The following is a 115,343-nucleotide window of genomic DNA, read 5'->3' as shown; positions in this document are numbered from 1 at the left end:
CGGGGATTTCGGTCCTCAAGTGACCGTACCTGCTTCACTGGCCTGTTTACGAAAAAATCCGGACTTAAATCTGATCATGGTGGGCGATGAAGCGGTTCTTGGTAACCTGCTATCCCAAGCGCTGGTCGAGTTCAAAGGTCGGATCAGTATTCAACACGCCTCGCAAGTCGTCGAGATGGACGAAGCGCCGCAAAAAGCCTTGAAGAACAAAAAAGATTCTTCCATGCGCGTGGCGATAAATCTGGTACAGGAAGGCAAGGCCGACGCCTGTGTCAGCGCAGGTAACACCGGCGCGTTAATGGCAACAGCCCGTTTCGTACTGAAAATGATTCCCGGCATCGAACGCCCGGCGATTATTTCCACACTACCGTCTACTTTCGGCCACACCCACATGCTCGATTTAGGCGCCAATGTCGATTCCAGCGCCGAACAACTCTACCAATTTGCCGTCATGGGCGAAGAAGTGGTCAAGGCCGTGGAAAAAATCGAACGCCCTCGTATCGGTTTGTTGAACATCGGCGAAGAAGACATGAAAGGCAACGAACAAGTCAAAGCCGCCGCTAAATTGCTGGAAAGTTCCGGGCTGAATTACATCGGTTACGTGGAAGGCAATTCGATCAACGCCGGTAGTGTCAAAGTCGATTTAATCGTCTCGGACGGTTTCGTCGGCAACATCGCCCTAAAATCTATCGAAGGCGCGGCGAAAATGATAGGCAGCAAACTGAAAGACAGTTTTTCGCAAAACTGGCTGACCAAATTAGCCGGATTGATCGCGTATCCTGTTCTGAAACGCTTCAAAGACAGCATAGACCCGCGCCTCTACAACGGCGCCAGTTTCATCGGCCTGCGCGGCTTGGTGATCAAAAGCCACGGCGGCGCCGACGCTCTGGCTTTCGAAACCGCCATTCATCTGGCGGAAGTCGAAGTCGCACAGGGCCTTATTCGTAAAATCAGCGAAAAACTAGAACTCGCGCTGGCCCAAAAGGTTGATGAATGACACGCTGGACTCATGTTATCGGTACGGGCGGCTATCTGCCCGAAACCATCCGCACCAATGACGATATATCCGCCACGGTGGACACATCCGACAGCTGGATCTACGAAAGAACCGGTATCAAAAGCCGCCGCGTAGCCGGTCCCGACGAAACCGCTTCCAGCATGGCGGAAATCGCCGCCAGACAAGCCATTGACGCAGCCGGAATTGCCGCTGACGAGATCGACATGATCATCGTCGCCACCGGCACACCGGATCGCGTCTATCCCAGTACGGCCTGCCTGTTGCAGGAGCGCCTGGGCATCAAGCAATGCGTCGGCTTCGATATTCAGGCCGCCTGCTCGGGTTCCGTTTACGGACTCAGCATCGCCGACCAATACCTGAAAACCGGTTTTGCCAAAAACGTACTGGTAGTCGGCACGGAGATTTGCTCACGCATCGTCGATTGGACCGACCGCGGCACCTGCATTCTGTTCGGAGACGGTGCCGGCGCGATTTTGCTGACCTCCAGCGATAAGCCGGGCATCTTGTCCACGCATATCCACTCCGATGGCGGCTACGAAGATTTATTGTATTGCCCCAATCCGCAGGTAGCGGCTGTCGCTAAGCAAAACGAGCCCGCTTACATCAGCATGCGCGGCAACGAAGTTTTCAAGGTGGCAGTCAACACCTTGGGCAGGATTGTCGATGAAACCCTGGAAGCCAACGGCTTACAGCAAAGCGACATCGATTGGCTGGTGCCGCATCAGGCCAATACGCGCATCATCGCCGCCACCGCCAAGAAGCTGGGCATGTCGATGGACCAAGTGATTCTAACCCTGGAAAACCAAGGTAACACGTCCTCCGCCTCCGTGTTATTGGCGTTTAACGAAGGCGTGCGCGACGGCCGTATTCAACGCGGACAAACCGTATTAATGGAAGCTTTTGGAGCCGGTTTTACTTGGGGTTCCGCATTAATCAGGTACTAAACATGACGACGATAGAACAAAGTTACAACCTGGCATTCGTATTTCCCGGACAAGGCTCGCAAGCCGTCGGTATGCTGGGCACCCTGGCCGCCGCCAACCCATTGGTCAAGCAAACTTTCGAACAAGCTTCCGACGTACTCGGTTTCGATCTGTGGAACATGGTCGCTAACGGCCCTGACACCGACTTAAACCAAACCCATAACACCCAGCCGGCGATGCTGGCGGCCGGCGTTGCGGTGTGGCGGGCCTGGTGCGAAAAAACCGACATCAAACCCGCCTGGATGGCCGGCCATAGCTTGGGTGAATACACCGCCCTGGTCTGTTCCGGTGCGCTGGGTTATGAAGACGCCATTCGCCTGGTCGCCGAGCGCGGCCGCCTAATGCAGGAAGCAGTACCAGCCGGAAAAGGCGCGATGGCGGCTATTCTGGGCCTGGAAGATCATCAAGTCGTTAACACCTGTGCCGAAGTCGCCAATGGCGAAATCGTTGCGGCCGCCAATTTCAATGCCCCAGGCCAAGTGGTGATTGCGGGCGAAACCGCCGCAGTGGAAAGAGCGATGGAAGCCTTAAAAGCGCTGGGCGCCAAACGTGCATTAAAACTACCGGTTAGCGTGCCGTCCCACTGCGCATTGATGGAAGCGGCCTCCGACAAATTGAACGAAATATTGCAAAGCCTTAACGTCGAGATGCCCAATAGCACGCTGATCCACAACGCCGACGTCAAATCGCACGGCTCGCCGGAAGTGATTCGCTATGCATTGAAAGAACAATTGTTCAAACCGGTGCGGTGGGTGGAAAGCGTCAAATTCATGCACGAACAAGGCGTCACCGCTTTTGTTGAATGCGGGCCCGGCAAAGTATTAGTCGGTTTAAACAAACGCATAGCGCCTGATGCAACGCATTACACCATTTACGACCCCGAAACCATTGACAACGTTGTGGAGCAACTCCGTGGATAAAAAACTCGCCATTGTTACCGGCGCCAGCCGCGGCATAGGCCGGGCCATTGCCGAAAAATTAGTCGCCGACGGCTTTTTTGTGGTCGGCACCGCTACCTCCGATAGCGGCGCTGAGGCTATTTCCGCTTATCTGGGCGACAACGGCAAAGGCTACAAATTAAACGTCGCCGACGCTGCCGACATCGAAAACTTCATCAAAACCACCGGCGACGAATACGGCACACCGGCGGTTCTGGTCAATAACGCCGGCATCACCCGCGACAACCTGCTGATGCGGATGAAAGACGAGGAATGGGACGACATCATCAACACCAACCTGACCTCGATCTTCCGGATGAGCAAAGCCGTGTTGCGCGGCATGATGAAAGTCCGTTACGGCCGCATCATCAATATCTCATCGGTGGTCGGCTCGACCGGCAACGCCGGCCAAACCAACTACGCGGCAGCCAAAGCCGGCATGGTAGGCTTCGCCAAATCGATGGCTAAAGAAGTCGGTTCGCGCGGCATCACCGTCAACACAGTCGCGCCGGGCTTCATCGACACCGACATGACCAAAGAACTGTCGGATGACATCAAAAACGCCCTACTTGGCTCAATAGCGCTGGGTCGCCTCGGCCAGCCTGAAGAAATTGCCCACGCGGTATCCTTCCTGGCCTCCGAGCAAGCCTCGTACATCACCGGTGAAACCTTGCATGTGAACGGCGGCATGTACATGCCTTAAAGGCTAAAAGTTTCTCCAGACCAAATAAAAGGCCGGCAAACAGTTAGTTGCCGGCCTTTTTTATTGCCGATTCACCCTCGCTGCAACACCATCGCCACCGCCGCCGCCCGCGTCGAAACGCCGAGCTTTTCAAAGATATGCTCCAGATGCTTATTCACGGTCCTGGGACTGGTGGTGAGGATGATGCCGATTTCCTTATTAGTCTTGCCGCGGGCAATCCACATTAAAATCTCGGCCTCGCGAAAGGTCAGCTTCAGCTTGTCGCGCAAGGTTTCCGGCGTCCATTGCGCGTCTTCGCGCTGCAATAACAGCAGATATTCATCCGGATTCTGGCAGGCGCTGACCCGCAACGCAAAGCCCGGAGCCAGACGATGCGCTTCCGTTTCGGCTGCCACCTCGCTGCGCCCGCTTTGCCGCAACCAGCGTTGAAACCAGCCACGCATGCTTTCCGGCAATAGCTTATCCGCAGTATGCTGCGCCCCTCCTTCTTGTAATTCGGCAAAATCGTCCAACCATTCGCGAGCCGCCGGCGTCAGCCAGACAATGCCGCCCGCCGCATCCACCGCCACCGCAGCAAAATCGTGATGATCCAGTAAACTCTCGGCCCGGCGTAAATTGCGCGATTGGGTCAGATGCACTTCAATCCGCGCCAGCACCTCGGCCGGCCGAATCGGCTTGACGATGTAATCCAACGCCCCCTCGCCAAAGCCGCGCAGCAAATCATCCAATTCGCTAAGCCCAGTCATGAACAACACTGGAATCGGCGCGGTGGCCGGATCGGCTTTCAAACGGCTACAAGTCTCGAAACCATCTATGCCCGGCATCATCACGTCCAACAAAATGATGTCGGGTTTGACATATTGAATCTGCTCGATGGCCGAACAGCCGTCAGTCGCCACCAACACCCGATAATTGGCCTCGGAAAGCGTATCGGATAGCAGGGCCAGATTGCCGGGCGTATCGTCGACTATCAACACCGTGCCATTGCTGGCGGATACTTCCATCATCGGGACACCTCCTGTTTGTGCATCTGCAATAGTTTTCGGATTTCGCCTACCCTAAATTCATTTGCCAAGGCTGTCAGCTTGGCAAAAAAAGCGTTGTAACGCGGCTCGGCTTGCCGGAGCTGTTCCAACACTTTCTTCAATCCCAACAAATCGCCGATCCGCACGCATTCCACACAGGCTTGCAATAATTCCGGCGGCGGCATCAGCATAGGCTCGGCCGCTTTTTCGGGAACCGTTTGCCCTGGGTCGTCCCGATAAATCCAGTGCAGCGACAAATATAGCTTCAGCTTGCTCATCAGCTGCGGGACCTGAATCGGCTTGGACAGAAAATCGTTACAGCCGGCATTCAATACCGCCAGCCGATCACCTGGATAGGCATTGGCGCTCAGCACCACAATCGGCATCTGCAAACCAAGCTCGCGTAAACGCATCGCGGTTTCGATACCATCGATACCGCTCATCGAAATATCCAGCAGAATTAGGTCCGGCTGCTGTGCCGCCACTTTGTCCAAACAAGCCTCGCCGGAATCGGCCTCCTCCAGATAAAACCCCAGCGGCTCCAGCAAAGACAATAGCAGTTCGCGATGTTCGCGCTGGTCGTCCACCACCATGATCCGCCGGCGCGCGCCTTGATAGCCGATGATAGGTGCCAGAGGTTCGGCTTCATTTTCTACGCCCAAGCTCGGCAACAACAACCGCACACTAAACGTCGAGCCCTCGCCAACCTTGCTTTGCACCGTCAACTCGCCACCCATCACCTCCGTGAGAATTTTACAGATCGTCAATCCCAGGCCACTACCCGACACCGCATTGCCTGTCGGGGTATCCAGCCGGGTGAAGGGTTGAAAGATGTTTTGCAATTGCTGTTCATCAATACCGCTGCCGGTATCGGACACCTGAAAGCTGGCTACACCGCTGCTATAACCGATCCGAAACACCACACCGCCCTGGCTGGTAAATTTGATGGCATTCCCAAGCAGGTTCATCAAAATCTGCCCTACCCGCTTTTCGTCGCCGCGTATGCGCTGCGGCAGCACTGTGGTCAATTGGCAATTAAAACTCAAGTCCTTGTCTTCTGCTTGCGCTTTGAAAACATGTACCAAATGCTCGATAAACCCGGGGAAATCGATGGGTTGGTACTTAAAATCGAATTTGCGCGCCTCGATACGGGCGATGTCTAAAATATCTTCGATCAACGCACTCAAATGCTCGCCGCTGCGCTTCAAGGTATCCACCGCCTGCCTACGGTTTTCGGGGATATTGGGGTCCTGGTGCAAAATGTGGGCATAGCCGACGATGCTGTTTAGCGGCGATCTAATCTCGTGGCTCATATTGCTCAAAAACCGACTCTTGGCCTGATTGGCGGCATCCGCCATACGCCGGGCCTGCTGCAACTTCAGATCGGTTTGTTTGTGTTGTTCGATTTCCTGCAACAGCAACTGGGTCTGCTTGGCGGTTTCTTCATGCGCCACCCGCCGGCTCTCGGCATTCAAAATCAGCCACCAGGTACACAACCCAATAAACACCAACAACGAGGCGTAAATCTTCAGGAAATTGTTGATCAACAAACCAAAAGCCGGCTGATTGTGCTGAACACTGATTAAATCCTGATAATAAATAATGCTGATAAAAATCCCGGTCAGGATGGTCAGAAACCCAAACAACAAACCAAAGCGCAACAGGCGCAAGCGCGCGGTAATCCCAATAAAATCCGGCATCAGGCGCTTGGCCAGGCTTTCCAGATAATCGTCGAAGCGAAATCCCGGCTTGCAGGCATCCAGGCAACGGGCGTCCAGTGTGCAGCACAGCGAACAAATACTGCCGGCGTAGGCGGGACAATACGCCATGTCGTCGTGCTCGAATTCGTTCTCGCAAATCGAGCAATTATCGTGGGCTTTACGATTGTGTTTTTTTCGGTCGCGGGCCAGGTAATGTTTACCGCCGCAACAATAGGCAAGCGCCGGCACCAAAACAAAGGCCAGACTCAGCGCGATAAACGCCGAAAAAGCCTTGGGCCATTCGCCGAACAGGCCGACATAAGCCAGAATCGACACCACCGACGCCACAAAAGTAGCAGCCATTCCCACCGGATTAAGATCGGACAAATACGCACGCTTGAATTCGATTTCCTTTGGGCTGAGCCCCAAAGGTTTATTAATCATCAACTCCGCCGCCACCGCGCTGATCCAGGCTATCGACATATTCGAGAACAAACCCAACACCTTTTCCAGCGCGCCGAATACGCCGAACTCCATCAGCAACAAGGCAATGAGGACGTTAAACAGCAACCACACCACCCGGCCCGGATGGCTATGCGTCAAGCGTGAAAAAAAGTTCGACCAGGCCAGCGAGCCGGCATAAGCATTGGTAACGTTGATCTTGATCTGACTCAACACCACGAACAAGGTCGTGGTCGCCAAGGCCCATTGCGGATTCTCGAACAGCTCGTTATAAGCCACCAGATACATTTGCGTCGGTTCGTGGGCATGCTGCGGATTAATACCGTGGCGTATCGCCAAATGCGCCAACAAAGCACCCGCTATTTGCCTAATCACCCCAAACACGACCCAGCCCGGCCCAGCCGCCAGCATCGCTGCCCACCACTTAAACCGGTTAGCCTTGGTTTTATCCGGCATGAAACGTAGAAAATCCACCTGCTCGCCGATTTGCGCCACCATCGAAAATGCCACGGTAGTCGCGGTGCCGAACAACAACCAATCGAAGCCTTCCCCACTGCCGGCGATCCAGAAATACGCCTGCAAAGTCATCAGCGCTTCCGGCTCGGCATGGGCCACGGCAATATAAGGCACAATCAATAGCGCCAACCACACCGGCTGCGTCCATAATTGCATTCGGCTGATGGTGGTAATCCCAAACGTCACCAAGGGCACCACGATCACTGCGCTGACCACATGCGCAAGCGCGAGCGGAATCTGAAAATATAATTCAATCGCCAGCGACATGATCGAGGCCTCCAACGCAAACAGCGTGAAGGTAAACGAGGCATAAATCAGTGAGGTAACGGTGGAGCCGATATAACCGAAACCGGCGGCTCGGGTCAGTAAATCGATGTCGATATGGTAGCGGGCGGCGTAATAACTGATCGGCAGACTGGTGATAAAAATCACGATGCCGACGATCAAAATCGCCCAGCAGGCGTTGGTAAAGCCGTAGTTGATAGACAAAAACCCACCGATGGCTTCCAGCACCAGAAACGAGGTCGAGCCGAAGGCGGTGTTGGCCACCTGGAATTCGCTCCATTTCCGGAAGCTGCGCGGCGCGTACCTGAGCGCGTAGTCTTCCAGGGTTTCGTTGGCGACTAAAGCGTTGTAGTCGCGGCGGATTTTGGTAATGTTTTGGTGAATTGGCTTCATGTTTTGGTGTCGCTGCCGCGACGGGTATTTTTGAAGTCGGGTCTCGGCCCGACAGCCGAGTGACTTTTCTTTGTTTGGCCAAAGAAAAGTCACCAAAAGAAAAGCCACCCGGATGCCGCTTATTCCCTGCGCTCCGAAGCTTTTGGCGGGGGTTGGCGAAAGGGGCTTCCTACCCCTTCGCCGACGTGCGGCATCCGTGCCGCACCCCTTCGGGCTATTCCCACCAAAAGCTCCGGTGCTCGGCGCGGCATACGGGACGAAAACCATCCCGATTTCGTAGAGTGGGCACGGCTTTTTGTGCCCACGCAGTGGCGCGGTTCACTCCCCTGCTACCACGTCATCAACATCATCACCCCAATCCATGGAATTAACACTCGCCTTGACGTAGCGATGAAACGTCGAATAAGGCCATTCGCTTACCCACTTGCAATACCCATGTTTCACGGGGTTGAAATGAATGTAATCCATATGCCTGGCAAAATCGGTTTCATCGCGAATTTGATGTTCCCAAAACCGGCGTTGCCATATGGTCGATTCCCGATGCTTTTGTTTCGACGCATTGATCCATTCGGCCCGCCGATATGCGTCACCACAAACCACGCTCACCTGCCGTTTGATCACGCTCCAACGGGTCGCAAAATCTCCGTCGTCCGCCGGCAATGTCCAAATGCAATGCAAATGGTCCGGTAACAACACCCAGGCGTCGATGATAAACGGCCATTTGGCGCGGGTGGTTGCAATCGCTTGTCGCAAAGCCTCCCGCACCGGTTCATCACATAAAATCGCTTGCCGCCGATAAGTCACCACCGTGAAAAAATACGTTGCACCGGGATTTTGAGGGCGGCGGTAACAGGACATTATTTTTTGGTTGTTAAATTTTGGGCGGTTAATTCGGGGTTTGTGGTTTTCCCGCGTGGGCACGAAAAGCGCGTGCCCACCCTACCGTGCTAAGCTAAACGGATGTACGCGGATTTGTTATAATCGTAATTTCGGCCTGTGTTTTTACCTGCCTAATAAAACCGATATTTTCGCTTTGACCAGCATACTTCCTCAATTCAGCTAGAAAACCGCCCACTCCATCTTGCACATAGTTTAAATACTTTACAGAATCTTTAATATCGTATCCAATATGAGGGTTTACAGAATGAACAATCTCATTTCTCTTTGTCTTTAATTCAATAAATTTTGACCAATACTTCGATTTTTTATATTCGTCTATTTTATGAGCTGCAAATGTCGTCATCCAAGCCTCAAGCTTTTCGTCGAATGAGCAAATGGAATCCAACACTTTAGTATTAGCGTAATCATGTGTTGAAGGAATCAAAGCTTTGATGTGAAAAGCATATCGGTGAATAACACAGTCCAGCAATGAAATACAGCTTAGAAGGTAAGCTCTATAAGCTCTCGCAAAACCAGGAATGTCATCTTGATTAAACATTACAACAGCTTCTTTTCGATAAAAGGATATATCGTCTGAAAATGAAATTTCAGGTGCTTCTATAAAACCAGGTGCATTTACGCTTACAGAATGACTACCATAACTTGATGTTATATTAATCTTTAATCCTGGGGCTGTAGTAGCAACACTCATTCCTGGAAACATATTTAAAAAAGGATCTTTCGAATCGAACAGCCTTTGTAAAACATCTGCCTTTCCGCTTTTCCTAACAATATCGACCTCTTTAGGTAAGTTAATTTTATAATGTCTACCGCCAAAATCAATTTCTTTAATTTTCGTCAAGTCTTTTCTGTCACTTATCGAACAGCCTAAGTCTTTGCATAAATTTAAAATATACTTTTCAGCCTTATCTTTGCCAACCTGAAATTCTGGGATGTTAAGTTTCATATTGCCATTGGTTAACTAAACTTGTTAGACAAGAAACTACTTTAACATCAAGGGCGAAGAATGCACTGAATAGAGTGAAGCCTATCGCTCGAAATATATGCGAACCCTTTTTGGAGATAGCCTTTCATCTCGCGACGGGGGGGCCCGTTATTCCGCCCCGAGCATCGCAGCTTTTGGCGAGATCAGCCTGCAGGGGAGCGGCAGGGATGCCGCTCGTTTTCGGAGGGCCAGGGATGGCTCTTCCGAAAACCCTCGCCAAAAGCGAGAAGCGCAGGATTAAGGCGGAATTCCGGGTGGCCTTTTCTTTGGATACTTTCTTTTGGCCAAGCAAAAGAAAGTATCTCGGCTGTCGGGCCGAGACCCGACTTCAACAAAACCCGTCGCGGTAGCGACACATCAATGATTCCGCTCATGGTTCGACAAGCTCTAGGCAACTGCTCCTGCGTTGCTCTACCTCCTGCATCCATGCAGTCGACCACGAACGGAATCATCGCCACAAAAAATCACTTCCTCTCATGTCCAAACTGAAATATCACCGGCGTCCCCTGATTATGAATAATAATCTCCTTCTTCGGTTCATCACCAACTGCCCCCGGCTGCGCAACGCCGTTTGCATCAACGGCACCCTTAACCTCCCTAACCTCCACCCTTACATCCGGCATCCACTTAGGTTTGAATAACTCCGTTTTCACCCGACCGGCCTGCTTGGGCAAGGGGGCATGCTCCAACACATCCAGACAAGCCGTACCGATCTGATCCACCAATTTGTCGACGATGCGCGCCGGCAGAACATCCTTATCCAAAGCATGCGCGCTAAATGTCGATTCGCGTTCCACCAACACCGCTTGATTGCCGACATCGCGCAATGTGCAGGTAATCGGCAACACGTCGGCCTTTTGAAAATCGGTCGCGCGCGGGTCGGAATTGCCAGACGAAAACGAAAAACCCACCGGCGTTTCCCGGCGGGCGATCTTGCCGAGCTTGGCCTGCAAACTATGGCTGTAAGGGCCTTTGCCGGCGAGTGGAAATTCCCACTCGGTTAAATTGGCGCGGACACGTTCGCCGATTGCCGCAACGTCAATCGGCGTAGCGAACTGCTGCAAATTGTCTGGCGCCAATCCAAATTCAATAGCCTGCAGCGGTTTAACAGCGTCGGCCGTCGGCGCTGCCAGCGTCGGCTGGCATGGCGCGAAACCCAATAGACCCAGCAGCAAAAACAGACCTCTAGCGGATGTTATTTTCATAATCGTCAATCTCCCAAGTTAAGCTGCACTCTACGGAAACCCTTATTTGCCAGCCATACGTCAAATGACTGATGAGTCATTTACCCGATTGTGGCGCTGTCTGCAAAATTCAACAATCTCCCCGACGTTTTCAATCGCCATGGCCAGCGGCAATGGCTTGTTTAATCCAGATAGAGGGGAATGCAAATGACTGGTTTTAACCCACAAAAACTAAGCGGCCGGGCCATCGGCTTGCTAAGCGGGGCAGCCCTGGGCGCCATCGCCCTGGGACAGGCGCCCGAAGCGCAGGCAGGCGCGACGTTTAAAATCGACGACACCAAATGGGTCAGCGTCGGTGCCGGTTTAAGAACCAGCTTTCGCGCCCAGGAAGGCTCGGTCGGCGCGAACGCCGACAAATGGAGCAACGATTTCAATCTGGACAACATCCGTTTATACATCAATGGCCAGATTCACAAATATCTGAAAGTCGAATTCAACACCGATTGCCAAACCTGCGGCAACGGCGGCGAAGTGCGGGTTCTGGATGCCATCGGCAAATTCGAAGTCACGCCCTACGCCAATTTATGGGTGGGCCGGATGTTGGTTCCTGCCGAACGCCGCGAGATGAACGGTCCATTCTACAGCGCGGTGTATAACATCTTCTCCGCCGGCACGCCGTTCGAGCCGTCCGACTATAACTTGGTCATCAAATCCGACGGCACATCCGCCGGATCTTTTGGCCGCGACGACGGTGCCACCTTCTGGGGCGCGGTATTCGACGGTCGTTTCCAATACGCGGCCGGCTTTTTCCGTGGCCTGCGCGGCGGAGCTAACGTCGACGACAACATCCTGTACGCGCAACGCTTTGCCTACAACTTCTGGGACGTGGAGAAAAACCCCGGCTACTACACCTCCGGCACCTACTACGGCAAGGGCGGCGACATTCTGACTGTCGGCGTAGCCAACCAATACCAGGAAGACGGCGCCGGTGCGCTGGGTTCGCCCGGCAGCTTCCGCGGCACCACCGCCGACGTGTTGATGGAAAAAGTGTTGCCGGGCGGCGGCGTGGTTACCCTCAACGGCGAGTACAAAAACTACGGCATCACCGGCCCGTATAGCCAAACTATCCGCGACGCGGAAGGCAGTGTCGGCGCGCCGGCTCAATTCTCGATGTTCGAAGGCAACGCCTATGATGTCAGCGGCATGTATCTATTCCCGCAAAAAATCGGCATCGGCCAATTTCAACCGTATTTGCGTTACGTCAACGTCTCGCCGGATAACAGCCCGAATCGTGAAGTTTACGAAGGCGGCGTCAACTACATCATCGACGGCCACAACGCCAAGATTTTCGCCAGCTACCAATACGGCGATTTGTTGACCAAAGGCTTGAACTACAAATCCACCGCCAGCGGCGAGAACGCCAGCCAGGTCATGGTCGGCTTTCAATGGCAAATATAAACGTAGGGTGGGCACATTTATGTGCCCACGCGGAACAAACTCCGCGCGTGGGCATTGCATGTCCACCCTACGAAAAACGGGCTGTTGATTCACCCACGATTTATTCTCGACATAGGATTACAACGATGAAACTACTGAGCAATTCCTTCCGTAAACTGGCGACTGTCACGGCCTTGTCCGCCGCGCTATTCGGCGCCGCCACCTCGGCCCGCGCCGAAGACACCATCAAAGTCGGCGTGCTGCACTCGCTGTCCGGTACGATGGCGATCAGCGAAACCACGCTGAAAGACACCATGTTGATGCTGATCGACGAGCAAAACAAAAAAGGCGGCTTGCTGGGCAAGAAGCTGGAAGCGGTAGTGGTCGACCCGGCCTCCAACTGGCCGCTGTTTGCAGAAAAAGCCCGCGAGCTGATCACCAAGGACAAAGTAGCGTCCATCTTCGGCTGCTGGACGTCCGTTTCTAGAAAATCAGTGTTACCGGTTATTGAAGAGTTGAACAGCATCCTGTTCTACCCAGTGCAATACGAAGGCGAAGAGTCTTCCAAAAACGTGTTTTACACCGGCGCCGCGCCCAACCAGCAAGCAATTCCAGCGGTCGATTACCTGATGAACGACCTGAAAGTACAACGCTGGGTGTTGGCCGGTACCGATTACGTCTATCCGCGCACCACCAACAAAATCCTGGAAGCATATCTGAAATCCAAAGGCGTTAAACCGGCGGACATCATGATCAACTACACCCCATTCGGTCATTCCGACTGGCAAAGCATCGTTGCTGACATCAAAAAATTTGGCTCCGCAGGCAAGAAAACCGCCGTGGTTTCCACCATCAACGGCGACGCCAACATCCCGTTCTATAAAGAGTTGGGCAATCAAGGCATCTCCGCGGAAAAAATTCCGGTCATCGCTTTCTCGGTGGGTGAAGAAGAACTCTCGGGCATGGACACCAAACCCTTGGTTGGTCACTTGGCGGCCTGGAACTACTTCATGAGCGTGGATACCACCAAAAACGCGGCCTTTATCCAACAGTGGAAGGACTACATCAAGAATCCTAAGCGCGTCACCAACGACCCGATGGAAGCGCACTACATCGGTTTCAACATGTGGGTGAAAGCAGTCGAGAAAGCCGGCACCACGGATTCCGACGCGGTACAAAAAGCGCTGATTGGCGTCGAGTACCCCAACCTAACCGGCGGTATGTCGAAAATGCTGCCTAACCATCACATCAGCAAACCGGTGTTGATCGGCGAAATTCAAGACGATGGTCAATTCGTCACCGTCTGGCAAACCAACAAACTGGTCGATGGCGACGCCTGGTCGGACTTCCTGCCGGACAGCAAACCGATCATCGCCGACTGGACCGCGCCTATCAGTTGCGGCAACTACAACACTAAAACCAAAAAGTGTTCAGGACAGAACTATTAACAGCGGATGTTACCCGCGAGGTTCACGGCAGGATGCCGTGGGCCTCGCCCCCAAAAGAGGACAGACGATGCACACAACACGTTTCAGAACCCGTTTAAAAACGCCGCCCGGCTCGCGCCCGGCCAACCGTTCCCCCAAGGACAACTGCTTGAGCATGATGACTACCACTTCTACTCAGACCGGATTAACAGCCGGCGGCGTTTTTAAACGGCTTCCAAAACTTGCCGGCTGTTTGCTGGCGTTGATATTCCTGGCCGCGCACCCCGCACTGGCCCAAGACGCCGGCAACGCCTTGGAGCAACTGCGCACCGGCAGTATGGCCGAGCGCGAACAAGCCATCGCAACTCTGGGCAGCGACAGCAATAACCTGAAACTACTGCAAGCTCTGCAAGACGGCAAACTGTTCGACTTCAAAGCCGAAGGCAAATTGGTGTTTGCGCAGGAAAGCCCGGCCGGTTACCAACTCAGTGATCCGCTCAGCGGCGCGGCATTAGCCGAAGTCGAACGCGGCGCGGTAGGCAAAATCAATTTAAACAACAAACTGCGCGGCGTGCTGCGCAAAACCATCGCCCAATTGCAATTAAACGATACCGACCCGGTGCTACGCCTGATCGCGGTACAAACATTAGCCAACGACATAGACGACAAAGCGGTGATTTTGCTGCGCGATCATCTGGCAACCGAATCCGACGCCGAGATCAAAACCGCCATCAACAAAATGCTGTTACTGCAAGACATCAACAGTCCGGAAAAAGACCAACGCATCGCCGCTATCGGCGCGTTAAAAGATTTGGACAGCCAGGACGTAGTCAACAAGTTGCAAGCCATTATCGATAAGGATGCCGACGGCAATTTCCTGGAAGCCGACAGCGATGTGCGCAACCTGGCCGAAGCAGCCCTGATTAAAATCCGCGAACGCATGCAAGCCTACGCTGCCGCCGAAACCGTTTTCTTTGGCTTGAGCTTGGGTGCGGTGCTGGTGTTGTCCGCGATTGGTTTGGCGATTACCTTTGGCGTGATGGGCGTCATCAACATGGCCCACGGCGAACTGATGATGCTGGGCGCTTATACCACTTACGTGATGCAACAAATCATGCCCAACAACCTGGGCACCGCTTTGATTCTATCGATACCGATGGCTTTCTTGGTTGCCGCCTTGGTCGGTATCGCCATCGAGCGCGGCATCATCCGCTTCCTGTACGGCCGGCCGCTGGAAACCTTGTTGGCCACCTTCGGCGTCAGCCTGTTCCTACAACAAGCCGTGCGCTCGATCTTTTCGCCGCTGAACCGCAGCGTCGCCACGCCGGAGTGGATGAGCGGCTCGTGGCAAATCAACGATTTTCTGTCACTGACCTGGAACCGCTTCTACATCCTGATCTTCTGTCTGCTGGTATTTACCGCGCTGTTACAAATCTTGAAGCGCACCAAGCTGGGTTTGGAAGTCCGCGCCGTCGCGCAAAATCGTGGCATGGCCAGGGCGATGGGCATCCCCACTTCGCGGGTGGATGCGATGACTTTTGGCTTGGGCTCCGGCATTGCTGGCGTAGCCGGCGTGGCCTTGAGCCAGATCACCAACGTTGGGCCAAATCTGGGCCAGGCCTATATTGTGGATTCGTTCATGGTGGTGGTGTTTGGCGGGGTCGGAAATTTGTTCGGAACGTTGGTCGCCGGTTTCTCGTTGGGGATTGCGAATAAGGTGTTGGAGCCTTATGCAGGGGCGGTGTTGGCGAAGATATTGGTGTTGGTGTTTATTATTTTGTTTATTCAGAAGAAGCCTAGGGGGTTGTTTCCGCAGAAAGGAAGAGCGGCGGAATCGTGATTTCAATAAATGTAGGTTGGGTTTACCCGAAGGGCATAAAAGGCGTCAGCCGTAACCCAACACGATGGCTTTTGATTTGGTTGATGGCTTTGGAATTCGGATTTGTGTCGCTATCGCGACGGTGGTTTTTGAAGTCGGGTCTCGACCCGACAGCCGAGATACTTTCTTTTGCGTGGCCAAAAGAAAGTATCCAAAGAAAAGGCCACCCCGCCGCCGCTTGATCCCTGCGCTCCTCGGGTTTGAACGGGGTTGCCTGAAGGGGCTTCCCAGCCCCTACATGCAACGCGACGCATCCATGCGTCGCCCCTAACGGGCTGATCCGTTCAAACCCTCCGGTGCTCGGCGCGGCAGAGGGGACGAAACCCATCACGCGAATTAGAGTGGCTAGATAATTTGGAGATGGTGAGAATTTGTAGGATGTTCCGAAGATAGGAGGCGCATCGCTCGCGACCGATGCGCTTCGCATTTGCGAAGCACATCCTACCGGCTAATTGGATTTACGGCGTTTAGTTTTTTTATCTATATATCTTCTGCAAATAGGACTATTTAGTTTCCAAAATATATCTTGGAGTTTTGTAGCGTTTAACGTGGCTGTCGATTCCGCCTCCGTTGCCTTGGATTCATAAAACTTTGCAGTTTCTTTAGCTGAAGCCGAAACTGATGAGTCGATATCGATTTGTTGTTGTAGCAAATTAACTTTTGTTTGGAGTTTTTCTAAATCGGAGACGCTGGCGCAGCCATAACCAGTTATTAAAAGAAGAGCAATTGATAATCTTCCAAGCGCTGTTCGAATCATATTTTCCTTAAAAGTAAACGAGTTAGAAGCATAACTAAGATATTGAAATTGGCAAAAAGGGCGATTTGTATAACGAAATTAAACTAGCCGGTCGTAACGCAGTTCGCTAGTTACATTTGGGCATCCTATAACAGTTAAATAATGCTTTCAAAATTATTAGTCGTAGGGTGGGCACGATTAAGTGCCCACGCGAAACAACAGCCAACGGTGGGCAAAGTTGCCCACCCTACGCAAATTCGGGCGGCTGATGGTTTTAACCCCTTATGCCGCGCCGAGCACCGGAGTTTTTATCGAGAATTGCCCGAAGGGGTGCGGCATGGATGCCGCACGTCGGCGGAGGGGCTGGGAAGCCCCTTCTGCCGACCCTCGATAAAAACTTCGGCGCGCAGGATATAAGCGGCATCCGGGTGTCGTTTCTTTTGGATACTTTTCTTTGGACAAGCAAAGAAAAGTATCGCGGTCGCCGGTCCGCGAACCGGCATTAAAAAAACCGTCGCGATAGCGACACACTAAAACGGAAGACGGTATGAAACTAATCAACCTAAGCCAAGACAAAACCTACACCACCGTCCTAACCACGTTAGCCTCGGTAACCCTCTTAATCCCCCTCTGTAATCTAATCTTCCCCGAAGACTCTGCCCTGCACTTCTCCGCCTACTCAGTCTCCCTAATCGGCAAATACCTGACCTTTGCCCTGCTCGGCCTGTCGCTGGACATGGTCTGGGGCTACGCCGGGATTCTGGTCCTCGGCCAAGGCGCATTCTTCGCCTTGGGCGGCTATGCGATGGGTATGTATCTGATGCGGCAGATCGGCACGCGCGGCGTGTACGGCAACGCCGAGCTGCCGGACTTCATGGTGTTCCTGAACTGGACCGAGCTGCCCTGGTATTGGTACGGCTTCGAGAATTTCGGTTTCGCGATGTTGATGGTGCTGCTGGCGCCGGGCTTGCTGGCCTTCGTATTCGGCTGGCTAGCGTTTCGTTCGCGAGTCACTGGTGTGTATTTGTCCATCATTACCCAAGCCCTGACCTACGCTTTGTTGTTGGCCTTCTTCCGCAACGAAATGGGCTTCGGCGGCAACAACGGCCTCACCGATTTCAAGGATATTCTCGGCTTCAACATCCAATCCGAAGCGGTCCGCTCCGTCTTATTATTAATGACCGGCCTCAGCCTGATCGGCGCTCTGTTGCTGTGCCGCTGGATCGTGAATAGCAAGTTGGGCCGGGTGGTCACGGCGGTTCGCGACCAAGAATCGCGGGTGCGTTTTCTCGGTTACCGGGTGGAATTGTTCAAACTATGGGTATTCGTGTTCGCGGCGATGCTGGCCGGACTCGCCGGCGCGCTGTACGTGCCGCAGGTCGGCATCATCAACCCCAGCGAATTTTCGCCGCTCAACTCGTTGGAAATTGTCATTTGGGTCGCGGTCGGCGGTCGAGGCACTTTGTACGGCGCCATCATCGGCGCGGTATTGGTCAATTACGCCAAAACCGTCTTGACCGGCCTGATGCCGGACGCCTGGCTGTTTTGCCTGGGCGGCGCCTTTATTCTGGTGACCTTGTTAATGCCCGATGGCATCGTCGGACTGCTGCGCCGCCACACCAAACCTAAACCCGAATCCACCCTTAACTCGACCGGAGGACAACCGGCATGATGATCTCAGCTGCATCAACACCCGAAGGCGGCGCCAGCCTACCCTTGGCCGGCGAAGTCGACGCCCGCCACGGCCCGATTCTGTACATGGAAGACGTCAGCGTCAGCTTCGACGGCTTCCGCGCGCTGAACCATTTATCGCTGTACATCGACGACGGCGAACTGCGCTGCCTGATCGGCCCCAACGGCGCCGGCAAGACCACGCTGATGGACGTCATCACCGGCAAAACCAAGCCCGATAGCGGCTCGGTGTTTTTCGGGCAGACCATCGATTTGCTGGAAATGGACGAACCGGCCATCGCCCAGGCAGGCATTTGCCGCAAGTTTCAAAAGCCCAGTGTGTTCGATGCCTTGACCGTGTTCGAAAACTTGGAACTGGCCTTGAAAACCGACAAACGCACCTGGCCGACGCTGTTCCATAAATTAAACGGCGAGCAACGCGACCGCATCCAGGACGTGTTGCAAACCATCGCCCTGCCCGCCCAACAACGCCAGTTAGCCGGCGCACTGTCGCACGGCCAGAAGCAATGGTTGGAAATCGGCATGCTGCTGATGCAGGACCCGAAAGTGATGTTGGTCGACGAACCCATCGCCGGCATGACCCATCAGGAAGTCGAACGCACCGCCGAGTTGCTGCTGTCCTTGCAAGGCCAGCATTCCATCGTCGTCGTCGAGCACGACATGGAATTCGTGCGCAGCATCGCCCGCAAGGTCACCGTGCTGCACGAAGGCTCGGTGCTGACCGAGGGCACGATGGACGAAGTGCAAAACGATCCGCGCGTCATACAAGTTTACCTGGGGGGATGATGTTAAACATTAGCGCATTGCAACAATACTACGGCGCCAGCCACACCTTGTGGGATCTGGATTTAAGCGTGCCGCAAGGCGCTTGCGTCTGCCTGATGGGCCGCAACGGCGTCGGCAAAACCACACTGCTCAAAGCCATCATGGGCCTGCTGCCGGTAGCCGACGGCAGCATCCAATTCGACGGCGTGGAACTGGCCAAAGCCAAGGCCGAATCGCGCGCCGAACTGGGCATCGGTTACGTGCCGCAAGGCCGGGAAATCTTTCCACTTCTGACCGTGGAAGAAAACCTGAAAACCGGCCTGCGTGCCGCTAATAAACACGGCATCAAGAAAATACCGGACAGCATTTTCGAAATTTTTCCAGTACTGAAACAAATGCTGAAACGCCGTGGAGGCGACCTATCGGGTGGCCAGCAACAGCAATTAGCCATCGGCCGAGCCTTAGTGCTGAATCCGCGCCTGCTGATTCTGGATGAACCGACCGAAGGTATCCAGCCCAACATCGTCAGCGAAATCGGTGACGTGATCATTCGTCTTAATAAATCGCGAGGCGTGGCGACACCGACACCAAAACCGGAAACCGGCGAAATCCACCAGGCCATCGACCGCATCCATAAAGAGCTTGGCGTGACGGTATTGCTGGTCGAACAAAAACTGCCGTTCGCCCGCAAGGTCGCCAACCAGTTTTGCATCATGGACCGGGGCCGGCATGTGGCGATTGGGACGATGGACGAATTAGCGGATGACATGGTGAAGCGGTATTTGACGGTGTAACGGAGAATCGACAATGAAATCAGAAAACTATTTACTAGCTGGCGGCGCGTTGTTATTAGTCTGGTCGATGCGCGGCGAAGCACATGACAGCTTCGAAGCCATGCAGCAAGGCGGCAATCTCATGCAAATCACAGCTGAATTTTTGCACCCGCTATTCGAACAGCCATTTTGGATAGTCGCCATCATCGTCGCATTAGGGGTTTGCCATGGAGCCTGGTGTGGGTTAAAACGTTGGCGAAACCTGATAACCACCACCGACTAAATCGTGCCTGCCCAACTCGCCACCCATTCCGTTAACGAAGCCGCCCCAAGCCACTGGGAAGCCGAATTGACCTTAGACTTCGCCCTGCGCGGCCACAAAACCGCCCTGGTCAACCGCAGCCATCGCGGCCCTTTGACCGTGCAGCGACCGTTTTATCCGGAAGGCGAAGTCTGCCACGTCTACCTGCTGCACCCGCCCGGCGGCGTAGTGGCCGGTGACCGTTTGACGATCAACGCCAATGCCGAAACCGCCGCCCAGGCCCTGATCACCACGCCCGCCGCCGGCAAGTTTTATCGCAGCGGCGGAGGCGAAGCCCGGCAAACGGTGAATTTAACAGTCGCTAACGGCGCCAGCCTGGAATGGCTGCCGCAGGAAACCATCGTCTACGAAGGCGCCCGCTTAGATTCCAGCATGACTATCGATTTGGCGGAGAACGGCCGCTTCATCGGCTGGGAAATATTGGCCCTGGGCCGCCCCGCCGCCGGCGAGGGCTTTGAAAATGGCTCTGCCAACCTAAACTGGCGCATCAATCGTGCCGGGCGTTTGGTGTACCTGGAACGCTTGCGCCTAGATGCGGCAGCGTTTCAATCCCGCTGGGGTTTGTTTGGGCATTCGGCGTGCGGGACGATGTTTTTGTATCCGGCAACGCCTTTGCATTTGGCGGCGGTACAGGAATTGATTGGCGAGAAGCCGAATCGCGGGGTGACGTTGATTGAGGGCTTGTTGATTTGTCGGGGGTTGGATGAGCGGGCGGATTTGTTGAAAGGTTTTTTTGAGCGGGTTTGGGGATTGGTTAGGGGGGAAGTGGTTGGGAAGGAGGTGTGTTTGCCAAGGATTTGGGCGACATGAAGTTTTGAATTTGCTTGGGGATTGGCTCCCTCGCCCTCCGGGAGAGGGTTGGGGTGAGGGGAATTTAGTGTCGCTAACGCGACGGGGTTGTTTAGAAGTCGGGTCTCGGCCCGACAGCCGAGTTTCTTTCTTTTGTTTGGCCAAAAGAAAGAAACCAAAGAAAAGGCCACCCCATGCCGCTTGTTTCCTGCGCGCCGAAGGGTTTGAACGGGGTTTTCGGAAGGGCTATCCATAGCCCTCCGAAAACGCGATGCATCCCTGCATCGCCCCTGCGGGCTTATCCGTCCAAACCCTTCGGTGCTCGGCGCGGCATAGGGGATTAACCCCGTTGCGCGTTAGTAACTTATTGGGAGATTTTATAAGTCTGAACATAGCGTTTATTGTAGGATGCTGCTGACGTTAGGAGGCGCATCGGTCACAACAGATGCGCTTCACTTTATTCATCATACTACTGGCTAAGAAGGAAAATTATGTGGATGGCTTTAGTGATACTTTTCATATTGATTATTGGCATTAAGCTTGCCGTAAAGAGCGCTAAGGCTGAAATTAAAGAAAAACGTAAAGAAAGAGCTAAAACTTTTGTAAACCCAATCTCTGAAGATAAACCAACATCAATTAAGGTTGATCGATTGGAAAGCAAAGAGATGGAAGAGACGGAATACCAATTGTCGATTGATTGGGAATCCAAGTTTTTGCAAATCGAACAGGCAGTAAAGCATGGCGATTACGAATTTGCGCGTATTTGGCTGCAAAAGTTTGCTTACACCTCAGTTGACAAAGACGTACCACAATTTGTGCGGGATCGCTTCAAGAGCTTGATGTCGGCTTTCGCTAAAGAAGATCCACTCTACAGACGTTTAATTTCCGAAATCAAACCGATTATCGAATCCCAACCTGGTGTGTTGCAGACGTCGCTTTATCCGTTATTACCGGAATTTAATGAAGAGCAAATTCGTTATGTGCTTTATTTTGCACACGAGTTGGGCGATTTAAACCGATTGAAGAAGGGACGGAGTTACCAATTATTTGGCCCTACCAGCAGAAAAGTGATTCAGCCAGGAGAAAAGATTGGTGCAACTATCGCAACATCCAATATCGTAATTACGAAAAACCCCATTGATGAACGCATTGCAGCCTTGCACCGCGAAGCAACGCAACACAAGGTATTTGATTGGGACGCCGCCGTGGCATGCTTGCAAGAGGCTAATGATTTAATGCGCCGTCACGGTGGCATTTATGACATTGAACGCTGGTTACGCCTGCCAGTGTTTTTACAACAAGCAGGGCGTTTTCAAGAAGCAATGCAAGTATTTAATCAACTATTAAATGACGTAGAGCCTCGAGTTAGAGCTGAGTTTTCTCATACATCACCTACGACAATTAATAAACACATCCATCTACATTATCAAAAAATCTACGACAAGATGAGAATGGCATGTAAGAGAGAAAAGCGGCTAGAGGAAGCAACTCAGTTTGGTGCCATGTCTTTAAAGCATGGCGAACAGGCTCAAGCGCTACAGCCAATAATTGATAGTGAACGAGATGCTGAACGTAAAGCCTATGAAGAAAAGCGAGCACGCAAGTTAAACTAGAAATCCGGTTGGGAAGTCATCTGCGTGGGAGGGTTTTCTCCCCTGATGCCGCGCCGAGCACCGGAGGGTTTGGACGGATCAGCCCGCAGGGGCGATGCAGGGATGCATCGCGTTTTTCGCAAGGGCTTGGATGCCCTTTCGAAAAACCCCGTTCAAACCCTTCGGAGCGCAGGAAACAAGCGGTATGGGGCGGCCTTTCTTTTGGGTACTTTTCTTTGGCCGTCCAAAGAAAAGTACCTCGGCTGTCGGGCCGAGACCCGACATTAAAAATAACCGTCGCGGCAGCGACACAACAAAAAACAAACACGAACTAATAAAAAGCACCGCCATGCAACTAACACCCAGAGAAAAAGACAAACTCCTCCTCTTCACAGCCGCCCTCCTTGCCGAGCGCCGCAAAGCCAGAGGCTTGAAACTCAACTACCCGGAAGCGGTGGCTTACATCTCCGCCGCGATAATGGAAGGCGCCCGCGACGGCCAGAGCGTCGCCGAGCTGATGAGTTACGGGCGAGCCTTGTTAACTCGCGACGATGTGATGAACGGTGTAGCGGAAATGATTCCCGACGTGCAGGTGGAGGCGACGTTTCCGGATGGTACCAAGCTGGTCACTGTCCACGACCCTATCGTTTAATGTAGGTTGGGTTAGCCGATAGGCGTAACCCAACAATAACGCCATCATGTTGGGTTACGCTGCGCTAACCCAACCTACGTTTCCAAGGAGCAATGTATGATCCCCGGAGAAATCTTCCCCGCCGCCGGCGACATCGAACTCAATGCCGGCCGCGCCACCGTTAAAGTCCTGGTTGCCAATAGCGGCGACCGGCCGATTCAGGTCGGCTCGCATTACCATTTTTACGAAACCAACCCTGCTTTGCATTTCGACCGCGAGGCGGCGCGTGGCTTTAGGTTGGACATCCCTGCCGGGACGGCGGTGCGGTTCGAGCCGGGCCAGCAGCGCGAGGTGCAGTTGGTAGCCTTCGCAGGCGAACGCAAGGTCTACGGCTTTCGCGGCGAGGTAATGGGCGCATTGGAGAAAATCGCATGAGCAAAATCAGCAGAATCGCTTACGCCGACATGTTCGGCCCCACCACCGGCGACCGTTTGCGGCTGGCCGACACCGATTTGATTTTAGAAGTGGAAGCCGATTACACCGTCTACGGCGACGAGGTGAAATTCGGTGGCGGCAAGGTGATCCGCGACGGCATGGGCCAAAGCCAGCTCGGCAACGACCACGCGGTGGATTTGGTGATTACCAACGCGCTGATCATCGAATACTGGGGCATCGTCAAGGCCGACGTCGGCGTCAAGGACGGCCGCATTTTCAAGATCGGCAAGGCCGGCAACCCGGACGTGCAGCCCGGCGTGGACATCATCGTCGGCCCCGGCACCGAAGTCATCGCCGGCGAAGGCCAGATTCTGACCGCCGGCGGCATCGACGCCCACATCCATTTCATCTGCCCACAGCAGATCGACGAAGCGCTGTGCTCCGGCGTGACGACGATGATCGGCGGTGGCACCGGCCCAGCGACCGGCACCAACGCCACCACCTGCACGCCTGGGCCATGGCATATCCAGCAAATGCTGAAAGCGCTGGACGGTTTGCCAATGAACTTTGGCCTGCTCGGCAAAGGCAACGCCAGCCTGCCCGGCGCCCTTGAAGAACAAGTCAAAGCCGGGGTAATGGGCCTGAAACTGCACGAAGACTGGGGCACCACGCCGGCATCGATTGATTGCTGCCTGGGCGTGGCCGAGGATTACGACGTGCAGGTGGCCATCCACACCGACACCTTGAACGAATCCGGCTTTGTCGAAGACACCTTCGCCGCCTTCAAGGGCCGCACCATCCACACCTACCACACCGAAGGCGCCGGCGGCGGTCACGCCCCGGACATCATCAAAGCCTGCGGCTTGGGCAATGTACTGCCGTCTTCGACCAACCCAACCCGGCCGTACACGGTCAACACTGTCGACGAGCATCTGGATATGCTGATGGTCTGCCATCACCTCGACCCGAGCATTCCGGAAGACGTGGCCTTCGCCGAATCGCGCATCCGCCGCGAAACCATCGCCGCCGAGGACATCCTCCACGACGTGGGCGCATTTTCGATGATCTCCTCCGACTCGCAAGCCATGGGTCGGGTTGGCGAAGTGGTGATCCGCACTTGGCAAACCGCGCATAAAATGAAGGCGCAACGCGGCGCGCTGGCCGGCGACCCGGCGACCAGCGACAATCAGCGCATCAAACGCTACATCGCCAAATACACCATCAACCCGGCCATCAGCCACGGCATCAGCCACGAAGTGGGCTCTATCGAAGCCGGCAAACTGGCCGACCTGGTGTTGTGGCAACCGGCCTTCTTCGGCGTCAAACCCAGTTTGGTCATCAAAGGCGGTCTGATCGCCGCCGCGCCGATGGGCGACGCCAACGCCTCCATCCCCACCCCGCAGCCGGTGCATTATCGGCCGATGTTCGGCAGCTTCGGCCGTACTGCCGCCAACACCTCGATGATCTTTTTACCGCAAGCCGCGGTGGCATCTGGTTTGGCCGGGCAATTGGCCTTGCAGAAACGGGTCGGTACGGTGCGCAATACTCGCAACATTGGCAAATCGAATATGAAGCTGAATGACTACCAACCGGTGATGGAGGTTTGTCCGCAGACTTATCAAGTCAAGGCGGATGGTGTGTTGTTGACTTGCGAGCCGGCCGTGGTGTTGCCGATGGCGCAGCGGTATTTTTTGTTTTGAGAGGGATCAGGGTTTTCGGTAGAGCCATCCGTGGCCCTGCCGAAAACAAACTGTATGCAACTGAAGCGATGGCAGTGTTTGCCATCCGTTAAAACTAGGAACCTGGGATATGGTTTTTGTGCGGTAGAACCGGTTCGTCCGTGGTGGTTGCGCCGGCTTCGAGTGGCTGAGCCATGGCATTGATGATTTCCGGCGGAGCACCGGATTGCTTTAGGCTTTCGCGTAGCTCGGCGCTCAATTCCGCGTTGGTTCGTTCTGATACTGGCTCTTCAGGCTGAACGGGCGTGGCGGACTCTTGATCTTTCAGAGTCTGCTCCAATTGAGCGACCTGCTCTTCCGGTAAGTGGTTGGCTCGCATCGACGCAATCAAGTCGGCATTGGCTTCGCTACGCGCAACCTCATCTTCGGGAGACAAGCCATTAGCGAGCGCCTGCCGTTGCTGTTCGTGAGGGGGCAACCGAATTTCCTTAGAGACCGGGACGTTTGTCCGCGACATATCCAGCTTTCTGTTCGCGCCGACCGCGATAACAGGCGCGGAAACTGAAGCGGTATTCTCCGGCAGCGCCGCTGAATGGCTGTCGCCGCGACCGGGGAATTGCTGACCGGCAAAATATCCGCTCGCAAAAACGCTAGCCACACCCAGTATTGAGACAAGTTTGTTCATGATCTTGACCTAGGTTGATGTTACTCAGAGCGGAATCTCGGTCGGATGGGCCAGACCAAAGATTCCGCATGATCGGATGCCGCGATTAGTACTCGTACAGGTAGGATAAAGTACCCAAGTAGCGATAAGAGCCGGAGGTTGGGCAAGCAGCAGTGCCTGAGTCACCATACAAATAGTAAGTTTGATGGTTTTGCAGCGCCATTTTGGCCTGAATCAAAGCCTCTTTGTTATAGGTGACGAAATAGTTGGTATAGGCTGGCAGTACGTTGTGTTCCGGCACGGTGTAGATATAACCGTACGTCGTACCGTTAACGTTATATTCGTAAACACCGGTGACATTCACCCAGCCTGCGGAACAAGTCGCCGCATTGGCCGCACTGGCGCCAAACATGGAAGCAGCAATGACAGACAGCATTAGAAACAGATTTTTGATAGTTTTCATGACCTTCACCTTTTGTAAATTAAACACGAGAGTGGATGAGTTAACGCTGTACTTGCTTCTCGGGTAAAAAATTGGCCTACCTGAAAATTCAAGGGCAGCGTGTCCTTCGGCATTTACGCTGTGGTTTTACTGGCGGCGTAATTAGCGGGGACGGTGATAATTTAGGGAAACTGAAGGGCTTTCTCTGTTAACTTTCTGGCTGAAGAAGTGTGAGGTTTTTCACAGTTTTATGTGGATATAGCTTTGCTGGGTTTTGGGGTTTTGTGTCGCTATCGCGACGGGTTTGTTTGAAGTCGGGTCTCGGCCCGACGGCCGAGTAACTTTTCTTTGCTTGGCCAAAGAAAAGTCACCAAAAGAAAGGCCACCCGGAATTCCGCCTTTATCCTGCGCTTTACGAAAACCATCCATGGTTTTCGCCCTCCGGGCCAGCCTATCGGCTGTTCAAATTTGCTCCAGGCAAATTTGTCGCTTTTGGCGAGGGTTTTCGGAAGGGCCATCCCTGGCCCTCCGAAAACGAGCGGCATCCTTGCCGCTCCCCTGCGGGCTGATCTCGCCAAATACCCGCAGGGCACAAGAGCTGCGATGCTCGGGGCGGAATAACGGGAATGCTTCACTCCGAGGGTTATTGCGTGTAACAAAGGTGATTTGGTAGGCTGGGTTGGAACGATAGTGTAATCCCAGCGTTAAGCCTACATCGCTGGGTTTCGCGTTGCTCTACCCAGCCTACGAACCTGGGTAAAGATATTCCTTTTTGAAGTTCTAAGCCGAACCAATTGAAATACGCAAATATGAGACGTAGCTTATCTGAATTTGAACCTTTAAAACCAGCTGAGACCTCTTTACTAAAGAATAGTAAGTCAGGCACTCTAGCGGTCATTTCCGAATCTCGCCCTGAAAATCAAAATTTAGACAACACCATAAGAGCGGAATTTTTACGATTCATTGCATTAGGAGGCGACGAACATAACTATATTCACGAAAAAGGTTTATTCCTCAAGGGTGCTTGGATTGAGGGTGACGTTGATTTTGTTGGCACTAACCTCCCTCAAAGTTTGGGTTTGATCAATTGCCATATTGGCGAAGTTAACTTGCGTTATTGTCAAATTAAGGGTTTTCTTGGGCTTCAAGGTTGTTTCGTTGAAAGTATCGATGGCGATTCCCTTAGATGTTCAGGCGATATTTTCTTAAATGAAGGTTTTATATCCTCTGGTACAGTCAGGTTTTGCGATGCTCAAATTAATGGTTGTTTGGATTGTAAGAATGCCACTTTTTTTGGCAATTTTAATAACCAGGGTAATACTGAAGTACTGTCCTTAGCCTGTGAAAACGCCTCAATAGGTAATGTATTTCTGAATAACGAATTTTCGGCGCATGGCACTGTAAATCTAGCAGGTGTGCAAATCAGAGGAAATTTAATATGTGATGGCGGCAAATTCAATAGTATGTTTGGAGTTGCTTTGAATTGTAGAAGCGCAGCCGTCAAAGGGAATATTGAGCTAACGAATGGTTTAGAAGCACATGGGCAAGTCTGCTTATCAGGTTCAAAAATTGGTAATCTGAAATTGGATCGAATAAACCTAGAAAGTTTGATGGATAAGTATGCGTTTAGAGCAGAAAGCATGGAGGTTAATGGCATATTTTCGATTAGTAGACTAAATATAAAAAAGGGCTATGTTTCCCTAATGGGCTCAAGAGCAGCCTTATTGGAAGATGATTTGGATTCTTGGCCAAAAGGAAGTTTGCTGCTGGATGGATTTGTATATACAAAATTCGCAGGTAGCGCGCCGACATCGGCAGAGCATAGGCTTATTTGGTTACATAAACAAATTCCAGATCATCTTGGAACCAGTAACAAAGGAAAAGATTTTCGTCCTCAACCTTGGCGGCAATTACAAAAAGTATTGCTGGAAATGGGGCATAATGAGGATATGAAGAAAATTGGAATTTCTTTTGAAAAACATCGTCGCAAAGAGAAGTTGATAAGCTGTAATTCAAATTGGTTATATAAAAAAATCATTACTATATTTCATTGGCTTTATGGCTTTCTTATTGATTACGGGTACCGACCGTTAAGATTGTTAGCAATTAGTATTTGTGTCTGGATTTTTTGTGGCGGCTGTTATTTTTATTCTGCTTATCATGATGTATTTGCGCCAAGTAATCCTTCTATTTTTCAAAATGCAGATTACGATGTATGTAAATCTGATAATAAAAAAGCTATTTTTGAATTAGAAAAAACAGAGCTATCAAGAACCAGTTGTGTTGAACCGCCGCCTGTCCAGGGTGCTGGAAACTGGTATTTATGCTCTAAATTAAGAGCCGAATATACGACCTTTAGTCCATTTGCTTATTCTCTGGACGTTATTTTGCCTTTTGTAGATTTACAACAAGAGAGTGATTGGGCACCGATGACTCCAACCCCAGATACTTTGCCAATGCGCGAATTTTTTTCATTTGATGAAAAACATGGAATTCGTTTTTTAATTTGGGTTGAAATTTTATATGGGTGGATTGCTAGCCTATTAATGGTAGCGGTGGTTTCTGGCTCGATTAAAAATAAGATGGATTAAGAAGTTAATTTTTCCAAAAATTCCCTGAAACTTGTGGGTAGGTTTTCGTCCCGTTATTCCGCCCAGAGCATCGCAGCTTTTGGTGAGATCAGCCCGATAGGGGAGCGGCAAGGATGCCGCTCGTTTTCGGAGGGGCTGGGAAGCCCCTTCCGAAAACCCTCGGCAAAAGCGAGACGCGCAGGAAATTGGCGGAATGTCGGGTGGCCTTTTCTTTGGATACTTTCTTTTGGCCAAGCAAAAGAAAGTATCTCGGCTGTCGGGCCGAGACCCGACATTAAAAACAACCGTCGCGGCAGCGACACAAACCCAATGAAAGCTAGAGCTTTCGAGACATCGTTCCCAAGCTCGAGCTTGGGAACCAGCGTGACAAGCAAAATCTAACCAAACCAAACAATGCTAAAACTCACCGAAACCACCCAAACCGAAGAAACCCCAGACGACACCCTCACCCTCCCCTTCGAGGCCCGGCAGAAATCCCGGCAACCCGCCACCACCCAAGGTGGTATTCAAGTCGGCGTGTTCCTGCCAAGGGGCCAAACCCTGAGACACGGCGCAATCCTCACCAACGGCCAGGGTTTCAAGGTACGAATCAACGCCGCGCCGGAACCACTGTCGGTAGTGAAATGCGCCGATCCGTTGCTGTTTGCCCGCGCTTGTTATCACTTGGGCAATCGTCACGTAGCCTTGCAAATCCTGCCCGGCGAATTGCGGTTTTTGACCGACTATGTACTGGATCAAATGCTGATCGGATTGGGTTTAGCCGTCGAGCACGACACCCTGCCGTTCGAGCCGGAAGCCGGCGCTTACCATAGTCATGGTCACTAATTTAAGCCTGCTGCGGCTGCTGCAACTGGTCAGCCCCAGTTTGCCGATTGGGATGTACAGCTATTCACAGGGTCTGGAGACTGCGGTGCACGACGGCTGGGTAACCAATGCCGAGCAAACCGGCGATTGGCTGCGTGGTTTATTGCACAACGGTTTAGGCAAGGTCGACGCACCGTTGTTGGCGCGGCTGTACGACGCTTGGCAGACTAATGACATCGAGGCTGTCACGCATTGGGGTCAAACCCTAACCGCTTACCGCGAAACTGCCGAATTGCGCGCCGAAGACAGGCAAACCGGGCAGGCCCTGGCGCGCTTGTTGGTCAAGTTAGAGATGCCGGAAGCGCAGATTTGGCAAAAACGGCCCGATGCTACGTTGGCGACCTTGTTTGCGTTGGCGGCGACACGCTGGCAAATCGATAAAGCCGATGCGATAGCCGGTTATTTATGGGGCTGGCTGGAAAACCAGGTGTTGGGCGCGATTAAATTGGTACCACTGGGCCAGGTGGCCGGGCAGCAGTTGTTACAAGGTCTGGCCGCCGAGTTGCCGGGCTTGGTCGAGAGCGCATCGCAATTGAAAGACGATGAGATCGGCGGCAGTTGTTTTGGTTTGGCCTTGGCCAGCAGCCGGCACGAAATCCAGTATTCACGGCTGTTTCGGTCGTGAAACTCCCGCTGCTCGATTTAACGATTACCTAGGTCACATTTGCCGCGAGACCAGTTACGTGACATTAAAAATATTCCGCAATTGTCAGGGAGCGCTATGCGTACCCTGACCTACTCACTGCTTTGTTATGAACATAAAAACTGGAACGTGAGGCAAGATTGAATCTGGCGATGAAACTGGTGCGTTCATCAAGATTATTGACGATAGTCAAAACACAGGTGGTTTCATAATTGTCACCTCGAGTTCACCTGAATTGAAGAATGGCTTTGACAATTGGGTTAAAGACAAAAACACGCTTGACCAATATTTCCAGGAATCAGGATGGGTCATCACATGGTTCTGATGAATGCGCCAATTAACTTAATTCTAAAAAAGTAGATTTTATTAATATTTGAGAGGAAAGCCATGAACGACAAACAAATTTTAAGAGTAGGCATCGGCGGCCCGGTCGGCTCCGGCAAGACAGCGCTGGTGGATGCCTTGTGCAAGAGGATGCGCGACGATTACCAAATCGGCGTGGTCACCAACGATATTTACACCCGCGAGGACCAGCAGTTTTTGATTCGCAGTCAGGCGTTGCCGGAAGAACGGATTCTGGGCGTGGAAACCGGCGGCTGCCCGCATACCGCCATCCGCGAAGATGCCTCGATGAACTTGGCTGCGGTTGATGATTTGATCGAGCGCTGGCCTGAGCTGGATTTCGTGATGGTGGAAAGCGGCGGCGACAATCTCAGCGCCACCTTCAGCCCGGAATTGGCCGATCTGACCATTTACGTGATCGATGTCTCCGCCGGCGACAAGATTCCGCGCAAGGGCGGCCCCGGCATCACCCGTTCGGATTTGCTGGTCATTAACAAAATCGATCTGGCGCCGTATGTCGGCGCCTCGCTGGAAGTGATGGACCGCGACGCGAAAAAGATGCGCGGCGAGCGGCCGTTCGTATTTACCAACATCAAAACCGGCAATGGCTTGGATGCGGTCGCTGACTTTATTGTCAAGCAAGGCATGCTGCATACGCATTGAAGGTAGGACTAAGCCAAGGTTGACTTTTAGCCAGCACTGGTATGCTCCAGGATAATGGATCAGGAGGGAAAATGATGAAAACCGCCTTTTTAATCGCTAACTTATGGGCTTGCTCGGTATCGGTAGCCGGAGCCGAGCCTTGCCCGGAATTGCTGAATTACAAGATGACTAAGCTTCGCTCCAGCGAGCAAATCGATTTTTGCCAGGCGTTTCAAGGCAAGGTGATCCTAGCCGTCAACACCGCCAGCAACTGCGGCTACACCCCGCAATTCAAGGGTCTGGAAGCCTTGTATCAAAAATATAAGGATCAGGGCTTGGTGGTGGTCGGTTTCCCTTCCAACGATTTTAATCAGGAGTTCGCGGAAGCGGAAAAAACCGCCAACGTCTGCTACATCAATTACGGCGTCACGTTCCCTATGCTGGAGAAAAGTCAGGTGAAAGGCGTGGCGGCGAACGGCTTTTTCCAAAAATTAAGCAACGCCACCGGTCAGGCGCCGGCTTGGAATTTTCATAAATATTTGATCGACCGCAGCGGCCACAGCGTAGCGGCCTTTCCCAGTGATGTGACGCCGGAACAGCTGGATTCGAAGATCAGCGCCTTGCTCTCAGCCAAATAGTGATGTAGACCTCAACTACCACCGGCGGCATGCCGGCATTTTTTATCAGGACGAGACGGCAATGCGCAGAATTGGACTTTACTGGTTCGGCAACGATTTGCGGGTGCATGATAACGCCAACCTGCAACAAGCCAGCGCGGTCGTCGACCAGTTACTTTGCGTATATTGTCTGGACCCTGCCTGGTTGGCGCCCAATCCATACGGGATGGCTAATTTGTCGGCACAGCGTTGGCGGTTTTTAAAAGAAGCCTTGCAGGATCTGGATAGAAATCTCCAGCAAGTCGGGCAACACTTACTGGTTTGTTACGACGCGCCGGTCGCGGCCATCAGCACGCTAGTCGCCAAGCATGGCGTATCGGTGATTTATCGCAGCCGCCATGCTGGTTTTCAGGAGCGGCAACAATGGCAGGCATTGAAAAGGCTTTTGCCGGGCCTGCGTTTTGTCGAATCCGACACGCAAACACTGCTCAACCTGAAGGATTTGCCGTTTGCCCAATTGCCGCAGGCCTTCACCCCATTCAAGGATAGCGTCGCGCGGTTGCCGGTCGATCATCCCTTACCGCCGCCCGATGCTCTGCCGCCCAGCCCAGAATCAAAATCGGATTGGTTATTGAATTTTCCGGTGTATTTACCGGCCTCTTCGGCGCTTGATCCTGATATGGCGTTTCATGGCGGCGAATCAGGCGGCAAAAAACAACTTAAAGCGTATTTCCTTAGCAACTACCCCAGCCGTTACAAGGACCTGCGTAACGAACTGGACGGCTGGGAAAATTCCAGTAAGTTTTCGCCTTGGCTTGCCCATGGCAATCTGTCGGTACGAAAAATCTATTCCAGTTTACAACGCTACGAAGCAGAGAATGGCGCGAATGAATCGACCTATTGGCTGTATTTTGAATTACTCTGGCGAGAGTATTTTCAATGGTACGCCCACCAGCACGGCAAGCGGCTGTTTGCGTTTCGCGGTATCAAACCACGCAAACCTTTAACCTGCTTTTATTCGGAACGCTTTCAAAAATGGTGTAACGGTTACACGCCCTATCCATTAGTAAACGCCTGCATGAAACAACTCAACGCCACCGGTTATATGTCCAATCGCGGCCGGCAAATCGTCGCCAGTTGTTTGGTCAATGAATTGGCGGTGGACTGGCGATTTGGCGCGGCTTATTTCGAACAGCAGTTGCTGGATTACGACGTGGCCAGCAACTGGGGAAATTGGCAATACCTAGCCGGGGTGGGCGCCGACCCACGCGGCCAGCGGCATTTTGATCTGGAGAAACAAACCCGACTGTATGATCCAGACGGCAAGTTTATCCGCAAGTGGCAGGCTGAACTCCGCAATTTGCCCTTGGATTCGGTGGATGCGGCCGATTGGCCGGTGGACCCGGCTAACGCGAAATTGGCATCAACCTTAACGGCTTAACCCCTGCCTTATCGGAATAGTTTCTTAGCGTTGATGCAACAAGCGAAATAGCCAAAATCCGGTAAACATCGCCATAACAAAAGCATAATTACCCAACACGCCGGCAGTTAGTCCTAACAAAGCCGGCCCCGGACAAAAACCGGACAAGCCCCAACCGACGCCGAATATCGCCGCACCAACAATTAGTCTGGCATCAACACCCGCCGGTACAACAGCGGAAGGCTCTTGCTCGCGATCGGCTGCGTCGTTATTGCGATGCATCAAATAGCGCGCTAGCCCCAGCGTCAGCAAGGCACTAGCCATTACCAAGGCCAAACTCGGATCCCACGCTCCGGCCACATCCAGAAAAGCCAAAACTTTGGCCGGATTGCTCATGCCGGCGACAATCAAGCCCAGCCCAAACAACAGGCCGTATGCGAATAAATAAACGGTATTTTTCATAGCGGATTCCGGTTTAGAGCAAGTGACGAACGATAAATACCGTGATACCGGCAGTCAGCATGAAGGTCAGCGTCGCCACGATGGAACGCACGGACAAGCGCGCTATGCCGCAAACCCCATGGCCGCTGGTGCAACCGCCGCCCAGCCGGGTACCGTAACCGACCAACAGGCCGGCAACGGCCAGCAAGACAGGAGAAGCATCCAAATTCAGCGCAATGCTGGCACCGCTCAGGCGATACAGCGGCGCGCTGGCCAACAAGCCGGCCAGAAACCAAAACCGCCATGCGCCGCCCGCGCGCCAAGGTAGTAACAGGCCAGCCGCGATGCCGGAAATCCCGGCGGTATGTTTATGGGTAAACAACAGGAAGGCCGCCGATAGCCCTATCATCGTTCCACCAGCCAGTGCGGATAATATCGTCAAATAATTCATGTATAGGTTTTGCCAAAAATCAGTTATTGAATCAGAATCCTGACTTTCAAGCCAGGTTTACCGGACTATTGCCGCGTTAACCCCCAGCAGCTCCTGCTTTTTGTAAATTACCGACTTTTCCCATCCGTTGCCGGCCGTTTATTCACCGAACAAAGCCGAACTCAAATAGCGCTCGCCGGAATCCGGCAGCACGGCCACAATGACCTTACCGGCATGTTCCGGACGCTTGGCCAGACGCACCGCAACCGCAAGCGCCGCACCGCTGGAAATACCGGCCATAATCCCTTCTTCCTTGGCAAGGCGTCGTGCGTAGGCGATGGCTTCGTCGTCGTCCACCGGCTCGATCAGGTCTATCAAAGACAAGTCCAAATTTTGCGGCACGAAGCCGGCGCCTATGCCTTGAATCCGATGCGCGGCGGCTTGCAGGGGCAGACCGGCGCGAGTCTGGCTCAATACCGGGCTGCCGGCCGGTTCGACCGCGACGCTGAGCACCGGCTGACCACAATGGTTTTTCAGATAGCGCGACACACCGGTAATCGTACCGCCGGTGCCGACGCCGGCTACGAATATATCGACCTGACCGCCGCTATCGCGCCAAATTTCGGGGCCGGTGGTTTGTTCGTGTATCGCCGGATTGGCCGGGTTTTTAAACTGTTCCAGCAATAGATAATGCTCAGGGTCGGCTGCGGCAATCGCCTCGGCCTGCTCCACCGCCGCGCGCATACCGAGCGCGCCATCGGTCAGCCGCAGGTTCGCGCCATACGCCAACAACAACGTGCGGCGCTCCTGGCTCATATTGTCCGGCATCGTCAATGTGATAGGGATGCCACGCGCGGCGGCCACCGCAGCCAACGCAATACCGGAATTACCGCTGGTGGCTTCCAGTAAAGTCTTGCCCGGCGTTAATAGGCCTTGACGCTCCGCAGCCCAGACCATCGCCGCACCGACCCGACATTTCACCGAATAAGACGGATTACGGCCTTCAATTTTCACCAGCAAGGTCGCGTTCAATCCTTGGCTAATATGATTGATCCGTACTAAAGGCGTCCGGCCTATCGATTGGGAATTATCTGCGTACCAAGCGGGCATCAAGGGTTTCCTGTAGGATAAGGGGTTTACTTTGCATGAAAAAAATGATCCGGGCTATTGTGACGGATTCTAAAATCATTCGCTGAAGCCCCTCCCTGTAATAGAATCGTTATTTGAATTGACTACCAAAAACAGGTATATACTTTTCCCGGGGGAAGGTGTTTTTTATTTTTTGAGGTGGTACAAACATGAATATTTTCACAAATCGATTAAAACAGACCCTGCTTCTGGCCGCGGGATTAAGCGTGGTAACTCCTGTTTCAATGGCTAGCACATGGGCCGGAACGGCAAATTATACGGCCGCACCTGGTGCCACTGGCGACGAAGCGATAGTAGGTCCGTTTGACACTTACGATTTCGGCTCAGGCGTTACCTTGGTGCAATTTACCAGCGCATCCACCTTTACTGCTTATTTCCAAACTATGGTGGATGGACACTTCCTGAACAACGCCGGCATCAACGTTCCGGAATTGAATATCTCCGGCGCGGGCTCGGGTTTTGAATTGACTGTGGCTGCAACCCTAAATGGCAGCTACAGTAATTTCTCCGGTTTCCAGTCCTTCAGCTTCACTGGCGGAGCTGTCAACCTGTATTTTGACACCACACCCGATTACAGCTTTACGGGCGATAGCGGCTTCAATAACGGTGCTGCCATTTTATCCGGCACCGTAACCGGCGGTTCCGGGGTCATATCGCCAGCAGGCATAGGCGCCGAGCAGTTGGATTTAAATTTTTCCGGTATTTTTGGTAGTTACGACTCCAACGTCTACGCCCCTGGCATAACCGGCGGCCATTCAGTTTTTTCGATAAACTTGAACAATTCATCTTTACTGTCGGGAATCAATAGCGTTTTGGGCCAAAACACAAACACTGGGGTACTTGCTGCCGTAGATGGCTCTATCCAATTGACATCCGTACCGGTACCTGCTGCTGCGTGGCTATTTGGCACTGGTCTGATCGGCTTAATGACTGCCGGCAAACGTAAAAATTTCGCTGCTTAAGCTCTAAATCTAAAGCATTTCGACTTCGTCGCCCAAGCCATGATAGCGGCTGGGGCGACGAAGTCATTCTGGACCGGATTCTAAAGCTGTAATCCTTTCGAAAACAACAAACAAATCCTAAACAAGCCCTCCCATTCGTCGCCGTTAATCTGGCCTTTGATTTGGCAATCCACGTTGGCGCTGGCTTGCAAAATACCCTGTAGTTCCTTGCTCTTCAACCGCTGCAAGGCCTCATGCACCAACTGCTTTCGCTTATCCCATATCTGATATTTTTTGTAGAGAACGTCTGGGTTACTGCCGCGTTTCAATTCAGTTTTGATACTAACCAGGGTTCGGGCTTCGCGGCTGATAGCCCACAACACCACCGGCGCTGCGACGCCTTCCGCTTTGAGCCCGGCAAGAATTTTAACGGATCGATTCACCTTGCCCGCCAACAAAGCATCCATCAACTTAAACACGTCGAACCTAGCGCTGTCAGCCACATCGCCCTCAACCATGGCTTTGTTGATACGGTTAGCCCCGTGCAAGATATATAGTTTTTCAAGCTCCTGAGCCGCGGCCAGCAAGTTGCCTTCGACTCGCACGGCCAGGCTTTTCAACGCCTCCGCGTCAAGATGCATGCCCTTACGTTCCGCGCGGCGCTGCAACCAGTGCAACAACTCCGGCCCTTGTAATGGCCAGACCTGCACGGTGGTCGCAATTTTATCCAAGGTCTGAAACCATTGCGACTTCTGCGCCGCACTATCCAGTTTGCCGGACGTGATCAGCAATACGGTATCTTCGGGCGGACGCTGACAATACGCGCTTAGGGCTTTGCCGCCTTCTAACCCAGGCTTACCGGAAGGCATACGTAAATCGATGAGTTTTTTGTCGGAAAAGATAGAAAGGGATTCGGCTTCGAGCGTCAATTGCGGCCACTCGTTACCGGTATCGATGGCAATCACTTCGCGGGTGGCATAGCCTGCAGTGCGAGCCGCACGCCGAATGTCGTCGGCCGCTTCACCAAGCTGTAAAGGCTCATCACCGCTCACCAGATAAACCGGCGCCAGCTCTTTTTGCAAGGCGGCGTTTAACTGGTCAAGCTTCAGACGCATACTTATTTTTTCTGCGTATCGACGGCTATCCTGGCTCTGGCCAATATCATCCGCGCCACTTGTTTATAGATTTCGTTGCGAATCAATTGTTCTTCGTTGCCTTTCGCCAGTACCGCCGTTTGGTCGTTGAAAAACTCCCGGGAAATTTCGATCACTTGCTCGTCCATCAGCGCATTTTCCTTGCTGTCGAAAAATTGAAAGCGCAGATAATATTCCAGCTCGGACTCACTGGATTTACCGGTTGAACCGATGGTCAGTACCCGGTTACGCATGTCTTCCCTAAGCACCTTGACCACCACGCCGGCATCATTGGGAGAACCCACTATTTTACCTTTCGAGGCTTTCATGATGGATTGCAGTTCACCCTGTAAAGGCACGGACGCACCAAACACATACATGTTTTTCAGCACTTCCGGCATCTCTATCGAACCGCGCAGATGGTATCCGCAGCCAAGCAGCAGCGCCAAAGTTCCAAACAAAACCATTCGGCTCAAGTGATTCATCATCTGCTTCTCGAAAACCCAGTGTTTAAACAACGATATTCACCAGTTTCTGCGGTACGACAATCAGCTTTTTCACCGGCTTACCTTCCAGATAACGCTGCACATTGTCGTCGGCCAAGGCCAAGGCTTCGACCTGCTCCTTGGAGGCCGTCGCCGCAACGGATAATTTACCGCGCAGTTTACCGTTTACTTGCACGACCATCTCGATGGCGTCCTGCTGCAAGGCGGCTTCGTCGATCAGTGGCCAAGCGGCAAGCACGATGTCATCGTTATGCCCCAACTCATTCCACAACGCTTGAGCCGCGTGCGGAATAATCGGCGCCAGCATCAAGACGATGGCTTCCAGCACTTCCTGACGGATTGCCCTGCCATTGGCACTATCGTCTTCGAATTTATTCAGCGCGTTGACCAGCTCCATGTTGGCCGCAATCGCGGTATTAAAGGTATGGCGACGGGCCATGTCGTCGCTGACTTTTTGCAACGCCTGATGCAGCTGGCGGCGCAACACTTTTTGATCATCGCTCAAGGCCGCCTTGTCCAGCGCTTGCTGAGGCAATCCGGCTTCGACATGCAAATAGACTTGCCGCCACAAACGTTTCAGGAAGCGGAAAGCCCCTTCCACGCCGGCATCGTTCCATTCCAGCGACTGGTCGGGCGGCGAGGTAAACATAGTGTACAAACGCACCGTATCCGCGCCGTATTTATCAATCAAGACCTGCGGATCAACGCCATTGTTTTTCGACTTCGACATCTTCTCCACGGCGCCGACGGTGACCGGCGAACCGTCTTCCAGCAATTTGGCGCCTATGATTTTGCCTTTGACATCGCGTTCGACATCGATTTGGGTCAGATTGAAATAGCGCTTGTGGCCGTGATCGTCGATTTGATAGAAGGTTTCGGCAATCACCATACCTTGCGTCAACAAGTTCTTGAACGGCTCGTCGCAGGCCACTAAGCCTTCGTCGCGCAACAATTTGGTGAAAAAACGCGCATACAGCAAATGCAAGATTGCGTGCTCGATGCCGCCGATATAATGATCGACCGGCAACCAGTAATTGGCGCACTGATCCAGCATCGCAGTGTCGCAATCCTGGCTGGCGTAACGGGCGAAATACCAGGATGATTCCATGAAGGTGTCGAAGGTATCAGTCTCGCGCCGCGCCGGTTTGCCGCATTTTGGACAAGTGGTATGCGGGAAGCTTGGATGTGCAGCCAGCGGCGATTGCGAGCCGTCCAGCACCACATCGCGCGGCAAGGTCACCGGCAATTGCTCGTCGGGCACCGGCACTGTGCCACAGTCGTCGCAATAAATCACCGGAATCGGCGCGCCCCAATAACGCTGACGAGATACGCCCCAATCGCGCAATCTAAAGTTGGTTTTGCGTTCGCCCTTGCCGATACCGGCTAGTTTAGTGGCGATCGCGTCGAAGGCTTGCTTGAAATTCAAGCCGTCAAATTCGCCTGAGTTTTTCAATACGCCTTTATCGGTAAAAGCTTTTTCCGCAACGCTGTCGTCATAGCCATCCGCGGCGGCAATCACTTCCTTGATGGCAATGCCATATCGCTTAGCGAATTCGTAATCGCGCTGATCGTGTGCAGGAACCGACATGACCGCGCCCGTGCCGTAACTCATCAATACGAAGTTGGCGATCCACACCGGTACGGATTCCCCGGTCAAAGGATGAATGGCGTGGAAACCGGAAGCGATACCACGTTTTTCCATGGTTTCCATCGCCGCTTCGGAAGTTTCCATCTGCTTGCAGGATTCGATGAATGCTGCGATGTCGGCATTGGCTTGGGCAGCTTTCAAGGCCAAGGGATGTTCGGCAGCGACGGCGACATAGGTCACACCCATCACGGTGTCGGGGCGGGTGGTATAGATACGAATCGGCGCGTCAAAACCATCGACGGCAAAATCCATCTCCACGCCTTCGGAACGGCCGATCCAGTTGGCTTGCATGGTACGGACCTGCTCCGGCCAGCCGGGCAGTTTATCCAGCGAGGTCAGCAGCTCGTCGGCATAGGCGGTGATTTTTAAAAACCACTGCGAGATTTCCTTTTTCTCGACCAAGGTATCGCAGCGCCAGCAGCAGCCGTCGATGACTTGTTCGTTGGCCAGCACGGTTTGGTCGTGCGGACACCAGTTGACCGGCGCGGTTTTTTTATAAACCAGACCTTTTTCCAGCAAGCGGATGAAAAACCATTGTTCCCAACGGTAATAACTCGGATCGCAAGTCGCCAGTTCGCGGCTCCAGTCGTAACCAAAACCCAGCCGTTTCAACTGGTCACGCATGTAATCGATATTCGAATAGGTCCAGTCGGCCGGGTGCACCTTGTTTTGCATAGCCGCATTCTCGGCCGGCAAACCAAAGGCGTCCCACCCCATCGGTTGCAACACATGCTTGCCCTGCATCCTTTGAAAACGGCTGATCACGTCGCCTATCGTGTAGTTGCGGACGTGGCCCATGTGCAGCTTGCCGCTGGGATAAGGAAACATCGACAGGCAATAGTATTTTTCTTTGCCGGTGTCTTCAGAAGCAGTAAACACCCCGGATTTTTCCCAGTCGGCCTGTACTTTTTGCTCTATTTCCGACGGCTTGTAATGCTCTTCCATCCTATTCGTCTTTTGCTGTAAAAAGGCGCTAGAATACCTTAGAGACGCTTAAAGCTAAAGCGTGAAAATTAAAACAACACAAGGAGCAGCCATGGGCGAAAACAAACTGATCAAAGCATATGACGATCTGATGGGCCATCTTTACGAGGCCCTGGACGACACCTTGCACTCTGTTGCCGACGCATTGGAAATAGCCAAGGAAAAAACCAGCGCGCTGGGCGGCCACACGCAAGAAGAAATCAATAAAATCGCCGATTACGTGATGCGCGACGTCGAACACATCGCCACGGCGTCGTCGCAACAAGACGAAAACAATTCGTTGTCCGAATGGTTGAAGTTTGACATCGATTTGATCGAAAACTTTGCCCTGGATGCCTTCATGGACATTGCCGACAAAACCAAGGTCAAGCTGGCCGCGTTGGAGATGGAAGCCAAGCTCTATCATCCTTATAAAAGCGGCGAGGTAGCCGGCCCCGGCACTTTTGTCTGCGATGCCTGCGGCAAACAAATCGCCTTCAAATCCACCAGCGTGATACCGGCCTGCCCGGAATGCAAGGGCGACAGTTTCTCGCGCGTTTGATATTGCAGGCTTTAACCTTATAATGCGGGCTTTTATTTTTTAGCAATCGAGGGCGATTATGCGCAGGGTGATCTTCAATCAGAAAGGCGGCGTGGGTAAATCTACCATTACCTGTAACCTGGCAGCCATCAGCGCCGTAGAGGGTAAAAAAACCCTGGTGATCGATCTCGATGTGCAAGGCAACTCCACCCAGTATTTGTTGGGCAATAAGGTGGCCGATTCAGACAAGACCATTGCCCATTTTTTCAAAGACAGTCTAGGCCTGGGCCTGTTCGGCGGCGGGAAGGAAGGTCTGGACGGCTTAATTCATGAAACCCCTTTCCCTAACCTTTTCGTGCTGCCATCCCATAGCGATTTGGAAGGTTTGCAAAGCCGGTTGGAATCGCGGCATAAAATCTACAAATTAAAAGAAGCGTTGGAAAAACTGGAAGGCTTCGAGCAAATCTATATCGACACCCCACCGATTCTGAATTTTTATAGCCTGTCGGCTTTGATCGCCGCCGAAAAATGCCTGATTCCGTTCGACTGCGACACCTTCGCTCGTGAAGCCCTGTACACACTGATGCGCGCCATCGCCGAAGTCAAAGCCGATCATAACGACAGACTGGAAGTGGAAGGCGTCATCGTCAACCAATATCAAAAGCAGGCCAACCTGCCGCGGCAGTTGGTGGAAGACCTGATCGCCGAGGGTTTGCCAGTCCTGGAGACCAAAATCTCCACCTCGGTGAAAGTCCGCGAATCGCACAGCGATGCCCAGCCCTTGATTCACTACGCGCCAACCCACAAATTGACCGAAGAATACCGGGCATTGCATTTGGAAATCCACAAATAACGGTTTGGCATTTACCCACATTAAAAAGCCGGCAATGCCGGCTTCTTTGTTTTTAAATGACGGCAAACACCGAAGAGGCAGCCGCGCGCAAATGCTTAACCAGCAAGACTAGCCTGAGTCGCCAGCCCACCATGCCGCACATCGATACCGTCCAACATAAAAATGGCGTGCTCGGCAATGTTCCGGCAATGCTCGCCGCAACGCTCCATGGCTTTCATCATTTGCATCACATCCAAGGCTCTGCGAATCATTCGGGCGTCGTGCAATACCAAAGTCAATTGGTGCTTGATACCCTCCTGCAATTCCGACTCGCAATCCCTATCGCATTCCAACAAGGCGTATGCCTGCTTGGTATCCCGACTTTCGAAAACCACCATCAACTTGTCCAAAATCAGCTTGATTAAACCGCCGATTTTCACGATGTCAGCCAACAGCTTTTGATTGGGGTCGCTGGTGTTCGGGTCGAACAACACCGTAATCAGTTTGGCGAACTCGACAATCTCAACACCGATTTTTTCCAGCTCTACGGCGATTTTCGACGTCGATAACACATAGCGCAGATCGTTTGCCACCGGACTATGCCGGGCAATGATGTTCAATACCTCGCCGTCAATCTTGCTTTCGAAGTGCTTGACCTTCTTATGCCGTGATACGACTTTTTGCGCCAGTTCGGCATCGCCGTAGTCCAGCGCCTGCATCGCCTGTTCCAGTTGGTAAACCAAAAGGTCTGTCATATCCAGCATCAAACTATGCATATGCCCTAAATCGGTGTCATACGCATGCAAGGTATGCACATTATTGGGAGTGTCTGTTTGCTTCGTCATCGGCAGTTCTCTTGCTTGTTTGGCCAGGGTCTCGGTAATAAGCAAACCTTAGAACAAGCAGATTACAGGAATGTGACACAACCCGATAGACACGCAAAACCCGGCGCGTTAGCCATTGTTTTTAAACAATATATTTATAGAGCCGACGATCTAAAGTCTGCACAAAACGCCAAAAATAATCCGTTGCCCGCATTACTCGGCAAAGAAGCGACAAGCCTGCTCTGTCATGCTGCTGTCATAAATGCAGACAAGAATAGCCCTCGTCCGATACCAATATTTGGCGTTTGCTTATGAATACCTCTTTCTATCGCACCATCTGGATTTCCGACCTGCACATTGGCTCGACCCAATGCCAGGCCGATGCCCTGCTGGATTTTTTAAAACATAACGACAGCGAAAAACTCTATCTGGTCGGCGACATCATCGACTTTTGGGCCTTGTCCAAAAAAATGTACTGGCCGCGTGATCACAACACCATCATTCAAAAAATCCTGCGTAAAGCCCGACACGGCACGCAAATTATCTACGTCCCCGGCAACCACGACGAAAACGTCCGCGATTACGACGATTACGTGTTCGGCGACATCGTCGTCAAAAACTCGGATATTCACACCACGGTAAACGGCAAACGCTTCCTGATCGTCCACGGCGACGAATACGACACCATCGCCAAACATCACCAATGGTTGGCAAAAATCGGCAGCCTGGGTTACGACTGGCTGATCGAAATCAACCGCTTCCTGCGCTTGTTCAGACGCCTATTCGGCAGGCAATCGCATTTCTCCTTGGCGGCGTTTGTGAAATTCAAAGTCAAGAATGTGGTGCAATTTATCTCCGATTACGAAGAAAGCATTGTCCGCACCCTGAAAAACGAAGGCCTGGACGGCGTGATTTGCGGACATATACATCACGCCGAAATCAAGGAAATAGAAGGCTTCTTATACGTCAATACCGGCGATTTCGTGGAAAGCTGCACGGCCATTGTCGAACATCAAGACGGCAGACTGGAATTAATCCGCTGGCTGGCCCAGGAAGCGCCACAATTGACGCAGCAGCACGATGGAGAATTGCCGCATCCTGGCTAACTCCAAACCTTGCCGGAATCGGCCTACTTAGCTTTGTATTACATGTCACAAAAACTTCGCCAAACCGTCACGGTATCTTAACCCTCCCGCAAGCGTAATCCCGGAAAATGTGAGCGGGCTTGCAGAATTTTGGGAAGTTACCCAATGACGCGCTCGTCGCCTTTACCCCTTAGGCCGGCGAGTGCGTCTCTCTGCGAGTCAGCTCAGGCTCATCCAAGCCTGCTTACTGATTTTTAAGCACAGAGACCATCCGATCATGATCGCAAAGCACATCCGCAGCTACCCGCTGCTGGCCGCAGTGAGCGCCCTCAGCTGCTTCGGCAACGCCCAGGCCGCCACGCCGGTGTTTATTAACGAAATTCATTACGACAACATCGGCTCCGATAGCGGTGAGGCCATCGAAATCGCCGGCCCGGCCGGTACCAACCTCAGCGGTTGGTCGCTGGTACTTTACAACGGCAACGGTGGCGCCAGCTATAACAGCAAAGCCTTAAGCGGCGTGATTGCCGACCAAACCGGCACCGGATTCGGCACCCTGAGTTTCAGCTACCCGGCTGATGGCATACAAAACGGTGGGCCAGACGGCATTGCCTTAGTCAACGGCAGCACAGTGGTGCAGTTTTTAAGTTACGAACCCTCACCTTTTACCGCGGTGGGTGGTCCGGCTAACGGCATGACCAGCGTGGACATTGGTGTAGCGGAAACTAACTCAACTCCCGTCGGCCAATCCTTGCAACTGAAAGGCACCGGCAACAGCTACGAAAACTTTACCTGGAACGCCCCAGCCACAAATTCATTTGGCGCGGTCAACAACGGCCAAAACTTCGGCGGCGTCACCCCACCGCCGCCACCGGTTTCCCAATGCGGCCAAGCGGCAACCCTAATCAGCGCCATCCAAGGCAGCAGCGGCGTCAGTCCGTTGAGCGGCAGCGTGCAACATGTTGAAGCCGTGGTCAGCGCCGACTTCCAAGGCAGCGGCAACTTGAATGGTTTTTTTGTACAGCAAGTCGATGGCGCCGACACCAATCCGGCGACTTCCGAAGGCTTGTTCGTCGCCTCCAGCTTGCCGGTCAATGTCGGCGATAAAGTCCACATCGTCGGCACCGTCACCGAAACCTTCAATATGACCCGCCTGGAAAACGTCAGCTCAGTGGACATTTGCGCCACCGGTAACGCCTTACCGACAGCGGTTGAAGTGAATTTACCCTTCGACAACGCCGACAATAACGCTGAACGCAGGGAAGGTATGTTGATCCATCTGCCGCAAACCCTGACAGTCAGCGAAAACTTCAATCTGGGCCGATTCGGCGAGTTTTTACTCTCCTCCGGAGGCCGCTTATTGACACCCACCCAAGTCGCCACTCCCGGCCAAGCGGCTATCGATGCTGCGGCGCAAAATGGCTTGAATCAGCTGACCGTAGACGATGGCTCCAACATCCAAAATCCCGACCCGGTGATTTACCCACAGCCGACCGGCTTGAGCGCGGCCACACCATTGCGCAGCGGCGACTCGGTCGTTGGCGCTACCGGCGTGTTGGCTTACGATTTTGGCGTGTACCGCCTGCAACCGACTCAACCGCTAACCTTTGTCGCCGACAATTCCCGAGGCCCGGTTCCGGCCCTGTCCGCCTTGGGCTCATTGAAAGTCGCCAGCTTCAACGTGTTGAATTACTTCAACGGTAACGGTGTCGGCGGCGGCTTCCCAACCGCTCGCGGCGCTAATACCCTGGTCGAATTCAACCGCCAGCGCGACAAAATCATTCCGGCCATCCATGCCTTAAATGCCGATGTGGTAGGTTTGATGGAAATTGAAAACGACGGCTACGGCAGCAGCAGCGCCATCGCCGATCTGGTGAATGGTTTGAATCAACTGGCCGGCGCCGGCACGTATGCCTATATGAATCCGGGCTTGAGCAAAGTCGGCACCGATGAGATCGCGGTTGGCATCATCTACAAACCGGCTAAAACCACGCCGGTCGGCGCGGTGGCAATATTGGATTCTTCGGTAAACCCCTTATTTATCGACGCCAAAAACCGCCCTGCCCTGGCCCAAACTTTCTTGGATAAGGCTTCCAACAAGTTGCTGACCGTGGCCGTCAACCATCTTAAATCCAAAGGTTCGGCTTGCGACGATGTGAATGATCCCGACACCGGCGACGGCCAAGGCAATTGCAACCAAACCCGCACCAATGCCGCGCAAGCCTTGGCCACCTGGTTGGCTGGCGATCCTACCCACAACGGCGCCAACAATGCCCTGATCATCGGCGACCTGAACAGCTATGCCCAGGAAGACCCGATCACAGCCTTGAAAAACGCCGGTTACCAGAACCTGCTGGAAACTTTCGTCGGCAATCAGGCCGCTTACAGTTACGTATTCGATGGCGCGGCCGGTTATCTGGATCATGGCCTAGCGAATGCCGCACTCGCGCCGCAAGTTAAAAGTGCCGGCGAATGGCACATCAACGCCGACGAGCCACGCTCTCTGGATTACAACACCGAGTTCAAAACAGCCAATCAATTAAGCAGCTTCTACGCGGCCGATGCTTATCGCTCATCGGATCACGATCCGCTGTTGATCAAGTTGTTCGTACCGGGTGATTTGGATAACGACGGCGATGTCGATGGTAGCGATGCCAATTTGATCAAGGCTCAAATCGGTAAATGCAGCGGCAAAGTGGGTTTTAACCGGGAAGCGGATTATGACGCGACTGGTTGCGTCAGCATGGCTGACTACCGGACTTGGTATGGCTATTTCAATTACTACACGGCGATCAGCAAGCCGTAACGGCCGCGAACATTGCCGATTAATTTTTATTTGTTAAAGAAGGTTTTATGAAAAATATGACATGGCGTCATTGCCTGATACTTGCGTTGGCATTTTGGTCTGGTGTCAACCAAGCGAGTACGCTTAGCACAACTAACGATATTCAAATTTACCCTGGCGGCAATATAGAACTCCAAACGGGTCAAACCCCAGGAAATCTGCAAGCTAAACAACCACCATTGATTACAGGGGGTGACATTCAAATTTTGCCTCGAGGTAGTATTGCAAGCCAAGCGGGACCAACGCCAACAAATTCGGGATCAATTTCATCGTTAACCATTGTCTTGCCCACCGAACCCACATTTTTGGCGCTGCCGCAGACCTCAGGCTTTACCCATATTGGCGATCATTTTGATATTGAAGTGCTGGCGCTCGCGCCTTTTACTGACGCCAGCGCGGACGAACTGGTGTTGGGCTTTGGTTTCAACACGCTATTAGGCGGCACTGGCGCTGCGCAGTTTTTGGGTAGCAGCATTAACCCGTTGTTCACCGACATTTCAACACAGGATGGCGTGAATTTAGACGCTGCCGGCCTGGCCTTTCCGGGCTTGAGTGCAAATGACGTGGGCTCATTCATTTCTCTGGCGGTTTTGCATTTTCAGGCTATCGCAGCGGGAAACTTGAATATCGCGATTACCAGCGATTTGAACGATCTCAACCAAGGTTTGATCTTTTTAAATCAAGGATCACTGGCGATTAATACCAGCGTCGGCTTCAACATCACGGCTGTGCCGGTACCGCCCTCTTTGTTGCTGTTTGTGAGTGGCTTGGTGGTGGGTTTTGGGGGAATTCGGGAGCGCGCAGCATACCTGCATCGCCCCTGACGGACTATTCTCGCCAAATACCCACGGGGCACAAGAGCTGCGATGCTCTGGGCGGAATAACGGGAGAAAATCACTACCAAAATCAATAGAAAACAAAACGCAGGGTGAGCAACGGTTCTCTGCAAACCGATTATCGGTATAGGCTTATGCCAGGTAAGCACAAAGACCGTGGCGTCTACGGTGGTGCGGTATAAGTCGTAAGAACCGAATTGCTGCTGCAACGAATAATAGGCATGGGACAATGGCTGCTGTTTCGGACACACTGGATCATTTCTTTCGGGAAAATCGGGACGATTTAATCGGTTTTTTTCTGCGCCGCCTGCATTGTCCCGATACCGCCAAGGATTTGGCCCAAGAAACCTTTGTGCGGCTATTATTCTCAGAACAGCGGACGCCGACTCAGGATAGGCGGGCGTTGGCATTTTTTATCGCCGGCAATTTGGTGGTCGATCATATCCGCAAGGAATCGGTACGCGCCCGTTATGCGCCAAGCCAGGAGATGCCGGCCGAACTACTGGAGGCGGTTGCCGGCAATGATCCGGACGCCGAAAAACAGTTAATGGCCTGGCAGGATCTGGATACGGTCAATACGGCCCTGAATGAATTGCCGGAAGAGTGCCGGGCGGCGTTTTACTTAAGCGCCATCGAAGGCCTGACTTACGCGCAAATTGGCGAATGTTTGGGCGTGTCCGAACGGGCCATCGCCAAACGCATTGCCAAAACTTTGAAGCATTGCCGTGACCGTCGCGAGCAACACTGAATTGGCCTGCGGTTTATTTTCCGGCAACATTGTTTTATCGTTTGCCCACTCCTTCCCCGCTTCAGCAGCCTTGATGAACACCGACCCCGACAACTCCAATGAAAGCTTGGCCGACCAGGCGATAGACTGGCTGGTGCTGATGCGTTCCGGTTCGGTTACAGACGCCGCGCGCCGCCAATTCGAAGCCTGGTATGGTCAAGACGACGCCAACCGGCAAGCCTACGCCGAGGCCGAAGCGCTGTGGGGTTCGGTCGCGCAAGCCGTTAAAACCACACCGCCCGCCAATTTCCAGCCAAAGCAAATTCATGCCGTTCCGCGTTTGCCGCGGCGAGCCGGTTTGGCGCTAGCCGCTTCGCTGGTGTTGGGGTTATTGCTAGGCCGGGATAGGCTGCACGATTGGTTGCTCAGCGATTACGCAACCGCCGTTGGCGAGCAAAAACAGATTCAATTGGCCGACGGCAGCAGCGTGTTGCTGAATACCGATACCGCGTTGGACATAGACTGGTCGGCGGACAAACGGCGCGTGGTATTGCTCAGAGGCCAAGCCGAGTTCAAGGTCGCCAGTGATGCCAACAGACCCTTTGAAGTGGAAGCCGGCGATACGGCGGTTAGGGCCTTGGGGACAGTGTTTGACGTGGCGCGCCCTGGCGCCGATAAGGTCGAAGTCAATGTTACCGAGCATGCGGTAGCCGTGCGCTTGATTGACCAAACCGATGTCGCCGCGATACGGGTGGAGGAAGGCCAGCGATTGACGTATTCCACTGGCGGTGGGTTGGATAAACCGGCACCAGCCAATCTCAACCAGTTAAATGCCTGGAAACGCGGCAAGTTGATTTTTCACGATCAGGCACTGGCCGACGTGGTAGCAGAGTTAAACCGCTATTCCAAAGCCAAAATCATTCTGAATGGTGAGGATGTCAAGCAATTGCGAGTTAGCGGGGTATTTCCAACCGACGGTCTGGCAATGCTGGATGCCTTGCAAAAATCTTTGGCGCTACGTCAGACCGCATTGGGGCCGTGGCTGGTAATTTTGCATTCTTGACGCGAAAACAGAATCGGCCGGGCCGTATAAGGAACCGCCGCTGCGGCAATTGGCCGCATTCCTGGCGGCAAGGCTTTTGTCATAATTAATTGAAAATCGTCTTAACTTGGCGAATTTAGTTGTTTGGAAGAATCACGCCAGCTCAGGGACGCCGCCGCATGTTTAACCGCCAATCCTAAAAACCCGTGCCATTTATTAGAGCGAATCGAATCGGACTTGTTATTGCTCAAAATCCGGCAGCATCTTTTCTTGATGCATCCGTCGGCGTCGAAGCCGGCCGCGCGGTGTTGCTAAAACCAACCCGCAACAAAGAACGTTCGCGCAACATCTCCGTGCTATTTTTGATGTTAGTTACCGTTATGTTGCTGCACTTGGCCGGGGTCAGCTGCTTCTTGTGCCCCGACCTGCCGGAGGCAAAAGCCAGTCCGCTTAAAATGGAAGTGTCGACAATCACAGTTCCGGCCAGTGAGCCAAGCCTTGAGCGAACCCAACCGCCGCCGCCCAGCGTTGCCCAACCAAAACCTAAAAAGCCGCAACTCAAACCCCGGTTGAAAAAAGTGACGCCGCAGGCGCCGCCGTCCGATTTTTCGATGCAGGAACAAGTTTTTGATCAACAGCCTCGGCCGGTCGACGATGCCACTCAGCCGGCGATTGCCGAGAAAGTAAGCGCCGACAATCCAAGTCCGACGTTTACCGAGGCATATCTGAATGCCGCTTACCAACACAATCCCAAGCCGGAGTACCCCGGTATCGCCCGCAGCCGAGGCTGGCAGGGCAAAGTGGTTTTGCGCGTGGAAGTCAGCGAGGATGGCCTGGTAGTGGGCGTTGCCGTCGAACAAAGCTGTGGTCACGAAGCGCTAGACGAATCCGCGGTCGAAGCCGTCAAACAATGGCGCTTCGTACCGGCCAAACGAGCGGAAATCAATGTCGCCAGCGCGGTATTGGTGCCGATCATTTTTACGTTGCAAGACCAAGCGCCGGCTTTTTAGATTTTCCGCCAGTATTGCAGTACGCTGGAAACAGCAGGCGGTCGCGGGTTTTCCCGTCAAATTGATTAATGTTAAAAACAGCGGATTCAAACCCGAAGGAGTGGACCGCTTAGCAGCGTTTTATCTCAAATCAGGAAATTTTGTTTTACCCACACGTTTACCATTCATTTCGAGAGCACACGTGTCATTCAAAAAAATATTTATCGCGTTCACCCTGCGTTTTAATTGGGGGGAAAAAACCACTCCCAAAATCTAACGAAAAATCAAAAAACGAGGGTGTAAAAATTTTTGTTTAAACGGTCATTAGGCAGGAAACTGCCGTTACTTTTAGGAGTACCGATGATCTTACCAAAATCCATCCCAACCGAACTGATCGACAGCTTGCTGTCAGGCTATCAAAAACCCGAAGACCTGCTGGGTGAAACGGTCTTCTGAAACAACTGACCAAGGCCCTGGTGGAGTGGGCTTTAGAAGCTGAAATGACCGAACATCTCGGTCATGGCAAGCATGAAGCTGTCGGCAATCCTGCCGGCAACACCCGCAACGGCAAAAGCCGAAAAACGCTGAAAGGCGACTTTGGCGCATTGCCGATTGAGATTCCCCGCGACCGTCACGGCCAGTTCGAGCCACAAATCATTGGCAAACACCAATCCCGCTGGACGGGTTTCGACGACAAAACCATCTCACTCTATGCTCGAGGTCTGACGGTCAGGGAAATCCAGAGTCATCTGGAAGAACTGTATGGCACTGAAGTGTCGTCGAGGAGAAATAGTCAAATCTGGTGTATGGCTGATTTGAATCAGGCGGCCATCTGCTGAGTTTCTTCTGTTTTCTCCGGTTCCATAATGACAGCCATGCCGTCCTGAAAACGGATGCCCTCAATCACATCCGGCAATCGTTTAAATCGGCGTATTTTGCGCCAACTCTTCTCGGCGGTTAACGTCAATTGGAACACTAACCCCAACAAGGTATTGCGGGACACACAGTTCTTGGTGCGGGTCGTCCGATGGCGCATGGTCGCAAAGCTGGATTCGATCAGGTTGGTCGTACGAATATGTATCCAATGCTTGGCCGGAAAGTCGTAAAAGGCCAATAGGGATTCCCGGTCTTTTTCCAACACGCCCACCGCCTTAGGGTACTTGGCTTATGGATCGCCCAAACCGAAGGCGCCAAGTTCTGGTTGCAAGTCGTCACCGACCTAAAGAATCGCGGCGTCCAAGATATTTTCATCGCCTGTGTCGATGGCTTGAAAGGCTTTCCTGAAGCCATTGAAACCGTCTATCCACACGCCGCAGTCCAACTGTGCATTGTCCACTTGGTCCGCAATAGCCTGAACTATGTCGGCTGGAAAATGCGTAAACAGATCGCTGACGATCTCAAGCGGATATACCAGTCAGCTACCGTCGATGAAGCTGAGCAGGCACTGGGAGAATTCGAGGCGCAATGGAACGATGCCTATCCACCGATTGCCCAGATTTGGCGGCGCAATCGGGATCGGATCATTCTCTTCTTTGACTATCCGCCGGAGATACGCCGCATCATTTACACCATCAATGCTATTGAGTCGGTGAACATGAGTTTGCGGAAAATCACCAAGAATCGCGGCTCATTTCCCAGTGACGAGGCCTTGTCGAAATTGTTCTATTTGGCGCTGATGAATATCAGTAAAAAATGGACGATGCCATTACATGACTGGAAAGCGGCTTTAAATCGGTTTAGCATTCAGTTTGAAGACAGAATGCTAAACCACTAACAAAACCCGTTTACACAAAATTCAGGACACCCTCGCCCCGTAAAGTTTTTTTGACTGGAGCGCCTATTTACATCTGCGATTGCAGATAGTTTTGAATGCCGACTTTTTCGATCAGGTCCATCTGGGTTTCCAACCAATCGACATGCTCTTCTTCGCTTTCCAGAATGTGTTCGAACAATTCCCTGCTGACGTAGTCGTTGATGCTTTCACAATAAGCTATCGCCTCTTTCAACAAAGGCAAGGCCAGATGTTCCAATTTAAGGTCGCATTCCAGCATTTCCTTGGGGTTCTCGCCTATCATCAATCTACCCAGGCTTTGCAAATTGGGCAATCCTTCCAGAAACAAAATCCTTTCGATCAACTTATCGGCGTGTTTCATTTCGTCGATCGATTCGTGATATTCCTTTTCATTCAGCTTTTGAAAGCCCCAATTTTTGAACATCCGGGCATGCAAAAAATATTGATTGATGGCAGTTAATTCGTTTTCCAGTGCCTTATTTAAAAATTCGATTACTTTTTTATCGCCTTGCATGTCAAATCTCCTGGGTTTTTATGATTAGTTGGGCGTCATTCGCAGCCTGCAATAGCCGACATGCATTTTTTCTATCCAAAATTTGCGCAATGTCCTTGTTACATTTACCGCAATCGCCACCAACACCAAAACATTGCACCAACTGTTTCCGCGAACATAAGCCGCTGTCTATGGCAGCATCGAGCTGACTGTCGGTGACGGCTTTGCAAAGACACACGTACATGGGCTACGCCACCCGCCTGCGCTGAACTTGCGCGGGATCGGCGGTGATTTTACGATAAATCTCCACGCGGTCCCCTTCCTTAACCGATGCATCCAATTTGGCCAGTTTACCGAAAATCCCGACCTTTTGGCTCTCCAGATCGATCTCGGGATATTGCGTCAACACGCCGGACAATTCAATCACTTCGGCGATGGTACTGCCCTCCGGCACTTCCAGCCGCAACCAGAGTTGCCTGTCCGCCTGCGCATAACATACACCCACATTCATAGTTTACGCCCCTTCTTCCAAGACAACCGGATCAATAATGGTCGGTTCTGTAATTTTGGCCGCCGCTTTCCGGTCCAACAAGCGTTTCAATGCCACCATGAAACCCAGCATGATGAAGCCACCCGGCGGCAAAGCCATCAGCAAAAAACCTTTGTATTCCGGAATCAAAGTGGTTTCCAGAAACCGGAAACTTTCCCCCAACAGCACAGAGGCGTTGGCGAATAAAGTGCCGGCAGAACTAATCTCCCGCATCGCTCCCAGCACCACCATCGCCGCGGTAAAGCCCACCCCCATCATCAAACCATCCCACATCGAGGGCATCACCGGTTGCTTGGAAGCAAACGCTTCAGCTCGACCGAGAATAACGCAGTTGGTGACAATCAACGGGATAAACAGGCCCAGTACCTTATGTAACTCATGCATCCAGGCGTTTAGAAAAATATCCACCAAGGTCACCAACGCGGCAATCAGCAACACGAAAATCGGGATGCGAATTTCAGACGGAATCAGATGCCGACTCACCGATACCGCGGCATTGGATGCCACCATTACCACCATGGTCGCCAAGCCCATACCCAAGCCGTTGGTTGCCGTCCCGGTCACTGCCAACAACGGACACAGCGCCAGATTTTGGGTCAGCACGACGTTGTTGTCCCATAGGCCGTCGCGAGCGATTTTTCTGTATTGTTCTGAAAACAGAATCGAAAGATTCATGATGGTTTCTCCAAAAATCGTGAGCAAGTGTTAATGCCTGAGAAGATCGCGACGATTTTCTTCCCGTATGCCGCGCCGAGCACCGAAGCGTTTGGCGAGACCAGCCCGATAGGGGAGCGGCATGGATGCCGCTCGTTTTCGGAGGGGCTGGGAAGCCCCTTTCGAAAACCCTCGCCAAACGCTTCGGAGCGCAGGAACAAAGCGGCGTTCGGGCCGCCTTTCTTTTGGATACTTTTCTTTGGCGGAGCAAAGAAAAGTATCGCGGCTGTCGGTCCGCGAACCAACATGCAAACTAAGCGTCGCGACAGCGACACCAAAAACACTATCGGCTAGGCTGCAACAATTCCGCCTGATGCACCTTATAAAACTCCAATCCCCGCTTGATTGCTTGAACCACTTTGCGCGGTGTAATCGTCGCCCCACTAAACTGATCGAACACCCCGCCGTCTTTTTTAACCGCCCATTGCTCGACAGTCAGGTTATTTAAGGATTTGCCGTTGAAAGACAGCACCCATTTGGACTTGGTCACTTCGATTTTATCGCCCAAGCCCGGCGTCTCGACATGTGCGATAACTCGTACACCAAGGATTTCGCCTTTGCTATCGATCCCCATCACCAAGCTGATCGGCCCGGCATAACCGTCAGGGGCAACGAATTTAAAACAGACTGCGTTAACCAAACCCGCCTTTTTAGCCAAGTAGACTTCAGTTTGTTCTGCACCCAAATTGGCATCGGCAGATGGCAGCAGCACACTGTCTTTCAGCAAGTTATTATCGTAAAGCTCTGCCGGAACCACTTGCTCCAGGTTGACCTGTAGATCTTCCTGCAAGCGCAGCTCTATCACGCCGCGTGTCGCCAGATCGGCCACACCCAATAAAATCGCAGCCAACAGCGCAAAACCACCCAGCACGCCAGCCTGATACTGTAATAGCGGCCGCAGTTGTTCCAAATTTCCTGGCTCCAGCCACACGGCCAGTTTTTGCTTTAAATCACCGACAGTACGCAAGGCGTACTCCATATATTGGCTAGCCTTGGGATTTGATTTTGCGGGTTCGGAATTCATGGCCTGTCTCAGGAATTGGAAATATCGAGCGGCTTGCCGTTACGATAGCGGCCATAAATTCTGGGCCGGATGTAATGATCGATCAGCGGCGTGACGGCGTTCATCAATAAAATCGCAAAACCGGTGCCTTCCGGATAGCCGCCCCAAGAGCGGATCACGAAAATCAATAAACCGCAGCCGGCGCCGAAAACCACCTGCCCCAACGGCGTGTTAGGCGACGTGACATAATCGGTGGCGATAAAGAACGCTACCAACATCACCGCGCCGGAATTCAAATGCACCCAGGGTCCAAGGTAATGTTGACTATCCCAAGTATGAAAAATCGTCGACAACAGAAGGATACTGAACAGCAACGAGACAGGGATGTGCCATTTGATGACCCCTTGGCGCATCAGCCAAATGCCGCCGGCCAGTAATAATAAAGACGAGGTTTCCCCCAAACTCCCGCGCTCCCAACCAAGAAACGCTAAAAATCCCGAATATTCGATCAAACTGCCGGGCAACAGCCGGTTTTGCGAAAACTCAGTCTTGACCCAACCCAACGTCGTGGCGCCGGTCACCGCATCCGGGTTTTCCAAACCGCTAAAGGTGATCGCTAAGCTATCGATCACGCCGGGCCCGGTGAACAGCGGCGATACGTTGGCCCAGGTAGTCATCTCGATGGGAAAGGAAATCAACAAAGCCACCCTGGCCAGCATGGCCGGATTGAACAGGTTTTGCCCCAAACCGCCGTAAACATGCTTGCCCAATACAATCGCCAGCGCCGAACCGACTACGCCTATCCACCATGGCGCCCAAGGCGGCAAAGTCATCGCCACTAATAAGCCGGTGACGATCGCCGAACCGTCGCGCAAATAAGGCATTGCCGCCACACCTTTCATCTTCAGGCACAAGCCTTCGAAAGCCATGGCAGACAGCACGGTCACCGCCAGCAAATACAAAGCCGGCCAGCCGAACAAAAACACGCCGCAAGCAGTGGCCGGTGCCAAGGCGAGAATCACCAAACGCATGATTTGATCGACGCGGCGGGTGGCCGCCACGTGAGGCCCGCTAATTGGTTTATTACTCATACGGTTTCCTCTGCTGGCGCTGCTTGCGCCTGTTGTGCGGCAGCCAAACGGGCGGCTCTGGCTTCCTGAGCACGCAAAGCTTCCGCTTCGGCTTCCAATCTGGCCCGTTCCATCCGATTATTTCTATCTTCGACTAAACGCTTGGTTTGTTCAGCCTTGTGCTCGGCTTGTTGGCGTTTAACTAACTCGCCGGAAGCGAATTTAAAGTAATGCACCAAGGGTATATTCGACGGGCAGACATAAGAACAACTGCCGCAGCTAATGCAATCTTTTAGGCCCAAATCAACCGCTGAGTCCAACTGATTGGCTTTGATCCGGCTGGCCATTTCCAAGGGTAACAAACCCACCGGACAAGCGGTCACGCAACTGGAACAACGAATGCAAGGCTGTATAGCCGGCTCGTCGATGTCGGCATGCGACAAGGCCAGGATGCCGTTGCAGGCTTTCACCACCGGCACTTCGGCAATTGGCAAAGCGTCGCCCATCATCGGTCCACCCATCACTAAGCGGGCCATTTTCGACTTTTCCAATCCGCAAAACGCCAATACTTCCGACATCAAGGTGCCGATGGGCACTTCCACATTTCTGGGTTTGGCAACGGCCGCGCCGGAGACAGTAACCACCCGGCTAATCAAGGGTTGTCCCAAGCAAATGGCTTGATAGACGGCAAACGCCGTGGCGACGTTGTGCACCACCACCCCAATGTCCGTGGCTCGCCCGTCGGCGGGAATTTCCTGGCCGGTTAAATAACGCAACATTTGCCTATCCCAACCCATCGGATAGCGGGTCGGCACTTGCGCCACCACGATATTGGGAAAATCCCGGGCGGCCGTTTGCATGGCCGCGAAAGCTTCGGGTTTATTATCTTCGATACCCACCATAGCCTTCGGGGCATCCATGCCGCGCAACATTAACCGGATGCCGGCAACGATTTGCTCCGCGCGCTCTTGCATCAAACGGTCATCGCAAGTCAGATAAGGCTCGCATTCGCCGGCATTAATCAGCAAGGTATGAATCTTGTTTTTACGCCCCAAACTGAGTTTGACCGCCGACGGGAATACCGCACCGCCTAAACCCACCACGCCAGCGGCGCCGACTCGTTGACAAATTTCTTCCGGCTCTAGTTGAAATGGGTCTTCCGGAACGATTAACTGGGCCCATTGCTCTTTACCGTCGCTTTCAATTACCACGGTGCGAATCGGCAAGGCTGACGGATGCGGTGCCGGAAAATCTTTGACGTCGGCGATAATGCCCGATGTTGGTGCATGCACAGGCGCCGAAATGGTGCCTTGGCTATAGGCCAGCAATTGGCCCTTCAGTACTTTCTCGCCGACCTTCACCACCGGCTCGGCAGGCTTGCCGACATGCTGTTGCACCGGAATGTACAATTTCTTAGGCATTGGAAAATCGGTAACAATGCTAAGCGGAGAGGTTTCGGATTTGTGCTCTTCGGCATGGATACCGCCGCGCAAACGGGGATTTTCGAACAAGGCGAACATAGGCGTCTCCGTCTCAGGCGGCCAGCGGTTTGGGCCAGCGCCAGTTGCGCAAGGTCACTTCAACAGGATACATTTGCAGACATTCGGTGGGGCATACTTCCACGCATTTCTTGCAGCCGATGCAGGCATCCGCCACCACCGCGTGGATTTGTTTGGGTGCGCCGACGATGGCGTCTGTAGGACAAACCTTGAAGCAGCGGGTGCAACCGGTGCAGGTTTCTTCACTGACTCTGGCCACCATCGCTTCTTGGTCTTGGGTTTGGCTCAAATCGACATCAACACCCAGTAATTTGGCCAGTTGTTCCACCAGCGACGTACCGCCAGGCGGGCATAATGTCACCGGCGCGGCGCCGGATACCACGGCCTCGGCAGCCGGCCGGCAACCGGGGAAGCCGCATTGGCCGCATTGCGAACCGGGCATTAAGGCTTCAACTTTCTCGATTAACGGATCGGACTCCACCTTCAGATATTTGGCGGCAATCCCCAAAGCCACGCCCAGCAACAATCCCAGCGATGTCAAAATAACGATGGCAGATAAAACGTACATGATGTGCCTCTTATTTGCTGTAAAGCCCCGCGAATCCCATGAATGCCAGCGACAGGATGCCGGCGGTGATAAATGCGATGGGGGTGCCGGAAAAAAGCGCCGGCACTGCCATGAGCGCTAAGCGTTCACGTAGGCCGGCGAAGAGCACCATCACCAGGGTAAAACCCATTGCCGAACCAAAGCCGAACAGCAGGCTTTGCACGAAATTGTATTTCTCTTGGATGTTAAGCAGCGCCACACCCAAAACCGCGCAATTAGTAGTAATCAGCGGTAAAAAAATCCCCAAAACTTGGTACATCACCGGACTGGTTTTGTGTATCACCATCTCGGTAAACTGCACTACCGCGGCGATCACCAAGATAAAACCCAGCACGCGCAGAAAACCGATATCGAACGGTATCAATAAACGATGCTCCAGCACCCAGCTGGCCGCGGACGCCAGTGTCAAGACAAACGTGGTCGCCAAACCCATGCCCAATGCGGTGTCCAGCTTGTTGGAAACGCCCATGAATGGGCATAACCCCAAGAACTTGACCAACACGACATTGTTGACCAAGGCTGTACCCAATATCAGAAGTAAGTATTCGCTCATCGTTTTCGACCCGGTGTTTTGCAACAAGACAGCATCATTTATGCCAACGCCTTAAAAACGCCGTAACTCCCCATTTCAGTGCAAAGCCGCAAGATTTGCCGCCAGCATCTCTGTCCTAAAAAACACAGAGCCGGAACAAGTACAGTTAAATTTGTCGTAAACCATACAAATCGCCGGGATTTTCCAATAGCTGCTAAGCGAAAACGCATTTGGCTCTCTAATTGCATGTATTTTTCCAACTTAAGCCCAGAAAAAACACGCGAGAACCATTTGCCATGACCAAATCCACCCCTGACTACCTGCAAGGCCAGATTGAGATTGAAACGGCCGATATACTATCGCCAGCCATCGGCCCTAGCGGGCAATCGCCAAGAAGCGGCAAAACCTCTAAAACACTGCCTTTCTCTTTGTTTGTTAAGGCCGTGGAGCAAGCGCCGGTGGCCATTTCGATCACCGATAAAAAAGCCAATATCCTTTACATCAACCAGGCCTTCACCGATGTAACCGGCTATAACGCCGCTGAAATTTTGGGCCAAAACGAATCAGCGCTGTCCGACAAGTCCACACCCAGACAGATTTATTATGATTTGTGGCACACCATTTCCCGTAAGCAGGTTTGGCACGGCCAATTGGTCAATCGGCAAAAAATGGGGCAACGCTACCTGGCTGATCTGACCATCGCGCCGATGCTGGACGACCGCGGCGCCATCAGTCATTACATTGGCATGCACCGCGATGTCACCCAGGCACACTACGCGGAACAACAAGTTAATAACCAAAAACAATTGATCGAATCGGTACTGAACGCTTCGCCGGTGGCGATGGTGGTGCTCGATTCGGACAAACGGGTCGTGCTCGACAATCAGATGTACAAGATGCTGATCAGCGAACTCGATAAGAAGGAACCCGCCCTGTTCTTTCTGGAAGCGCTGGAGCAAGACATGGGCGACTTGTGGGGCGACAACATTGATCGGCAACAAGGTTTTGCCAATCGCGAGGTACGGATTGAAAGCGCGGGGCTGAAAGGCACGCGCTGGTTTTCCTGCTCCGGCAATTGGTTTATCGAAAACGATGTCTGCGCCGACAGCTTCTTCGCCAGACAATCCAAAGACTATCTACTGTTGACCATTAACGACATCAGCCCCTTGCGCCGGCAGCAGGAAAAGCTACAGATACAGACTTTGCGCACCATGTTGGCGGAAGAAGAACACATCCGCAGCATCCGCGAAACCTTGCTCGGCGCAATGCACCAGATTCGCCAACCCTTGAACCAAATTCACGCGGCGATTCAAATCATGACGCAACGCAACGACGCCAACAATAGTCCAATCCGCGATCTATTGGGCCAAGTGCAAAAAATGGGGGAAGAAACGCTTGCCACCTTGCAGCGCTGTGTGCCGGAAATACCGGAGTCCGCGGTGGTGCCGGTGAATTTGAATCAGTTGTTGCACGAAGTGATGCTGCTGTATAGCACCAAGTTTTTGGCAAACGGCATCGTAGTGGATTGGCTGCCCAACCCGGTGTTACCCAATATCCTCGGCTCCGAAAACAAGTTACGCATGTTGTTCAAGCAATTGATCGACAATGCGGTCAACGCCATGAATCGTGCGGGCAGCCAGGAACGCATCATCAAAATTAGCACGGCTATAGAGCATGATTGGGTTTGCGTGTCGATAGCCGATTCCGGCCCCGGCATACCTGCCAACCAACGGAGCAAAGTATTCGAACCGTTTTTTACCACCAATCAAAGCACCGCCGGCGTCCAGGCCGGCATGGGACTGGTCATGAGCAAGGAAATCGTCAATCAGCATAACGGCATGATAGAAATCGACCCGCAATACAAAAACGGCTGTAGTTTTAAAATTAGCTTTCCCTGTCAAAAAAACCTAGCGATGGTGAACATCCATGAGTGATCGTTTATTGCTGGTTGAATCCGAACTGGATACGCTATTTCTGGTCAGTCAATTGCTGAATAGCACGCATGACTTGCGCACCAAGCTGAAAGGCATCCTGGAGATTTTGCACAAGCGTAACGGCCTGCATTTCGGCATGATTACCCTACGCGATGTCGATGACGACAGCATGAGCATTTGCGAGATCTACGGCGAAGGCATAGACCGCTCGGTGCGTTACCAGCCGGGCGAAGGCTTAGTTGGCGCCATCCTCGACGAAGGCAGTACGATTGTCGTGGAACGCATCGCCGACGAGCCGCGTTTTTTAAGCCGCTTGGGCGTGTATAACCCGGATTTACCGTTTATCGGCTCCCCGCTGGCCATCGAACAAGGCGAAGTGGTCGGCATTTTAGCCGCGCAGCCTTGTACTTCGACGTTTTTGGGCGAGCGCGCCCGCTTCATGGAAATGGTCGCCAACCTGATCGCCCAAAGCGTGAACATGCTGCGTGTCATGGAACGCAAGCAAAACGAACTAGCTAGCGAACGCGACTATTTAAAACAAACACTGGTCAAAAACTACCGCTTCGAAAACATCATCGGCCATTCCGAGCCGATGCTGAAAGTGTTCGACATCATCCGCCAGGTGGCCAAATGGCATACCACGGTGTTGATTCGCGGTGAATCCGGCACCGGCAAGGAAGTGGTGGCCAGCTCGATACACTTTAACTCAGCCTGCGCCAACGGCCCGTTTCTAAAATTGAACTGTGCAGCCTTGCCCGACACCTTGCTCGAATCGGAATTATTCGGCCATGAGAAAGGTGCATTCAGCGGCGCAATCGGCCAACGCAAGGGCCGCTTCGAACTGGCAGACAACGGCACGCTGTTTCTCGACGAAATCGGCGAAATTTCCGCGTCTTTTCAGGCCAAATTATTGCGCGTGCTGCAGGAAGGCGAATTCGAGCGGGTCGGCGGCGTCCGCACCTTGAAAGTCAACGTCCGTATTATTGCCGCTACCAACCGCAATCTGGAGCAGGAAGTCGCCGAAGGCAATTTCCGCGAAGATTTGTATTACCGCTTGAATGTGATGCCCATCAATATGCCGCCGCTGCGCGAGCGTATCGAAGACATTCCGGAACTGGCCAGCTTTCTGTTAAACCGTATCTCCCGCCAACAAGGCGGCCGGCCTTTGGAAATCAAGGAAAGTGCGATCCGGATTTTGATGAAACACGATTGGCCGGGTAACGTTCGCGAATTGGAAAACCGTTTGGAACGGGCGGCGATCATGAGCCAAGAAGGCATTATCGACCGCGACGTGATTGCCAGCACCGGCCTGGAAAACGAAATAGGCATCAGCCGCACCCCGCAATCGATCAAACATATCGATCTGCACGACGAGAACATGGACGAACGGGAGAGAGTGATCGCTGCGCTGGAGCAGAGCGGCTGGGTGCAAGCCAAGGCTGCCAGGCTACTGGATATGACACCTAGGCAGATTGCTTATCGGATTCAGACCTTGAACATCAATGTTAAGCAGATTTAGAAAACCTGCCGCTCAAGTTAAGCTGAGAGGGGGCGATTGAAATTGCCCCGTCCTAAGGAAAGATTTAAAGCTTTTCCCTGACGATACGGTAAATCTGCTCGGCGGCCTGTTCGCCGGTTTGCAACAAAATATCCAATTCGGCAAGTTGGGCTTCGGCAAACGGCCTGTCTTTCAAACTCGCGGCATTGATCTGCACATTCAGTGCCGCGCTTTTCAAGCCGGCGTAGCCTGCCATTACCGCCACGCCGGCATCGCTAATCACACCAAGATTACCGTGTTCGGCAGCCACCCGACTTAACTCGATAGCCTTGGCGCAAGCTTTCGCGCATTCCAGCGGCACTAGCGTAGCCTCTCTGAGCACCGTTTGAATCTGTTCGGTGCGCACGGCTTTCTCATCGTCAGTGCTTTTAGGTAAGCCGTAACAGGCCATCAGTTTGTCGAATACATCGACATCGGCTTTGATCATACCGATCAAGGTTTGCCGCAAGGCTTCCGACTCGATCAGCAAAGCCTGCATCTGTTCTTCCACCGCCGCGTATTTGGGTTTGCCGATGGTCAGATTACAGACCATGCTGGTCAAGGCGGCGGCTTGTGCACCCATCACTGCCGCCGCGCTACCGCCGCCGGGCGTGGCTTGCTTGCCGGCTAGTTCGTCCAGGAATGTTTCTACCGATTTATCTTTGATTTCGTTCATTGACAGTCCTTAACTTTCGCGGCGCCAAATGGTGTTGCCGCCGGCCACATCCTCTAAAACTATGCCTTGTGCTTTCAATTGATCGCGGATTTGGTCGGCGCGCGCCCAGTCTTTGCCCGTTTTGGCAGCTTTTCTGGCGTCGATCAATTGCTCGATTTCCGTTTCACTCATGCCATCCGGCGCGGCCCCACCCTTAAAAAAACTGTCCGGATCGTCCTGCAATATACCCAAAATGGCCGCCAGTCGCTTTAATGTTGCCGCTAGCACGCTTTTTTCCTCGGCTTTGTTTAATTCGCGCGCTAAATCAAATAGAACAGCCAAAGCCACTGGTGTATTAAAGTCGTCATCCATCGCCTGTTCGAAACGCTGGCAGTAATCTGCATCGATAGCCGCATCGATAATTTCGACACCTCTCAAGGCTGTATACAAACGAGTCAAAGCCACACCCGCCTCGTCGAGCTGTTCGTCGGAATAATTCAGCGGGCTGCGATAATGGCTGGAGAGGATGAAGAAGCGGATCACTTCCGGGCGATATTGTTTCAACACCTCGCGCACGGTGAAAAAATTGCCCAGCGATTTGGACATTTTTTCTTCGTTGACCCGCACGAAACCGTTATGCATCCAGTAATTCACAAAGGGTTCGCCGGTGGCGCCTTCCGACTGGGCAATCTCGTTTTCGTGATGCGGAAATTGCAGATCCATGCCACCACCGTGAATATCGAAATGATTGCCCAGGCAGCAGGTGGACATTGCCGAACATTCGATATGCCAGCCCGGTCTGCCCTGCCCCCATGGCGAATCCCAATAAGGTTCGCCGGGCTTGGCCATTTTCCACAGTACAAAATCCAGCGGATCGCGTTTGGCGGTATCGACATTCACCCGCTCGCCGGCTTGTAAGTCTTCGATATTTTTACCGGACAGCTTGCCGTAGCCGTCAAAGCGGTTTACCGCATAAAACACGTCACCATTGCTACCGACGTAGGCAAACTCGCGCTCGATTAATGTCGAAATCATTTTAACGATGTCAGCAATGGATTGCGTGGCTTTGGGTTCAATATCCGGCGGCAACACCGACAAAGCGCGCTCGTCTTCGTGCATCGCATCGATAAAGCGTTCGGTCAATGCGGTAAACGCCTCGCTATTCTCATTGGCGCGCTGAATAATCTTGTCGTCGATGTCGGTAATATTTCTGACGTAGGTAAGCTGATACCCGGCATGCCGCAAATAACGGGCGACCGTATCGAACACCACCATGACCCGCGCGTGACCGATATGACAGTAGTCGTAAACCGTCATGCCACAGACATACATGCCGACTTTGCCAAGCTGTTTGGGAATGAACTCTTGCTTACTTCGAGTTAAGGTGTTGTAGATTTTCAACATGTTGATCATAGGTGGATGTAGCGAAACATCTGGCAATCTATCAAGATTCCAGCTTCTCTTTCAAGATAAAAACACATAGAATTCGCGGCTTGCAGCGCGATTATGGAGCTATCAATGCGTACCACCCTGGTTTACCTGATGCTGTTTTTATTCTCAACCCTTTCATTTGCAACAGAAAATAAAATGTCCAACACACATAGCAAAGTTAAATTAACCACTTCCCTGGGCGACGTCGTCATTCAATTGGAAGACGAAAAAGCACCGGTTTCCGCCGCCAACTTTTTGGCCTATGTGAAACAGGGCTTTTATGCGGGTACCATTTTCCACCGGGTAATCCCAGGTTTTATGGCCCAAGGCGGCGGTTTCGATACCTCATTCAAACAAAAAGAAACTAATGCACCGATCAAGAACGAAGCCGACAACGGTCTGAAAAACAAACGCGGCACCTTGGCAATGGCCCGTACTAACGATCCGCATTCGGCAACCGCGCAATTTTTTATCAATTATAAAGACAATTCCTTTCTGGATCACACCAGCCCAAGCCCTAGCGGTTGGGGCTACGCGGTATTCGGTGAAGTAATCGAGGGAATGGATGTCGTCGATGCCATGGCCAAACAAGCCACCGGCAATCGCGGTCCGCATCAGGATGTACCAAAAACGGACATCGTTATCGAAAAAGCCGAAGTTATTGAGTAATAATTAGCGGTTTCCGCCGGTAATTGGGCGGAAACCGCTGTTGCTTAACGTGAAACAAGACGTACTCTTCATCTCCGACCTGCATCTGGCTTTGGAAAAACCGGAGATCACCCGGCGATTCATAAGCTTTTTGCAGCAGCGCGCCATTGAGGCAAAATCGCTGTATATCCTTGGCGATTTGTTCGACGCCTGGATCGGCGACGACGACAATACCCGGCCTATCCCGTCCATCAAAAACGCTCTCAAACAACTTAGCGACGCCGGCACCGAGATTTTTCTGTTGCAGGGCAACCGCGATTTTTTGCTGGGTCAAGATTTCTGCCGGGAAACCGGTATCCGTTTGTTGGATGAATATGCGATTATCGAATTGAATGGTCAGCGAATTTTACTAACCCACGGCGATTTACTCTGTAGCGACGACTTGGCTTACCAGGCTTTTCGCAGCAAATCGCACAGCCCGGAATGGCAACAAAATGTGTTGTCCAAACCTTTGTGGCTGCGGCTGATAGCGGCACGTTGGTATCGGTTGCGCAGCTATTATCATAAACGCGGCAAAACCCTGGATATTATGGATGTCAACCAGGATACGGTGGTCGAAAGCCTGCACAAGTATGGTTGCTGCACATTGATTCATGGACACACGCATCGACCGAAATTACACGAATTTATGCTGGATGGCCGGCCGGCCAGACGCTACGTGTTGGCGGATTGGAAACCGGATGGCGCGGAGGTTTTGTGTTGGAAGAACAACGATTTTCAAACAGAATCGGTCTGATACAAGCACAAAAAAACCGGTAGCGATTTAACAGAAGGCCAGCGACCTGCGTTTTTTAATCTCAAACCCGCTGATACACCACTGCCACACACTACCGGGAATTGTCTTACTATCTCCGAAAAATAAGACTCAAAAGAAACCAACTAGTTCACTGGGTATATAATTTTAGTAGGTTAATGCCCACGCGCGTTGTTCCAGGTGGACATTAAGCGCAATCTAAGCCGGTGCCTGCCTGTTACCAAAGTGTAAACAACTGTTAATTCACGACGACGCCCGCATTCATGCTAAGTTAGACTAAACTTTCCAAGCTCTACCAATTAAGGCCCCTTAACTCCTCCAGCCATGAAAAACCAAATACTTTATCTCTTGGCGCTATTTACCGGACTATCCACCATCGCCACCAGCCATGCCGATGAAGTTAACCTCCCCGACATTCTTGCCCGAGTCAAACCCGGAATAGTAGCCATCGGCACTTATATGCCAACACGAAACCCGCGTGCGGTATTCCTGGGCACCGGCTTCGCCGTTGCCGACGGCAGAAAAGTGGTTACCAACGCTCACGTAACCGCAAAAAAACTAGACGAAGAGCACCTCGAACGTTATGCGGTTTTTTATCGCCACGAGCAAAAAGAACAAATGCAAATTGCAGAACTGACCGTAACCGATGAAGATCACGATCTGGCATTGCTAAAGGTAGACGGCGGAGTTTTACCCGCACTGGAAATCGGTGACTCACTAATAGTGCGGGAGGGCGAGCAATATGCATTCACCGGTTACCCAATAGGCATGGTGCTAGGTTTGTATCCGGTCACGCACCGAAGCATTATTTCGGCTATTTCACCCAACGCCATACCGGCAATCGCCACTCGGCAGTTAAACGTCAACATGCTGAAACGACTACAGACGCCTTTCAATGTGTTCCAATTAGACGCCACCGCCTACCCCGGCAACAGCGGCAGCCCCTTGTACGACATCAATTCCGGAAAAGTTGTTGGTATCATTAACAAAGTCTTTGTACAGGGTAGCAAAGAAAATGCCATATCCAATCCCAGCGGCATCACCTATGCTATTCCCGCTGAACATATCAAGACGCTTCTAAAACAGAATATCGTCAAATAGTTATTATCCAGGAGTTAGCGGTAGCCTTCACATGATAAGAATTTTTCGACATTACATTTCCACCGCCTACCTTTGGTTGCTTATAGTGGAATCTTTGGTGTTTTATCTGGCTATGTATTGCGGCGCTGGCCTCAGATTTTTATATATAGCATCCTGGTATTCCCAATCCGAACTCGCTGCTGCAGCAGCGGTTTACGCAGTGGTGTTTATCGCCAGCTGTTCCGGTTTGGGCTTGTACCGCAAAACACTGGATAAAGAAGAATACAATATTCTCCAGCGCATTAGCTTCAGCTTTGCCGTTGCGGTTTTTATACTGGCGTTCATCTATTACATCATTCCCGATTTGATGCTGGCACGCAGCGTCCTGATTTCCGCAATTATTTTTTCTTTTGTGGGCTTGCTGTTAACACGTTATTTATTTTATCGCTTCGTCAATCTGGATAATTTAAAACGCAGGGTGTTAGTGGTGGGATGCGGGCAAAGAGCGGGAGAACTCAGCGTCGTTAATTCCAGCTATATTTATAGAGGATTTGAAATAGTCGGTTACATCACGCTGGAGGACGAACCAATAAGCGTACCCCATGCGATTGCGCTCAACGAAAAAATCAGGCTAACCGATATTGTCGAAGCCGCTAACGTCGATGAAATAGTCATCGCTGTCGATGATCGTAGAAAAAAACTACCCGTGGAGGAACTGCTGGACATCAAAATGTCCGGCGTGCAAATCATGGACTTGCAAACTTTCTATGAGAGAGAGCAACGGCTGGTTTTTTTAGAGGCGCTGAGCCCAAGCTGGCTGATGTTTTCCGATGGTTTTGTGAGTGGCGGTTTGCGCCCCATCGTCAAACGCAGCTTCGATATTTTAGCCAGTCTGCTGTTACTATCTGTCAGTTGGTGGCTAATGATCCTCACCATGTTGGCGATCTATATCGAAAGCGGCTTTGGTGCACCGGTTTTCTATCGGCAAAAACGTGTCGGCTATCGGGACATTCCGTTCGATGTCATTAAATTTCGCAGTATGCGTATCGACGCTGAAAAAAATGGCGCGCAATGGGCTAGCCAAACCGATGACCGCGTCACTCGCGTCGGCAAAGTGATTCGTAAATATCGGATAGACGAGCTGCCGCAACTGCTAAACGTGCTAAAAGGCGATATGAGCTTTGTCGGCCCGCGCCCGGAGAGACCGGAATTCGTAAAAGGCTTCGAAGAGAATATTCCTTATTATAAAGAACGGCATAGGGTTAAACCCGGCATCACCGGATGGGCGCAACTATGTTACCCCTATGGCGCCAGCGAATACGATACCCGACAAAAACTGCAATTTGATTTGTATTACGTCAAAAACTACAGCCTGTTTCTGGACTTGACGATAATGCTGAGCACGGTGGAAGTTATTTTGTGGGGTAAGGGAGCGAGATAACTTCTTGGCTCCGTAGTAAGAGAAACTAGCAATCAACTTTACAACCCAAAACTGCATTTTTTATCTGGCTTAACCAGTTTAATTCCTGGCAAAACTAAATTCATTCGAGGCCTGCAAAAAACCTCTTAACCTTAAAAACTTACCCATTTCCGGCGAGGTGAATATGGCCAGCTGTAAGCAATGCTTGATTTCCGATGCAGTACCCGAGATAACCCTGGACGCGAATCGCGTTTGTAATCTTTGCCGAGATTTTAATCCGCATCACCAAAGACAAGAGGAAGAAAGCCGCAAGGAGCGAGAGCTCGATCTGGAAAAGGCGCTAAAAGACTGCAAGGGACAAGCGGAATATGACTGCCTAGTGCCGCTCAGCGGCGGCAAAGATAGCCTTAACTTACTCTACAAGCTAAAGGTGGAATACGGCTTAAAAGTCCTGGCATTTACCACCGATATTAATATTCCCCCGATTGCCTGGGATAACATCCGTCGCACACTCGGCAAACTCGACATTGACCACCTGGTATACCGCCCATCCGATAACTTCTACCAAAAGGCTTTTCGTTATCTCTTAAAACATCAAGAACCGAGAGGTGCCGTCTACACAGTATCTTATGTCTATGCCCCGCTATTCGAAGGCGATGCAATCAAACTGGCCCTTCAAAAAAATATACCGCTAGTCCTCGCAGGATACTCGCCGGGGCAGCCTGAACCGGAAAGAATGCTCTACGAATTCTCCAGAAAATTAATCTGCGAAGTCGACTGGACGCCGCCGGCACTGAAAACGTGCGGAGAATTCGATGAACAAGAATTATCGCGCTTTTTCAATCCCAACAATTACCCTAAAGGCACTCAATTTCCACGCTATTTAGCCCCTTACCATGCCTGGGAATATAATCAGGAAGAAGTGATGCAAAAAGTCGTCGAATTGGGCCTGGTTAAGTCAAGTAAGCATGCCAGTCCGATCTTCAGTAACTACCCAATCAACTGGCTGCTGATGTATTCCGACTTAAAGCACTTTGGCTACAATCCCTATCTTCCCGAATTCGCGGCTTTAATTCGTGAGGGTAAAGCCAATCTAAAAGAGTGGAAAATTTTGATCCCACTGGTCGACTTCATGATCAAAAACAAAGTCTTCTTGGGCAAGGATGTCAGAACTAGTCTAAATTGGTTGGGAATGTCGGAACACGAGCTAGCTATTACCGAGCCTAAAGGTGCTTACGACCCGCCTGTATGACTTAAAAGGAGAACGTATGAGTCGATATAAGACACTTCCCGATTTATTAAAACTCAGAGCGAACGAACATCCGGATGACGTAGCTCACTGGATTCTGGATGCTGACGATACTTGGCATCCGATAAGCAATATAGAGTTTTATCGGAAAGTGATGGGTTTATCCGGGAAATTACAGGCTCTTGGCATAAATACAGGGCAGGTTGTCGCAATTATGGCTACGACCTCGCACGTATGGGAATCTCTACATCACGCCTTTTTATCATTAGGCGGAATTGTGGTTGGTATCGATCCCAACGAAAACTCCGAGCAATTAAACGCGATCATAAAAATTGCTAACGTTAAAATCCTGGCTATAGACCAAATCAAATACCTGGATAAATTTAACGATCTCAGCCAATTTGACAATATTGTTGCATTTAATAGCGATCCATCGAGATATCAACAAGATAAAATCAAATATCTAGATATACCCGAGACAGCAAATGGCGAACTCAACGATACTCCGCAGCCTGAAATTCTAAAACCTTCCGATATTGCCACTATTGTATTCACGTCGGGTACTACCGGCACGCCCAAAGGTATCGCCTATCGGCATGATCAAATTATTGCTGCTATAGACTCTATACTACTCACCTACCCGGAACTAAACGATAAACCGTGCCATTTAGTCTGCTGGTTACCGCTTTCCAACTTATTTCAACGCATTGTGAATTTATGTGCATTAGCCGGAGGAGCCGAAGTATACTTTGTAGAGCAGCCGCATAAAATCATCGAATATCTGCCAGCAATAAATCCCCACATATTCATTGCTGTACCTCGATTTTATGAAAAACTTTACCAAGGATTTGAAGCCAAACTAAATCTGCAGCCGCGGCTTATCTCTCTATGCCTGAAATATAGCCTTAAAATGGGTGAAAGCCCGTCAACTATCGGCTCATTATTCAGAGCTGCCAATCGCCAAGTTTTTAAATCATTTACCTCTCTTTTTGGCGAAAATATACGGTATATGGTGAGCGGATCGGCAGCCATGCCGGTATGGTTGTTACATCGTTACCAATCTCTGGGATTGTTGATTTTAGAGGCATATGGACTAAGCGAAAACGTGGTGCCTATTGCCGCAAATAGATCGTCAGAATACCGTTTTGGCACGGTAGGCAAGGCTTTACCAGGCAACACCATAAACTTGGCCGATGATGACGAACTACTAGTTAAAGGCATAGGCGTTTTTAACGGATACCTTGACGACCAACCCACTAAGCAGAGCACCAACGAATCAGAATTCCTTCCTACAGGAGATTACGCGAAAATCGACGCCCAGGGCTTTATAAGCTTGACCGGACGAAAATCTGAAGTTTTTAAAACGTCAACTGGTAGAAAAATTGCCCCCGTTGCAATCGAGTCGGTACTCCAAAGCAATGTAGCGATAGAGCATGCCGTTGTTTTCGGCGAGAATAGAAAATTCTTGGTTGCCTTGGTAACAGTTGGCAATTCAAATACCATTGAAGACCAATCTAGAACTACTTACGCGAAAAAAATCGCTATAGATCTGACAGCAACCACTTTGGGTTTACCCGAATATAAGCGCCCAGTTGGCATCATTTTTTCATATAAGCCCCTATCGGTTGCGGAGCAAGAATTAACGACAAATCTGAAGCTTCGCCGTAAAAATATCCGACACAAATACGAAAAATGGATAGAGGAACTTTATAACTTGTTGGAAGAGCCAGAATCGACTATCCATTCCCAACCAATTTCAGCTAGCCGCGATATCGTGCTATTGAAGCTTTAGTTTTAATTACAATACAAAGCAGCTAAAGATTCTCCGCTAATGCGAAAGCGTTGATTCTGGATTTTTAGACTTCGACAATATTCAATCCATCATGGAGCGCTCTCATATGGCAAAAAGAATTTTTGTTACCGGTGCCACGGGGGCAGTCGGCAGTACCTTGGTGCCCTTACTTTTGGAAGAAGCTGATAACTTTGTATGGCTGCTGATCCGCGCCGAATCCTCTGAGCACTTAAAAATTCGTCTCGAAGATCTATTCCTCTTTTGGAACCTGGATAAGGAACAAGAAGTAAGCGCCAGAAACCGTGTCATCGCTTTGCAAGGCGATGCCGATCTTGAAAAATTTGGAGTATCTGAAAGTGTTTACGCCGAAATATCTAGCCAATGTACCCACATTATTCATTGTGCCGGCGTTGTCAGAATGAATTTACCCCTGGAAGTAGCCAGACAACATGCGTTGGGATCCGCAAAAAACGTAATCGAGCTTGCGCTAGCGTGTCAAGCGTCAGGAAATTTACAAAAAGTCGAATATGTCAGCACAGTTGGCGTTGCCGGCAGAATGTCAGGTATCGTCCCTGAAACTTGGATCACCCAACCGAGGAGCTTTCACAACACCTATGAGCAATCCAAAGCGGAGGCCGAAGATTATCTTCACCAACAAATTGAACTTTACAATTTGCCGATAACCGTTCACAGGCCCAGCATGGTTGTGGGTGACTCAAAAACCGGCAAAATTATTCACTTTCAAATTTTTTATTACTTGTGCGAATTCATATCAGGTGCCAAAACTCATGGCTTGCTACCGCATTTAAAAGATGCCACGCTTGATACAGTGCCGGTAGATTATGTCGCACGCGCTATCCAATGGAGTGCCAATCAGCCAACTCTCACCACCAACAAGATTCTACATCTTTGTTCGGGTCCGCACTTATCCATGCAATTGACCCATTTGCAAACTCTGGTGCGCGACAAAATGCGTGAGTTTGATACGCCTTTGCCAGCTGTGATTGCCGTACCGTCAGTATTTTTTACATTCCTTTTACGGGCGATGATGCCAATTGTTAGTCACACTACTTTACGCCAACTAAAAGCCGTTCCGATTTTTCTTGATTATTTGGCTGACAGGCAGATTTTTGGCAACGATAAAACAGCCGATCTATTCCTGGTAAATACTGGCCCGAGCTTACCGCCAGTTAAAAACTCCTTGGAAGTTGCTATAACCCGTTACTTGCAGTCTAAATCGGATAAAAATAAGCACTCGTAAGGACAGTAGCCAAAATCACTCTGCATGGAAAAACAAGAGCAAACCTGTCGGAAAATTTTACATATGAAATCGTGAAAAAAATAACTTATTGTTTTATATTGATTTTTTATTTGGCATGCTTTCTGCTTTTCATCAAATGTAAACAAACACCCTTACAATCCATTAAACAGGAAATTTTATGAAACACTCAATTGCCAAGCTCACATTGTTGGGCGCACTTATCGCACCAAGCGTATCTTTTGCTGCCAGCGTCGGCGGAGTAACCTGGAACGAGGCTAGCGGCTTTGATTTAACAATGAACGGCACAATATGGGAAACAGAAGCTAATAACGTAGGAGATGTTGTAACTTTCTTCGGAACGGTTTCAAACGTCAACGGCACAACAACTTTCGTCGCTCCAGGCGCGGAATTGAGCTACTTTGGAACATTCACACTGTCCAATGCTGGAAATTTTGACGGCGACGTAAACGGCGAAGCAATATTTAACCTAGCATCCATGACGTTTTATTATGATGCAACCGCTGACTTCGATGCTTCAAATTCAGCCACTGCAAACGACGGCAATATCTGGCTGACATTGACCGGACACGATTACGATGCGTACGGCTTAGGCCCGACAGGATTGGGCGCTATCTACGCCGAATTGAACGGTGCCTCTATTTCAAGTCTGGGTGATACTGGTGGTGGCTACGGAGCATGGGACGTGTTGGGCGGACAAGCAGCGCTATTCTTTGACACTAACACTGTTTCTACAATTAACGGCGTTTCAGTTGGCGCAAACAATGCAGACTTCACATTCTCCGACAGCTTTCAGCCATCTGGCGTTCCTGGCCTGCTGACCGGTACCGGCGAACTAAAAGGCAAAACAGGCTCAGTTCCTGAGCCAGGCTCGTTGCTTTTGCTGTCTGTTGGTTTGTTGGGCATGGGCTTACGTAAAAGCTACCGCTAATAAATCTGCCGGGATACATTTGCTACAACGCACTTAATCCTGCTTTTCGTTAAAGCTTAAAGAGCCACTTAAGTCTTTAAAAACTTAGGTGGCTTTTTTACTGGCTTGTTACATGTACATGTCCTAGCCACTCTCATAAACACCAAAGCTACTATCAAATCTGGTGTTCAGTAGTTAATTGATCTTGCCCAAATTTCACAGACACCTTGAATCTCCCCGGTTTTCTCGGAGACTCCAACCTTTGAGAGAATGGAGCAATGAAAGAGAATACCATGCTAAACGGCGTGCAAAACTTTCCAGGGTCCTGGGGAAAAGAGCGTTGAAAAGTTTCCATCCCAGGTTGTTCAATGTCCGGTTTTTTGCCGGAGAATCCTGGAGTGTTACAAATGGACGTTATTGCCGAAATCAGACGGCGTCATCTAGTCGAGAAAGAGACTAGCAGTTCACTGGCTATCGCCTTTAAGCTATCCCGCCCCACCATCCGTAAACATTTAAAGACGGTCGAAACGCCGGCGTATCAGCGCAAACATCAACCCCACCCCATGCCGGGTTCGTTCCATCAGCAGTTACATGCCTGGCTGGAGCAAGAAGCGGATTTGCCGCGAAAACAACGACGCACCGCGCAACGCCTGTATGAATGTCTGCAAGTTGAGGGCTACCAAGGCAGTTACACGGCGGTGCAGCGCTACGTTAAGGGTTGGAAGAAGAAACGATCTCCCCATCCCACCATCAAGCAAGCTTTTGTCCCCCTGGCCTTTCCAGCAGGCGAGACCTGCCAGTTCGACTGGAGCCATGAAACCGTTGAACTGGGCGGCGTGGTTCAGACCATTAAGGTCGCCCACTTCCGCTTAACCTACAGTCGTCAGATGTTCGTGATGGCCTATCCACGGGAAACGCAGGAAATGGTGCTGGATGCGCACCGTCAAGCCTTCGCTTACTTTGGCGGGGTGCCGAAGCGCATGGTATACGACAACCTGAAAACGGTGGTCGATGCGATCTATGCTGGCAAGGAGCGGCGCTTTAATCGGCGTTTCATGGCGCTGGCCAACCACTATCTGTTTGAGCCTGTGGCTTGCACGCCGGAGTCCGGTTGGGAAAAAGGCCAGGTAGAGAATCAGGTCGGGAATATTCGGGAGTGGCTGTTTACGCCGATGGCGAAATTCACGGATTTCGCCGCCCTTAACGTCTGGCTGGCGAAGCGCTGCTGCGAGTTGGCGGGACGCCCCCATCCTGAACAGACCTCACGCAGCATCGCCGAATGTTTCACTGAAGAACAGCCCTTGTTAATGCCGGTCAAGGCCGCCTTCGATGGTTACGTGGAAGAAATGAAGCGTGTTTCGCCACTTTGTTTGATCCGCATAGACCGCAACCGCTACAGCGTGCCGGCGCAATGGGCCAATAGCGTGGTGTCCGTGCGTTTAACCGCCGACCATGTCCGTATCGTCGCCGACGGGGCGATGATTGCCGAACATCACCGCCGCTTCGGACGCGATCATTTGATCTGCGATCCTTGGCATTATCTGCCGGTGTTGGAGAAAAAGCCTGGCGCACTGAGGCATGGCGCACCCTTTCAGACTTGGGACTTGCCGGTTGCGATCAAGGTGGTGCGGGATCGTATTCTCAAGCAGGATCAGGGTGACCGCGCCTTTGTCGACCTACTGCTGATGGCGAAAGACCTGGGCGATAACGGCTTGGATGCCTTGGAAGTGGCTTGCGATTTGACCTTGCAGACCGGTGTCATCAGCGCCGCCATCGTCCTGAATGAAATGCGCCGGTTAACCGAAGCGGCCAAGCCCAAAGCACTGGACGACACCCCGGCATCGACGCCGGCATTGACCTTGGAGCCTGTCGCCGATTGCAGTCGCTATGATAGCTTACGGAGCGTTTGCCATGTCCATTGATCGCGCGCTCCAGCTCAAAACGTTACATCTGTTCGGCATGGCGGCGGCCTGGAGTGAATGGCAAGCCGAATACAGTCGCCAGCAAAAACCCGTGATGCCGGAAGCCTGGCTGGATCGGTTGATCAGCGCCGAGCAGGCCGACCGCCAAGCGCGCAGCCTGAACTATCAGCTCAAGGCGGCTCGATTCCCGATTCATCGAGACTTGCTACAGATTGACTGGTCGGAAACGCCCTTGCCGCAAGCTCGTCTCGAACAACTGGCCACCGGAAACTTTATGGAGCAAGCCTACAACCTGATCCTGGTGGGCGGCACCGGCACAGGGAAAACCCACTTGGCCACTGCCATTGGCATAGCCGCCATCCATCAAGGCAAACGGGTTCGCTTTTACAATGCGGTCGATCTAGTCAATCAACTGGATAAGGAAAAACAGCTAGGAAAAGCCGGTAACCTCGCCAAGCAGCTAACGCTGATGGATGCCGTCATCCTGGACGAATTGGGGTATTTACCGTTCCCAGCGTCCGGCGGTGCCTTGCTGTTCCACCTCATCAGTCATCTGTATGAGAAAACGTCCTTGATCATTACCACCAACCTCAACTTTGCAGAATGGGTGCAGGTTTTTGGCGACGCCAAGATGACTACGGCGCTGCTGGATCGCATTACTCACCACTGCGATATTTTAGAAACCGGCAACGATTCTTATCGATTTAAGCAACGGAAAAAGGTGGTGGAAAACCAATAACCATACGACCTAACTGGAAACTATTGGGCGCTCTTTACTGGAAACTTTTCAACGCCGTTTGACACCATCTTCATGACGGCCAAATGTTGACGATATTCTCGGCTCGCATATTGGCTACCTCGATCGGAATGATGCAATAAGCCGGGCGGAGGCTTACGCCGCCACTTGTGCCCTGTGGGTAGAAGGCCATTTGCAAGGCATTGACGCAAAGCGATGTGCGCATGTGATCGTCAATCGCCCAGCCAACGACTTGGCGGGAAAAGAGATCAATGATCACCGCAACGTAAAACCAGCCCTGCAGCGTCCACACATAGGTGATATCGGTCGTCCACACCTGATTAGGCTTGGCTACTTGAAATTGCCGATCCAATCGATTGGGTGAAATAGCCTCATTGTGGTTGCTGTCGGTCGTCGCTTTAAATCGCTTGGGATAACGTACCTGCAATCTCAAGTCTCGCATGAGTCGCCGGGTTTTAAAACGACCCGCAGCAAATCCCTGCTTTTGCAAGCGATCGGCTAGGCGACGCGAACCAAAGCACTGCTTATTGTCGACAAAAATCTGCCTGGCTGTTTCGGCCATTTTTCGATCTTGTTGCTCTTTATCAACGTCTTTCGGGGCTTTTAACCAATCGTAATAGGCGCTGGTACTCACCTGCATCACTCGACACAGTACGGTCACTGGATACGTCTTCTCTTGCTCTCGAATAAACCCGTACTTTACTTGTGCCCTGTGGGTATTCGGCTTCTTTCGCAAAGATACCCTCTGGGGCATAAAAGACGGCCGCCTTTTTTAATATTTCGCGCTCCATCCGCAACTGTTCATTTTCCTTGCGCAAGCGAATCAATTTGTCATGCTCTCCCAAGTTTACGCTGTTTTTTTTCATCGTCGCGTCAGTCGCCGAGGGCTTGCGTTCCGCCCGAACCCAGCGTCCCATCGCACTTAGCGATACGCCCAAATGATCGGCTGCTTGTTGCTGACTATAGCCTTTCTCCAAAACTAGCTTGGCGGCATCTTGCCTGAATTCCAAACTATATTTGGGTCGGTTGTGTTGTTTTTCGTTTGTCATGCTTACCTCTAATAACAGTATAAAGTCTGCTTTTAGAAGTGTCCGGCTTCATTAAACCATTTCAGTGTCCCGCTAGTCAGCGACGTTTGATGATGACAGGTCGTACATTGATAGAGATGACGGGTCTTGACCACGCTATAACTACCGCCACCACAACGTGGACATTGAAAACCCGAGGGCTATCGCGCCTGAAATAGGGCTTCGGCGCATTGGCTTTCGGTACCGTAGCGCTTCAGGAAATCCATCAAACTGAAGCCCTTTTGAAATTGGACCGGGTTCTTTTTCATGGCACGATCTCCAGTCAGGTTGGGGCTTTCGTTGGACTTGCAGGAGGCCTCAAAGTTGCTGAGGTTTATGGGTAATCAGGATGTTTTTTAGGAGCAGTTATCTTAAATCTTGTTTAACAAAAAACCTAAACATCCGCCAAACCGAACCAAACCCCATTAATGCCAATAAGCTGTATACAAAATTCTTTATCGTCAAGTATTTTAAAATATATTGAAGTCGCCCAGTATCAACCTCTTCTTTTCTGGCGAAATTACGTTGAGAGAAGTCAAGTATAACCTTAGAATTTCTACCAGAATCTTGATTTATCCTATCACCAGCACCCTCAGGTTTAGGAGTTATTCCAATAGTGCTCTTGAAAACTATCATAGCATTCAAATTCTCATCCACCCCGATAAACTGTTGTAATTTTCCCAACAAATTACTGCCACTTAAATCATACCCGACCATGCTCGCATATATCCTGCTGTCAAGGTCTTTGAGATCGTAATAGGTCCAAACTAATTTGCTATATATTCCTTCCCCAAGACTATCCCGTAGTTCGTCTAGGAGTTTTTTAGAGGAAAATACATCATCGGAGTAATTATAGCCACCCCTCCCCCTAACCAAATCGGCATCAGAAAAATCTGGAACAAAGAAGGAAAACTGCGCAGATTTATTAATGTTTTCCTGCTGTCGAAATATAGGTCGTGAGATCGAAGAATCGTCAACAGCCAATTCGTCTGGAGAAACCTTGGCCCTGATATTTTGGACAGCTATTTCATGACTATGAATTTTAGCAATATCTTTTTTAAGATCAACCGAACTTAGTATATCTTTAACTCCATCTGAAGCTGTTTGAGTCTTCTCTTTGTCGTCTTTCACGTTAACGTCATCTACGACAAGCTCAGCCTGGACACCCATCGCAACCACATTAGTAAAGAACATACTCAATAATGCCGTCAGCACAATTGCGAATGGAAAAGCTCTAAATATCATGCAAGACTACCCAAGCGCATAAATACGTATCAATTTAAAAAACATAATAAAAACTAAAATAGCCATCTGAAAAACTAAAACACCACTAAGCACTTCGTTACATGGGCTTCGCTGAATATTTTGACGCAACCACTTTACGAAAAATCATACACAGCGGGATTTGAGCCATAAAAACCAATAAAACCAGTCCAAAGTGCGCCATAAAAAAACGCGCCATTAATATATCGCCTGAAATTAAATGACTTCTATCAGTACTTAACAAAAATTGCATAGCTGAAAAAACAGCATCATACTTTAGAATAAACTGCTCCGTTCCCCAACTTAACAACTGATAGCCTAATGGAAAAGAAGTTATAAATAAAAATCCGACAACAATAATGCGCCGATTATTAAAAACTGTTAAAAATAAAATGGACGAACCTAGCCAACCGACCAGAAAAAAATAAATACCAATACAGATGACCGCGAAAGAATATCCACTATTGGTCATTAACTCTGTTAGGTTATCCGTCGCAGCTTCAATAACCACGACCCAATACCCAAACGGCAGTAACGATAATATCCAAAAGAAGCCTAAAACGAAAAGCCGCACCAACTGCCGAGTTGAAACCACCCAAAAAAGCGCCGCATGAGTGGCTGTCAATGCGATTAATGAATATACACCAAACAAACCTAAAAACCGAAACGCTAGCTCTAGCTCTGCGGGGATACTCAAAATTGGAGAGCCCAACACATCATGTATACTTTCAAGGGGAACAATAACCCTTACCAACATCCACGCTATCAGAGTATGTACCGCTAAAAAACGAGCATAAAAAAAAACTTCTCCCCTACCGTTTTTCAAAATATTCATCAAAGAGAATAGCGGATATGCAAAGCACCAATAAATCAATACAGCTATGCCTAAAGCACTGATGATTCGGTATTCTTTCGAAAATAACTCCCTCACATTGTAAGGCATAGCCTCAGAGCCACTGACAAATATCAGCACACCCAAAGTCACAAATACAGACCCCACTGCCAGCAAAAATAGGGGAATCCCACTTGTATAGCTCGTAATATTTCTTGGACGACTCACGGAAGCCGAGCCTTCAGCAAAATTAGCCTGCCCCCTTGAAATCGCAAAAAAAACCTCATTTCCCAGCTTGTTTTTAGGCTCCGGCAAAGCAGGTCTATTAAGTTGCAGCAGCTTGACCACCGAATAACCGAGATACCCTCCAAAAGATTCTAAAATAACATCTGTTATATCAACATTTTTATTTGGCAAAAACAATTGTGCAAATTCAATACTCAGAGCCGTCATCACTATTACAGCCAAAATAATGATACTTGCTTGATTACGGCTATTAAAATACTGAAAAGAATACCCTATCAAACCAAAAGGCATAAAAAATAAAATTTTATGAAAAACCTCTGTAACAGCCCTATATTCGGTACCATAATAATATGCATAAAAAGGCACTCTAAGAAACTTATCACTCCAAGTTGAAAGTCTTATATAACTCCACTCAAAATCATAAGGGTACAAAAATACAAATCCTACAACTAATACCCATAAAAAATACGCTAAACACGCATACAAAACAGTGAACCTATGATAACTTTTCAACTCACTAGCACTTCCGACCAAAGCAAGCCTATTTAAACCTAAAGTTATCAATTGCACGCCAATAAAACCGCCCACCAACGCAAGCAAAATATCCGTAACATCGGTAACCCTGCTATATACAAACAGCTGAAAAAACTCAATTATAGTTGCCGAGAAAAAAACTCTTTTTAATAGATCAACTTTACTCAAAGGTTTCAGCTTATACCATAGCCAAGGAATTGGCATCCATAATATGACATCAGACAAGCAGTCATATATATCTCGAAAAGCTTCTCCCTTTAACCCATAAAATGGCAGTAGAATAACGCGCCCTTCATGCCATTTATGATAAAACTCAACAGGACTTAGGGTTAAATCCAGCGGCATGACGCTGTAAAAAAACATACACCCCAAATAGATTTGCAAATAGGGGACTGAATTGTTTTTATTTATTTGCCAATTTTCAAACCAATTGGCAAATCTCCCACCAAAAACCCACCACGCAAAAACACCAATGGCGGCTCCCAAAGTTTCGGCTATTATGTCGTTTAACGACACCGTTCTGGGAGGAAAAAATAACTGAGTAAATTCGATAGTCGAACAAAGCAAAAAACTGACTATCAATACAAAAACTGACGACACACACCTACCAACAAATTGTTGCTTTAGGGAAAGCGTACCCAGCCAAAGAAAGGCAAGCGGTATAAATAGCAGAATATTGGCAACCCAATCTGCTCTTGACGCAATACCCAGGGTCAAATATTCAATATTCTGAAAACGAAACCAAGCATCGCTTAACGAAATACTATTAAATTGCCATGGCACCAAACTGCCGTAAACGACAAAAATCGTATAAACAACACAAGCAATTAATAAGCTATTTTTCACAAAAAACTTGGCTCATTGATATTGGCTTTGAAAAGCCGCTACAAAATTGGTCAACTGCTGGTATGGAATATGATTAATACCTGCCGCAGCCTTACGACCGCCACCCGAAAATAAGGCACATAACACATCGGCACCAACTTTATTATTTATCGGGGCTCTAACGCTAATTTGATAGCCTCCTCTTTGATTGTTGCTAACGATTGCATGAGCCCTATTCGGATATTGATTAGCCAGTTGATTTCCCCATACACCAGATACCCGCCTTGCCCACTTTTCATCAGGCAAAATAACTACCGAGATACTGTCGGTCTGATATTCAGCATCAACTTGCGCCGCTAGACTCATATCCTCGTTATAACCATTAAATAATTGCTGACAAATTTCCGCCTTATCCCGGATAAAGTCAAACGGCGATATAAAACCTTCCAGCTGCCTATAGAGCTCATCCGGAGCAAAATATAGATCATCGATACTCGCACCGTAAGCGTTGTAATTGATAGCGATTCCCAGTTGCTGTAGCTTAAGCAATTCTTGGGCCGTTAAATTAAGTAACTTAGCGGCTTCTCTTGCCGAAGCATCCAAATTATCGCCAAAAGCCCCTGTCACAGCCCATTCGGCAAAGCGTTGCTTCAAATAAATATTCATCAATAAACTTGTGCAAACGTTGGCATCAGTGCTTATTAAAGGGGTCAGACCTTGGTGAACGGGAATTTCACCTGAATAATGGTGATCCATGTAAAAAATACTGACACCTTTATTAAGAAGCTCGCATAGCGGTACGCGATTCTTATCCAGAGAGATGTCGAGCACAACTGCTTGATCGCCTGCCTCAGCGCAAACTCGACTTAATAAACCAATGTCGCGCTTGACCCCAGTAACAAGCACAGACTCCTTGGGAAAAGCCAATCGCAACTGTAGCAACGCACAAATACCATCTGCATCGCCATTAAATACGTCGATATTCACTTTACATTTCGCCTTTAGTAGAGGCGATAACACCGCGCTGCTCGAGCATGCTCATGACTTGGTCGACACAGGCTTCCAACTCATACGTTCCGGTACCTACTATCATCTCGGGGTTTTCCGGCACTTCATAAGGAGAAGATATGCCGGTGAATAGCTTAATATCGCCTTGCCGCGCTTTTTTATATAGACCTTTTACATCCCGCTGTTCACACACGGACAAATCGCAGTTGCAGTAAATTTCAATAAAATCGCCGTGCGGTACCAAATTTCGCGCATATTGCCGTTCAGCCCGGAAGGGCGAAATAAAGGCAGTTAACGCTATCGTACCGGCTTCCAGCATCAATTTGGCGACTTCGGCAATTCTACGGATATTCTCCTGCCGGTCTTGATGACTAAACCCCAGATCGCCACATAAGCCTTGGCGAACGTTATCGCCATCCAACACAAACGTTCGACACTTTAATTGGTACAACCGCTCCTCGACGGCATGAGCCAAAGTTGACTTGCCTGCCCCGGATAAACCGGTAAACCACAGAATGGCCGATTTGTGCCCGTTTAAAATTTCTCGGCGGCTACGTGTTACGGTGGCATGATGCCAAACAGTATTTGAGCTTTGTTTATCCATTGAATCTCACTCCATAATTGTTCGGCCAAGACTACTTCATCGCAGGCAAGCGATGCAATCCTCTTCAACGAATCTGGAAATCTCGCCGATTGTCTACGCTTCTACTTCATCCGTGGATTTCGTGGCGATAATAGTCACAGGAGATTTAAACGCCAAACTAATACTCAGGACTTACTCCCAAATCAACGCTAACAACGATTTTCAAGAACTTTCTTTCAGCCATCGTTAATCCGCGCGTTTTCGGGTATCATTTGCCGCCTTTTTCGACTAGCTTGGCTTTTCATGCGAATTGGCCCTTACGAACTTCCCAACCCAGTATTACTAGCGCCTATGGCAGGCATTACAGACGCGCCGTTTCGGCAAATCTGCAGCGAATTTGGAGCGGGCCTCACGGTGTCGGAAATGGTGATTTCAAATCGCAGCTTGCAGCACCACCCGCGCACCCTGAAAAAGCTCGATTACAACGGCGACATTAGCCTGCGCTCGGTGCAAATTTTGGGTACCGACCCTCGGCAAATGGCTGAAGCGGCCAAATTGAATCAGGACCGAGGCGCCCAGATTATCGACATTAACATGGGCTGCCCGGCAAAAAAAGTGTGCTCGGTGGCGGCGGGTTCAGCGCTAATGAAAAATGAGTCATTAGTAGCTAAAATTTTAGACGCGGTAATCAATGCCGTGGAAATCCCGGTAACCCTCAAGATTCGTACCGGCTGGGACTTAGCCAATAGAAACGCGCCGACCATCGCCAAGATTGCTGAGAGCTGCGGCATTCAAGCGCTCACCATCCACGGGCGCAGCCGAGCCTGTAAATTTTCCGGACATGCTGAGTACGACACCATCAAACAGGTCAAACAAAGTATCAGTATTCCGATTATCGCAAACGGCGATATCGATAGCCCCGCTAAAGCCAGTGAGGTATTGGCATATACGGGAGCCGACGCGGTGATGATAGGGCGAGCGGCGCAAGGCAAACCCTGGATATTTAATGACCTAGTCGCCCATCTCAGCAACACGACATATTCACCACTTAGCTTGACCGACATCAAAGCCGTTATCAACCGGCACCTGGAAAATTTATACAGTTTTTATGGCAACGACAGTGGTGTTAGAATCGCCCGCAAGCACATCGGCTGGTATTTCGATCATCTCGGCAATCTGCCTGCCGACCAAAAGACTGCAATTAACCAAGCCCAACACGCTGCGCGGCAACTCGCGCTCGTCAACGCCTCTTTCAATTTGCTGACACCACGAGCCGCCTAGATGGGAAAACATCTTACACATAAAGTCACCGGCAGCGAGCAAACGCTGTCTGACCATGTCCGTCATTGCGTCGAAGACTATTTCGCCCACCTAAACGGGCACGATTCCAGCGGCTTATACCATTTGGTGTTAGCAGAAGTGGAAAGACCCTTATTGGAAACCACGCTGAAACACTGCGATTACAATCAAAGCAAAGCCGCGATCATCCTCGGCCTCAGCCGCAGCACCTTACGCAAAAAGCTTGAACATTACGGCATAGGTTAATTTCCAACCCTTCTTTTTACCCTTTCTTGAGGTTTGCATGAATCCCACTTTGGGCATAAATAAAAAAGTGACCCGCGCATTGGTCAGCGTTTCCGACAAAGCCGGTATTCTGGAATTTTGCCGAGAACTCAGCCACCTGGGCATCGAGCTACTATCTACCGGCGGCACGGCCAAACTGCTGGTCGACAATAATATTGCCGTTACCGAAGTCTCCGACTACACCGGCTTCCCGGAAATGATGGACGGCCGCGTTAAAACCTTGCATCCCAAAGTTCACGGCGGCATTCTAGGTCGGCGCGGCATTGATGATGCTGTGATGGCCGAAAACGGCATCAAAGCTATCGACATGGTGGTGGTCAACTTGTATCCCTTCGAACAAACCGTCGCAAAACCCGATTGCGACTTGGAAACCGCGATAGAAAACATTGACATTGGTGGCCCCAGCATGATCCGGGGCGCAGCCAAGAACCATAACGACGTGGCTATCGTTGTCGATCCGGTCGATTACCCGAAAATTTTGGCCGAGTTACAAGCTAATGCCGGCGCCCTAAGCCACGACACCCGTTTTAAATTGGCGCTAAAAAGCTTCGAGCATACTGCGCGTTACGACACGATGATTGCCGCTTACCTGAGCAAAGTCGTCGATAGCGGCGATTTCCCGGAAACCCTAAATCTGCAATTCCACCGCCTGCAGAGCATGCGTTACGGTGAAAATCCCCATCAAAACGCGGCATTTTATGGTGAAAAAAATCCACCCGCCGGCAGCATAGCCGCTGCCAAACAGTTACAAGGCAAGGAATTGTCTTACAACAATATTGCCGACGCCGATGCGGCATTGGAATGTGTCAAAGCGTTTAACGACCAACCGGCCTGCGTGATCGTGAAACACGCCAATCCTTGCGGCGTTGCGGTAAGCGGTGACATTTTCGACGCCTACAATCTGGCGTACGCGACCGACCCGACTTCCGCATTTGGCGGCATTATCGCTTTCAACCGCGAATTGGACGAAAAGACTGCGGCGGAAATCGCAGGACGCCAGTTCGTCGAAGTGATCATCGCGCCGGCCATATCAGCGGGTGCGCAAGCGGCGTTGGCTAAAAAACAGAACGTCCGGGTGCTGGAAACCGGCTATTGGACAAATACCCATGAATCAGCTTTAGATTTTAAACGCATCACAGGCGGCTTATTAGTTCAGGACAAGGATACCGGGAAGATCAGTGCTGCCGATTTGAAAGTAGTCAGCAAACGCGCACCCACGGAACAAGAATTGGCGGACCTACTGTTTGTCTGGAAAGTTGCCAAATTCGTCAAGTCCAACGCAATTGTCTATGGCAAAGGTGGCCAGACCATCGGCATTGGCGCCGGACAAATGAGTCGAGTTTATTCGGCAAAAATCGCCGGCATCAAGGCCGCCGACGAAGGCTTAACCGTGCCCGGCTCGGTCATGGCCTCCGACGCTTTTTTTCCGTTCCGCGACGGCATCGACGCGGCGGCGGCGGCCGGCATAACCGCAGTTATTCATCCAGGTGGCTCGATGCGCGATGCAGAAGTGATTGCCGCCGCCGACGAACACAATATCGCAATGGTATTGACCGGCATGCGGCATTTCAGACATTAATACGGGACAAGCTAATATGAACATTTTGATCGTAGGTAGTGGCGGCCGAGAACACGCCTTGGCCTGGAAAGTCAGGCAATCCGCAAAAGCCGGCAACGTCTACGTTGCGCCGGGTAACGCCGGTACAGCTCTTGAACCCGGCATTGACAATGTCGACATTCAAGCCGACGATATCGAAGGTTTATTGAGTTTCGCTCAAGCCCGAGACATAGAGCTCACCATCATTGGACCGGAGGTACCCTTAGTCAAAGGCATCGTTGACCGATTTTCCGCCGCTGGTTTGAAGTGCTTCGGGCCGACTGCTCAAGCCGCGCAGTTGGAAGGCTCCAAATCCTTCTGTAAGGATTTTATGATCCGCCACGGCATCCCCACAGCCGCATACGAAAGTTTTACAGAAGTTGAACCGGCAATCGCTTATATCCGCGAAAATGGCGCACCCATCGTTGTCAAAGCCGATGGTTTGGCAGCCGGTAAAGGCGTAATCGTCGCCCAATCCGAACAAGAGGCAATTGCCGCGGTTCAAGACATGTTAGCCGGCAATACGTTTGGCACGGCCGGGCATCGGGTTGTGATTGAAGAATTTTTGGCTGGCGAAGAAGCCAGTTTTATCGTTATCGCCGACGGCTTGCATGCCTTGGCCATGGCAACATCTCAAGATCACAAGGCTCGCGACAACGGCGATTTAGGTCCCAACACGGGCGGCATGGGGGCCTATTCTCCCGCACCTATCGTGACGCCAGAAATTAACCAGCGCGTCATGGATGAGGTAATTTTGCCCACTTTGCAAGGCATGCGTGAAGACGGTAACGAATATACCGGCTTTCTCTATGCCGGCCTAATGATAGGCAAGAACGGTAGTATCAAAGTGTTGGAATACAACTGCCGCTTTGGCGATCCGGAAACCCAACCGATCATGATGCGTTTAAAAAGCGATTTGGTTGAACTTTGTCTGGCAGCCATAGATAAAAATCTTGATCATACGACTACGGAGTGGGACGAACGCCCTTCATTGGGGGTCGTACTCGCAGCCGGCGGTTATCCCGACGATTACGCCAAAGGCCATCCAATCAGCGGATTACCGGGCAGCAATATTGGTGACGATTTTAAGGTGTTTCACGCCGGCACCAAACAAGTTGCAGGCCAAGTAGTCACTGCCGGTGGCCGAGTATTATGCGCGTGCGCATTGGGCGACAGCATCGCTCAAGCCCAGGAAAAAGCCTACGAGCTATGCCGACAAATCAACTGGCAGGACGTGTATTTCCGAACAGACATCGGCTTTAAAGCGATTAAAGAAACCGCTTAACAAGTAAGTTTGAGAGATTTCAGAATAAGCGAGGACGATGTAATCCGACCCGTAGACCGAATTACATCACTACAGGCAACTTAGGCGTCGCCTACACGCAGAACTTCAAGTTTGACTTTCGCCAAGCCTGCTTGGATAAAACCAAGCTCGCTGGCAGCCCTTTTGGACACATCAAGCAGCCGCTTATTGGCTTTATGAGCGCGGCTATTTATCCGCAACTCGACACTACGATTATTACTAAGATTAACGACACGCACCAAAGAACCAAACGGCAAGCTCGCGTGAGCCGCAGTTAATGCGTTTTTATCATAAAATTCACCGTTTGCTGTCCGCTGACCATGCATTTTGTCGCTGTAATACGATGCGACGCCGCTTTGTTCAAGGGAAAGAAAACCGTTCCTTTCTGTTTTCGCTAAACCTACAGAGCTAAAAGACGCTAGACTCGCTGAAAGCAATAATATTGCCGTCAATTTCGTTTTTCGCATCCTACCCTCCTTACGTTGAGTATTGACAGGAGGTTTGAGGTTATCCGAATAAAAACGCTTTGACAAGCTTTTTTCGTTAGCCTACAAATTTCACAATCTGTCAATAACTATTTTTCGCAAGCCAAATTTATCTACTCTCTAAGAAACACAAGGCCTCGCGGACAAACTCCAACGCATAGAACAACACTTAAAAAAAGAAAAAAACCTGCTTAGTCACAGCAACCTTGGAGATGTAATACAAACAAATCAATGCGCCACCAAAAGCCAACCATCGCGAACGTCCCGATTGGCGAATCGCCACAATCCCCAAGCCAATGTAAACTATCAACATCAATAGCTTGGCTACAATCCAAGCAAATTCTGCTGATAACCAACCTCCTTGGAAAACCAAGGAAAATCCGGTCAACAAGACCAAACTCGCAATGATATGCGGACCAATTTTTAGCCATTTCTGCTCCAAAAGGGCTGGCTTTAGCTCGGCAAGCACCACTCGCCCAATAAAGCTGACGACCAAAACTGCCACGAAAAGAAGATGTATGTGTTTAAGCATGAGTACCCCAAATTTAGCTAAAGATTATTTTCGAGCCGCCTCCATTCGAACAACACAACGCCGTAAGAACAAACAGACTGCCAGATTCAAATTCCAATCCTATCATGCAACCTGCACGATGGCCGAAGTTAACCATACCTCCTTTCTCTTCATCACCCCGCAGAACACTCGACAAACGATAGGAATTTCCCACAATATTTCTCGACTTGCCGCCGCAATGCAGGCTTCGGGCATACGGCATAAATGCATAGCAAACCACGCCGAAACAGATACGCAGCAACAGCATCGCATCAAAACCGGGTACTTTTCAGCCAAAAGAAAAGCCCATAATAAATTGATTTTATTAGAAAAATAAAATACCTATCAGTCAAAACGAATAATCGCAAAAATATTGTTTTGACACAAAACAGTTTTGAGTGTAAAAAATGCACCGTCGACCAACAATAATACTAATTTCGACATACAACTCGAGTTGCCCCGTTTAGGGCTAATTATTACAACAACAAGATGAGGATTATAAAAATGGCTGAACAAGAAAAAGACAATACCTTTACTGTAGTTGCTGTTGTTACTGCAATTGCTATTGCTGGCGTCGTTTTGCTGAAAGCGGATGAAACCAAACATCTCAAATACAGCGGCGAAACTTCTGCCCAAGCTGAAGCCCAAGTTTTGGCAAAGCATAAAGATTTTAATAACGACGTTTTAAGCCAAGCAAAATAATTTTTGCTTAGCAATTTAGGCGCCAGCTGAAAATTCAGCTGGCGCCTTTTTTGTGCCCGCAAGTTTCTCACTCCATTTCTGATAGTTCGCTTTTTCAAGAACCCACGCTAATGTAGAATTGGGCCTTTATACCAATTTTATTTAAGCTACAGATGGACGTTATCCAACGCATTGCCGAAGAACTTTCAGTTAAGCCGCAACAAGTCGCCGCCGCAGCCGCCCTATTGGACGATGGCGCCACGGTGCCCTTCATAGCCCGCTATCGCAAAGAAGTAACCGGTGGCCTGGACGATACGCAATTGCGAAATCTTGAGGAAAGATTGATTTATTTGCGGGAACTTAACAGCCGCCGCGACTCAATTCTCGACACCATTCGCTCGCAAGGAAAGCTCACCCCGGAACTGGAACTAGCAATACTCGACGCCGACACCAAAACGCTTCTGGAAGACCTATACCTACCCTACAAGCCTAAACGCCGCACCAAAGCGCAAATTGCTCGCGAAGCCGGTCTTGAACCATTAGCCGACGCCATCTTAGATAATCGCAACCTAATCCCCGAACAAATCGCAGCTAGCTATATCGATGCTGAAAAAGGTATCGCGGATGTCGCGGCGGCCCTGGAGGGCGCCCGTCAGATCATCATGGAGCGTATTTCCGAAGATGCCGAACTACTTGCTGAATTACGCGAACGTGTTTGGAATAAGGGCATCCTGCACGCTAGCGTCGTGACCGGCAAGGAAGCAGAGGCAGCAAAATTCAAGGATTATTTCGACTATAGCGAAGCGATCAATAAGATTCCGTCTCACCGCGCCTTGGCCTTGTTCCGCGGTCGTAACGAGGATTTACTATCCTTAACCCTAAAACCGGCGGAACTGGATCAAGAAGAACATCAGCTATGTTCACAATTCGTTAGTCAACGCCTGCAAGTTAAAGACACAGAAAAACCCGCCGATGCCTGGTTGGCCGAAACCGCCCGCTTTGCCTGGAAAATCAAACTATTTACCCGTATCGATATGGATCTAAAGCTGAGACTGCGCGAGGCCGCCGAGCAAGAAGCCATTAGAGTGTTTGCCAGCAATTTGCGCGACTTGATGCTGGCGGCGCCAGCCGGTCCCAAAGCGACCATGGGCCTGGACCCCGGCATTCGCACAGGCGTCAAAGTTGCTGTGGTTGACGCAACCGGCAAGCTGTTGACCACAGAAACCATTTACCCGCATCAACCTAAGAACCAATGGGATCAATCGATAGCAGTTCTGGCTAAATTGATCAAGCAGCACCAAGTACAACTGGTGAGTATCGGTAACGGCACCGCTTCTCGGGAAACTGATCAATTGGTTGCAGACTTGATGAAGCAACATAAAGACCTTAATTTTCAAAAAATCACAGTTTCCGAAGCCGGCGCGTCGGTATATTCGGCATCGGAACTGGCTGCCAAGGAGTTTCCAGACCTCGACGTCTCATTACGCGGCGCAGTATCGATAGCCCGCCGACTACAAGACCCACTGGCGGAACTGGTGAAAATCGATCCAAAATCGATAGGCGTTGGTCAATATCAACATGACGTCAACCAAGTGCAATTGGCTCGTATGCTCGATACCGTGGTAGAGGATTGCGTGAACGCGGTCGGCGTAGACGTAAACACAGCTTCGGTAGCTTTGCTGAAACAAGTATCCGGACTAAGCAGCAGCATCAGCGAAAACATCGTTGCGTTTCGCGATGCGAATGGCCCGTTTGCGAACCGCAATCAGCTGAAAAAAGTGCCGCGCCTAGGCGATAAAGCGTTCGAACAAGCAGCCGGCTTTCTCAGAGTCATGAACGGCGACAACCCGCTAGACGCATCTGCCGTGCATCCAGAAGCCTACCCCGTGGTCAATGCAATCCTGGATGATACGGGCAAATCAATCCGCGACTTGATCGGCCAAAGCCAGTTTTTACGCGGCCTGAATCCGGCAAACTATGCCAACGCCAATTTTGGCGTTCCCACCGTTTCGGATATTTTGCAGGAACTGGAAAAACCAGGCCGCGACCCGCGTCCGGAGTTTAAAAGCGTGCAATTCAAGGATGGCGTGGAGAAAATTACCGATCTTGAACCGGGCATGACGTTAGACGGCGTCGTGACCAACGTCGCCAATTTCGGTGCTTTTGTTGATATTGGCGTACATCAAGACGGTTTGGTGCATATTTCACACTTGGCGGATGACTTTGTTAAAGATCCGCGTAGCATCGTAAAAACCGGTGATATGGTAAAAGTGCGCGTACTGGAAGTCGATGTGGCACGGCAGCGTATTTCTCTCAGCATGCGAAAAAACCTGGATGCCGGTGAGATTATTCCAAAAGAAAAACCGCAAAAAACTGCTCATAAACCCAAACAACAACCCGCGCTACAGAACAGCATGAGCAGTGCATTTGCCAAGGCGCTGAAAAAGTAAACAGTCCAGGGCTCTGCTATACTTTCGAGCGATTGTCGGTCGAAGCGGTAAAGCCGACTCGACCAACAGATACTCACATCCGCTCTAATATACAGGATCAGTTATGAATCGAAACACTCGCACCCTGGCCACTGTTTTATCCGCAGCCATTCTATTGACGAGCTTGCCAACCCAGGCGGAAGAAGCCGAAACCTATGGCCAAACCTTCGGGCGAAAACTGACCACCGGCCTTGCCAACATCGCCACATCTTCCCTGGAAATACCGAAAAACATTATTTTAATCAACAATCAAAGCAATGTTATTTACGGCTTTATCGGCGGTACGTTTAAAGGGTTATTGAACATGGGTGGAAGAATCGGCGTCGGCGTGCTGGATTTAGTTTCCTCGCCAATCCCTACGCAGCCTATCGTTCATCCTTTATATGTGTGGGACAATTTCAACGCGGAAACCACCTACGGCAAAGCCTTCCGCCCCAGCAATTAATTACTTAATTTTGTGGTGGAGCGTTCACCTACTCCACCGTCAGATCAAGCAACCATCTTCAATTCGCTCATACCGTTGGCTTTTTTTACCAATTCAATCTGCGTTTTGATGCGCTTTTTTACCCCTTCGACGTGGGAAATTACACCGACCGTTTTCCCTTGAGTCTTCAAGCCTTCTAAGGCACTCATTGCCAGATACAGGGCTTCCGCGTCTAAATTACCAAAGCCCTCATCCAGAAACAGTGAATCGATCGCCTTACCGTTGTTGGCAATCTCAGCTAGCGCCAAGGCCAAAGCCAAACTGACCACAAAGCTCTCCCCGCCAGACAAGGTTTTCGGCAATCGCCGTAGATTTTTTTGTTTGGTATCTTCAACCTCTAGCGCCAAACCATTATCACTGGCCAAACTGCGAATATAGTAACGTCCGCTTAGTTTTTCCAAAATCCGGTTGGCTTCCGACAACAAATTATCCACCAACAACTGTTGAATACGCCGCCGGAAACCACCCTGCTCGTCATTAATCAACTTCATTTCCGCTTCGGCTTGTGCATGTATCACCCTTTGCTCAGCCAAAAGCGCCTGAAGGCTCTGATATTTTTCTTGATAAGCTGACTGTTTATCCAGCTTAGTTTCCAACGTAGCCACTTCTTGTTCGGCAATATCGATTTTCTGGGATAGCTGGCGTTGGATTGCCAAAAGATCGGCTTCGTTTAAATTGGCCGGCATAACCGCCAATTCATTTTGTAAATCGGCTGACAGTTTAGCCAGTTCTTCGCAGATTGCTGCCAATTGCGTATTTTGCTGTTCCAGCTTTTGCTCAATTTCCGCCCGCCTATCGATCAGCTCTAAAGCCGACCGTAAACTATCGACATCAGTAAAAACACCACCCGCAATTTTATTAGCCAATACTCGCCGCATTGCATCTAGTTCAAGTTGCTGGGTGGCTATTTGCCGCTCCAATTCGACGATGAGTTTTTGCTTCTCCAGGATAACTAGATGCAAACCCAGCGATTCTTCCGTTTGCAAGCTAGTCAAAGCGTCTGCCATCTGCTCCTGATAACTGGCTATTTTTGCCTGACTAGCGTGCAGTCTATCTTGCAAGCTAGCAACTTCCTCCAGCAAGCCCTTCTGACGTAACTCGCGGATTTGGTAATCCTGGCGCCGAGTATTGAGCTTATCGAAGACTATATTTTCTTTGCCTTTTCCTGGTAACTTCTCACCCAATAAAGCCAACTGCTTTTCCAGTTTATCAACAAGCGCCTTTTGCTCCGCCGTACGACTAGCGAAAAGCTGTTCGGATTCGATGTATTCCTGAGGCCGATTACGCCAAGTGGCATCAAGTTGCTCCACCGACGCCGTTAATTTTTCTACCAAAGCCTGCTTGGCTTCTAGCTCGGCCGTCCACTTAGCCACATTACGCTGTAACTGCGCGTGATCATTGACCAGGTTTTTGATTTTCTCCAACTCCTGGGCTTCTGCGTCCCACAAGCGTTTTTGCAAAGACAAATTATTGATGTCCAACTCCGCACTGACGGCATTTAAACGGTTGCTCAAAACCAACCATTGCGAGCGCATTTGCTGCAATCTTTGCTGCCGCGCTGACAATTGACTACCTTGCTTTTTTGCCACTGCCAACTGCCCGGAGACACTATCCATAGCAGCTTTTAAGGCCTGCATCTTGCCGCGCTGATCGACTAAGGCTTTTTTAGAGTTGGTTTGGATTGGCGGTTTAGAAACATAGGGATGATCTAAGGAGCCACATAAAAAACACGGTTTACCATCAACTAACTTGCCGCGATCACCGCTAAATTTTTTCAGCAATGCCTCATTAAGCACAGCTTGCTCCAAGGCTTTGCCGATATTTTCTTCACGGTCCATCTCGTCTCGCAGTGCATCCAGCCTGGCTTGCAAGCGGGTCTCATCGGGCAGTTCCGGCGCTTTATTACGAGAGAACCAACTAAAAAAACTTTTTTTGGTAAATTTGGCATTAACCGCAGCCAGCGAGTGCAGTTCCTGAAAATCATTGACCCGTGTTTGCTGCTCTACCAGTAACTCCTTCAACTCCTCGAAACTTTTACCTTGCGCCAACTCCAGTAGGGTTTTACGTGCAGCTTCAATACGCTCATTCAAATCGGCAACCGCCGTTTTAGTATCGCGCAAAGCAGTCTGGTTTTTTTTCAGCGCCGCAGTCGTGTTTTTAGTCCAATTGGCTTGTGTCTTCTGCTTACCGGCCAACTCCGCCAATTCTGTCCGGAGATTACGTAACTGCACGACATCGGGAAAGTCAGACTGCAAACTAGCGTCCACCTGATGATCTTGCAACCAGCCGTCTATTTCCGCAAGACTGGCCTTTCTTTCGTCCAATTGTTGTTGCAGCGTCTGCACCAGTTCGGCTTCACGCGGCAACTCCAGCTTGAGATCACCCACTTTCAATTTCAGCGCGTCAATAGCCTGTTTTTGCTCCTCTACGCTTTTACCATTCAGGCTTGGGACGATTGCGTTACTGACGTCTTCGCCAAGTTGGCGCTGTAGCGCATTCAGCTCCTGACGATAAGCATCCAAGGTAGCCTGACTCTGGACAATCTGTCCCTGCTTACCGTCCAATAAAATTACTTCTTCGCGAAACTGTGTCGCTTGCTGACAATCGGCAATTTTCTGTAAATCGTCTTGTAAAAGCTTAATTTGCGCTTCAACTTTCTCTGACTGTTCGAGAAGTTGTCTTTGGCGTCCTTCTAGCGAATGAATGTTTTCGATTGTCAGTAGTTGCTGTTGCAACTGTTTTTGTTGGTTTTTTAACTCAGCAACTTGATCCTTGAAATCCTGTAAGTCTTGTTCACCGGCTTGCAAGGCTTCCGGACTGAGTAAAGGAATCAGATCAATATCCTGTTGTAGTTGCGTTAAACGACTGAGCGATGAATGAAAGTTATCTTCAGTCCGCTTCCGATACTCAACATAGATCTGGGTACCGCTGATTTTTTCCAGAATGTCCATGCGCTCGCTATCTAGCGCATTTAGAAAAGCCGCAAAGTCGCCCTGCGGCAAAACCATGGATTTGCTGAATTTATGAAAGTCCATGCCCGTCAACTCGGCAATTTTGGTCCGAACTGTATTTGGTGTCCTGGCGAGTAACTCCGAATCATCGTTTAACTTAGTCAAGCTCATTTCCGGCTGTAAAACCTGATCTTGATTTGCGTCAGCAGGCCGTTTTACCTGCCATGAGGAACGAAACCTCTCGCCGTCCAAAGCAAATTCAACCTGTGCATAACTATCGTTTGCCTGCTTGGTAATTACATGTTCGGCAGGCTTGTCGAAACGAAAAGTTTCTCCGTATAGGCCTAGCGTAATCACATCAAGGATACTGGTCTTACCGGAGCCGTTGGGACCAGTGATAGCAAACACACCGCTGTCGGCGATAGGTCCTTGCTCGAAATCGACTCGGCCTTCGCCTTCCAGAGAGTTGATGTTTTTGAAGACTATATTGAGTATCCGCATAATCCCAGGCTTTAAGGGCTGTTGGTGGCAATTTGCTCAAACTCGAATAGCATTAAGCTAATCCAAGCAAATCAGATTGAAAATCTATGCGGGTATTTTAGTGAATTTGACTCAGGCGCGCTGATTAATCTGAATTTTTCGGCAAAGCGACCAGTTAGTAGAAGGACTAACGGCTTAGTACTGCAATATTTTGGCGGAGCGTACTGAACTCTTGCTTATCAAAGCCATTTGCAACGCCTCGACCCTCAGCCATTTTGATCACCTGTTCCGCTGTGTCATATTCCTTTAGGTGAATGAGTAAATCGGCTTTCTCAATGTAGAAATACATTCTGTCAGGCGATTGCGCAATGGCTTTATCAACATTTGCAAAAGCCTCTTCAATATGGCCTTGAAAAAAACATATTTTGGCTTTGATGATATACAGCACCAATCTGTCGGAAAAATCGGGCTGCGCCAAGGCAGCGTCCGTCCATTCCATCACATCCTCTGAAATATTCTTACACTGATATTCAGCATTGAGAAGGCAGCTTGTCATCAACCGCAACGTTACCAATGTTCGCACCGAGTAAGCCTTGTTGGCGATACGAGCCAGAACCTCCTGATGCACCAACGATTTCAACGCCTGCATATAGTGGCTATCCAGTATGAGCGGATCGTCATAACGTTTTGGCATGGCAATTCCTGGCTGATCATTTTTAGCATCTTGAAAGTAAAGAAGCTTGTTCAACTCCATATAGACTTGAACCAAAGTAGCAACCTCTAATTCATTACCTTGTGCCGCCAATAAATAATAACGGTAACTTTCGGGATTCGGCCCAAGTTTTACTTCAAGACTATGGGCATAGAGACTATTTGCCCTGATCGACGTCGGATGATTGCGCACTTCAAAATAACTTAAAGCGTCCAAACTTGACCAAATTGAAGCACGAGAAAAAGTAGCTAGCCCCAAACTAAACACGACTACAGCGAATAGAATATTTAATAACTGTTCACTGATTAATTTAGAAAAAATATTATAGGTCAACGCAACTGTTGCGATGACCAACCCAATACTGGGTACATAATTACGATGCTCGTAAATTAATTCCAGCGCAAAAATACTGGACTCCATACTTTGGCCAACCAAAAACCAAAGAATACCAAAATTAAAAAATGGCGTTTTTTTGCGTACGCAATTGAATACACTGAGTACCAGTAAGCAAAGAATACCTATGACAGAATAAAAGGTACTGATCGGCTGAAACAAACTCTTGCTCAAGGAGAAATCATCATGGTCGAAGCTGAGCTGGGTATTGTCCGGATAAAACAGTAAGCTCAAATAATAAAACAACACTCTGGTCTGAGTCATTACTCGTTCAGCAAGAGTAAAGTTGCGTGTCGCATATCCGCCCAATACGTATTCCGGGTGACTAAATAAATAAATGATTGCCACGAAAACTGGTAGGACCACAGTTATTGCATAGAACACTTGCACACGTACACGGGAAGTATCATTGGGAATCGATGGCAGCAGAATCTCAGATACAACTATCAACAGAGGTAATAGTAGAGCGTTTTCCTTAGCCAAAATACCCAACCCGGAGCCGAACAGAGAACCAACCAGCATCAACAAAATACTGAAAGGCTTTTCTAGTTGAAGCCTACCCTTTAAAAAAATCAAAAAACCTGTCAGCATAAAAAAACAGGACAAACTGTTCATTCGTTGCACGACGTAAAGCACAGAGGTTAACTGCAACGGGTGCAATCCCCATATCAATGCTGACATTAAAGCCAATTTTTGTGCAGGATAGTTTTGAGCAGTTGCGCTAAACAGCAATCGACTGAGAAAAAAAACTAGAACACTATTGACAACGTGAATAGCAATATTCGTCAACTTAAACGCGATAGGATCGAAGTACTGACCTGCGAAATAGTAATTCAACGCAAAACTTACATTGGCTAAAGGTCGTTTAAAAACCCCGCTGGCATTTGAGCTCCATGTTGACATTAGCTCACTGAAATTAAGATGAGTCAGTAACACACCCTTATTTTGCAGAATATTCGGATAATCATCGGCTATAAACGGACCCATCCGACCAGGAAAATAGACAATTAAAATCAGAAAGCCAATTAAACCCAATTTGACCCAATCACTTTGCCAACTTCTTCTGAGCGTACACCCCAACCAGATCGTCATAATTTATACTGAAAAGACATACCAAAAAAACAAAAGGGGCTGTAAGCCCCTTTTGCATACCGTTAAAAATCTAATTACTAGCTTTTTGGACGATATTTTGCTGGCAAGGTACTGTTTGTATTGTCAACAGTCCATTGCATGCCAACACCAGTTGCACATTGACCTGAATAAACTAGTTTATTGGCACCGCTCACCACGTCTGTACCCAAAGCACCGCCCGTTGTGTACAAAATTGTTACTCTAGCACTACCCGTGGACGCAGAGGTAATCTGAACAGACGTAACATACTTACCAACGATTGAAGTTGGCTGAGCCAAACCGAAAGTCGCGTTGCCTGTTGTACTCACACCCAGTGTTACTTCACTACAACCCACGCCACCGGCAGTCAGCGCTGGTGAAGCCAAACTTGGACCTTCAGACACTTTGGATTTAACTGTGTAATCCTGGTAAGCCGGGATCGCAATGGCCGCCAAGATACCGATGATCGCAACTACGATCATTAATTCGATCAAGGTAAAACCTTGTTGCACTTTTTGCATTTGCTTATTCATAACCACCTTCTTTTTTATGATGAACGGAACTTAAAACTCTCAGACTTATTAACAATTAGCATGCCAATTATCTTCCGAACAGAATAAAACGATAAAATTAAGCCTATTCCACATACATTTCAAAGCCTTACACAACGCCCTAACAAATAAAAAAATGCAATATTCCTGTAGCCACAACCTTATCAAAAAAGTAGTTTTTGTTAATAACTGACGTTTTTTGTCACCCCCCCCTGTAAATCGCTAAATAATTTGGGGATTGGTTGACTACAAACTCTTACCGGCAAACCAAAACTCCAGCATCATCAACATCCACACTAAATCACCGTAATAGGCGGCATGCACACTTTGATGCATCTCGATAGCATGATCCAAAAAATCCGGTTTAAAAAACTCGCGCCGCTTCAAATCATTTATTGCGCCATAAGCCAGTTGCTTAAGCGGCTGATGGTCCTTCAGCCAAACGCCGAAAGGCAATCCAAAGCCGTGCTTAGGCTTATTGATAATCCGCTCCGGAAGAAAATCCACCATGGCCTGTTTGTAAAACCAACGCAGCTTTTGCCCTCGCAACTTGTCATTGGATGGAATTCGGCAAGACAAGTCGAGAATGCGTCTATCCAACAAGGGGTAGCAGACTTCAACGCCTGCCATTTCGCACATTCTATTTACCTTGACCAAATCGTTGTCGTGCAACGTGTTTTTCCAATCCAGATACAACATACGGTTCAAGGTACTAGCAGACTCCGGCCGCCAATAGTCTTCCCTAAACTGGCGTAAGGGCGCAGAAGTATCAATTTCCACTAAAAAATCAGCTTGAAAAATGTCTGCCGCAGCATGCCTATGCAAAAAATTGTAATCCTGGAGGCGGTCTGGCATCGCTGCGTTCGCTTGATCGATATAGCGTTTTGCCTTAAACGGTAGTTTCTGTTTGGCTATTACATCCGGCAAGTTATTTAATGTTGCTTCGAGGCCAGCGCTTAGGAATTTTGGCAGGCGATGATAACTCTCGAATAACATTTGCTTGGCATAGCGCTCGTTACCCGCAAAAATCTCGTCCCCCCCATCACCCGCTAGCAAACGGTCAACACCATGATCCTTTGCCAACTTGGCGCAATAATACGCTGCCAAGGCAGACGCATTCCCAAACGGCTCATCATAGTAAGCCGCTATTGCCGGCACGGCATTAACGGTATCCTCGGGCGTGACGTAGTACTGGTGTTGCCGCGTGTTGAAACGTTGCACTGCAATATTGGCGTACTCGATTTCATCATAGCCGTCAGCGTCAAAACCCATCGAAAAGGTTTTCGCCTTGCCTGGAAATACCTTTGCCAAGGCCCCCGCCACACTGGAACTATCCAGCCCACCACTCAGAAACGCGCCGGTATTGTCTTCAGTATCGGCCATACTTCTGACCGCTTCGATTAACTGCTGCTGCAATTCCAGGCCGGCTTGATGCAAATTGCAGGATTGCTCACGAAATACCGGTAGCCAATAGCGTTTTAAGCTGATTCGTCCGTTGTGATAAACCAAGCACTGCCCACCTTCCAGCTTTTTAACTTGCCGATAAATCGTTGTAGGGCTGGGACAATGGTTGAGATAGATGTAATCAAATACCGCTTGCGGCGCAATGTCGTTACTGACCTGAGGATGACGCACTACAAAATCGGCACTTGAACCGAATATTAGGCCATCGGCGATTTCTGCGTAATAGATGTTACTGAGACCAATCGGATCGGTAGCCAACATCAGCAGCTGCTGATTGGTATCGATAAGCAGCAAGGTATCAGCTTCCGGCAAACCGACTAAAAAATCGACACCGCGACTTAAATAGGCATCCCACAAACTCTGCGAGCGACCTGATCGCGAACCGGACTGCGGGACGAGCAACAACACCCCATTACTGTCCGTCATATCGGTCGCAGCGGTTGAAAAAGCGAAGTTCTGACCATGCCGAACATTAAATATTGAATCCGCCGCCGTCATTTGCCCCAGCAAAGCGATAGATTCATCTTTCTGGAGACCGCTCCCCATCCATCCTGCAAATTTTGTCATAGTGATCGATATAGTTATGCCTTGACGTGACTGATCACATAACGGAACTTTCCTGAACGTTCCTTGGGAATGTAATCGGTATATTCGATATTGATGGTAACTGCTGGTCCTAAACGTTTTTTAAATTCGTCGACGATTTTTTGTTCGTAAGCCGCTTGATATTTTAGGGTTTTAACAATTTGCACAGTGGTTTTATCCAAACTATCTTGGGTGATTTTAAAGGAATCAACGCCTTCTAAATCTCGCAAGACATAAATCAATGCCAAGCCATGCAATACCGTTCCATCCTGAGCAACTACAAAATCGGTGGTTCGACCTTGAATCTCCTCCAGCACGGGTAATCCGCGCCCGCAAGCACAGACTTTATCCGACAATATTCCCATATCGCCAGTACGATACCGAATAAACGGAAAATCTCTGGTTGCCATATGCGTAACCACAATTTCACCGAGCTCTCCGTTAGGTAAAGGCTGGCCTTGTTTGTCTACAATCTCGACGACAATGTCCTCAGCGGTAATATGCATACTGCCTTCGGGACACTGATGCGCGATAAAACCGGCATCACGCCCGCCGTAACCATTCGCGACTGGACAAGCAAACACGCTTTCTATTTTTGTCCGCTGGTGATCATAAAGCCGTTCCGATGTCACGAAAGCCACTTTAATCCCCAAATTATGCAATGCCACACCTCTCTTCTCAGCATGACTGGCAATGTGAGCCAACGCGGAAGGATAACCAAATAACATTTTCGGGCGAATCTGCTGGATTTGTCGAACAAAGCCGTCCAACTTTTCCGACGACATTTCGAACGCCGGAATCAAATGTGTACGCAACAATTTATCGCGCAACAGCCGAATTTTATCCTGCGCCCCTAGTTCGATTGGAGACCCCCAGATTACTGCTTCCGGATCGCCTATATCCACACCCCACCAACGGGTAGCCCGCCACTTTGCCGCGACATCATGGCTAACTCGGCGGCTACCGATGTAAAAAATCAATGGTTCTCCACTGGAACCGCCAGTGTTGAAACGTGCGAGTCTTTTAGCATCGTCCGCTTTCATTTCATCAAGATGCTGCCTGATTTCCGGCTTACTTAACAACGGTAGCTCGGCTAATTTTTTCACACTATCAAGGTTCGCCGGCTCAAATCCCAAAGTAGCAAATAACTGCCTGTAGTAAGGTACATGATCTTGTACATCTTGCAGAAACGCGCGTAAATTTTGCAACTGCAATTGTCTGATTTCGTCAGGTTTTAGCCATTGACTGCGCTCCATTTCGCGCCTAACTTTGACGGTAGTATGCTTTTTTAAGGCTTCGTGAAGCGGAAAGATTACCGTTGAACAAAAAGACGTATAAAAGCTCATGACCTCACCAGTTTTTTAAATTCCGCCAACAAAATATCCACCCGCTTATCCCAAGAGTTATCAGCCGCATAATTTACAAGAGCTTGCCGGTCCCACTGCCGTTGCAAAGCATGATCAAGCGCCATTAAAAATGCGTCAGCATCCCCAAACGGCACGATAGTACCCAATGTTTCATCAGCAACCACCTCGCGATTGCCGCCAACATCGGTGCTAATCACCGGCAAGCCGCAAGCCATAGCCTCCAAAAATACGTTGGCCCAGCCCTCGTTGGCAGTAGCCAGCACAAACAAATCGGCTGCCGATAATGGGCCGTGCAATTGTTCAGCGGGCAAAGCCCCAAGAAAACGCACATGTTGGCCAATATTCAGCGTTTCAACTTGTTGCTCCAAGCGACTGCGAATATCGCCTTCCGGACTAGCGCCTCCGACGATCAAGTATAGCAATCGCGGGTATTTTTCTATTAATGCCGGCAAAACTTCGATCACCCGGTGAAAGCCTTTTCTATCGACCAATCCGCCGACCGAAATCAGTACTTGGGCGCCTTCAGGAATTTGCCAATGCTGCCTTGCCTGTTTTTTATCAATAGGAAAAAATTTCGCGGTATCGATGCCGTTGCCCACCACCTGGATTTTCTGAGGGTCGGCGCCTAAATCCACTACGTGCCGCCTTAAAGAATCCGATACCGAAAATACTCGGGCGGCATCATTAAGAGCTTTTAATAATCGATGGCGGCGACTGGGAATTTTAGACAACGGCACTTCTGTGCCACGTAAAGTGATGGTAACCGGCACCTTAAACCATTTCCCGAGTAACGTGGCCGCATAGCCGTCAGGGTATGAGAAGTGTGCATCGATCAAATTAAATGGGAAGCTCTTTTTTAATTCTCGACAAGTCACCAAACTACACAACGCCATAAAAAAGCCGTCCCAAGATCGTCCGATTCCGGGTATCGATAAAAAACGCGGGAAATAGACAGAAATACCGTCTTGATTTTCGTATTTATCCGGTTGCGGCCGGTAATTCGGTTTAAACCATTGAATTAGGCTTTGCAGTGGGAACCAAGGCACCGGGGAAATGACAACTAAAGAACAATGACCAGCCACTTTGGACATACGCTCGCGAATAAAAACGCCAGCGTTAGGTCTGACACGACTGGGATACAAAGAACTGAAAACAATCAGCCTTGGCGAGTTATCGGCCATCGTTACCCGCCATTATCCTGCCGTAAACAGCCTGATAATGACTGACACTGCGCTGCCAATTACGCTCTTCTTCGACATAGCGCCTACCGGCTCGCCGCACTTGCTCCCATTGATCTTGCTGATTGAGGACCGCCAACACCGTTTGCGCCAACGCTGTCTTATCCCCCGCTTTGAAGAGATAGCCAGTTTCCCTGTCTCGAATTAACTCATGATGCCCACCGACATCCGAAGCCACCAACAAGCGGCCTTGCGCCATGGCTTCCAGCGGTTTTAAAGGTGTCACCAAATCGGTTAAGCGCATCGCCAAGCGCGGATAAACAAAGATATCGACCAGATTGTAATAGCGCTGCACTTGATCGTGAGCGACACGTCCGGGCAGAATAACGCAATCCTGTAAGCTCAGCGCCTCAATTTTCTGCAGGATTTGTTGCTGTTGCGGCCCACCGCCCACTAACAACAAACGCACATCAGGCTGCTGCTGGATAATCGCCGGCAATGCATCCAGCAATAGCAATAACCCCTCATAAGCATAAAAAGACCCGATAAAACCGAGCACAATTTTGCCGCTCAATCCCAGCTCTGCTTGCAAGTTTGGCTCGGCGGCCTCGCCGTAGGTAAATTTATCGATATCGACGGCGTTGGGAATCACGGTAATTTTTTCCGCCGCGACTCCGCGGCCTATGATATCCCGGCGCAGACCTTCGCAAATAGTCGTCACCGCATCGGCACGCTTAAAAACATGTGTTTCCAATGCCTTAGTCAATCGGTAACGTAAACTACCTTCATGGGTGGTGCCATGATCGACGGCCGCATCTTCCCAAAATGCCCGGCATTCGTAGAACAACGGCAATCCGTATTTTTTTGCTACCTTTAATGCCGCAAGCCCGTTCAACGCGGGCGAATGGGCGTGCAGAATGTCCGGTTTAATCTGCGGAATAATTTCGTCCAGCCGTTCCGCCAACGATTGTACGATGGCCCATTGATTTAAAACCGGCAATTTCGCCGCTAAACCTTGTGGGATAACAGAACGATAAAAGGTCAGCCCGTCAACGGTTTCAATGGGAGCTTCCGCGACTTGATGTTTGGCGGATGTGACATGAAACGTCTCCCAACCCAATTTGCGTTGTTGCTCGAGAATCGCACGAGTACGGAAGGTGTATCCGCTGTGCAACGGAATGGAGTGATCCAATATGTGTAATATCTTCATGTCAAGAACGGGTTAAGGAATATTCCTATTGGCAACTTGCCGGGTTCGACATGATTGCCATGATTTATGTGGTTTTTGTATTGTCAGCCAGCCGAAACCAAGCCTTTCTGATTAAATGCGGCACTAGTATATGCAAGGGCATTTTTAACCAATGCGAGCGAAGAAACAACAGCCAACGAGCAAAGCCTGTCAGGCTATCCATGCAGCTAGAATGGTGTGGTTTTAGGGCTTGCGAGAAAAGATAGTCCATAACTCGGTTTTTTCCGCCTCCCGCATAGATGGTAGAAGCCTCAATGACACTTTCAGGAACCGGCGTTGCCAATATTTTGGTGGCATAACGGAGGGCGTAAAACAAGGGCTTACCCAATCCCAACATTTCCGCTCGATGATGCAGGTTTTCCCAAAAACTTGGATCGTTGCCACTAAATTCGCGTAGGAGCAAATCGATGTCGCTCAAATCGCGCAAACCATTTTCAAACTCTCCTCCCCAGAATAAATGGCTGGCACTATGGAGAACCATATCCTCGGGGGCCAAAACCCAATAATCGGTATCGGTTATCTTGACAGCGGCTTTTAGCAACAACTCGGCATCAGGGTATAAATTGCAGGTTTGCGGAAGTATATTGTGGTGAATATCCAGCGAAGTCCCACGCTTGATATGCCTAAGCGGCGGCAATTCATGCATCCACTGCTCGTAATAGCGCTGATCGTAATTATCCATCGGTTCAGGAAGCCATCCATGCCATTTCAACGCATCTTTGACCTGTTTCAACTGAGTCTTCGGCACCAGTATATCAATATCGCTGAATACGCGCCCCAAACCAGCATTCAATCCGGATGCCGAATAAGCGGTGCCTTTCAACAAAATTAACCGAATATTCAAAAGCTTAAAAACCTGCAACAGGTTATGCAACTCCCAATTGACGATGCGCTTTTGAGACAACCAATAAGTCTCGGCTGAATCGAGGTGATATGCAAAATGCTGTGGCGGGTTGAATAGTAGAAATTTTTTCTGGAAAAATGCCAGTCTGGCCAATACTCCGGCGCTCCTTGCTTGCCTTAACAACAGCTCCCAATCGGAATTCGAGTCAATACTATCTTTCGCCTTGAGCATCAAGTATTCATTCAACAAATCAGGCATCATGCGACTCTCTAGCGTACATCATCCAATAATTGCACAAATAAATCAGACGCATGGTTAAAATCGCCATCGTAAATGAAATCATACGCCTGACAGCTGTTTACCAGACCCAACATGGTCTCAAAACCCTGCGCACCTAGTACACTGTAATTGAATGAAAGGTCCGCCAGCCGCATGAACGCCTCAGCCTTTGGCACCGCAGATACACTCAAGGATGATTCTGCTTGATATTTCGGAAATACAACCAAGCATGGCAGGGCGGTTTGGTCAGCTTTTGACACCGATTCGGAGGGTGGCTTCATCAGACAAACCGATCCTTTCAATGTATCATGAACAACAGGACTGAATTGGCAAAATGGAAAAGTATCCGCGATCACCGATATTGATTCGTTTTTCAAACTAACTGGACGCGGTACCGGAACAACATGCCCGGTTGCTCGATCCACCAAAGTTAACTCATCAGATAATAGTCGCCAACCGTTGTTGATTAATGCTGCGCACAATGTGCTCTTACCTGACCCCGGCGCACCAGGTAAAATTAACGCTTTACCGTTTCGTTCCACCACGGCGGCGTGAATAATTAGAAACCGGTGTGAGTAGCCGGATATACACCAGTTCAACCCCCATTCAAAGAATGGAAATGCCTGCACATAAGGCAAAGGCTTGAAAGGAATAAATTGATCAAAGGCAAATAGCACCTGTTTGCGAAAGAAACGTCTTACGCCCGCAGGCTGAATTAAGCGGACATAAAAGTCGCAAAATGTATCTGGGGGTAATATGGCATAGGCAGAGTAAAGCTCAATGATACCCTGCTGAACTGACGGTATAGCAGAATGAATTCTAATTGAAAAAGGGCCAATCCTGATAACAAACTGCCCAGACGCTATCAAAGATGAAGTGGAATTAGGTCCGCGCAAAATATTTATATATTTTCAACAAGTTGAATGCTCTGCAACACGCCTAATATGCCCGCTAAAGATTGCTGATCAATTCTCTGCAGACCTGCATCAATAGCCATATTTAGCAAGGTTGATTCACCAATCGGTGCTTGAGAATGCATAATTGTCAATAATATTAAGCTCGCCTCCTCATCTAAACGATGAGTTTCTCCACTACCGTGATGAAAAACTATGGCCTGCTTATCAAGCAATGCTATCTGAACAGGAAAACTTGAGGAAAGAGTCCAAGCCACAAATTAAAGAGGAACCAGACTTCTAAGTAACTCCTTAGCCGCTTCAGAATTAGAAACTAACAAACTCCCGTCATAAAAAGTGTTTGCTGAATTAATTCCCAGAAGGTAAAGTTTTTTGATGTCTTCGGCGCTAACATCAGGTATTAACCCTAAAATAGCGTTGAGATAATCAACACTAGCGGCTCCGCGGATGTCCACACTAGGACTATAAAGCAATGTTTCAAAAAACGTGGTTGTAGCCGACGCAGAACCAAATACGGATGAAAAAGTAGTTGCACCATACGTTTCTGTGGTCTTTCCTGAGCTATCTACATTGGTGCTTGTCTTAGGGAAGTTACTGACTATCAATTGACACATCTTAATTTGGGCAGATGTTGAAGCGCTTACCCAACTATTAGATTTGTAATACTTATAAGTATAGTTTGTGGTGTTTTTCGGCCACGATTTACTCACCAAAAAAGGATTGATTCTCGCGGTGATCCAGTCGTTGATATTTGGATGGGTGCCAGACTGAGTATTTACATCAATGGTATCGACATTACCACTCCAGGCTAACGCTGTATGTCCAGCTCTACAAACCGACATATCCTCGGAATGACTCGACACATTGCCTGATTGCACTCCTGAGATAGTACATTGATACACGCTGCCTAAAGCGGTCTTACTTGTGAGTGTCATTAAAACCGGCGCGATCACACCGGCTTTCGCGAAAGATCTTCTGGATTTATCAAGTGATCTACCAACGTGCTGGGATTCTTCTGCAGTACGTTTCTGTTCATCTATTCTGTTCATCTGGAACCCTCTTAAATTAAACTTTGAATTGGTTCGCACTCTAGCAAAATACCTTGTATCTGTCTATTGCACACAGGTACAGATCCAGAATTTGAAAGTCGATCATTTAACTATTTCGAATAAACGCTTCAAACATCAGCAATGACCAAATTGACGCGCTGTAATCGCGCAGCCCGGACTGATGCTGAGTAACCAAATGATGCAAATAAGCGTCATCGAACCACCCTGTGCTTTTCAGAGTTTCCCCCAGCAATGCCTGCTGCACTCGCCCCTTTAATGGCCCTCTAAACCAGTTACTTAATGGCACCGCAAAACCCATTTTGGGACGATAAAGAATATCATTAGGTAGATAAGGTTCCAATGCCTTCTTGAATAGATATTTACCTTCTCGCCCATGCAGTTTTAAATTAGGTGGCAAGGTTGCCATCCACTCCACTAACTTGTGATCTAGCAACGGCACCCGGACCTCCAAGGCATGGGCCATACTAGCCCGATCAACCTTAGTCAGAATATCTCCAGCCAAATAAGTTTTTAAATCCAAATATTGCACCATCGACAAGGGATGATCAGGGGCTTGCTGACTATACCGACGGAATACTTCAATAGCTTGATAACCCTGCAACTCGCTCTTTAGATTATCACTAAATAATTGGCTGCGCATGCCGTTGGAGAGTACCGAGACACTGTGAAAATAACCAGCCATCGAATCTCTACCAATAGACTCGAATGTTGTTTTTGCCCTTAATACCTTGGGAGCCCAATCCAGCTTTGGATATACCTTGCCCAAGGCAGAGAACAAAGGCATCCGCAACGCATCAGGCAATAATGCCCTCATCCTCTCTTCATAGGTGTGCCAACGATAGCGCCTGTAACCAGCCAGATTCTCGTCGCCGCCGTCGCCAGATAACACCACGGTCACCTGCTTCTTAGCCAATTCGCAAACCCGGTAAGTAGGTAACGCAGAACTGTCGGCATAGGGCTCGTCATACAAACCGGACAATTGATCAATCAAACTAAAGTCTTCGGGATCGACTTGTTCGACTCTATGTGCAGTGTGATAGCGGTCCGCAACCTGAGCGGCGAATTGCGCTTCGTTAAATTTAGGATCGCCAAAGGAAATCGAACAAGTATTGACCGGATCTTTGGATAGTCCTGCCATCAATGCCACGACACCACTGGAATCGACGCCGCCAGACAGAAATGCCCCCAATGGCACGTCAGCGACCATTCTAATTTTCACAGCCTCGCGCAAGCGCTCGATTAACTCTTCACCGGCTTCTACTGCGTTGCCCGCAGGGGCCGTCTGAAATTTAACATCCCAATATTGTTTAGGTCGAAAACCGTTCTGTCCTCGTTTAATCGTTAAACAATATCCAGGCTCAAGCTTGTAAACACCTTTATATATGGTTTTTGGATCGGGAATATAGCCAAAGCCGAAATAGTCCTCTACCGCAGTAGGGTCAACATTTTTTGGCAGTAAAGGGTGTTGTTTTAATGCTTTCAGTTCGGAACCGAAAATGAACTGACCGTTACTTAATTCAGCATAAAACAGCGGTTTTACGCCGAGACGATCTCTAGCCAAAAATAAGGTCTGCCGCGGCCTATCCCAAATTCCAAATGCAAACATGCCGCGCAAGCGTTCCACGCACGACTCACCCCAAGCCTGCCAAGCATAGAGAATGACTTCTGTATCGCAATGCGTCCTGAAACTAAAGCCCAATGCCTCCAATTCTTCTCGCAATTCCGGAAAATTGTAGACCTCGCCGTTATAAGTCAACACCACATTGCCATCCTGACTATGCATGGGTTGTTGACCGCTGGACAAGTCAATAATGGACAGTCTGCGGTGTCCAAAACCCAAACCGGGCTCGGTATGCAAACCGCCTTCGTCGGGCCCCCGGTGAAACTGGGATTCGTTCATCCGCGACAACAAGTTGCGGTCTATTTCACTAGCACCTGTAATATCGAAAATACCGACTATGCCGCACATATGAGTTCTCTCTGAATCATTTACTGCTTGTCATAAACTTGCCGATAGCGATCCACCATGCTATCGATTGAAAATTCCGCCTGAATCCGCCTAAGCGAAGCTGCGCCGAGTTGCTGCCGTTTGCTATCATCCAACGCCAAATCACGCATCGCGAATGACAATCCCGCTACATCCTCTTTTTCTACCAGGCATCCGGTCTTTCCATCCAACACCAACTCGGGGTTACCGCCGACACGAGTCGCTATAACCGGCAAACCACTAGCCATCGCTTCCAATATAGTATTGGAAATGCCTTCCGCCTTAGAAGGTAATACGAAAATATCCAGGCTACGCAGGATTTCTGCAATGTCGTTACGTTCGCCGGGCAACCAGGCTTTATCAGTAAGGCTGGCGGCACTCAATAACTCAAGCGCTTCGGCTCGCAAAGGCCCGTCACCAATCATAAACAATCGGGTTATTTGGGCAAATTCCGGGGATTCTTGACAAGCATCGATAAACGCCCTAACCAGCGTCAATTGATCTTTCACGCCGTGCATGCGCCCGACCGTACCGATCACCAGCTTTTCATGCAAATTCAGTGAGCAACCGTCCGGTATTTGTCTACTTCCGGCACGAGGATAAAACGTTTTGGTATCGACACCGTTACAGATTCGCGTGATTTTATCTGAAGAAATGCCCACTCGATTCAGCAGATAATCCTGTAAATGCTGCGACAAAGGAATGAAGCGATGAATGATTAAACCTAAACCCCGCCTTAGCCATTGATATTTGACATTACTGCCATCCGGATCGAAGACATCCCAGCCATGCTCGCCATGTACGCGATAAGACACACCAGCTAACAACGCGCAAACCTGATATTCGATTGCCGCTAAATTACGGGTATGCACGATAGCGGGCTGCAATTGTTTCAACAAGCGATAAACTGTATAAAACGACTTCCAATCCTGCCCTGGCCGTTTATGCAACTGGTGAACGATCACATCTTGCCGTTTGATACGTTGGCTGAATTCGGTACTATCCGCCAAACAGATAATGGCATGCCGGTAACTGTCTTCCGGTAGATTGTTGATGATATTGACCAGGCCGTTCTCCAGACCGCCAATTCCTAACCGATAAATGATGTGCACGATTAACGGCGGTAACGGCTTGGACATTTATGCAGACTCGCCCGCTATCAATCGGCACAAGCGTTGGCCGTTCTGCTCCCAACTGAAATCGCTTTCCACATAGCGGCGATTGATGTTAGCCGATTCGACCGGCTGACTCAAAAACCGTAAAACTTGGCAGGCAAAGTCTTCGGGAGCGTCGGTTATCGCCACCTGCAGATCCGCCCCACCAGGTATACCTTCCATAGCCGCCGTAGTAGCCACTATCGGCTTCGCCATCGCCATCGCTTCCAACACCTTGTTTTGAATCCCTCTGGCAATTCGCAAGGGTGCGACGACAACGTCAGCATAAGCTACATAGGGCCTGACATCGTCAACCCGACCGGTCACAATGACGCCTGAGTCTTTATCCGCCAGTTGCAACACCTCTTTGGCAGGCTTGGAACCCACTATATAAAAATGTACTTTAGGCAGGCGGCTTTTAATAACTGGCAATACCTGCTCGGCAAACCATTTGACCGCATCGACATTGGCCCAATAATCCATCGCTCCCGTGAAAACTATAGCGTGCTGCTTGGCCGGAAAGGGCGTTTGCCAAGACAAATCCGGATCGAAACTATCCGTATCCACACCGTTGTTCACAAAACCAATTTTGCTTGCCCATTCAGGCGCCAAAGCTTTGAACAAACCGGCTTCTTGTTCGGATACGAATATTGTCGCATCAGCCCATGCTGCGATACGTCGCTCATAGGCCAAAAGCTTTTCGGCTTCACGCCGGTAAACCCAATTGGCTGGCCAGCGCTTGCTGAAGGCATATTGCTGCCATTTGTCGGAATCGACATCGACAAAATCGGCTACACAATACAAGTTGGTATATTTCTCTACGTATTGCGCCATCGGCGATGAAAAAATCATCGCCCGTTCAATACTCTGTTCGTTAATAGTCTTATCCACCCACTCTTGCAACCCACGGTTTCGGTAATACGGCAAACTCAAGGCTTCTCCACTCAACAAGCCTGCCAAACTTTTAATTTTACCGATCTTGGGATTTAATTCGATACAGCAAGTATCCGCACAGAAAGACTTTAAGGCGTCGATATGCCGCCTGTCATCAGGATCATCGATAAAGGTACCGAGGAATATCCGGTATTCGGCGGCTAACGCCTGCAAAAAATGAAATGAACGAATCTTATCGCCCTTGTTGGGCGGATAAGGAATACGATGGACCAAGTAAAGTAATTTAGGCTTTTCCATTAGCCTAAGTCCTTGGCAAGCCAAGGGCCAATTAGCTGACTAAGCGGCAAAGGCAAACGCTTCCAAGCCGCAATAAACAAGCGGTATTTAGGATTTAGCGGATTGATTTCGGGTATTTGTGTGGCTTTAACCAGATCAACCTCGTAATAGAGCGGTTCCGGTTCAAAACCCCAGTGCTTTTTAAAGCGATAAGAGCCCGTGCCAACTTTACTGCGACCATAATCGAAAATCTTGCAGCCCTTTTCCACCGCACGCCGCATCACTTCCCAATACATGAAATCGTTGCCTTTCAAATCACGGGCTGCGTCGGTGCCGCCGCCGTAATACGGCAAAACCTCGTCCTTGAAATAAAAACTCATTACGCTGGCCACTAATTGACCTTCGTGCTCTATCGTGAGCACCTCGCAACTCTCACCAAATACATCCTGCAAAATTTGAAAATATCTTTTCGGAAAAACCGGGGTGCCTAAATTCCGGACACTTTCGGAATAGGCACGATACAAACGTTCGACATTATCGTCTATGACACTGGTAAGACCGGCTTTAATGCCGGCCCGCACCATTGCCCGCTGTTTACGCGGAATCGCATTCAGATTTTTTTCGACATCTGGATCGAGTTCTTTTCTAAACGTGACATAGAGTTCTTTGTGCGGCCAATCCGGGTGATGCTGTTGTCGACTTCTCATCTCCAGACTATCCACGCCCAATTCCCTAGCCAGTTGTTGCGCTTTGCTTTGTAAGCCTGCGAAGGCTTCATCATTGCTTGCGACAATTCCACCATAAACACAAAATGCGTTTGAAACCAAAGAATTACCAAACAACAAGCTATTGACATGAGTCAAGGGCAAAATACCGGTAATTTCGCCATCTTGCTCTGTGTAGTAATAATAGGTGTTATGCCCGAAAGCCTGCTTTATCACTTGCTGCCAGGCCGATAAATGAAAAAAGCTGCCATCGGCCGAAGCCATGACATAGTGATCCCAACGCTCTCTTTGGGAAGGCTCAAGTAATTTGATCATGACTGACTATGATGATGTGTCTGTTTGTTTGCTTAGAAACACGCTCTGCATGGTATCCCAAGCAAAATCAGCAAGTAAGCTGTTAAGACGATTTTCCATTCGCCCCAGATTCAGATAATGTCTAAAGCGGGTTTTAAATGACAGGTCATGCTGCCGCGGTTGCTCTGGATCTATTTCCCAAGGGTGGAAATAAAAAATGCCAGACTGGTTTTCGTATTTATTGAGGTGGCGATAAGCCCATTTCGAAAATTGATACGGATACAATCTAAAAAATCCGCCGCCGCCGCAGGGAATATTACGATTCAGAATTTTTAATGTAGTAATCGGAATTTCCAACAGTTTCGGCGCGTTGCCCGGCCGATAGGCGAAGCGAGGAGCTCCAGGCATACCGTATAAATCATGCTTGACCGGATAAATACTGGAACTGTACTGAAAGCCTTCACCTTCAAGGACTTCTAAGGCCCAAAGATTTTTGGCGCCAATTGAATAACTAGCCGCCCGATAACCCACAATTGGCTGACCACCAATATCTTCAAGAATCTGCCGGCCAATTCTAATGTCTTCCCGGAACTGCTCCGGTGTTTGTTCGGTTACCCGGGTGTGCTGATAACCATGCGACGCGAGTTCATGCCCTTCATCGACAATCCGTTTAACCAACTGCGGGTAACGCTCAGCCACCCAGCCCAAGGTAAAAAACGTTGCTTTTACTTGATGCTGAGCAAACAAATCCAAAATTCTCTGGGTGTTTTGCTCTACCCGGTGAGGTAAAGCATCCCACTGATTACGCTGAATATTCGCCTCAAAAGCCGAGACCTGAAAATAATCCTCGACATCGACCGTCATGGCATTAACCCGCACAGGCAAATTCATATTGCTTTACCCTGCCAACTCATAACGACGCAGAATTTCGTCGACGATGCGATCAGCCGCTTTACCGTCCCAATATTCCGGGACTCGACCACTCTTACCGCCAGTGTGCAAAATATCATCAACACATTGCATGATTTTGGCCGGATCGGTTCCCACAATAGTATTCGTGCCCTCGGTGATCGTAATCGGCCTTTCGGTATTTTCCCGCAAAGTCACACAAGGCACACCCAATGCGGTGGTTTCTTCCTGCAAGCCGCCGGAATCAGTCAAAACCAATTGGGCTGCTTGCATCAAACCAAGCATTTCCAGATATGCCACCGGCGGCAACATAATCACTCGCTGTTGCGGCAATAATTGCAGCAAACCCGCTTCCGCAATTTTTTGCTGTGTGCGTGGGTGAACCGGGAATATCACAGGGAGTTTTTCACTAATATCACCCACTACCCGAACCAAGCGCTCCAGTGTTTCGGGGTCGTCAACATTAGAAGGTCGGTGTAATGTTAATAAGGCGTAAGCTTTTTCCGAAACAACCTGCTTAGAACCGTATCGCTGCAATGTTTCCGCCAAAGAAGAGGCTTGCTGGCAGTTAGCCAAAAGCGTGTCGATCATCACGTTCCCAGTAAAGCATATCCGCAGTTCTGCAATCCCCTCCCTTGTCAAATTATCCGCCGCCGCACGTTCCGTAGTGAATAGCAAGTCAGATAGCTGGTCAGTCAAAATCCGGTTAATCTCTTCCGGCATTTGCCGATCATAACTTCTTAAACCGGCTTCAACATGAATCAGTGGAATGTTCTTTTTCACTGCGACCAACCCACAGGCGATGGTGGAATTGACGTCACCGACAACCAATACCGCAAAAGGCTTAACCTCATCCAAAACCGGCTCAAAGCGCAACATGACATTTGCAGTCTGCACGGCGTGACTGCCAGATCCGACCCCCAAATCTTTGTCCGGCTCCGGAATACCGAGCTGTTGGAAAAAAGTATCTTTCATGGCCTGGTCGTAATGCTGACCGGTATGCACCAAATAAGGAGTGATCAAATGGCTAACAGCTTGCAACTGTCTAATAATGGGCGCCATTTTCATGAAATTAGGTCGCGCGCCAACCACGCAAACCAAGACTTTAGGGAACATTTTTTAATCCAGGGAGGTTGTTGTATCGCTGTATACGGCATCCATATCCAATTGCAGCAGAATAGCTTTTCTAAGCAACGCTTTTTCTTTATTCAGACTGTTTCGAAGATTAGTGACAACGTCTTCTAGCCTGGCAATCCGATGCTCAAGAGATTCTGAGTCAACACCACTGAAACGATGTAAAGGCGGCATGGAATTCTCATACTCCTCGTCAGCGGCTTCGAGTAGCATTTCTTCCTTAACCTCGACAATCACTTTGGTGACCGCCTGCTCATCCAGCAGCTTCAACTCCTCCAAATAACCGAACAATAGCAGACGATCACACAAGGAATTAATGCGCCTAGGAATACCGCCGCTAAACTCATGAATTACCTCGAAAACACTGGGCGTAAACTCGGGAGTTCCCGTCCAGCCGGCAGTTTGCAACCTAAAAAGTATATATTCTTTAGTCTCTTCCAAATCCAACGGATCAAGTTGAAATGTGGATACAATCCGTTGTTTCAGCTGCTCCATATCCGCGGAGTATACAGTACGTTTCAATTCGGTTTGCCCAACCAGAAACACCTGAAAAACGGGATTGCCGTTTACATCCAAATTGGTAAGCATGCGCAACTCTTCCAAGGACTGTTTAGGCAAATTTTGTGCTTCATCTACGATTAACAATAATCGCCTCCCCTCTCTGGCTTTTTCAGCGATAAATTTTTCGAATCCCGATAATAAACTAGCTTTATCCGTTAGGGAAAATGAAAAACCAAATGTCGATGCAGCCATCCGCAAGGTGTCTTCGGGACCCACTTGAGAAGTCATCATCACACCAATTAACAATTTCTCCTTATTCAAATTTTTTATCAAACTCTTTACCAGCATAGTTTTACCTGTGCCAGGTGAGCCGATAACGAGCACAAAGCCTTCACCTTGCGTCAAGCCGTAATGCATATAAGCTAAAGCACGCTTATGCACAGAGCTCTGGAAAAAGAAATCTGGGTCGGCGCTTAACTGAAAAGGCTTTTGGGTGAGATTATAAAATCCGTCGTACATGTAGTTTCTATTTAGAATCGTACGTTAAAATTGGCTGTCGCCCTGTTTTCAACATAACCGTTAAATTGAGACGAATCAGATATTTGATTGATATGTCGAAACTCGAGCCTAGTATCCATTAATAAGGGCCTCCCAAGATTAATCGGAATCCCCCTACTAACCCCCAAAGCAACATCAT

At 50.1% G+C, this 115,343-nt stretch carries 107 protein-coding genes and 5 pseudogenes (2 of these 112 only partly in view); 54 read left to right on the top strand and 58 right to left on the bottom strand.

The window, feature by feature from the left end; genetic code table 11:
- The 4 genes in view from plsX to fabG are tightly spaced (at most 2 nt apart) and all read left to right on the top strand, a layout consistent with a single transcriptional unit that may run on beyond the window.
- Positions 1 to 997, top strand: the 3' portion of a protein-coding gene (gene plsX / locus DDY07_RS01810; protein ID WP_101051676.1) for a phosphate acyltransferase PlsX. The gene continues 32 nt to the left of window position 1, outside the view; the window shows 997 of its 1,029 coding nt (coding positions 33–1,029); the start codon falls outside the window, past its left edge; it ends in the stop codon at positions 995 to 997.
- On the top strand, positions 994 to 1,962 hold the full coding sequence (locus DDY07_RS01805) for a beta-ketoacyl-ACP synthase III (protein ID WP_171694581.1): 969 nt from the start codon (positions 994 to 996) through the stop codon (positions 1,960 to 1,962). The genes plsX and DDY07_RS01805 overlap by 4 nt, the downstream gene beginning before the upstream one ends.
- A gap of 2 nt (positions 1,963 to 1,964) precedes the next feature.
- Complete coding sequence (gene fabD, locus DDY07_RS01800; protein ID WP_101051678.1) at positions 1,965 to 2,921, top strand: ACP S-malonyltransferase; 957 nt, start codon at positions 1,965 to 1,967, stop codon at positions 2,919 to 2,921.
- Entirely contained in the window at positions 2,854 to 3,642 is a 789-nt protein-coding gene (gene fabG, locus DDY07_RS01795; protein WP_216614695.1) for a 3-oxoacyl-ACP reductase FabG, read from the top strand. Before fabD ends, fabG begins: the two co-directional genes overlap by 68 nt.
- A 71-nt stretch (positions 3,643 to 3,713) precedes the next feature.
- Here fabG and DDY07_RS01790 read toward each other — a convergent pair whose 3' ends face one another.
- From DDY07_RS01790 to DDY07_RS01770, 5 genes are all read right to left on the bottom strand, one after another.
- On the bottom strand, positions 3,714 to 4,649 hold the full coding sequence (locus DDY07_RS01790; protein ID WP_171694579.1) for a response regulator transcription factor: 936 nt from the start codon (positions 4,647 to 4,649) through the stop codon (positions 3,714 to 3,716).
- Positions 4,646 to 8,023 (bottom strand): response regulator, encoded by a 3,378-nt coding sequence (locus DDY07_RS01785; RefSeq protein ID WP_171694578.1) that lies wholly within the window; start codon positions 8,021 to 8,023, stop codon positions 4,646 to 4,648. Before DDY07_RS01785 ends, DDY07_RS01790 begins: the two co-directional genes overlap by 4 nt.
- A gap of 318 nt (positions 8,024 to 8,341) precedes the next feature.
- Positions 8,342 to 8,881: a transposase gene (locus DDY07_RS01780; RefSeq protein WP_171694577.1), complete on the bottom strand. Its 540-nt coding sequence runs from the start codon at positions 8,879 to 8,881 to the stop codon at positions 8,342 to 8,344.
- A 94-nt stretch (positions 8,882 to 8,975) separates the two neighbouring features.
- Positions 8,976 to 9,869: a hypothetical protein gene (locus tag DDY07_RS01775; protein WP_171694576.1), complete on the bottom strand. Its 894-nt coding sequence runs from the start codon at positions 9,867 to 9,869 to the stop codon at positions 8,976 to 8,978.
- A gap of 503 nt (positions 9,870 to 10,372) precedes the next feature.
- A complete protein-coding gene (locus DDY07_RS01770) occupies positions 10,373 to 11,113 on the bottom strand; it encodes a hypothetical protein (protein ID WP_216614694.1) in 741 nt (246 codons plus the stop codon).
- Between the two features lie 186 nt (positions 11,114 to 11,299).
- Between DDY07_RS01770 and DDY07_RS01765 the strand changes: the two genes are divergently transcribed.
- From DDY07_RS01765 to urtB, 3 genes are all read left to right on the top strand, one after another.
- Positions 11,300 to 12,550, top strand: coding sequence for a hypothetical protein (locus DDY07_RS01765; protein WP_033158976.1), 1,251 nt, complete (start codon positions 11,300 to 11,302; stop codon positions 12,548 to 12,550).
- A gap of 125 nt (positions 12,551 to 12,675) precedes the next feature.
- Complete coding sequence (gene urtA / locus DDY07_RS01760) at positions 12,676 to 13,977, top strand: urea ABC transporter substrate-binding protein (protein ID WP_033158917.1); 1,302 nt, start codon at positions 12,676 to 12,678, stop codon at positions 13,975 to 13,977.
- Positions 13,978 to 14,131: 154 nt separating this feature from the next.
- Positions 14,132 to 15,796 carry an urea ABC transporter permease subunit UrtB gene (gene urtB, locus DDY07_RS01755; protein WP_171697674.1) on the top strand — a complete coding sequence of 555 codons (1,665 nt, stop codon included), beginning with the start codon at positions 14,132 to 14,134 and terminating at the stop codon, positions 15,794 to 15,796.
- Positions 15,797 to 16,283: 487 nt separating this feature from the next.
- Here the strand turns inward: urtB and DDY07_RS01750 are convergent, their stop codons facing one another.
- On the bottom strand, positions 16,284 to 16,592 hold the full coding sequence (locus DDY07_RS01750; protein WP_171694575.1) for a hypothetical protein: 309 nt from the start codon (positions 16,590 to 16,592) through the stop codon (positions 16,284 to 16,286).
- A 526-nt stretch (positions 16,593 to 17,118) separates the two neighbouring features.
- Between DDY07_RS01750 and urtC the strand changes: the two genes are divergently transcribed.
- From urtC to ureC, 9 genes are all read left to right on the top strand, one after another.
- Entirely contained in the window at positions 17,119 to 18,243 is a 1,125-nt protein-coding gene (urtC, locus tag DDY07_RS01745; RefSeq protein WP_171694574.1) for an urea ABC transporter permease subunit UrtC, read from the top strand.
- Between the two features lie 86 nt (positions 18,244 to 18,329).
- Positions 18,330 to 19,049 (top strand): urea ABC transporter ATP-binding protein UrtD, encoded by a 720-nt coding sequence (urtD, locus tag DDY07_RS01740; protein WP_367650905.1) that lies wholly within the window; start codon positions 18,330 to 18,332, stop codon positions 19,047 to 19,049.
- Positions 19,049 to 19,822: an ABC transporter ATP-binding protein gene (locus DDY07_RS01735; RefSeq protein ID WP_171694572.1), complete on the top strand. Its 774-nt coding sequence runs from the start codon at positions 19,049 to 19,051 to the stop codon at positions 19,820 to 19,822. The genes urtD and DDY07_RS01735 overlap by 1 nt, the downstream gene beginning before the upstream one ends.
- Positions 19,823 to 19,835: 13 nt before the next feature.
- Positions 19,836 to 20,084: a hypothetical protein gene (locus DDY07_RS01730; RefSeq protein ID WP_171694571.1), complete on the top strand. Its 249-nt coding sequence runs from the start codon at positions 19,836 to 19,838 to the stop codon at positions 20,082 to 20,084.
- Between the two features lie 3 nt (positions 20,085 to 20,087).
- Positions 20,088 to 20,933, top strand: coding sequence for an urease accessory protein UreD (locus DDY07_RS01725; protein ID WP_367650845.1), 846 nt, complete (start codon positions 20,088 to 20,090; stop codon positions 20,931 to 20,933).
- 476 nt (positions 20,934 to 21,409) lie between these two features.
- On the top strand, positions 21,410 to 22,525 hold the full coding sequence (locus DDY07_RS01720) for a hypothetical protein (protein ID WP_171694570.1): 1,116 nt from the start codon (positions 21,410 to 21,412) through the stop codon (positions 22,523 to 22,525).
- A gap of 328 nt (positions 22,526 to 22,853) precedes the next feature.
- Complete coding sequence (ureA, locus tag DDY07_RS01715; protein WP_171694569.1) at positions 22,854 to 23,156, top strand: urease subunit gamma; 303 nt, start codon at positions 22,854 to 22,856, stop codon at positions 23,154 to 23,156.
- Between the two features lie 96 nt (positions 23,157 to 23,252).
- Positions 23,253 to 23,570, top strand: a complete 318-nt coding sequence (locus DDY07_RS01710; protein WP_171694568.1) for an urease subunit beta — start codon at positions 23,253 to 23,255, stop codon at positions 23,568 to 23,570.
- Positions 23,567 to 25,270 (top strand): urease subunit alpha, encoded by a 1,704-nt coding sequence (ureC, locus tag DDY07_RS01705; RefSeq protein ID WP_171694567.1) that lies wholly within the window; start codon positions 23,567 to 23,569, stop codon positions 25,268 to 25,270. Before DDY07_RS01710 ends, ureC begins: the two co-directional genes overlap by 4 nt.
- A gap of 94 nt (positions 25,271 to 25,364) precedes the next feature.
- Here ureC and DDY07_RS01700 read toward each other — a convergent pair whose 3' ends face one another.
- The 3 genes from DDY07_RS01700 to DDY07_RS01690 form a co-directional block, all read right to left on the bottom strand.
- Positions 25,365 to 25,934 carry a hypothetical protein gene (locus tag DDY07_RS01700; RefSeq protein WP_033158909.1) on the bottom strand — a complete coding sequence of 190 codons (570 nt, stop codon included), beginning with the start codon at positions 25,932 to 25,934 and terminating at the stop codon, positions 25,365 to 25,367.
- Between the two features lie 85 nt (positions 25,935 to 26,019).
- Positions 26,020 to 26,376, bottom strand: coding sequence for a hypothetical protein (locus tag DDY07_RS01695; RefSeq protein ID WP_171694566.1), 357 nt, complete (start codon positions 26,374 to 26,376; stop codon positions 26,020 to 26,022).
- Positions 26,377 to 26,595: 219 nt separating this feature from the next.
- Complete coding sequence (locus DDY07_RS01690; protein ID WP_171694565.1) at positions 26,596 to 26,784, bottom strand: hypothetical protein; 189 nt, start codon at positions 26,782 to 26,784, stop codon at positions 26,596 to 26,598.
- 365 nt (positions 26,785 to 27,149) lie between these two features.
- On the opposite strand from DDY07_RS01690, the gene DDY07_RS23800 reads away from it, so the two are divergent.
- The 6 genes from DDY07_RS23800 to DDY07_RS01660 all read left to right on the top strand — a co-directional run bounded on the left by DDY07_RS23800 (position 27,150) and on the right by DDY07_RS01660 (position 33,495).
- Positions 27,150 to 28,946: a hypothetical protein gene (locus DDY07_RS23800; RefSeq protein WP_216614693.1), complete on the top strand. Its 1,797-nt coding sequence runs from the start codon at positions 27,150 to 27,152 to the stop codon at positions 28,944 to 28,946.
- A 393-nt stretch (positions 28,947 to 29,339) separates the two neighbouring features.
- Positions 29,340 to 29,771, top strand: a complete 432-nt coding sequence (gene ureE, locus DDY07_RS01680) for an urease accessory protein UreE (protein WP_171694564.1) — start codon at positions 29,340 to 29,342, stop codon at positions 29,769 to 29,771.
- Positions 29,761 to 30,435 (top strand): urease accessory protein UreF, encoded by a 675-nt coding sequence (locus DDY07_RS01675; RefSeq protein WP_033158904.1) that lies wholly within the window; start codon positions 29,761 to 29,763, stop codon positions 30,433 to 30,435. Before ureE ends, DDY07_RS01675 begins: the two co-directional genes overlap by 11 nt.
- A gap of 405 nt (positions 30,436 to 30,840) precedes the next feature.
- Entirely contained in the window at positions 30,841 to 31,458 is a 618-nt protein-coding gene (ureG, locus tag DDY07_RS01670) for an urease accessory protein UreG (RefSeq protein ID WP_171694563.1), read from the top strand.
- Positions 31,459 to 31,529: 71 nt separating this feature from the next.
- Positions 31,530 to 32,075, top strand: coding sequence for a glutathione peroxidase (locus DDY07_RS01665; RefSeq protein ID WP_253734381.1), 546 nt, complete (start codon positions 31,530 to 31,532; stop codon positions 32,073 to 32,075).
- Between the two features lie 61 nt (positions 32,076 to 32,136).
- Positions 32,137 to 33,495, top strand: coding sequence for a DASH family cryptochrome (locus DDY07_RS01660; protein ID WP_171694562.1), 1,359 nt, complete (start codon positions 32,137 to 32,139; stop codon positions 33,493 to 33,495).
- A 24-nt stretch (positions 33,496 to 33,519) separates the two neighbouring features.
- Here DDY07_RS01660 and DDY07_RS01655 read toward each other — a convergent pair whose 3' ends face one another.
- The 3 genes from DDY07_RS01655 to cysK form a co-directional block, all read right to left on the bottom strand.
- The gene (locus DDY07_RS01655) at positions 33,520 to 33,936 is read right to left on the bottom strand and encodes a DUF6691 family protein (RefSeq protein WP_171694561.1); all 417 of its coding nucleotides are present in this window, start codon (positions 33,934 to 33,936) and stop codon (positions 33,520 to 33,522) included.
- A gap of 13 nt (positions 33,937 to 33,949) precedes the next feature.
- Positions 33,950 to 34,366 carry a YeeE/YedE family protein gene (locus DDY07_RS01650; protein ID WP_171694560.1) on the bottom strand — a complete coding sequence of 139 codons (417 nt, stop codon included), beginning with the start codon at positions 34,364 to 34,366 and terminating at the stop codon, positions 33,950 to 33,952.
- 138 nt (positions 34,367 to 34,504) lie between these two features.
- Positions 34,505 to 35,455 (bottom strand): cysteine synthase A, encoded by a 951-nt coding sequence (gene cysK, locus DDY07_RS01645; RefSeq protein ID WP_171694559.1) that lies wholly within the window; start codon positions 35,453 to 35,455, stop codon positions 34,505 to 34,507.
- A 188-nt stretch (positions 35,456 to 35,643) separates the two neighbouring features.
- Between cysK and pepA the strand changes: the two genes are divergently transcribed.
- Positions 35,644 to 36,456 (top strand): flocculation-associated PEP-CTERM protein PepA, encoded by an 813-nt coding sequence (gene pepA, locus DDY07_RS01640; RefSeq protein WP_171694558.1) that lies wholly within the window; start codon positions 35,644 to 35,646, stop codon positions 36,454 to 36,456.
- Between the two features lie 80 nt (positions 36,457 to 36,536).
- On the opposite strand, the gene holA is transcribed toward pepA, so the two are convergent.
- The 3 genes from holA to leuS are packed head-to-tail and all read right to left on the bottom strand — an operon-like array spanning position 36,537 to position 40,667.
- The gene (holA, locus tag DDY07_RS01635) at positions 36,537 to 37,550 is read right to left on the bottom strand and encodes a DNA polymerase III subunit delta (protein ID WP_171694557.1); all 1,014 of its coding nucleotides are present in this window, start codon (positions 37,548 to 37,550) and stop codon (positions 36,537 to 36,539) included.
- A gap of 2 nt (positions 37,551 to 37,552) precedes the next feature.
- The gene (gene lptE / locus DDY07_RS01630; protein WP_253734380.1) at positions 37,553 to 38,056 is read right to left on the bottom strand and encodes an LPS assembly lipoprotein LptE; all 504 of its coding nucleotides are present in this window, start codon (positions 38,054 to 38,056) and stop codon (positions 37,553 to 37,555) included.
- Positions 38,057 to 38,078: 22 nt separating this feature from the next.
- Positions 38,079 to 40,667 carry a leucine--tRNA ligase gene (leuS, locus tag DDY07_RS01625; RefSeq protein ID WP_171694555.1) on the bottom strand — a complete coding sequence of 863 codons (2,589 nt, stop codon included), beginning with the start codon at positions 40,665 to 40,667 and terminating at the stop codon, positions 38,079 to 38,081.
- A 91-nt stretch (positions 40,668 to 40,758) separates the two neighbouring features.
- Here leuS and DDY07_RS01620 point away from each other — a divergent pair, with 91 nt between their 5' ends.
- Positions 40,759 to 41,247 (top strand): zinc ribbon-containing protein, encoded by a 489-nt coding sequence (locus DDY07_RS01620; protein ID WP_171694554.1) that lies wholly within the window; start codon positions 40,759 to 40,761, stop codon positions 41,245 to 41,247.
- Positions 41,248 to 41,305: 58 nt separating this feature from the next.
- On the top strand, positions 41,306 to 42,079 hold the full coding sequence (locus DDY07_RS01615; protein WP_033157892.1) for a ParA family protein: 774 nt from the start codon (positions 41,306 to 41,308) through the stop codon (positions 42,077 to 42,079).
- Between the two features lie 95 nt (positions 42,080 to 42,174).
- Here DDY07_RS01615 and phoU read toward each other — a convergent pair whose 3' ends face one another.
- Positions 42,175 to 42,903, bottom strand: a complete 729-nt coding sequence (gene phoU / locus DDY07_RS01610; RefSeq protein ID WP_171694553.1) for a phosphate signaling complex protein PhoU — start codon at positions 42,901 to 42,903, stop codon at positions 42,175 to 42,177.
- Between the two features lie 290 nt (positions 42,904 to 43,193).
- Here phoU and DDY07_RS01605 point away from each other — a divergent pair, with 290 nt between their 5' ends.
- The 5 genes from DDY07_RS01605 to DDY07_RS01585 all read left to right on the top strand — a co-directional run bounded on the left by DDY07_RS01605 (position 43,194) and on the right by DDY07_RS01585 (position 49,438).
- Positions 43,194 to 43,988 carry a UDP-2,3-diacylglucosamine diphosphatase gene (locus tag DDY07_RS01605; protein ID WP_033157894.1) on the top strand — a complete coding sequence of 265 codons (795 nt, stop codon included), beginning with the start codon at positions 43,194 to 43,196 and terminating at the stop codon, positions 43,986 to 43,988.
- A gap of 256 nt (positions 43,989 to 44,244) precedes the next feature.
- Positions 44,245 to 46,773, top strand: a complete 2,529-nt coding sequence (locus DDY07_RS01600; RefSeq protein ID WP_171694552.1) for an ExeM/NucH family extracellular endonuclease — start codon at positions 44,245 to 44,247, stop codon at positions 46,771 to 46,773.
- A 323-nt stretch (positions 46,774 to 47,096) separates the two neighbouring features.
- Positions 47,097 to 47,636, top strand: a complete 540-nt coding sequence (locus tag DDY07_RS01595) for a hypothetical protein (RefSeq protein WP_171694551.1) — start codon at positions 47,097 to 47,099, stop codon at positions 47,634 to 47,636.
- Between the two features lie 241 nt (positions 47,637 to 47,877).
- Complete coding sequence (locus DDY07_RS01590; protein ID WP_171694550.1) at positions 47,878 to 48,396, top strand: RNA polymerase sigma factor; 519 nt, start codon at positions 47,878 to 47,880, stop codon at positions 48,394 to 48,396.
- Positions 48,374 to 49,438 carry a FecR domain-containing protein gene (locus tag DDY07_RS01585; RefSeq protein WP_367650844.1) on the top strand — a complete coding sequence of 355 codons (1,065 nt, stop codon included), beginning with the start codon at positions 48,374 to 48,376 and terminating at the stop codon, positions 49,436 to 49,438. The genes DDY07_RS01590 and DDY07_RS01585 overlap by 23 nt, the downstream gene beginning before the upstream one ends.
- 226 nt (positions 49,439 to 49,664) lie before the next feature.
- Here DDY07_RS01585 and DDY07_RS01580 read toward each other — a convergent pair whose 3' ends face one another.
- A complete protein-coding gene (locus tag DDY07_RS01580) occupies positions 49,665 to 49,979 on the bottom strand; it encodes a hypothetical protein (RefSeq protein ID WP_171694549.1) in 315 nt (104 codons plus the stop codon).
- A gap of 16 nt (positions 49,980 to 49,995) precedes the next feature.
- Here DDY07_RS01580 and DDY07_RS01575 point away from each other — a divergent pair, with 16 nt between their 5' ends.
- On the top strand, positions 49,996 to 50,427 hold the full coding sequence (locus tag DDY07_RS01575; protein ID WP_367650904.1) for an energy transducer TonB: 432 nt from the start codon (positions 49,996 to 49,998) through the stop codon (positions 50,425 to 50,427).
- Between the two features lie 339 nt (positions 50,428 to 50,766).
- Positions 50,767 to 51,185 (top strand): annotated as a pseudogene (locus tag DDY07_RS01570) (transposase); the annotation flags it as partial.
- A 41-nt stretch (positions 51,186 to 51,226) separates the two neighbouring features.
- Here DDY07_RS01570 and DDY07_RS01565 read toward each other — a convergent pair.
- A pseudogene (locus DDY07_RS01565) lies at positions 51,227 to 51,571 on the bottom strand (transposase); the annotation flags it as partial.
- On the opposite strand from DDY07_RS01565, the pseudogene DDY07_RS01560 reads away from it, so the two are divergent.
- Positions 51,563 to 52,180, top strand: a pseudogene (locus DDY07_RS01560) (IS256 family transposase); the annotation flags it as partial. The pseudogenes DDY07_RS01565 and DDY07_RS01560 sit on opposite strands and share 9 nt — an antisense overlap.
- Positions 52,181 to 52,247: 67 nt before the next feature.
- Here DDY07_RS01560 and bfr read toward each other — a convergent pair.
- The 4 genes from bfr to DDY07_RS01540 are packed head-to-tail and all read right to left on the bottom strand — an operon-like array spanning position 52,248 to position 53,916.
- Positions 52,248 to 52,712, bottom strand: coding sequence for a bacterioferritin (gene bfr / locus DDY07_RS01555; RefSeq protein ID WP_033155643.1), 465 nt, complete (start codon positions 52,710 to 52,712; stop codon positions 52,248 to 52,250).
- A 1-nt stretch (position 52,713) separates the two neighbouring features.
- Positions 52,714 to 52,935, bottom strand: coding sequence for a bacterioferritin-associated ferredoxin (locus DDY07_RS01550; RefSeq protein ID WP_033155644.1), 222 nt, complete (start codon positions 52,933 to 52,935; stop codon positions 52,714 to 52,716).
- 3 nt (positions 52,936 to 52,938) lie between these two features.
- Positions 52,939 to 53,202, bottom strand: coding sequence for an RnfH family protein (locus DDY07_RS01545; RefSeq protein ID WP_171694546.1), 264 nt, complete (start codon positions 53,200 to 53,202; stop codon positions 52,939 to 52,941).
- Between the two features lie 3 nt (positions 53,203 to 53,205).
- Positions 53,206 to 53,916, bottom strand: a complete 711-nt coding sequence (locus tag DDY07_RS01540; RefSeq protein ID WP_033155646.1) for an electron transport complex subunit E — start codon at positions 53,914 to 53,916, stop codon at positions 53,206 to 53,208.
- Between the two features lie 33 nt (positions 53,917 to 53,949).
- Here DDY07_RS01540 and DDY07_RS01535 point away from each other — a divergent pair, with 33 nt between their 5' ends.
- Positions 53,950 to 54,249, top strand: a complete 300-nt coding sequence (locus DDY07_RS01535) for a hypothetical protein (protein WP_253734379.1) — start codon at positions 53,950 to 53,952, stop codon at positions 54,247 to 54,249.
- Here the strand turns inward: DDY07_RS01535 and rsxG are convergent.
- The 5 genes from rsxG to rsxA are packed head-to-tail and all read right to left on the bottom strand — an operon-like array spanning position 54,239 to position 58,687.
- Complete coding sequence (gene rsxG, locus DDY07_RS01530; protein ID WP_171694545.1) at positions 54,239 to 54,979, bottom strand: electron transport complex subunit RsxG; 741 nt, start codon at positions 54,977 to 54,979, stop codon at positions 54,239 to 54,241. The two genes, DDY07_RS01535 and rsxG, sit on opposite strands and share 11 nt — an antisense overlap.
- A gap of 8 nt (positions 54,980 to 54,987) precedes the next feature.
- Positions 54,988 to 56,049: an RnfABCDGE type electron transport complex subunit D gene (locus DDY07_RS01525; RefSeq protein WP_171694544.1), complete on the bottom strand. Its 1,062-nt coding sequence runs from the start codon at positions 56,047 to 56,049 to the stop codon at positions 54,988 to 54,990.
- The gene (gene rsxC, locus DDY07_RS01520) at positions 56,046 to 57,548 is read right to left on the bottom strand and encodes an electron transport complex subunit RsxC (protein WP_171694543.1); all 1,503 of its coding nucleotides are present in this window, start codon (positions 57,546 to 57,548) and stop codon (positions 56,046 to 56,048) included. The genes DDY07_RS01525 and rsxC overlap by 4 nt, the downstream gene beginning before the upstream one ends.
- A gap of 13 nt (positions 57,549 to 57,561) precedes the next feature.
- Complete coding sequence (gene rsxB, locus DDY07_RS01515) at positions 57,562 to 58,095, bottom strand: electron transport complex subunit RsxB (protein ID WP_171694542.1); 534 nt, start codon at positions 58,093 to 58,095, stop codon at positions 57,562 to 57,564.
- Between the two features lie 10 nt (positions 58,096 to 58,105).
- Entirely contained in the window at positions 58,106 to 58,687 is a 582-nt protein-coding gene (gene rsxA, locus DDY07_RS01510) for an electron transport complex subunit RsxA (protein WP_026147191.1), read from the bottom strand.
- Between the two features lie 275 nt (positions 58,688 to 58,962).
- Here rsxA and nifL point away from each other — a divergent pair, with 275 nt between their 5' ends.
- Both nifL and nifA read left to right on the top strand, forming a co-directional pair.
- Positions 58,963 to 60,600, top strand: a complete 1,638-nt coding sequence (gene nifL / locus DDY07_RS01505; protein WP_033155812.1) for a nitrogen fixation negative regulator NifL — start codon at positions 58,963 to 58,965, stop codon at positions 60,598 to 60,600.
- Complete coding sequence (gene nifA, locus DDY07_RS01500; RefSeq protein WP_171694541.1) at positions 60,593 to 62,119, top strand: nif-specific transcriptional activator NifA; 1,527 nt, start codon at positions 60,593 to 60,595, stop codon at positions 62,117 to 62,119. The genes nifL and nifA overlap by 8 nt, the downstream gene beginning before the upstream one ends.
- Before the next feature lie 64 nt (positions 62,120 to 62,183).
- Here the strand turns inward: nifA and fchA are convergent, their stop codons facing one another.
- A complete protein-coding gene (fchA, locus tag DDY07_RS01495) occupies positions 62,184 to 62,813 on the bottom strand; it encodes a methenyltetrahydrofolate cyclohydrolase (RefSeq protein ID WP_171694540.1) in 630 nt (209 codons plus the stop codon).
- 9 nt (positions 62,814 to 62,822) lie between these two features.
- Positions 62,823 to 64,196, bottom strand: a complete 1,374-nt coding sequence (gene cysS, locus DDY07_RS01490) for a cysteine--tRNA ligase (protein WP_171697669.1) — start codon at positions 64,194 to 64,196, stop codon at positions 62,823 to 62,825.
- A gap of 114 nt (positions 64,197 to 64,310) precedes the next feature.
- On the opposite strand from cysS, the gene DDY07_RS01485 reads away from it, so the two are divergent.
- The 10 genes from DDY07_RS01485 (at position 64,311) to istB (ending at position 76,076) form a co-directional block, all read left to right on the top strand.
- Positions 64,311 to 64,892, top strand: coding sequence for a peptidylprolyl isomerase (locus tag DDY07_RS01485; RefSeq protein ID WP_171694539.1), 582 nt, complete (start codon positions 64,311 to 64,313; stop codon positions 64,890 to 64,892).
- Positions 64,893 to 64,941: 49 nt separating this feature from the next.
- On the top strand, positions 64,942 to 65,667 hold the full coding sequence (locus tag DDY07_RS01480; RefSeq protein ID WP_171697668.1) for a UDP-2,3-diacylglucosamine diphosphatase: 726 nt from the start codon (positions 64,942 to 64,944) through the stop codon (positions 65,665 to 65,667).
- A 342-nt stretch (positions 65,668 to 66,009) separates the two neighbouring features.
- Entirely contained in the window at positions 66,010 to 66,786 is a 777-nt protein-coding gene (locus DDY07_RS01475; protein ID WP_171694538.1) for a serine protease, read from the top strand.
- 31 nt (positions 66,787 to 66,817) lie between these two features.
- Positions 66,818 to 68,206: a TIGR03013 family XrtA/PEP-CTERM system glycosyltransferase gene (locus DDY07_RS01470; protein ID WP_171694537.1), complete on the top strand. Its 1,389-nt coding sequence runs from the start codon at positions 66,818 to 66,820 to the stop codon at positions 68,204 to 68,206.
- A 184-nt stretch (positions 68,207 to 68,390) separates the two neighbouring features.
- The gene (locus DDY07_RS01465; protein WP_253734378.1) at positions 68,391 to 69,437 is read left to right on the top strand and encodes a hypothetical protein; all 1,047 of its coding nucleotides are present in this window, start codon (positions 68,391 to 68,393) and stop codon (positions 69,435 to 69,437) included.
- Positions 69,438 to 69,453: 16 nt separating this feature from the next.
- Positions 69,454 to 71,226, top strand: a complete 1,773-nt coding sequence (locus DDY07_RS01460; protein WP_171694535.1) for a long-chain fatty acid--CoA ligase — start codon at positions 69,454 to 69,456, stop codon at positions 71,224 to 71,226.
- Between the two features lie 106 nt (positions 71,227 to 71,332).
- Positions 71,333 to 72,487 (top strand): SDR family oxidoreductase, encoded by a 1,155-nt coding sequence (locus DDY07_RS01455; protein WP_171694534.1) that lies wholly within the window; start codon positions 71,333 to 71,335, stop codon positions 72,485 to 72,487.
- A 178-nt stretch (positions 72,488 to 72,665) separates the two neighbouring features.
- On the top strand, positions 72,666 to 73,436 hold the full coding sequence (locus tag DDY07_RS01450) for a PEP-CTERM sorting domain-containing protein (RefSeq protein WP_171694533.1): 771 nt from the start codon (positions 72,666 to 72,668) through the stop codon (positions 73,434 to 73,436).
- 347 nt (positions 73,437 to 73,783) lie between these two features.
- Positions 73,784 to 75,337, top strand: a complete 1,554-nt coding sequence (gene istA, locus DDY07_RS01445) for an IS21 family transposase (RefSeq protein WP_253734377.1) — start codon at positions 73,784 to 73,786, stop codon at positions 75,335 to 75,337.
- Positions 75,327 to 76,076 (top strand): IS21-like element helper ATPase IstB, encoded by a 750-nt coding sequence (gene istB, locus DDY07_RS01440; protein ID WP_171694532.1) that lies wholly within the window; start codon positions 75,327 to 75,329, stop codon positions 76,074 to 76,076. The genes istA and istB overlap by 11 nt, the downstream gene beginning before the upstream one ends.
- A 70-nt stretch (positions 76,077 to 76,146) precedes the next feature.
- On the opposite strand, the gene DDY07_RS01435 is transcribed toward istB, so the two are convergent.
- The 7 genes and pseudogenes from DDY07_RS01435 to cysC form a co-directional block, all read right to left on the bottom strand.
- Positions 76,147 to 76,782, bottom strand: a complete 636-nt coding sequence (locus DDY07_RS01435) for an IS3 family transposase (protein WP_367650903.1) — start codon at positions 76,780 to 76,782, stop codon at positions 76,147 to 76,149.
- Positions 76,679 to 77,143 carry a transposase gene (locus DDY07_RS24390; RefSeq protein ID WP_171694531.1) on the bottom strand — a complete coding sequence of 155 codons (465 nt, stop codon included), beginning with the start codon at positions 77,141 to 77,143 and terminating at the stop codon, positions 76,679 to 76,681. The genes DDY07_RS01435 and DDY07_RS24390 overlap by 104 nt, the downstream gene beginning before the upstream one ends.
- Positions 77,144 to 77,205: 62 nt before the next feature.
- Positions 77,206 to 77,430 (bottom strand): annotated as a pseudogene (locus DDY07_RS01425) (transposase); the annotation flags it as partial.
- A 97-nt stretch (positions 77,431 to 77,527) separates the two neighbouring features.
- The gene (locus DDY07_RS01420; RefSeq protein ID WP_171694530.1) at positions 77,528 to 78,406 is read right to left on the bottom strand and encodes a hypothetical protein; all 879 of its coding nucleotides are present in this window, start codon (positions 78,404 to 78,406) and stop codon (positions 77,528 to 77,530) included.
- A 97-nt stretch (positions 78,407 to 78,503) separates the two neighbouring features.
- Positions 78,504 to 80,882, bottom strand: a complete 2,379-nt coding sequence (locus tag DDY07_RS24385; RefSeq protein ID WP_171694529.1) for a VanZ family protein — start codon at positions 80,880 to 80,882, stop codon at positions 78,504 to 78,506.
- Between the two features lie 12 nt (positions 80,883 to 80,894).
- On the bottom strand, positions 80,895 to 81,848 hold the full coding sequence (locus DDY07_RS01410; RefSeq protein WP_171694528.1) for a DHHA1 domain-containing protein: 954 nt from the start codon (positions 81,846 to 81,848) through the stop codon (positions 80,895 to 80,897).
- Between the two features lies 1 nt (position 81,849).
- Positions 81,850 to 82,473 (bottom strand): adenylyl-sulfate kinase, encoded by a 624-nt coding sequence (cysC, locus tag DDY07_RS01405; protein ID WP_171694527.1) that lies wholly within the window; start codon positions 82,471 to 82,473, stop codon positions 81,850 to 81,852.
- A 282-nt stretch (positions 82,474 to 82,755) separates the two neighbouring features.
- On the opposite strand from cysC, the gene dusB reads away from it, so the two are divergent.
- The 4 genes from dusB to purD are packed head-to-tail and all read left to right on the top strand — an operon-like array spanning position 82,756 to position 86,918.
- Entirely contained in the window at positions 82,756 to 83,733 is a 978-nt protein-coding gene (gene dusB / locus DDY07_RS01400) for a tRNA dihydrouridine synthase DusB (RefSeq protein WP_171694526.1), read from the top strand.
- Positions 83,734 to 83,997, top strand: coding sequence for a helix-turn-helix domain-containing protein (locus DDY07_RS01395; RefSeq protein ID WP_020485063.1), 264 nt, complete (start codon positions 83,734 to 83,736; stop codon positions 83,995 to 83,997).
- 37 nt (positions 83,998 to 84,034) lie between these two features.
- Positions 84,035 to 85,615, top strand: coding sequence for a bifunctional phosphoribosylaminoimidazolecarboxamide formyltransferase/IMP cyclohydrolase (purH, locus tag DDY07_RS01390; RefSeq protein WP_171694525.1), 1,581 nt, complete (start codon positions 84,035 to 84,037; stop codon positions 85,613 to 85,615).
- Between the two features lie 16 nt (positions 85,616 to 85,631).
- On the top strand, positions 85,632 to 86,918 hold the full coding sequence (purD, locus tag DDY07_RS01385; protein WP_171694524.1) for a phosphoribosylamine--glycine ligase: 1,287 nt from the start codon (positions 85,632 to 85,634) through the stop codon (positions 86,916 to 86,918).
- A gap of 80 nt (positions 86,919 to 86,998) precedes the next feature.
- On the opposite strand, the gene DDY07_RS01380 is transcribed toward purD, so the two are convergent.
- Positions 86,999 to 87,403, bottom strand: a complete 405-nt coding sequence (locus DDY07_RS01380; protein ID WP_064010231.1) for a septal ring lytic transglycosylase RlpA family protein — start codon at positions 87,401 to 87,403, stop codon at positions 86,999 to 87,001.
- A gap of 187 nt (positions 87,404 to 87,590) precedes the next feature.
- Positions 87,591 to 87,953, bottom strand: a complete 363-nt coding sequence (locus DDY07_RS01375; RefSeq protein ID WP_171694523.1) for a SirB2 family protein — start codon at positions 87,951 to 87,953, stop codon at positions 87,591 to 87,593.
- Between DDY07_RS01375 and DDY07_RS01370 the strand changes: the two genes are divergently transcribed.
- The 4 genes from DDY07_RS01370 to DDY07_RS01355 all read left to right on the top strand — a co-directional run bounded on the left by DDY07_RS01370 (position 87,952) and on the right by DDY07_RS01355 (position 91,586).
- Positions 87,952 to 88,308, top strand: coding sequence for a hypothetical protein (locus DDY07_RS01370; RefSeq protein ID WP_171694522.1), 357 nt, complete (start codon positions 87,952 to 87,954; stop codon positions 88,306 to 88,308). The two genes, DDY07_RS01375 and DDY07_RS01370, sit on opposite strands and share 2 nt — an antisense overlap.
- Before the next feature lie 167 nt (positions 88,309 to 88,475).
- A complete protein-coding gene (locus DDY07_RS01365; RefSeq protein WP_033155670.1) occupies positions 88,476 to 88,673 on the top strand; it encodes a hypothetical protein in 198 nt (65 codons plus the stop codon).
- A gap of 152 nt (positions 88,674 to 88,825) precedes the next feature.
- On the top strand, positions 88,826 to 91,102 hold the full coding sequence (locus DDY07_RS01360; protein WP_171694521.1) for a Tex family protein: 2,277 nt from the start codon (positions 88,826 to 88,828) through the stop codon (positions 91,100 to 91,102).
- Positions 91,103 to 91,205: 103 nt separating this feature from the next.
- A complete protein-coding gene (locus DDY07_RS01355) occupies positions 91,206 to 91,586 on the top strand; it encodes an exosortase system-associated protein, TIGR04073 family (protein WP_171694520.1) in 381 nt (126 codons plus the stop codon).
- A 44-nt stretch (positions 91,587 to 91,630) separates the two neighbouring features.
- Here DDY07_RS01355 and DDY07_RS01350 read toward each other — a convergent pair whose 3' ends face one another.
- From DDY07_RS01350 to DDY07_RS01260, 20 genes and pseudogenes are all read right to left on the bottom strand, one after another.
- Positions 91,631 to 95,077: an AAA family ATPase gene (locus DDY07_RS01350; RefSeq protein WP_171694519.1), complete on the bottom strand. Its 3,447-nt coding sequence runs from the start codon at positions 95,075 to 95,077 to the stop codon at positions 91,631 to 91,633.
- A 166-nt stretch (positions 95,078 to 95,243) separates the two neighbouring features.
- A complete protein-coding gene (locus tag DDY07_RS01345) occupies positions 95,244 to 97,253 on the bottom strand; it encodes a hypothetical protein (protein WP_133120721.1) in 2,010 nt (669 codons plus the stop codon).
- Positions 97,254 to 97,330: 77 nt separating this feature from the next.
- Complete coding sequence (locus tag DDY07_RS01340) at positions 97,331 to 97,675, bottom strand: pilin (protein ID WP_276308166.1); 345 nt, start codon at positions 97,673 to 97,675, stop codon at positions 97,331 to 97,333.
- Positions 97,676 to 97,678: 3 nt separating this feature from the next.
- Positions 97,679 to 97,792: pseudogene (locus tag DDY07_RS23985) on the bottom strand (prepilin-type N-terminal cleavage/methylation domain-containing protein); the annotation flags it as partial.
- Positions 97,793 to 98,068: 276 nt separating this feature from the next.
- On the bottom strand, positions 98,069 to 99,712 hold the full coding sequence (locus tag DDY07_RS01335; RefSeq protein ID WP_253734375.1) for an asparagine synthetase B: 1,644 nt from the start codon (positions 99,710 to 99,712) through the stop codon (positions 98,069 to 98,071).
- Between the two features lie 155 nt (positions 99,713 to 99,867).
- Positions 99,868 to 101,217: a phenylacetate--CoA ligase family protein gene (locus DDY07_RS01330; protein WP_171694518.1), complete on the bottom strand. Its 1,350-nt coding sequence runs from the start codon at positions 101,215 to 101,217 to the stop codon at positions 99,868 to 99,870.
- A complete protein-coding gene (locus DDY07_RS01325) occupies positions 101,214 to 102,329 on the bottom strand; it encodes a glycosyltransferase (RefSeq protein ID WP_253734374.1) in 1,116 nt (371 codons plus the stop codon). Before DDY07_RS01325 ends, DDY07_RS01330 begins: the two co-directional genes overlap by 4 nt.
- 79 nt (positions 102,330 to 102,408) lie before the next feature.
- Positions 102,409 to 103,626 (bottom strand): TIGR04063 family PEP-CTERM/XrtA system glycosyltransferase, encoded by a 1,218-nt coding sequence (locus DDY07_RS01320; RefSeq protein ID WP_171694516.1) that lies wholly within the window; start codon positions 103,624 to 103,626, stop codon positions 102,409 to 102,411.
- 64 nt (positions 103,627 to 103,690) lie between these two features.
- Positions 103,691 to 104,770 (bottom strand): nucleotidyltransferase family protein, encoded by a 1,080-nt coding sequence (locus DDY07_RS01315; protein WP_253734373.1) that lies wholly within the window; start codon positions 104,768 to 104,770, stop codon positions 103,691 to 103,693.
- Between the two features lie 8 nt (positions 104,771 to 104,778).
- Positions 104,779 to 105,684: an HprK-related kinase A gene (locus tag DDY07_RS01310; RefSeq protein WP_253734372.1), complete on the bottom strand. Its 906-nt coding sequence runs from the start codon at positions 105,682 to 105,684 to the stop codon at positions 104,779 to 104,781.
- A 5-nt stretch (positions 105,685 to 105,689) separates the two neighbouring features.
- Positions 105,690 to 105,959: a hypothetical protein gene (locus DDY07_RS01305; RefSeq protein WP_171694515.1), complete on the bottom strand. Its 270-nt coding sequence runs from the start codon at positions 105,957 to 105,959 to the stop codon at positions 105,690 to 105,692.
- Between the two features lie 3 nt (positions 105,960 to 105,962).
- Entirely contained in the window at positions 105,963 to 106,751 is a 789-nt protein-coding gene (locus DDY07_RS01300) for a hypothetical protein (protein ID WP_171694514.1), read from the bottom strand.
- Between the two features lie 106 nt (positions 106,752 to 106,857).
- Entirely contained in the window at positions 106,858 to 108,741 is a 1,884-nt protein-coding gene (locus DDY07_RS01295) for an XrtA/PEP-CTERM system amidotransferase (RefSeq protein ID WP_171694513.1), read from the bottom strand.
- A gap of 20 nt (positions 108,742 to 108,761) precedes the next feature.
- Positions 108,762 to 109,898, bottom strand: coding sequence for a TIGR03088 family PEP-CTERM/XrtA system glycosyltransferase (locus DDY07_RS01290; RefSeq protein WP_171694512.1), 1,137 nt, complete (start codon positions 109,896 to 109,898; stop codon positions 108,762 to 108,764).
- Positions 109,899 to 111,104 (bottom strand): TIGR03087 family PEP-CTERM/XrtA system glycosyltransferase, encoded by a 1,206-nt coding sequence (locus tag DDY07_RS01285; RefSeq protein WP_171694511.1) that lies wholly within the window; start codon positions 111,102 to 111,104, stop codon positions 109,899 to 109,901. It abuts the gene before it with no gap.
- Complete coding sequence (locus DDY07_RS01280) at positions 111,104 to 112,123, bottom strand: FemAB family XrtA/PEP-CTERM system-associated protein (protein WP_171694510.1); 1,020 nt, start codon at positions 112,121 to 112,123, stop codon at positions 111,104 to 111,106. Before DDY07_RS01280 ends, DDY07_RS01285 begins: the two co-directional genes overlap by 1 nt.
- Positions 112,124 to 112,129: 6 nt before the next feature.
- Positions 112,130 to 112,993: an XrtA system polysaccharide deacetylase gene (locus DDY07_RS01275; RefSeq protein WP_171694509.1), complete on the bottom strand. Its 864-nt coding sequence runs from the start codon at positions 112,991 to 112,993 to the stop codon at positions 112,130 to 112,132.
- A 6-nt stretch (positions 112,994 to 112,999) separates the two neighbouring features.
- Positions 113,000 to 114,127 (bottom strand): non-hydrolyzing UDP-N-acetylglucosamine 2-epimerase, encoded by a 1,128-nt coding sequence (wecB, locus tag DDY07_RS01270; RefSeq protein ID WP_171694508.1) that lies wholly within the window; start codon positions 114,125 to 114,127, stop codon positions 113,000 to 113,002.
- A gap of 3 nt (positions 114,128 to 114,130) precedes the next feature.
- Positions 114,131 to 115,165, bottom strand: a complete 1,035-nt coding sequence (locus DDY07_RS01265; RefSeq protein WP_171694507.1) for an XrtA/PEP-CTERM system-associated ATPase — start codon at positions 115,163 to 115,165, stop codon at positions 114,131 to 114,133.
- An 11-nt stretch (positions 115,166 to 115,176) separates the two neighbouring features.
- Positions 115,177 to 115,343, bottom strand: partial view of a TIGR03016 family PEP-CTERM system-associated outer membrane protein gene (locus tag DDY07_RS01260; protein ID WP_253734371.1) — the 3' end only. 1,513 nt of this gene lie beyond the right edge of the window; the window shows 167 of its 1,680 coding nt (coding positions 1,514–1,680); its start codon lies beyond the right edge, outside the window; its stop codon occupies positions 115,177 to 115,179.

The sequence above is a fragment of the Methylomonas sp. ZR1 genome (assembly GCF_013141865.1).
Lineage (GTDB): Bacteria > Pseudomonadota > Gammaproteobacteria > Methylococcales > Methylomonadaceae > Methylomonas.
The sequence above is the reverse complement of the archived record's forward strand: the minus strand, read 5'-3'. Positions and strand labels throughout refer to the sequence as shown.

Coding starts and splice junctions, on each gene's coding strand:
- DDY07_RS01805 (WP_171694581.1), top strand. CDS start 994: ATGACACGCTGGACTCATGTTATCGGTACGGGCGGCTATCTGCCCGAA.
- nifL (WP_033155812.1), top strand. CDS start 58,963: ATGACCAAATCCACCCCTGACTACCTGCAAGGCCAGATTGAGATTGAA.
- rsxB (WP_171694542.1), bottom strand. CDS start 58,095: ATGTACGTTTTATCTGCCATCGTTATTTTGACATCGCTGGGATTGTTG.
- dusB (WP_171694526.1), top strand. CDS start 82,756: ATGCGAATTGGCCCTTACGAACTTCCCAACCCAGTATTACTAGCGCCT.
- DDY07_RS01775 (WP_171694576.1), bottom strand. CDS start 9,869: ATGAAACTTAACATCCCAGAATTTCAGGTTGGCAAAGATAAGGCTGAA.
- DDY07_RS01280 (WP_171694510.1), bottom strand. CDS start 112,123: ATGATCAAATTACTTGAGCCTTCCCAAAGAGAGCGTTGGGATCACTAT.
- DDY07_RS01710 (WP_171694568.1), top strand. CDS start 23,253: ATGATCCCCGGAGAAATCTTCCCCGCCGCCGGCGACATCGAACTCAAT.
- DDY07_RS01675 (WP_033158904.1), top strand. CDS start 29,761: ATGGTCACTAATTTAAGCCTGCTGCGGCTGCTGCAACTGGTCAGCCCC.
- DDY07_RS01450 (WP_171694533.1), top strand. CDS start 72,666: ATGAAACACTCAATTGCCAAGCTCACATTGTTGGGCGCACTTATCGCA.
- DDY07_RS01615 (WP_033157892.1), top strand. CDS start 41,306: ATGCGCAGGGTGATCTTCAATCAGAAAGGCGGCGTGGGTAAATCTACC.
- fabD (WP_101051678.1), top strand. CDS start 1,965: ATGACGACGATAGAACAAAGTTACAACCTGGCATTCGTATTTCCCGGA.
- DDY07_RS01485 (WP_171694539.1), top strand. CDS start 64,311: ATGCGTACCACCCTGGTTTACCTGATGCTGTTTTTATTCTCAACCCTT.
- DDY07_RS01320 (WP_171694516.1), bottom strand. CDS start 103,626: ATGAAGATATTACACATATTGGATCACTCCATTCCGTTGCACAGCGGA.
- urtA (WP_033158917.1), top strand. CDS start 12,676: ATGAAACTACTGAGCAATTCCTTCCGTAAACTGGCGACTGTCACGGCC.
- DDY07_RS01720 (WP_171694570.1), top strand. CDS start 21,410: ATGGCTTTAGTGATACTTTTCATATTGATTATTGGCATTAAGCTTGCC.
- lptE (WP_253734380.1), bottom strand. CDS start 38,056: ATGATGAATCACTTGAGCCGAATGGTTTTGTTTGGAACTTTGGCGCTG.
- DDY07_RS01365 (WP_033155670.1), top strand. CDS start 88,476: ATGGCTGAACAAGAAAAAGACAATACCTTTACTGTAGTTGCTGTTGTT.
- DDY07_RS01765 (WP_033158976.1), top strand. CDS start 11,300: ATGACTGGTTTTAACCCACAAAAACTAAGCGGCCGGGCCATCGGCTTG.
- DDY07_RS01650 (WP_171694560.1), bottom strand. CDS start 34,366: ATGAATTATTTGACGATATTATCCGCACTGGCTGGTGGAACGATGATA.
- rsxC (WP_171694543.1), bottom strand. CDS start 57,548: ATGTTCGCCTTGTTCGAAAATCCCCGTTTGCGCGGCGGTATCCATGCC.
- DDY07_RS01690 (WP_171694565.1), bottom strand. CDS start 26,784: ATGGATGGTTTTCGTAAAGCGCAGGATAAAGGCGGAATTCCGGGTGGC.
- ureA (WP_171694569.1), top strand. CDS start 22,854: ATGCAACTAACACCCAGAGAAAAAGACAAACTCCTCCTCTTCACAGCC.
- bfr (WP_033155643.1), bottom strand. CDS start 52,712: ATGCAAGGCGATAAAAAAGTAATCGAATTTTTAAATAAGGCACTGGAA.
- rsxA (WP_026147191.1), bottom strand. CDS start 58,687: ATGAGCGAATACTTACTTCTGATATTGGGTACAGCCTTGGTCAACAAT.
- DDY07_RS01735 (WP_171694572.1), top strand. CDS start 19,049: ATGTTAAACATTAGCGCATTGCAACAATACTACGGCGCCAGCCACACC.
- ureG (WP_171694563.1), top strand. CDS start 30,841: ATGAACGACAAACAAATTTTAAGAGTAGGCATCGGCGGCCCGGTCGGC.
- DDY07_RS01655 (WP_171694561.1), bottom strand. CDS start 33,936: ATGAAAAATACCGTTTATTTATTCGCATACGGCCTGTTGTTTGGGCTG.
- cysK (WP_171694559.1), bottom strand. CDS start 35,455: ATGCCCGCTTGGTACGCAGATAATTCCCAATCGATAGGCCGGACGCCT.
- DDY07_RS01315 (WP_253734373.1), bottom strand. CDS start 104,770: ATGATGCCTGATTTGTTGAATGAATACTTGATGCTCAAGGCGAAAGAT.
- DDY07_RS01535 (WP_253734379.1), top strand. CDS start 53,950: ATGCCTGAGAAGATCGCGACGATTTTCTTCCCGTATGCCGCGCCGAGC.
- nifA (WP_171694541.1), top strand. CDS start 60,593: ATGAGTGATCGTTTATTGCTGGTTGAATCCGAACTGGATACGCTATTT.
- DDY07_RS01275 (WP_171694509.1), bottom strand. CDS start 112,993: ATGAATTTGCCTGTGCGGGTTAATGCCATGACGGTCGATGTCGAGGAT.
- DDY07_RS01395 (WP_020485063.1), top strand. CDS start 83,734: ATGGGAAAACATCTTACACATAAAGTCACCGGCAGCGAGCAAACGCTG.
- DDY07_RS01470 (WP_171694537.1), top strand. CDS start 66,818: ATGATAAGAATTTTTCGACATTACATTTCCACCGCCTACCTTTGGTTG.
- DDY07_RS01600 (WP_171694552.1), top strand. CDS start 44,245: ATGATCGCAAAGCACATCCGCAGCTACCCGCTGCTGGCCGCAGTGAGC.
- DDY07_RS01780 (WP_171694577.1), bottom strand. CDS start 8,881: ATGTCCTGTTACCGCCGCCCTCAAAATCCCGGTGCAACGTATTTTTTC.
- DDY07_RS01660 (WP_171694562.1), top strand. CDS start 32,137: ATGCGCAGAATTGGACTTTACTGGTTCGGCAACGATTTGCGGGTGCAT.
- DDY07_RS01375 (WP_171694523.1), bottom strand. CDS start 87,953: ATGCTTAAACACATACATCTTCTTTTCGTGGCAGTTTTGGTCGTCAGC.
- purH (WP_171694525.1), top strand. CDS start 84,035: ATGAATCCCACTTTGGGCATAAATAAAAAAGTGACCCGCGCATTGGTC.
- fchA (WP_171694540.1), bottom strand. CDS start 62,813: ATGAACGAAATCAAAGATAAATCGGTAGAAACATTCCTGGACGAACTA.
- DDY07_RS01785 (WP_171694578.1), bottom strand. CDS start 8,023: ATGAAGCCAATTCACCAAAACATTACCAAAATCCGCCGCGACTACAAC.
- DDY07_RS01370 (WP_171694522.1), top strand. CDS start 87,952: ATGAGTACCCCAAATTTAGCTAAAGATTATTTTCGAGCCGCCTCCATT.
- DDY07_RS01290 (WP_171694512.1), bottom strand. CDS start 109,898: ATGTCCAAGCCGTTACCGCCGTTAATCGTGCACATCATTTATCGGTTA.
- istA (WP_253734377.1), top strand. CDS start 73,784: ATGTCCGGTTTTTTGCCGGAGAATCCTGGAGTGTTACAAATGGACGTT.
- DDY07_RS01295 (WP_171694513.1), bottom strand. CDS start 108,741: ATGTGCGGCATAGTCGGTATTTTCGATATTACAGGTGCTAGTGAAATA.
- DDY07_RS01545 (WP_171694546.1), bottom strand. CDS start 53,202: ATGAATGTGGGTGTATGTTATGCGCAGGCGGACAGGCAACTCTGGTTG.
- DDY07_RS01550 (WP_033155644.1), bottom strand. CDS start 52,935: ATGTACGTGTGTCTTTGCAAAGCCGTCACCGACAGTCAGCTCGATGCT.
- wecB (WP_171694508.1), bottom strand. CDS start 114,127: ATGTTCCCTAAAGTCTTGGTTTGCGTGGTTGGCGCGCGACCTAATTTC.
- cysC (WP_171694527.1), bottom strand. CDS start 82,473: ATGGATAAACAAAGCTCAAATACTGTTTGGCATCATGCCACCGTAACA.
- DDY07_RS01350 (WP_171694519.1), bottom strand. CDS start 95,077: ATGCGGATACTCAATATAGTCTTCAAAAACATCAACTCTCTGGAAGGC.
- DDY07_RS01695 (WP_171694566.1), bottom strand. CDS start 26,376: ATGAAAACTATCAAAAATCTGTTTCTAATGCTGTCTGTCATTGCTGCT.
- phoU (WP_171694553.1), bottom strand. CDS start 42,903: ATGACGAAGCAAACAGACACTCCCAATAATGTGCATACCTTGCATGCG.
- DDY07_RS01540 (WP_033155646.1), bottom strand. CDS start 53,916: ATGAATCTTTCGATTCTGTTTTCAGAACAATACAGAAAAATCGCTCGC.
- purD (WP_171694524.1), top strand. CDS start 85,632: ATGAACATTTTGATCGTAGGTAGTGGCGGCCGAGAACACGCCTTGGCC.
- cysS (WP_171697669.1), bottom strand. CDS start 64,196: ATGTTGAAAATCTACAACACCTTAACTCGAAGTAAGCAAGAGTTCATT.
- DDY07_RS01345 (WP_133120721.1), bottom strand. CDS start 97,253: ATGACGATCTGGTTGGGGTGTACGCTCAGAAGAAGTTGGCAAAGTGAT.
- DDY07_RS01420 (WP_171694530.1), bottom strand. CDS start 78,406: ATGATATTTAGAGCTTTTCCATTCGCAATTGTGCTGACGGCATTATTG.
- DDY07_RS01360 (WP_171694521.1), top strand. CDS start 88,826: ATGGACGTTATCCAACGCATTGCCGAAGAACTTTCAGTTAAGCCGCAA.
- DDY07_RS01475 (WP_171694538.1), top strand. CDS start 66,010: ATGAAAAACCAAATACTTTATCTCTTGGCGCTATTTACCGGACTATCC.
- DDY07_RS01605 (WP_033157894.1), top strand. CDS start 43,194: ATGAATACCTCTTTCTATCGCACCATCTGGATTTCCGACCTGCACATT.
- DDY07_RS24390 (WP_171694531.1), bottom strand. CDS start 77,143: ATGACAAACGAAAAACAACACAACCGACCCAAATATAGTTTGGAATTC.
- pepA (WP_171694558.1), top strand. CDS start 35,644: ATGAATATTTTCACAAATCGATTAAAACAGACCCTGCTTCTGGCCGCG.
- DDY07_RS01525 (WP_171694544.1), bottom strand. CDS start 56,049: ATGAGTAATAAACCAATTAGCGGGCCTCACGTGGCGGCCACCCGCCGC.
- leuS (WP_171694555.1), bottom strand. CDS start 40,667: ATGGAAGAGCATTACAAGCCGTCGGAAATAGAGCAAAAAGTACAGGCC.
- ureE (WP_171694564.1), top strand. CDS start 29,340: ATGCTAAAACTCACCGAAACCACCCAAACCGAAGAAACCCCAGACGAC.
- DDY07_RS01265 (WP_171694507.1), bottom strand. CDS start 115,165: ATGTACGACGGATTTTATAATCTCACCCAAAAGCCTTTTCAGTTAAGC.
- DDY07_RS01730 (WP_171694571.1), top strand. CDS start 19,836: ATGAAATCAGAAAACTATTTACTAGCTGGCGGCGCGTTGTTATTAGTC.
- urtC (WP_171694574.1), top strand. CDS start 17,119: ATGAAACTAATCAACCTAAGCCAAGACAAAACCTACACCACCGTCCTA.
- DDY07_RS01590 (WP_171694550.1), top strand. CDS start 47,878: ATGGCTGCTGTTTCGGACACACTGGATCATTTCTTTCGGGAAAATCGG.
- istB (WP_171694532.1), top strand. CDS start 75,327: ATGTCCATTGATCGCGCGCTCCAGCTCAAAACGTTACATCTGTTCGGC.
- rsxG (WP_171694545.1), bottom strand. CDS start 54,979: ATGAATTCCGAACCCGCAAAATCAAATCCCAAGGCTAGCCAATATATG.
- DDY07_RS01285 (WP_171694511.1), bottom strand. CDS start 111,104: ATGGAAAAGCCTAAATTACTTTACTTGGTCCATCGTATTCCTTATCCG.
- fabG (WP_216614695.1), top strand. CDS start 2,854: ATGCAACGCATTACACCATTTACGACCCCGAAACCATTGACAACGTTG.
- DDY07_RS01620 (WP_171694554.1), top strand. CDS start 40,759: ATGGGCGAAAACAAACTGATCAAAGCATATGACGATCTGATGGGCCAT.
- DDY07_RS01460 (WP_171694535.1), top strand. CDS start 69,454: ATGAGTCGATATAAGACACTTCCCGATTTATTAAAACTCAGAGCGAAC.
- DDY07_RS01790 (WP_171694579.1), bottom strand. CDS start 4,649: ATGATGGAAGTATCCGCCAGCAATGGCACGGTGTTGATAGTCGACGAT.
- DDY07_RS01355 (WP_171694520.1), top strand. CDS start 91,206: ATGAATCGAAACACTCGCACCCTGGCCACTGTTTTATCCGCAGCCATT.
- DDY07_RS01665 (WP_253734381.1), top strand. CDS start 31,530: ATGATGAAAACCGCCTTTTTAATCGCTAACTTATGGGCTTGCTCGGTA.
- urtB (WP_171697674.1), top strand. CDS start 14,132: ATGATGACTACCACTTCTACTCAGACCGGATTAACAGCCGGCGGCGTT.
- DDY07_RS01300 (WP_171694514.1), bottom strand. CDS start 106,751: ATGAACAGAATAGATGAACAGAAACGTACTGCAGAAGAATCCCAGCAC.
- DDY07_RS01380 (WP_064010231.1), bottom strand. CDS start 87,403: ATGCGAAAAACGAAATTGACGGCAATATTATTGCTTTCAGCGAGTCTA.
- DDY07_RS01750 (WP_171694575.1), bottom strand. CDS start 16,592: ATGATTCGAACAGCGCTTGGAAGATTATCAATTGCTCTTCTTTTAATA.
- DDY07_RS01330 (WP_171694518.1), bottom strand. CDS start 101,217: ATGAGCTTTTATACGTCTTTTTGTTCAACGGTAATCTTTCCGCTTCAC.
- holA (WP_171694557.1), bottom strand. CDS start 37,550: ATGCGTCTGAAGCTTGACCAGTTAAACGCCGCCTTGCAAAAAGAGCTG.
- DDY07_RS01700 (WP_033158909.1), bottom strand. CDS start 25,934: ATGAACAAACTTGTCTCAATACTGGGTGTGGCTAGCGTTTTTGCGAGC.
- ureC (WP_171694567.1), top strand. CDS start 23,567: ATGAGCAAAATCAGCAGAATCGCTTACGCCGACATGTTCGGCCCCACC.
- DDY07_RS01455 (WP_171694534.1), top strand. CDS start 71,333: ATGGCAAAAAGAATTTTTGTTACCGGTGCCACGGGGGCAGTCGGCAGT.
- urtD (WP_367650905.1), top strand. CDS start 18,330: ATGGAAGACGTCAGCGTCAGCTTCGACGGCTTCCGCGCGCTGAACCAT.
- DDY07_RS01325 (WP_253734374.1), bottom strand. CDS start 102,329: ATGTCCAAAGTGGCTGGTCATTGTTCTTTAGTTGTCATTTCCCCGGTG.
- DDY07_RS01335 (WP_253734375.1), bottom strand. CDS start 99,712: ATGACGGACAGTAATGGGGTGTTGTTGCTCGTCCCGCAGTCCGGTTCG.
- DDY07_RS01770 (WP_216614694.1), bottom strand. CDS start 11,113: ATGAAAATAACATCCGCTAGAGGTCTGTTTTTGCTGCTGGGTCTATTG.